We start from the raw sequence: 109,691 nt of genomic DNA, 5'->3' as shown, positions 1-109,691 counted from the left end.
CTGATTGCGGCCCGAGGCCACGCATGAAACCCATGGACGGTTCCCGGACCAGCCCCAAGGGCGGCCGGGTCCCGACGACGCAGAAAGGGAAGAGATGACTATCAAGGACGTTCTGAAGATGATCGAGGATGAAGACATCGCCTATGTCGATGTCCGCTTCACCGATCCCAAGGGCAAGCTGCAGCACGTGACGCTGGACCGCGACCTGGTCGACGAGGACTTCTTCGAGGAAGGCTTCATGTTTGACGGCAGCTCGATCGCGGGCTGGAAGTCGATCGACCAGTCGGACATGAAGCTGATCCCCGATCCCAGCTCGGTCTATATCGATCCGTTCTATGCCGAAAAGACGCTCTGCGTGCATTGCAACGTCGCCGAACCCGACACGGGCGAGGCATACAGCCGCGATCCGCGCGGCACCGCCGCCAAGGCCGAGGCCTATCTGAAATCGACCGGCATCGGCGACACCGCCTATTTCGGTCCCGAGGCCGAGTTCTTCCTGTTCGACGACGTGCGCTATTCCGTGACGCCGCAGAAGGTCAGCTTCCAGATCGACGCCAGCGACGCCGCCTGGAACACCGACACCGAATACGAGATGGGTAATACCGGCCATCGCGCGGCCCACAAGGGCGGCTATTTCCCGGTCAACCCGGTCGATGCGGCCCAGGACATCCGCGGCGAGATGCTGTCCACCATGAAGCGCATGGGGATGAAGGTCGACAAGCACCACCACGAGGTCGCATCCGCCCAGCACGAGCTGGGGCTGATCTTCGGCGGTCTGGTCGAACAGGCCGACAACATCCAGAAATACAAATACGTCATCCACAACGTGGCCCATGCCTATGGCAAGTCCGCGACCTTCATGCCCAAGCCCATGAAGGGCGACAACGGCTCGGGGATGCACGTCAACATGTCGATCTGGAAGGACGGCAAGCCGCTCTTCGCGGGCGACAAATATGCCGACCTCAGCCAGGAGGCGCTCTATTTCATCGGCGGCATCCTGAAGCATGCCAAGGCGCTGAACGCGCTGACGAACCCGTCGACCAACAGCTACAAGCGCCTGATCCCGGGCTTCGAGGCGCCTGTGCTGCGCGCCTTCTCGGCCCGCAACCGGTCGGGCTGCGTGCGGATCCCGTGGACGGAATCGCCCAAGGCCAAGCGCGTCGAGGCCCGCTTCCCCGATCCGGCGGCCAACCCCTATCTGTGCTTTGCGGCCCTGCTGATGGCGGGCCTGGACGGGATCAAGAACAAGATCGACCCGGGCCCGGCATCCGACAAGGACCTCTACGACCTGCCGCCCGAGGAACTGGCCGAGATCCCGACCGTCTGCGGGTCCCTGCGCGAGGCGCTGGAGGAGCTGGAGAAGGACATGGACTTCCTGCTGCAGGGCGACGTCTTCACCCGCGACCAGCTGGAGGGCTACATCGCCCTGAAATGGGAAGAGGTCTATGCCTATGAGCATACGCCCCACCCGGTCGAATACGCGCTGTATTACAGCTGCTGATCCACCGGTCAGCGAACGGATCGGGGGCGGCCTGCGGGCCGCCCCCTTTTTTGGTCATTCGGCCGCGATCGCCTCGGCGGTCGGATAATCGACATAGCCCTTGGCGCCGCCCTCGTAGAAGGTCGAGGGGTCCTGTTCGTTCAGGTCCAGCCCCCGGCGGAAACGCTCGACCAGGTCCGGGGTCGCGATGAAATCGCGCCCGAAGGCCACCGCATCGGCGCGACCCTCGGCCAGCAGGGCCTGGGCGCTGTCGCGGGTCAGGCCCTCATTGGCGATGACCGGGCCGCCGAAGGCGTCGCGGATCGCGTCCAGCAGGCTGTCCGGGGCCAGATGCTCGCGCAGGAACAGGAAGGCCACGCCGCGTTCGCGCATCCGCCGCGCGACATGCGTGAAGAGCGCGCGCGGATCGCTGTCGCCCATGTCATGGCTGTCGCCGCGCGGCGCCAGATGCACGCCCACGCGGTCGGCGCCCCAGACACCGATCACGGCATCGGCGATCTCCTCCAGCAGGCGGGTGCGGTTCTCGATGCTGCCGCCATAGCGGTCGTCGCGCGCATTGCTGCGGTCCTGCAGGAACTGGTCGATCAGATAGCCGTTCGCGGCATGGATCTCGACCCCGTCAAAGCCCGCATGGCGGGCATTCTCGGCCGCCTGGCGATAGGCCTCGACGATGCCGGGGATTTCGTCCGTGGCCAGCGCGCGGGGCGTGACATAGGGGCGCTTGGGGCGCAGCAGGCTGACATGGCCGCCCGGCTGGATGGCCGAGGGCGCGACCGGGGTCTGGCCGTCCAGCAGTTCGGGATCGGAGATCCTGCCCACATGCCACAGCTGCGAAAAGATCAGCCCGCCGCGTTCATGGACCCGCGCGGTGACCTTGGACCAGCCCGCCACCTGCGCCTCGGACCACAGGCCCGGCGTGTCGCGATAGCCGACGCCCATGGGGGTGACGCTGGTCGCCTCGGCCAGGATCAGGCCGGCGCCGGCGCGCTGGCCGTAATATTCGGCGATCAGATCGCCCGGCACGCGGTCGGCCTCGGCGCGGCTGCGGGTCAGGGGGGCCATCACGATCCGGTTGCGCAGGGTCACCGCGCCCAGGGTCAGGCTGTCGAACATCGAGGACATCGCGTCCTCCTTCTTGCTGTTGCGTGTCATGTCGGGGGCCGCTTTGGCCCGGGCTGCTGAACTGTTGGCGGCGGGGGGGGATTTCAAGACCCCCGGCCACGGCGTCACATGGGCGTCAGCCATGCGAAATTTCGGCATATCTTGTTCCCGCCATCTTCCCTCACACGATATCTGACCGTATTCAGAACCCATGGATATCCTGCTTCTGACCAGTTTCACTGCCGTGCTGTTCCTGCTGATCGCGGCGGCGGAGCCGCTGGCGGCGCGCATCTCGGTGCCGTTCAGCGTGATGCTGGCCGCGGTGGGCATCCTGATCGGCGGCGGCGCGATCCTGTTTCTGCGCACCGACCTGACCGACACGCTGAACCCCATCGCCGAGGGCATCCTGTCCCTGCCGATCCGGTCCAGCGTCTTCATGTATGTGTTCCTGCCCACGCTGATCTTTCAGGCGACGCTGGAGATGAACATCCGGCGGATGCTGGATGACTGGGTGCCGATCCTGACCTTGGCGGTGGTGGCGGTGGTCGCGGCGACCATGACCATCGGCTATGCGCTGCATTGGGCGGGGGTGCCGCTGATGGTGGGCCTGCTGATCGGGGCGATCGTGTCCACGACCGATCCTTCGGCCGTGGTCAGCATCTTCCGCAGCCTGTCGGCCCCCAAGCGCCTGGCCCGCATCGTCGAGGGCGAGAGCCTGCTGAACGACGCCGCCGCCATCGCGCTGTTCGGCCTGTTCATGAGCTATGTGATGCTGGGCGTGCCGAACCCCACGCTGATCGAGGCCTTGGGCCAGTTCCCCGAACTGATCCTGGGCGGCGTGTTGGCGGGCTGGGTCGTGGCGCGGATCGCGGTGGCGCTGATGGGCCTTTTCGCGCGGTTCGAGACGGCGCAGATCTCGGTCTCGGTCGCCGTGCCCTATCTGGCCTATATCGGGGCGGAACAGCTCTTGGGCGCATCGGGTGTGATCGCGGTCGTGGTCGCGGGGGTGACGCTGAACTTCATGGGGCCGGGGCGGCTGGCGCCGGCCTTCTGGGTCAACCTGCGCGAGGTCTGGGGCCTGCTGGCGCATTGGGCGGGGGCGCTGATCTTCATCCTGGCCGCCCTGCTGATCCCGCGCCTGCTGGGCGAGGTGCGGCTGACCGACCTGTTCCTGGTGGGGGTGGTGATCGTCGCGGCCTTCGTGGCGCGGGCGCTGATCCTGTTCGTGCTGCTGCCGGTGCTGACGGGGCTGCGCCTGTCGCCGCGCATCCAGCGGCCCTATCGCGTGGCGATCATGTGGGGGGGGCTGCGCGGCGCCGTCACGCTGGCCTTGGCGCTGGCCGTCACCGAAAGCCTGCGCGTCCCGGTCGAGACCAAGCGCCTGGTCGGCATCCTGGCCACGGGCTTCACGCTGTTCACGCTGATCGTGCAGGGGACGACGCTGCGATCGGTGATCGGCCTTCTGGGCCTGGACCGCCTGTCGCCGCTGGACCGGGCGCTGTCCAACCAGGTCGTCGCCGTCGCCCTGCAATCCGTGCGCGAAGGCGTGGCATCGGCCACCGAGAATTACGACCTGACGCGCGAGACCGTGCGTTCCGAGGCCAAGCGTTTCGCAGCGCGGCTCGACGATGCCGTCGCCCGCGCCGAGGCCGAGGACAATGCCGAGATCCTGGACCGCGACCGCATCACCTTGGGCCTGATCGCGCTGGCGGGCCATGAACGCGAGGTCATCCTGCAGCGGTTCCGCGAACGCGCCATCTCGGCCCGGCTGTCGGAACAGGCGCTGTTCGACGCCGACCGCCTGATCGAGGGTGCGCGGTCGGGCGGGCGCACCGGATACCAGCGCGCTTCGCGCAGCGCGCTCGGCTATGGGCCGGCCTTCCGGCTGGCGGCGTTCCTGCGCAACCGGCTCGGGATCGGGCGGTTCCTGGCGCGGATGACCGCCGACCGCTTCGAGATGCTGCTGGCAAAGCGGCTGATCCTGCGCGACCTTCACGGCTTCATCGACCGGCGCATCCGCCGCATCCATGGCCGCCGGGTGGCCGAACTGCTGCATGAATTGCTGAACCGCCGGATCGAGGCGGTCGAGACCGCGCTGGAGGGTCTGCGCCTGCAATATCCCGGCTATGCCGAGGAGCTGGAGCGCCGCTTCATCCGCCGCACCGCGCTGCGGCTGGAGGAGCGCGAATACAACGCCATGCGCGAGGACGGGCTGATCGGATCCGAGGTCCATACCCAGCTGATGGCCGACATCACCCGCCGCCGCCAGCAGACCGAAAGCCGACCCAAGCTGGACCTGGCGCTACGCAAGAACGAGCTGGTGCGCCAGTTCCCGCTGTTCTCGGACCTGGACGATGCGGAGCTGCGCCGCCTGACGCGGGTGCTGCGCACGCGATACGTCAATGCGGGCCATGTGATCACGCGCAAGGACACGCCCGCGCGGTCGGTCTTCTTCGTGGCCTCGGGGGCGGTCGAACAGCAGGTCGCGGGCCAGGTCACGCGCCTCGGCCGGGGCGAGATGTTCGGCCAGATGGGCGTGCTGACCAGCCGCATCCGCCGGACCGAGGCCCGCGCCATCACCCCCACCAGCCTGCTGGTCCTGGACGAGGAGGGGTTCCGCCGCCTGCTGAAGCGCTCGCCCGCGCTGCGTCAGGCGGTGCGCGACAGCGTGGTGGGCAAGGCATCCGCGGGCGAGGTCCTGCGCCTGCCGGAATTCCGTCTGGACGCGCAATCGCCCTCGATCCCCGGCGGGCGGGCCGGGGCCGCGGATGCGGCGGCCGAACCCGCCGAACCGCTTGGCGGGGACGCGCCGAAGGGCTAGAACGGCGGTCCGAAGGACCACAGGAGGCCCGCATGGACCAGTCGCAGACCACCGCCCGCATCGCCCGCCGCATCGCGGGTGAAATCGGTGCCACCCCCGCCCAGGTGGGCGCGGCCACCGATCTGCTGGACGGGGGCGCCACGGTCCCCTTCATCGCCCGTTACCGCAAGGAGGCGACGGGCGGCCTGGACGACACCCAGCTGCGGACCCTGGCCGAACGCCTGTCCTATCTGCGCGAGATGGAGGCGCGGCGCGCCGCGATCCTGGGCGCCATCCGCGACCAGGGCAAGCTGACCGACGACCTGGCCCGGACGATCGCGGGCGCCGAGACCAAGGCCGCGCTGGAGGACATCTATCTGCCCTTCAAGCCCAAGCGCCGCACCAAGGCGATGATCGCGCGCGAGAACGGGTTGGAGCCGCTGCTGCGCGCCATCCAGGCAGACCCGCGCAGCGATCCGGCGGCGCTGGCCCCGCGCTTCGTCACCGGCCCGGTCGAGACGCCCAAGGCCGCGCTGGAGGGCGCCCGCGACATCCTTGTCGAGGAGCTGTCCGAGCGCGCCGACCTTCTGGGCCGGCTGCGCGACTTTATGCGCAGCCATGCCGTGATCCGCGCGCGCCTGGTCCCCGGCAAGGAGCAGGAGGGCGCGAAGTTCAGCGACTATTTCGACCATGCCGAGCCTTGGGCCCGCATCCCGGGCCACCGCGCCCTGGCCATCCTGCGCGCCGCCAAGGAGGAGGTCGTGACGCTGGAGATCGCAGCCCCCGAGGATCAGGCCGACCGCCCGGAGGGGATCACCGCCCAGGCCCTGGGCCAGCTGGGGCAGGGGCCGGGCGCGGATTGGCTGCGCCAGATGGCGGGCTGGGCCTGGCGGGTGCGGCTGTCGAACACGATGTATATCGACCTGCTGACCGAGCTGCGCACCCGCGCCCATGCCGAGGCGATCGGCGTCTTTGCCCGCAACCTGCGCGACCTGCTGCTGGCCGCCCCCGCGGGCCCGCGCGCCGTTCTGGGCCTGGATCCCGGCATCCGCACCGGCTGCAAGATCGCGGTGGTCGATCCGACCGGCAAGCTGCTGGACACGGCCACCATCTATCCCTTCCAGCCCAAGAACGACCTGCGCGGGGCCGAGGCGAGCCTGGCCATGCTGATCCAGCGCCACGGCGTCGATCTGATCGCCATCGGCAATGGCACCGCCAGCCGCGAAAGCGAAAGGCTGGTGGCCGATGTCCTCAAACGCCTGCCCAAGGGGGTGCGCGCGCCGACCAAGGTGATCGTCTCGGAGGCCGGCGCCTCGGTCTATTCCGCATCCGAGCTGGCGGCGAAGGAGTTTCCGGACCTGGATGTCAGCCTGCGCGGCGCGGTCAGCATCGCGCGCCGTCTGCAGGACCCGCTGGCGGAACTGGTCAAGGTCCCGCCCCAATCCATCGGCGTGGGCCAGTACCAGCATGACGTGGACCAGCGCCAGCTGGCCCGCGCGCTGGAGGGCGTGGTCGAGGATGCAGTGAACGCCGTGGGCGTGGATCTGAACACCGCATCGGCGCCGCTTCTGGCGCATGTGGCGGGCTTGGGCCCGTCCCTGGCGCAGAACATCGTGGCCCATCGCGACGCGACCGGGCCCTTTCCGTCCCGCGCCGCGCTGAAGAAGGTCGCGGGCCTCGGCCCCAAGGCGTTCCAGCAATGCGCGGGCTTTCTGCGCGTGCCGGGCGGGACCGAGCCGCTGGACGCCTCGGCCGTCCACCCGGAGGCTTACGGCGTCGCGCGCCGCATCGTCGCCGCCTGCGGGCGCGATCTGCGGGCCGTGATGGGCGATGCCGCGACGCTGAAGACGCTGCGCGCGCAGGATTTCGTGACCGAGGATTTCGGCCTGCCCACCGTGCGCGACATCCTGGCCGAGCTGGAAAAGCCCGGCCGCGACCCGCGCCCCGGTTTCGTCACCGCGAACTTCGCGGACGGGGTCGAGGCGATCGGCGACCTGCGCCCCGGCATGGCGCTGGAGGGGACGGTGACCAATGTCGCGGCCTTCGGCGCCTTTGTCGATATCGGCGTGCATCAGGACGGTCTGGTCCATGTCAGCCAGCTGGCCGACCGTTTCGTGCGTGACCCGCATGAGGTGGTCAAGGCCGGCGACGTGGTCCGCGTCCGCGTGACCGAGGTTGACGTGGCCCGCAAGCGCATCGGCCTGACCATGCGCAAGGATATGCCCGCCCAAGGCGACCGGCCGAGGCCCGCCCAGACCCCGAAGCCCGCGCGCCCACAATCGGCCGCCCCCCGCGATGCCGGGCCGGGCAGCTTCGGCTCGGCCTTGGCCGATGCCCTGCGCCGGAGGTGAGGCGATGAACCCGCTGGACGATGCCGCGCACCGCGCCTTCCTGATCGCCGACGCGCATCGGGCGCTGGATTTCTTCGATGCCAGCCTGCGGCCCCAAGGCGGGTTCCATGCACTGGATCACGACGGCACCCCCTTGGACGGCCCGCAGGAATTGCACGTCACCACGCGCATGGTCCATTGCCAGGCCTTGGCCCAGATGGCCGGGCGGGACGACCGCGCGGGGGTGATGGATCACGGGATGCAGGCGCTGTGGCACCTGCATCGCGACGCGGATCACGGCGGCTATCACTGGGCGCTGCGCGACGGGCAGCCGGTCGAGGGGCCGAAGCTGGCCTATGGCCATGTCTTTGTCCTGCTGGCGGCTTCGGGCGCGCTGATGCGGGGCCATCCGCTGGCGCGTCCGCTTTTCGACGACATCACCCGGGTCCTGGACGCGCATTTCTGGGACGAGGATGCGGGCCTTTTCCGCGACGAGTTCACCCGCGACTGGCGGCCCTTTTCGACCTATCGCGGGATGAACGCGAACATGCACGGGGTTGAGGCGCTGCTGGCCGCGCATGAGGCGACGGGGGCGCGGGTCTTTCTGGACCGCGCGGGGCGGATCCTGGATTTCTTCGTCACGCGGCAGGCCGCGGCGCGGGACTGGCGCATCCCCGAACATTATGGCGCCGATTGGCGGCCCGACCCGGATTATGCCGGCGATCCCATGTTCCGCCCCGCGGGCACAACGCCCGGCCACAGCGTCGAGATGGCGCGGCTGACCCTGCACTGGTGGGACCTGGCCGGGCGCCCGGATGACGGCACGCCGGACCGGGCGCGGGCGCTGGTCGACCGTGCGCTGGCCGATGCCTGGGATGCCGAACAGGGGGGCTTGGCCTATACGATCGCCATCGGCGGCGGCGTCGCGGATCCCGCGCGTTACTGGTGGCCCGTGACCGAGGCGATCGGCGCGCTGGCCGCGCTGCTGAAGCTGGACCCCCGGCCCGGTGATGCAGACTGGTATCGGCGGCTGTGGGATTTCGCGGACCGGCGGCTGATCGATCACGCGCGGGGCGGCTGGTTCCCGCAGGCCGGTCCGGACGGTCCGGTTCAGGACGGCCATTTCGCGGGCAAGCCCGATCTCTACCATGCGTTGCAAGCCGATCTGCTGCCGCTCGCGCCGGGGCTGTCGCGGCAGATGGGCGATTTGTCGCAGGCCCGGCCCCTGCGGCTGACGGAGCGCGTCGGCTGACGCTTGGCGCTTGACAGGGCCGGGCGATGGCCACAAGCCTTGACGATAGTCGCCCGCATTGCAGCATCACCGATTTCGGGAACGTCCTGACCCATGGTTGCCATCGATCCGAACATCCGTGCCCTCGACCTGCTGGGCGGGGCCGAGGCCGGGTTTGCCCTGTCGGTCCTGGATTCCTCGCCCGACTGCATCAAGATCCTGGATCTGGACGGCCAGCTGCGGTTCATGAACGGCAATGGCCTCTGCGCGATTGAGATCGACGATTTCGCATCCGTCGACCGCCGCGCCTGGCCCGCGCTGTGGCCCGCCGCCGCCCATCACCTGCTGAACGGCGCGTTGGAGGCCGCCCGTCAGGGCCAGGTCACCCGGTTCGAGGCCTTCTGCCCCACCGCCAAGGGCACGCCCCGCTGGTGGCATGTGACCGTGTCGCCCATCCGCGACCGGTCCGGCGCGGTCACCCGCATCCTCGCCTCGTCGCGCGACGTGACCGACATGGCCGAGGCCCGCGCCCGGCTGGAGGAGGAGATCGCCAAGAAGGACGCCGCCATCGCCCGCCAGAAGGTGCTGATGGGCGAGATCGACCACCGGGTGAAGAACAGCTTCGCCTCGGTGATCGGGCTGTTGCGGATGCAGGCGCGGATGCAGTCGACGGGCTAGGGCGCGCCGCAGCTGCTGGACGCGGCAAACCGGATCGCGACCCTGGCGCGGGTGCATGACCAGCTTTATCTGGACCCCGGGGCGCGGGACCTGTCGCTGCGCGACTATGTCGCGGGGCTGGCCGCCGATCTGGCGCAGGCGCTGAACGTGCGTGTCAGCACGCATGACCGGCTGGACGAGGGGCACCGCGTCTCGCCCGGGCAGGCGGCGGCGATCGGCCAGATCCTGGCCGAGCTGATCGGCAATGCCGCCAAGCACGGCCATCCCGGCCACCATCCCAGCATGGAGCTGACGCTGGAACAGCAGGGCCGCCAGCTGCGGCTGAGCCTGGTCGATGACGGCCCCGGCCAGCCCGAGGGGTTCGACCCCGACCATTCCAGCGGGCTGGGGATGCAGATCTGCCTGATCTATGCCCGCCAGATGGACGGTCGGCTGGATCACGGCGCGGGTCCGGAAGGCGGCGCGCGGTTCGACGTGACGCTGCGTCTGGATGACGGCATCGCGGCCTGACCCGCATGGTCCCGGCGGGACCCGTTGACATCGGCGCGGGCGGCGGGCACCGCTCGACCGCGCTTCCCTCAGCCCGACAGGAGAATTCGATGCGGATGAAGATCGACGTGACGCTGGACTATGCCATGAGCAATCCCGGTCCGGCCTTGCTGGTGATCGAGGCCGCGGGCGTGCAGGGCCAGGTGCTGAACCGCGCCACCATCGACCTGGGCAACCCCCAGAAGCTGGCCCGTGTCCCCGCCGAGGAAGGCATCGGCGAGCGGCTGATCCTGCGCGTGGCCGAACGCCTGACCTGCCGCTATTCGGCCGAGGTCGAGGTGACGCGCCCGCGCCCCGATCTGCGCAGCCTGCGCGCCGCCGAGATGGAGGACATGCCCGGCGACGCGCTGCGCTATCTGCTGCCCTCGCGCTATTGCCAGGCCGAGCGGTTCACCCATTTCACCGGATCGCGGTTCGAGGGGCTGACCGGCGGCGCCCTGGTCGCCGAGATGCGCGATTGGGTCGAGCGCAACCTGGACTATGTGGCGGGCGCCAGCGACGGCAACACGACCGCGGCGGACACCTTCCTGGACCGGCGGGGGGTGTGCCGCGACTATGCGCATCTGCTGGTCGCGCTGTGCCGGGCGGCCCAGATCCCCGCGCGCATCGCCAGCGTCTATGCGCCCCCGGTCCATCCGCAGGATTTCCATGCCGTGGCGCAGGTCTATCTGAACCATGAATGGCACCTGGTCGATCCGACCGGCATGGCCACGGCCGATCAGATGGCGCTGGTGGCGGTGGGCCGCGATGCGACCGACGTTGCGTTCCTGACGACCGTCTCGGACACGGAGCTGGTCACGCAGCGGGTCGAGGTGACGCCGCTCTGACCTTTCAGATCAGGGCCAGGGCCAGCAGGCCCAGCCCGGCCAGCGCCACCGCCCGCCGGATCAGCGCGATCCCGCGGGCCAGATCGGCCGGGCCGGGATCGGGCGCGCCGGCGTTCAGCCACGGTTCCTCCGCGACGCGGTCGCCATAGACGCGCGGCCCCGACAGGCGGATGCCGAGCGCGCCCGCCATCGCGCCTTCGGGCCAGCCGGCATTGGGGGACCGATGCGCCCCCGCATCGCGCCAGGCCACCGTCCAGGCCGCCCGCCGCCCCGATGCCAGCGCGATCAGCCCCGCCGTCAGCCGCGCCGGGATCAGGTTGGCCGCATCGTCCAGCCGCGCCGCGACCATGCCGAAATCTGCATGGCGCGGGGTGCGGTGGCCGATCATCGAATCCATCGTGTTGATCGCCTTGTAGGCCGCAATCCCCGGCAGCCCGCCCACCGCCGCCCAGAACAGCGGTGCGATGATGCCGTCGCTGGCATTCTCGGCCAGGCTCTCCAGGCTGGCGCGGGACAGGGCGGCGGCGTCGGCGCGGCGCAGGTCGCGCCCCACGATCATCGCCGTCGCCGCCCGCGCCCCCGCGATGTCGCCCGCCCGCAGCGGGACCAGAACCGCGCGCAGATGCTGGTCCAGCGACCGCGCCGCGACCAAAGGCCATGCCAGCACTGCCGCCACCCACGGCCCCAGCCAGGCCTGCAGCAGGGCCGCGGGCACCACCGCCGCGGCCAGGACCAGCACCACCGTCATCGCCCCCTTGGCCCGGCGCGCGGCCCCCCGGTTCAGCCCCCGGTCCAGCGCCGCGATCAGCCGCCCGGCCCAGGTGACGGGGTGGCCCACGCGCCGGAACCAGGCCGCGGGCCAGCCGATCAGCGCATCCAGGATCAGCGCCGTCAGCGCGATCGCGGCCATCAGGCGGCCCCGAGGGTGATGTTGGTCGCCTCGACGGCCCAATCGGACCCGGCGCGGCGCAGGACGGTCATCGACAGCGGATCGACCGAAAAGGCCAGCGCGGCGGGCCCCACCACCATCGACAGCGCCGCGCGCACGGTGCCCGCATGGGCCACGATCAGCGTGTCGCGATCCAGCCCGCGCAGCAACGGGACGACCCGGGCCGCCATGTCGTCGAAGCTTTCGGCGCCCTCCGGCCGGTGGCGGGCCAAGGCCTGGGGCGGCAGGGGCCCCAGATCGGGCAGGCGGTCGAAGGGCAGGCCCTGCCACGCGCCCAAGTCCTGTTCCCACAGCGCGGGCTCCGCCCGGTCGGGTGTCAGTGACAGGGCCGCCGCCGTCTGGCGACAGCGCAGCGCCGGGCTGACCAGCACCTGCGCACCGCGGGGCAGGTGCGGCGCCAGCGCCCCCGCGCCCGTGCAATCGGCGGGCAGGTCGCGCCGGCCCACCACGCGGCCGTCGCCGATGATCGGTGCATGGCGCAGGATGGTCAGCCGCATCACGTCCCCCATGGGTTCAACCGCCCCTGATTGGCCCGCCCGGCGGATGGCCGCAAGGCCGCTTGACGCAGGGGGCTGCGGCGCGCAGCCTTCTTGACGCGGCATGGCCCGCTGAGATATTGAAATGAACAAGCGTTCAATAACCGGGGAGGGGGGATCGCGATGTTCTCGAAGGGCATGGAATTCGATCTGGGCGATGACGTGAACGCGCTGCGCGACATGGTGCATCGGTGGGCGCAGGACCGCGTCGCGCCCCTGGCCGCCGAAACCGACCGCAGCAACGCCTTTCCCAACCAGCTCTGGACCGAGATGGGCGATCTGGGCCTGCTGGGCATCACCGTGGCCGAGGAGTTCGGCGGCGCGGGCATGGGCTATCTGGCCCATGTCATCGCCACCGAGGAGATTGCGCGGGCCAGCGCCTCGATCAGCCTGTCCTATGGGGCGCATTCGAATCTCTGCGTGAACCAGATCAAGCTGAACGGCACGGATGAACAGCGCGCGAAATACCTGCCCGACCTGTGCAGCGGCAAGGCGGTCGGCGCCTTGGCCATGTCCGAGGAGGGCGCGGGCAGCGATGTCGTCGGCATGAAGCTGCGGGCCGAGAAGCGGAACGACCGCTATGTGCTGAACGGCAGCAAATACTGGATCACCAACGCGCCCGACGCGCAGACGCTGGTCGTCTATGCCAAGACCGACCCGGATGCGGGGTCCAAGGGCATCACGGCCTTCATCGTCGAACGCGGCATGGCGGGGTTTTCGACCAGCCCGCATTTCGACAAGCTGGGGATGCGCGGGTCGAACACGGGCGAGCTGATCTTCGAAAATTGCGAGATCCCCTTCGAGAACGTCCTCGGCGAGGAGGGGCGCGGCGTGCGCGTCCTGATGTCGGGGCTGGATTACGAACGCGTGGTCCTGTCGGGGATCGGCACGGGCATCATGGCCGCCTGCCTGGACGAGGTGATGCCCTATGTCGCCGAACGCCGCCAGTTCGGCCAGCCGATTGGGTCCTTCCAGCTGATGCAGGCCAAGATCGCCGACATGTATGTCGCGCTGAACACCGCGCGGGCCTATGTCTACGAGGTCGCGCGGGCCTGCGATGCGGGCCGCGTGACGCGCCAGGACGCGGCGGGGGCGGTGCTCTATGCCAGCGAACAGGCGATGGTGCAGGCCCATCAGGCCGTCCAGGCCATGGGCGGGGCAGGTTTCCTGAACGACAGCGCCGTCAGCCGCCTGTTCCGCGACGCCAAGTTGATGGAGATCGGCGCCGGCACCAGCGAGATCCGGCGCATGCTGATCGGGCGCGAGCTGGTGGGCCTGGTCTGATGCGCGCGCTGCTGGCCTTGGCGCTGATGGCGGCCCCGGCCTGGGCGCAGGATCCGCCGCCTTTCGATCCCGCCCCGGTCCTGGCCTGCCTGGAGGAGGATGGCCAGGACTGCCCGGGCCTGGCCGCCGCCGCCTGCATGGAGGGGCCGGGCGGGTCATCGACCTATGGCATGAGCTATTGCCTGGGGCAGGAGCTGGATTTCTGGGACGCGCGCCTGAACGAGGCCTATGGCCGCGTCGGCGAACAGGCGGATGCCGCGGATGCGGAACAGGACCGCTTGGGATACCAGGCCCCGCAGCAGCGCCCGGCCCTGCGCGACATGCAGCGCGCCTGGATCGCGTTACGCGACGCCTCCTGCAGCTACGAGGCGTCGCGTTGGGGCGGTGGCACCGGGGCGGGCCCGGCCTATGCGGAATGCGCGCTGAGCCTGACCGCGCGGCAGGCGATGCTGCTGGACGGCTATCTGCGCGAAGGTCCGTGACATGGCGCGGCTGCTGCATCACGCCGACCATGCGCGGCTGCGCCGGGATTTCCGCTGGACCTTGCCCGACCGGCTGAACATGGCCGATCAATGCCTGGCCCATGCGCCGGACCGCGTGGCGATCATCGAGCATGACGGCGCGCCCCGGCCGGTGACCTTCGGCGCGCTGGCCGCGATGACCGCCCGGCTGGCCCATGCGATCGGGGCGGCTGCGGGCGACCGGGTGGGGGTGCTTCGGACGCAATCGGCCTGGACGGCGGCGGCGCATCTGGCGGTGTGGAAATCGGCGGCGATCTCGGTGCCGCTGTTCAAGCTCTTCGGGCCCGACGCGCTGGACCTGCGGCTGACCGATGCGGGCGTCACGACCGTCATCACCGACCCGGAGGGGCGCGCCATGCTGGCCCCGTTCCCCCATCTGCGCGTGATCGTCCCCGAGGACGGCCTGGCCGATGCCGGCCCCTTCGCCACGCGCCCCACCGGCCCCGAGGATCCGGCGGTGATCATCTACACCTCCGGCACGACGGGGGCGCCCAAGGGCGCGCTGCACGGGCACCGGATGCTGACCGGCCACCTGCCCGGGGTCGAGATGTCGCATGACCTGCTGGGCCAGCCCGGCGACGTGATCTGGACGCCCGCGGACTGGGCCTGGATTGGCGGGCTGTTCGATGTGGCGATGCCGGGGCTGGCGCTCGGGGTGCCGGTCGTGGCCGCCCGGATGCCGAAATTCGACCCGGATGCCGTGGCCCGGCTGATCGCGGATTGCGCCATCCGCAACGTCTTCTTTCCGCCGACCGCGCTGAAGATGCTGAAGGCCGCGGGGGTCACCCTGCCGGGGCTGCGCAGCGTCGCATCCGGGGGCGAGACGCTCGGCGCGCCGATGCTGGATTGGGGGCGCGAGGCCTTCGGGCTGACCATCAACGAATTCTACGGCCAGACGGAATGCAACATGGTCGCATCCTCGGCCTCGGCGATGTTTCCGCCGCGCCCCGGTGCCATCGGCAAGGCCGTGCCCGGATTCGACGTGGCCGTGATCGACGATGCGGGCCAACCCACGGATGCCGAGGGCGACATCGCCATCCGTCGCGGCGCGGGGTCGATGATGCTGGGCTATTGGCGGAACGCTGATGCGACGGCGGCCAAGTTCCGCGGCGACTGGATGGTGACCGGGGACCGGGGCGTGATCCAGGACGGATACATCCGCTTCAAGGGCCGCGACGACGACGTGATCACATCCGCCGGTTACCGCATCGGCCCGTCGGAGATCGAGGATTGCCTGCTGCGCCATCCCGCCGTCGCGCAGGCGGGGGTGATCGGCAAGCCCGACCCGATCCGGACCGAGATCGTCAAGGCCTATGTCGTCCTGCGCGCGGGCCATGCGCCCTCGGACGCGCTGGCCGCTGAGTTGCAGGACCATGCCCGACGGCTCTGCGCCGCCCATTCCTATCCGCGAGAGATCGCCTTTCTGGACGCGCTGCCCCTGACCGTCACCGGCAAGGTGATGCGGCGCGAATTGCGACAACTGGCCTTGGCCGAGGAGACCGCCCGATGAAACTGAGCTCTGCCGCGCTACCCTCCTCGGACGCCTTCCGCGCCAATCGCGAGGCCCATCTGGCCATGCTGGACCAGGTGCGCGAGGCCGCCCAGGCCGCCGCCGCCGGGGGCGGCCCCAAGGCGTTGGAACGTCACACCAGCCGCGGCAAGATGCCCCCGCGCGAACGGGTGGCGAACCTGCTGGATCCCGGCTCGCCCTTCCTGGAGGTGGGCGCGACCGCCGCGCATGGCATGTATGACGGCGCGGCCCCTGCGGCGGGGGTGATCGCGGGCGTGGGCCTTGTCCATGGCCAGCAGGTGATGGTCGTGGCCAATGACGCGACGGTCAAGGGCGGCACCTATTACCCAATGACGGTCAAGAAACACCTGCGCGCGCAGGAGATCGCCGAGGAATGCCATCTGCCCTGCCTCTATCTGGTCGATAGCGGCGGCGCGAACCTGCCCAACCAAGACGAGGTGTTCCCCGACCGCGACCATTTCGGGCGCATCTTCTTCAACCAGGCGCGGATGTCGGCCAAGGGCATCCCTCAGATCGCCGTGGTCATGGGATCCTGCACCGCCGGCGGGGCCTATGTGCCCGCCATGTCGGATGTGACCATCATCGTGCGCGGGCAGGGCACGATCTTTCTGGCCGGTCCCCCCTTGGTCAAGGCCGCGACGGGCGAGGTCGTCACCGCCGAGGATCTGGGCGGCGGCGACGTGCATACCCGCCTGTCCGGCGTGGCCGATTACCTGGCCGAGGATGACGCCCATGCCCTGGCCATGGCGCGCCGCGCCGTCAGCCATCTGAACCGGCGCATGCCCGACACAGTGCTGTGGCAATCGCCCGAACCCCCCGCCTACGATCCGGCCGAGATCCTGGGCGTCGTGCCCGCCGATCTGCGCACCCCCTATGACATCCGCGAGGTGATCGCCCGGATCGTCGACGGATCGCGCTTCGACGAGTTCAAGGCGCGCTTCGGCGAGACGCTGGTGACGGGCTTTGCCCATGTCGAGGGCTGCCCCGTGGGCATCGTCGCCAATAATGGCGTGCTGTTTTCCGAGGCCGCGCAGAAGGGCGCGCATTTCATCGAACTGTGCAGCCAGCGCGGCATCCCGCTGGTCTTCCTGCAGAACATCACCGGCTTCATGGTCGGCCGCAAATATGAAAACGAAGGCATCGCGCGGCACGGCGCCAAGATGGTCACGGCGGTGGCCACCACCAATGTGCCCAAGATCACCATGCTGGTCGGCGGCAGCTTCGGCGCGGGCAATTACGGCATGTCGGGCCGGGCCTACAGCCCCCGCTTCCTGTGGACCTGGCCCAACAGCCGGATCAGCGTCATGGGCGGCGAACAGGCGGCGGGCGTGCTGGCCACGGTGCGCCGCGACGGGATCGAACGCGCGGGCGGCCAATGGTCGGCCGAGGAGGAGGCCGAATTCAAGCGCCCCACCATCGAGATGTTCGAACGGCAGAGCCACCCGCTCTATGCCTCGGCGCGGCTCTGGGATGACGGGATCGTGGATCCGCGCCTGTCGCGCGAGGTGCTGGCCCTGTCCCTGCGCGCCAGCCTGAATGCGCCCATCGAGCCGACGCGCTTCGGCCTGTTCCGGATGTGAGGGGAACGCCATGTTCGACAAGATCCTGATCGCCAATCGCGGCGAGATCGCCTGCCGCGTCATCGACACCTGCCGCCGGATGGGGGTGGCGACGGTCGCCGTCTATTCCGATGCCGACCGCGCCGCCCGCCATGTCGAGATGGCCGACGAGGCGGTGCATCTGGGCGGCCCGGCCCCCGCCGACAGCTATCTGCGCGGCGACCGGGTCATCGCGGCGGCGCGCGCCACGGGGGCGCAGGCGATCCATCCGGGCTATGGCTTTCTGTCCGAGAACCCGGATTTCGTCGATGCCGTCACCGCGGCGGGGCTGGTCTTCATCGGCCCCTCGGCCGATGCGATCCGGGCGATGGGGCTGAAGGATGCCGCCAAGGCGCTGATGGAACAGGCGGGCGTGCCGGTCGTGCCGGGCTATCACGGCACGGATCAGGACCCGGGCCATCTGGCGGATCAGGCCGCGCGGATCGGCTATCCGGTGCTGATCAAGGCCGTGGCGGGCGGCGGCGGCAAGGGGATGCGGCGCGTCGACGACCCCGCCCGCTTTGCCGAGGCGCTGAACAGCGCGCGGGCCGAGGCGCAGGGCGCCTTCGGCAACCCCGCCGTGCTGATCGAGAAATACATCCTCCAGCCCCGCCATATCGAGATGCAGGTCTTCGGCGACGGCAGCCGCGCCGTGCATCTCTACGAACGCGACTGTTCGCTGCAGCGCCGCCACCAGAAGGTGATCGAGGAGGCCCCGGCCCCCGGCATGACGCCGGAGGTCCGCCGCGCCATGGGCGACGCCGCCGTGCGCGCCGCCGAGGCGATCGGCTATGCCGGGGCAGGCACGATCGAATTCATCGTGGACGGCGCCGACGGCCTGCGCCCCGACGGCTTCTGGTTCATGGAGATGAACACCCGCCTGCAGGTGGAACACCCCGTGACCGAGGCGATCACCGGCATCGACCTGGTCGAATGGCAGCTGCGCGTGGCCAGCGGCGAATCCCTGCCCGCCCGACAGGAGGAGATCACGGTCACCGGCCATGCCTTCGAGGCGCGGCTCTATGCCGAGGACGTGCCGGCGGGGTTCCTGCCTGCCACGGGGCGGCTGGCGCATCTGCGCTTTCCCGATGCCGCGCGGATCGAGACAGGGGTGCGGCCCGGCGACGTGATCAGCCCCTGGTATGATCCGATGATCGCCAAGGTGGTGACGCATGGCCCGACCCGCGCCGTGGCGCTGCAGGCGCTGGAACGCGCGCTGGTCGATACCGAGGTCGCGGGGTCGGTCACCAATATCGACTTCCTGATCGCCTTGGCCCGCCATCCGGGCTTTAGGCGCGGCGATGTCGATACCGGCCTGATCGCCCGCGACATGAATGCCCTGCTGGCCCAGCCCGATGGCGATGCCCGGGCCATGGTGCTGGGGGTGATCGGCCTGGCCGGTCTGGCCGATCCGGGCAGGCGCGGGGGCGTGACCCTGTGGCAGCCGCTGCGCCGGACCGTGACATGGGATGGTGGCCAGGCCCTGCTGGAGGTTCTGGGCCCCGGCGCCGCCCGCGTCACGCTGGACCGCCCGCACGAGGTCCGCTGGCAGGGCGGGCGCTGGTGGGTGGATGGCGATCTCTGCCGCGACCGGATCGTGGCGCATGATGCGGGGATCAGCGTCTTCGGCGGGCGGGTCGTGCATCTGACCGCGCTGGACCCCTTGGACCGCCAAGGCGCGGATGGCGGCGGCGACGGGCTGACGCGGTCGCCCATGCCGGGGCTGGTGCGCGCGGTGGACGTGGCCGCGGGCCAGGCCGTGCGCGCCGGCGACCGCCTGGCCGTGCTGGAGGCGATGAAGATGGAACATGCCCTGACCGCGCTGCGCGACGGCGTCGTGGCCGAGGTGCTGGTGGCCGCGGGCGATCAGGTCGAGGCCGGCGCCCCCCTGATCCGGCTGGAGCCCGAGGATGGCTGAGCGGGTCGAGATTTTCGAGATGGGCCCCCGCGACGGGCTGCAGAACGAGGCGCGGCTGATCCCCGCCGCCGACAAGATCGCGCTGGTCGACATGCTGTCGGCCGCGGGCTTCGCGCATATCGAGGTGACCAGCTTCGTCCCCGCGGCCTGGGTGCCGCAGATGGCCGACGGCGCGCAGGTCATGGCCGGGATCGCGCGGCGGGCGGGCGTCCGCTATGCGGCGCTGACGCCGAACCTGCGCGGCTATCACGCGGCGCGGGCGGCGGGGGCGGACATGGTGGCGGTCTTTGCCAGCGCCTCGGAAGGGTTCAGCCGGGCGAACCTGAACGCCTCGATCGCCGACAGCCTGACGCGGATGGAACCCGTCGCGGCGCAGGCGCGGGCCGACGGGGTTGGCCTGCGCGGCTATGTCAGCGTGGTGACGGATTGCCCCTTCGACGGGCCGACCCCGCCCGATGCGGTGGCCCGCGTCGCCGCCGCCCTGCGCGACATGGGCTGCGACCAGATCAGTTTGGGCGACACGATCGGCCAGGCCCGCCCGGAGGCCATAGACGCGATGCTGGCCGCCGTGCTGGAGGAGCTGCCCGCCGACCGGCTGGCCGGGCATTACCACGACACGGCCGGGCGGGCGCTGGCCAATGTCGATGCCAGCCTGGCGCGCGGGCTGCGGGTCTTCGACGCGGCGGTGGGGGGGCTGGGGGGCTGTCCCTATGCGCCCGGCGCTGCGGGCAATGTCGCGACCGAGGCCTTGGCCGACCATCTGGCCGCCCGGGGCTATGACCACGGCCTGGACAGGGCCGCCATCCGCCGGGCCGCCGATTTCGCCCGCAGCCTCAGAAAGCGTCCCGATGCCTGAGACGATCCGCATCGACACCGATGACCGCGGCGTGGCCACCCTGTGGCTGGCCCGCGCCGACAAGCACAACGCCCTGTCGCGCCCGATGATGGACGAGCTGACCCAGGCCGCCGCCGATCTGGGCGCGGATCCCCGCGTGCGCGTGGTGATCCTGGCGGCCGAGGGCGCCAGCTTCTGCGCGGGCGGCGATCTGGGCTGGATGCGCCAGCAGATGCAGGCTGACGAGGCCACCCGCCGCGAGGGCGCGCGGGCGCTGGCCGGCATGCTGTCGGCGCTGAACCTGATCCCCAAGCCGGTCATCGCGCGGGTCCAGGGCAATGCCTTTGGCGGCGGGGTGGGGATGATGGCGGTCAGCGATATCGTCATCGCCGCGGACCAGGCGCGGTTCGGGCTGACCGAGGTGCGGCTCGGGCTGATCCCGGCGACGATCGGCCCCTATGTCCTGGCCCGCATGGGCGAGCCTGCGGCCCGGCGGGTGTTCTTTTCCGCGCGCCTCTTCGATGCGGCCGAGGCGCAGGCGCTGAACCTGGTGGCCCGTGTCACCACCCCGGATGCCTTGGACGCCGCCGTCGAGGCCGAGGTCGCGCCCTTTCTGCAGGCCGCCCCCGGCGCGGTGGCCGCCGCCAAGGCCCAGTGCCGCGCGCTCGGGCCGCGCATTGACCGCGATGTGATCGAGGACAGCATCGACCGCTTGGTCGCGGTCTGGGAAGGCACCGAGGCGCCGGAAGGCATCGCCGCCTTCTTCGACCGCCGCAAGCCCGCTTGGCAGGCATGAAAAAGGCCCGCCGCGGAATGCGCGGCGGGCCCCCGGACCGATCGCCTTGCGATCACATCCCCTGATAGAGCGGGTAGCGCGCGCAGAGCTCCTTGACCTCGGCCGCGACGCGGGCCTCGATCTCGGCATTGCCGTCCTCGCCATGGGCGGCCAGGCCGTCCACGACCTCGACGATCCAGCGGGCGATCTGGCGGAACTCGGCCTCGGCGAAGCCGCGGGTGGTGCCGGCGGGGGCGCCCAAGCGGATGCCCGAGGTCACGAAGGGCTTTTCGGGGTCGAAAGGCACGCCGTTCTTGTTGCAGGTGATATGAGCGCGGCCCAAGGCGGCCTCGGTCGCCTTGCCGGTCACCTTCTTGGGGCGCAGGTCGGCCAGGCACAGATGGTTGTCGGTGCCGCCCGAGACGATGTCGATGCCGCCCTTCATCAGCTCATCCGCCATGGCCTGGGCGTTCTTGACCACCTGCTGGGCATAGGTCTTGAATTCCGGGCGCAGCGCCTCGCCGAAGGCCACGGCCTTGGCGGCGATCACATGCATCAAGGGGCCGCCCTGCAGGCCGGGGAAGACGGCGCTGTTCACCTTCTTGGCGATCTCGGCGTCATTGGTCAGGATCAGACCGCCCCGCGGTCCGCGCAGCGATTTATGCGTGGTCGAGGTGACCACATGCGCATGCGGCACCGGCGAGGGATGCGCCCCGCCCGCGACCAGCCCGGCGATATGGGCCATGTCGACCATCAGATAGGCGCCGACCTCGTCCGCGATGGCGCGGAAGGCGGCCCAGTCCCAGGTGCGGCTGTAGGCGGTGCCGCCCGCGATGATCAGCTTGGGCTTGTTCTGGCGGGCGCTTTCGGCGATCGCCTCCATGTCCAGCTGCTGGTCCTGCTGGCGCACGCCATAGCTGACCACGTTGAACCACTTGCCCGACATGTTGACGGGCGATCCGTGGGTCAGGTGGCCGCCGGAATTCAGGTCCAGCCCCATGAACGTGTCGCCGGGCTGCAGCAGGGCCAGGAACACGGCCTGGTTCATCTGGCTGCCGCTGTTGGGCTGGACATTGGCATATTCGCAGCCGAACAGCTCCTTGGCGCGCTCGATCGCCAGGGTCTCGGCGATGTCAACATACTGGCAGCCGCCGTAATAGCGCTTGCCCGGATAGCCTTCGGCATATTTGTTGGTCAGGACCGAGCCCTGCGCCTCCATCACGGCGCGGCTGACGATGTTTTCGGATGCGATCAGCTCGATCTCGTCGCGCTGGCGGCCCAGTTCCTGGGTGATGGCGCGGGCGATGTCGGGGTCACGGCTGGCCAGATCCTCGGTGAAGAAACCATTGTCGCGGGTGGGGGCGTTCATCGGTCTCGCGTCCTTTTCATGACTGGGGCGGCTGCGGATGGGGGCCCTTCTAACGCAACGTCCGGGATGCGGAAAGTGACAAAACGACCGCCGGGGTGCGGCATGCGACCCGCGGGGCTTGTCATCGGCGCGGCCCCGCGTGATGGTGCGGGCCGATCAGGGGAGACAGGCGCGATGACGCCCAACGTGCATTTCACCGCCAGCCATGCCGAACCCGCCCGCCTGGCGCTGGCGCGGCTGATCGACCGCTATGGCCAGGCCGATGCGGCGCGGGCCGATGTGGTGGTCGCGCTTGGCGGCGACGGGTTCATGCTGCAGACGCTGCATGCGACGCGGGGGCGCGGGGTGCCGGTCTATGGCATGAACCGCGGCACGGTGGGGTTTTTGATGAACGCCTATGCCGAGGATGACCTGCCCGACCGCCTGTCCTTGGCCGAGGAGACCACGATCAACCCGCTGCGCATGCGCGCCACCTGCGCCGACCAGACCTGCCACGAGGCCTTGGCCATCAACGAGGTCAGCCTGCTGCGCGAGGGCCCGCAGGCCGCCAAGCTGCGCATCCATGTCGATGGCCGCCTGCGGATGGAGGAGTTGGTCTGCGACGGGGCGCTGGTTTCCACCCCTGCGGGATCGACCGCCTACAACTATTCCGCGCATGGGCCGATCCTGCCGATCGGATCCGAGGTGCTGGCCCTGACCGCCATCGCGCCCTTTCGCCCGCGTCGCTGGCGCGGCGCGCTGCTGCCCAAGGATGCCGAGGTGGTGGTCGAGGTGCTGAACCCCGAACGCCGCCCCGTCATGGCCGATGCCGACAGCCGGTCCGTCCGCCACGTCACCCGGGTCGAGATCCGCAGCGCCTGCGACATCAGCCACCGCCTGCTGTTCGATCCGGGGCATGGGCTGGACGAGCGCCTGCTGCGCGAACAGTTCGTCTGACGGATCAGCCTGCGCAGATCTGCTGCAGCGCCAGCCATTGCGCGTCGGTCAGCATGTCGCGCATGGGCGCGCCGCGCATCGGATCGGCCTCGATCAGCGGCATCAGGGTCGCGCCGGTCGGGTCCATGCTGCGCGCATAGGGTTCGGTGGACAGGCCGCGCTGCGCGAAGGCCGCGGGGATCAGGGCCAGGTCGGGGCGCGGATTGGGTTGGGCCAGCATCGCCTCGCCGAAACCCGCCATCGCCTCGCGGGGCAGGGTGCCCAAGGTCATCAGCCGCAGCGACGCCATCAGCCCCGCATGGCGCAGCGCGTCCAGCGTCACCTGCCGATCCTCGACCGCCAGCGATGCGGCGATCAGATGGCCCGCCCCGGCCTCGGGGCCGGGCGATGCCGCCAGCAGGTCATGGCCCAGCACGAACAGCCCGCCCGGCAGGCGCAGCGCGCCGTTCAGGGGGCCGGGCACGACCTGGACCATCGCATCATCGCCCAGCAGACGCGGCGTGATCCAGTCCAGCACCTGCTGGCCGGAATTGCGGCGGCAGACGGGGCCGGCGCTGCGTTCCATGTCGGTCAGGATGGCATGGCCGATCGCACGGGCCTGGGCGGGCGGCGCGATCGAGGCCGCGTGCCGGATCAGCGCATCGGGCAGCCAGACGACCAAGGCCGCCAGCATTGCCAGCGCCGCCAGAACCGTCACCACCCCGCGCAGACGGCCGGGGGCCTTGCGATGGGTGGCGATGGCGCGCTGCACGCGCTCGATCGCCTCGATCATCAGGGGGTCGTCGATCTCGACCGTCTCGTCGGGGGCCGATGCGCTTGGGGTATAGATCGCGGGCAGGCGACCCGGGTTCAGCCGGGCGACGGCGGGCAGGGACCAATGCGACAAGGGCCTGTCCGAGGTCGGGTCCATCAGGGTCAGCGTCGCCTCGCCCACCGACACGATGACCTCGCGCGCGCGGGCATCAGGGGTCTCGCGCCACGAGCCCTGCGCCTCGAGGCGCTGGAATTCGGTCAGGGCAGTCATGGCGCAGGTCGGTTCCGGGGTGATCGGGGGGCTGGCCCGACCATAAGCCCCTGAGCCGCAGGGTCAATCGGCCGTTTCGGCGATGGACATGCCCTTTTCGCGCGCCAAGGCCCGCATCCGGTCCTGCAGCTTTTCGAACGCGCGCACCTCGATCTGGCGGATGCGTTCGCGCGACACGCCGTAACGGCTGGACAGATCCTCCAGCGTCATCGGGTCGTCGCGCAGGCGGCGCTCCATCAGGATGTCCTTCTCGCGGTCGTTCAGCACGTCCATGGCGCTGACCAGCATGCGGCGGCGGGTGTCCAGCTCCTCGGATTCGGCATAGCTTTCGGCCTGGTTGGCATCGGTATCCTCCAGCCAGTCCTGCCACTGTGCCGCGCTGTCGCCATCGCCGGACCCGACCTGCGCATTCAGCGAGGCATCGCCGCCCGACAGGCGGCGGTTCATGTCGATCACCTCCTGCTGGGTGACGTTCAGCTCGGTGGCGATCTGGGCGACGTTCTCGGGGCGCAGATCGCCCTCCTCCAACGCGCCGATCTTGGATTTGGCCTTGCGCAGGTTGAAGAACAGCTTTTTCTGCGCGCTGGTGGTGCCCATCTTGACCAGCGACCAGGACCGCAGGATGTATTCCTGGATCGAGGCGCGGATCCACCACATCGCATAGGTCGCCAGACGGAAGCCCCGCTCGGGGTCGAAGCGCTTGACCGCCTGCATCAGGCCGACATTCGCCTCGCTGATGACCTCGGCCTGGGGCAGGCCATAGCCGCGATAACCCATGGCGATCTTGGCAGCCAGGCGCAGGTGGCTGGTGACCAGCTGATGCGCGGCCTCGCTGTCCTCGTGGTCGGCCCAGGCCTTGGCCAGCATGTATTCCTGTTCCGGCTCCAGCAGGGGGAACTTGCGGATCTCCTGCAGATACCGGTTCAGACCCTGTTCGGGACTGGGAGCGGGAAGATTTCCATAGGACGCCATGACCACACCTTTCGCAGAGACCTCCCAACGCCGCCTTTCGTCGCGGGGTTCCGGACAGGATGCCGCGGCGGGGGAACATCCCTAAGTGGGAAGCGCTCACATTCGCGTCAAGAGGCGGGCGTCACGATGGTGCGGCGCGCATCAGGTCCAGAAGGCCCTGCATGTCGGGTGGCAGGGGGCTGTCGAAGGACAGGTCCAGGCCGCTGACCGGATGGACGAAGCCCAGATGCGCCGCATGCAGCGCCTGACGCGGAAAGGCCCGCGCCGCATCCGCCGCCGCCCCGAGCGCCCGCACCGATGCCCGACGCGCGCCGCCATAGACCGGGTCGCCGATCAGCCCCAGCCCGCAATGGGCCATGTGCACGCGGATCTGATGCGTGCGCCCGGTCTCCAACCGGCATTCGACCAGCATCGCGGCGGGCGGGCGGCCAAAGCGTTCCACCAGCCGCGCGCGGGTCACGGCATGGCGGCCTTGGGGCAGCACCGCCTGTTTCTGGCGGTCGGTCGGGTGGCGGCCCAGATGGGTGGCGATGCGCAGGGTGGCGCCTTCCTCGAAGGTGACGCCGGGGGTGCCGCGCAGCCGCGGATCGGCCGCGTCGATCACCCCATGCGCCAGCGCCAGATAGCGGCGGCGCGCGCTGTGGGCCTCGAACTGGGCGGCCAGGCCGTGATGGGCGCGGTCGGATTTCGCCACGACCAGCAGGCCCGAGGTGTCCTTGTCGATCCGATGCACGATGCCGGGACGACGCTCGCCCCCGATGCCTGACAGCGAATCGCCGCAATGGGCCAGCAGCGCATTGACCAGCGTGCCCGACGGGCTGCCCGGGGCGGGGTGGACGACCATGCCGGCGGGCTTGTCGATCACGATCAGGTCATCATCCTCATGCGCGATGACCAAGGTGATCGCCTCGGCGCGGGTCTCGACGGGTTCGGGGGGCGCCAAGGTGATGCGGTATTCCTGACCCTCGGCCACGCGGGCCTTGACGTCGGTAGCGGGGCCGTCCGGCCCAGTGACCGCCCCTTCGGCGATCAGCCGCGCCAGGCGCGACCGCGACAGGGCCGCATCCTCTGGCACCGCCAGCGCAAGCGCCTTATCAAGCCGGTCGGGCGGGTTCGCCGGGATGGTCACGGAAAGGATCGACATGGCGGGGGATGATACCGACTGGAAGGAGGCCGCGAAAGCCGTCCCCGAACTGCGCTTTCTGAAGGCGCTGGTGACGGGGCTCAGCCTGGTGATGGGCCTGGGGATGGTGGCGGTGGTGGCGATGCTGTGGCTGCGGCTGAACCAGCCGCCGCTGCCCGATCTGCCCGAAACCATCGCCCTGCCGCAAGGGGCCGAGGCCCGCGCAGTGACGTTTTCGGCGGACCGGATCGTGGTCCTGACCGCCGATGACGCCGTCTTGGTCTATGACCGCGCGGGGGGGCTGGTGGGGCAGGTGGTGCTTCAGCCCTGATCGGGCTTGGCGGCGGTGTCGATCGCGTCCAGCCGTGCCTTCAGCTCGGCATTTTCGGTGCGGGCCTTGATGGCCATCTCGCGCACGGCCTCGAATTCCTCGCGGGTGACGAAATCGCGATCGGCCAGCCAGCGGTCGATCCAGCCCTTCATGGCGGTCTCGGCCTCGGTGCGGGCGCCTTGGGCCACGCCCATCGCATTGGTCATCAGCTTGGACATGTCGTCGAAGAAACGGTTCTGGGTGGTCATCGCGCTAGGCCTCTTGTCCTTGGGTCGCATCCTATATGGTCCGGGCGGCGTCCGGGTTCAATGTTGACACCGCGCGCTTGGTGACTAGCGTGCCCGCCACATCCAGACCCGAGGCCCCATGATCTCCTTTCCCGACATCTCGCCCGAGATCTTCACGCTGAACCTCGGGGGGTTCTCGCTGTCGCTGCGGTGGTATGCGCTGGCCTATCTGGCGGGCCTGATCCTGGGCTGGCGGCTGATCGTGCTGATGATGCGCCGCCCGGCGATCTGGGGCGGCACGCCGCCCACCCGCCCCGAACGCGTCGACGACCTGCTGACCTGGGTCATCCTGGGGGTGATCCTGGGCGGGCGCTTAGGCTTCGTGCTGTTCTACGAGCCGGGATACTACCTGGCCAATCCGGGCCAGATCCTGCAGGTCTGGCAGGGCGGGATGAGCTTTCACGGCGGTTTCGCGGGCGTGATCCTGGCGACATGGGCCTGGGCGCGCCGCCAAGGCGTGCCGGTGCTGCGCCTGGCCGATGCGATGGCCGTGGTGGCGCCGATCGGGATCTTCTTCGGCCGCATCGCCAATTTCATCAATGCCGAGCTGTGGGGCCGCCCCACCGACCTGCCTTGGGGCGTGGTCTTTCCGGGCGAGGCCGCCCAGTTCTGCCCCGGCGTCGCGGGCCCCTGCGCGCGTCATCCCAGCCAGCTCTACGAGGCCGGGCTGGAGGGGTTGCTGCTGGGCCTGATCCTGCTGGCGGTGGTGCGGGGCGGGGGTTTGCGCCGTCCGGGCCTGGCCTTCGGGATCTTCCTGGCGGGCTATGGCCTGGCGCGGATGTTCGTCGAGCTGTTCCGCGTCGCCGATTTCCAGTTCATCACGCCCGAGAACCCGCTCGGCCATGTGATCGGCGGCCCGGTGATCGGGCTGACCATGGGGCAGGTCCTGTCGCTGCCGATGGTGGTGATCGGGCTGGCGCTGATCTGGCGCGCCCGGTCGCGGCCGCCCGTCGCCCCGTGACGCCGCTGACGCGGCTGATCGCGGCGCGGATCCGCGCCACAGGGCGCATCAGCCTGGCCGAATACATGCGCATCTGCCTGTTGGACAGCCGCCACGGCTATTATGCGACCCGCGATCCCTTCGGCGCGGGCGGCGATTTCATCACCGCGCCCGAGATCCACCAGATCTTCGGCGAGATCTGCGGCCTGGCCCTGGCCCAGGCCTGGATCGACCAAGGCCGCCCCGGGGATGTCGCCCTGCTGGAGCCTGGCCCCGGGCGCGGTACGCTGATGGCCGACATCCGCCGCACCATCGCTCGCGTCCCCGGCATGGCCGATGCCGCGCGCAGCCTGATGATCGAGGCATCCCCCCATCTGCGCGCCGTCCAGCGCGACCGCGTGCCCGGTGTCCAGCACCTCGAGCGCGTCGAGGATATGCCGGCCATCCCCTTGTTCATGATTGCGAATGAGTTCATCGACGCCCTGCCGATCCGTCAGTTCCACCGCGGCGAGGACGGCTGGCGCGAACGGCAGGTGGGGCTGGACGCGCAGGGCCTGACCTTCGGCCTGGGGCCGGTCGTGCCGCTGGACCGCCCCGGCAGGCCGGGCGACATCGTCGAGGAATGCCCCGAGGGCGCGGCCTTCGTCCATGCGGTCGCGGCCCGCATCGCGGCGCATGGGGGGGCGGCGATCCTGGTCGATTACGGCGGCTGGAACGGCTATGGCGACACGTTCCAGGCGCTGCGCGATCACCGGCCCGATGATCCCCTGGCCCATCCCGGCCAGGCCGACCTGACGGCGCATGTGGATTTCGCGCCCTTGGCCGCGGCGGCGCTGCGGGCGGGGGCGGCAGTGTCGCGACCGGTCACGCAGGGAGGGTGGCTTCTGTCGCTCGGCGCGGGGGAACGGGCGGCGCGGCTGGCGGCGGCGGGGGATGGCGGGGCGATGGCCGCGCTTCGGCGCTTGACCGATCCGCAGGAAATGGGACATTTGTTCAAGGTCATCGCGATATGGCCGCGGGGTGCGCCCCCGGTCCCCGGTTTCGAACCGCTGGAGGCCCATGCAGACAACGCTTGAGATCCTGACCCATCCGCTGCTGTCGCCCGTCAAGCACGGCTTCTTCACCCGCAAGGGCGGGGCGTCCTCGGGCCTGTTCGCGGGGCTGAACTGCGGCCGCCGCTCCACCGATCAGAGCGAGATTGTCCTGGTCAACCGCGCCCGCGTCGCCGCCGCGATGGGGGTGGATGCGGGGCTGCTGGCGACGGTCAAGCAGGTCCATTCCGCCGATGTGGTCACGCTGGACCCCGGCGACGCGATCGACCGCGTCAAGGAGATCCGCGCCGATGCCATCGTCACCGCCCGGCGCGACGTGGCGCTGGCCGTGCTGACCGCCGATTGCCAGCCCATCCTGCTGGCCGATGCCGAGGCGGGCGTCGTGGGGGCCTGTCACGCGGGCTGGCGCGGCGCCATCGGCGGCGTGATCGAGGCCACCGTTGCCGCCATGCGCGCCCAAGGCGCCACGCATATCCGGGCGGTGATCGGCCCCACCATCAGCCAGGCGAATTACGAGGTCAGCGAGGAATTCATGGATGAATTCCTGGCCGATGACGATGCGAACGACCGTTTCTTCGCCGGGGGTCCGGCGGGGCGGCCGATGTTCGACCTGCCCTCCTATGGGCTGATGCGGCTGCGCGCGGCGGGGGTCGAGGCCGAATGGTCGCGCCATTGCACCTATGCCGACCCGGACCGCTTCTTCAGCTATCGCCGCGCCACGCATGAGGGGCAGGCCGATTACGGGCGGCTGATCAGCGCCGTCGCGTTGTAGCGCAGGGGCGGCGGCACCCTGCGCACCGGCGCGGGCCGCAGCGCGCGGCGCAGCGCCATCTGCGCCGCGGCCCCGATCAGCGCCGCCACCTGCCCGATGACCAGCGCGATCAGCCCCGCCGCCAGCATCGCCATGTCGGTCAGCCGGTGCATCAGCCGCAGCGCACGGGCCTTGCCCAGCACGGTCAGCACGCGCGTCGTGTCGGGGCCCGCGGCGTCGCTCAGCCGCGCCAAGGCGCGCAGCTGCGCGGGGTCGTCGGCCAGGCGGAGGATGGGCAGAACCTCGGCGGGCGAGGTCCGCCCCGCGATCCGCTGCAGATCGCCCGCGATGCCGCCCAAGGCGCGCGCCGGGTCGGGACCCCGCGCCGCCCGGACCAGCGCGCGCGACATGCCGGGGCTGAGCGCATCGGCACGGCGGGCGACGCGCAGGGTGGTGGCGGCGGTCTTCAGATGCAGGCTCTGGCCCGCCGTGGCCAAGGTGCCCGCGGTGGCGGCCAGGCCCAGGGTCGCCAGCGCGGCCTCGATCCCGTCGGGATCGCCGCCCGCGGCCCAGGCATGGCCTTGGCGCATCAGGGCCGCCGCATCGCCCGCGGGCGACAGCTCGAAGGGCAGGGTGCAGGCGGCCACCAGCGTCAGGCTGGGGCATTGCGTCACATCCATCATGCAGGCCCCGCAATCGCCCATCATCCGCCACGCGCCGGGTGACAGGGCCTCGCGCAGCCGGGCGTCCAGCGCGGCGGGCAGGACCGTGCCCTGATCCCGCGCCAGGTCGGACAGGACCTGCAGCATGGGGTGGTCATCGGCCTGCAGTGCCGCCTCGATCCGGGGGATCAGCCAGTCGGGGCTGGCCTGGGCCGCCGTGGCGCGGATCAGCGCGGCGCGGGCCTCGGACAGGCCGCGTTCGGTCAGGGGCGCCGCGAAAGGGTGTTGCGACAGCGCCCAGCCCGCTGCCAGCAGCGTCGCCACCGCCCAGGCCAGCAGCGCCAGACGGGCCAGCGCGCGCATGGGTCAGCAGGCTTCGCGGACCCGTTCCTCGACCACCTCAAAGGGGACGGCGGGCAGGTCCTTGGCGCCGCGGATCACCAGCGAGGTCTTGACCGAGGCCACGTTCGGCGCCGCCGTCAGGCTGTTGGTCAGAAACCGCTGGAAGGTCGACAGGTCCGGCGAGATGCATTTCAGGATGAAGTCGATCTCGCCGTTCAGCATGTGGCATTCGCGCACCAGCGGCCATTCCTGGACCAGTGCCTCGAAGGCCGACAGGTCGCGTTCGGATTGCTGGGCCAGGCGCACCATGGCAAAGACCTGCACCTCGAATCCCAGCTCGCGGGCGTCGATATCGGCGTGATAGCCGCGGATATAGCCCAGCTCCTCCAGGGTGCGGACGCGGCGCAGGCAGGGCGGCGCCGAGATCCCGACGCGGCGCGCCAGTTCGACATTGGTCATCCGGCCATTGGCCTGCAATTCGGCCAGGATCTTGCGGTCGATGTCGTCGAGTCTGGCGCCGGCCATGGATGTCTTTCTTTTGTCAGGTCTTGGCGTTGCCGGAAACTACAATGCCGCCCCGTCCGGCGCAACAATCTTATCTGCGCCGCGAAGGGGCGCGGATGCGTTGCAGTCCCGCGCGCGAGGGACTACCTCATGCACAAACCGCGAAAGGGGCGCAAGATGACCGAACGCAGCCATGTGAAAGTTTTGATCGTGGGCTCCGGCCCGGCCGGCTACACCGCCGCCGTCTATTCCGCGCGCGCCATGCTGGAGCCGATGCTGATCCAGGGCATGCAGCCGGGCGGCCAGCTGACCATCACGACCGAGGTCGAGAACTGGCCCGGCGAGACCGAGATCCAGGGCCCCGAGCTGATGGTCAAGATGGAGGAGCACGCCCGCGCCATGGGCGCCGAGATCGTCACCGACCTGGTGACCGCGCTGGACCTGGGCCAGCGGCCCTTCACCGCCACCTGCGACAGCGGGCGGGTGGTGACGGCGGATGCGGTGATCCTGGCGACCGGCGCGCAGGCGCGCTGGCTGGGCCTGCCGTCCGAGGAGAAGTTCAAGGGCTTCGGCGTCAGCGCCTGCGCGACCTGCGACGGGTTCTTCTATCGCAACCGCGAGGTGGTGGTGATCGGCGGCGGCAATACCGCGGTCGAGGAGGCGCTGTTTTTGACGCGTTTCGCCAGCAAGGTCACGCTGGTCCATCGCCGCGACAGTCTGCGGGCGGAAAAGATCCTGCAGAACCGCCTGTTCGCCCATCCCAAGGTCGAGGTGATCTGGAACCACGAACTGGCCGAGGTGACGGGCGTGGACACGCCGATGGGCGTCGACGGCGCCGTGCTGCGCGACGTGACCAGCGGCCAGACGCGCCGGATCGCCGCCGACGGGGTCTTTGTCGCGATCGGCCATGCGCCGGCCAGCGAACTGGTCAAGGACCAGCTGGAGCTGCACAATGGCGGCTATGTCAAGGTCGAGCCGGGCAGCACCCGCACCTCGATCCCCGGCGTATTCGCGGCGGGCGACCTGACCGACCACATCTATCGCCAAGCGATCACCAGCGCCGGCATGGGCTGCATGGCGGCGCTGGATGCCGAGCATTTCCTGGCGGCACAGGGCGAGGTCACGGTCGCCCCCGAGGGCCTGGTCGCCGCGGTTTCGTAAAATCGCGCATAACGGCCGCTTGCACGGCGGGGCGGGCTTGGGGATCATCGCGACATGATCGAGCCCGTCCTTCTTCGCGACCCGCTGCTGGCGCCCGCCCCGGTACTGATGATTCCCGATGCCTTCGATGACGCGCTCTGTTCGGCGCTGATCGCGGATTACGACGTGAATGGCGGGCTGACATCGGGGGTCATGATCACCCGCAACGGGCGCACGGTCGAACATCACGACCCCGATCACAAGCGCCGCCGCGACGGGCTGATCACCGATCCCCGGTTGCTGGAGGCGATCCGCGACCGCATCCGCCGCTGCATCGCCCCTGCCATCCACCGCGCCTATGCCTTCGGGGTGACGCGGATGGAACGCTATCTGGTCGGCTGCTACGACGCGGCCGAGGGCGGGCATTTCCGCGCCCATCGCGACAACACGACGCCCGGCACCGCGCATCGCCGTTTCGCCGTCTCGATCCACCTGAACGACGATTTCGAGGGGGGCGAGCTGTCCTTTCCCGAATATCCCGCCACCATCTTCCGCGCGACCAAGGGCACGGCGGTCGTCTTTTCCTGCAGTCTGCTGCATCAGGTGGCCCCGGTGCGGCGGGGCAGGCGGCTGGTCTTTCTGCCCTTCCTTTATGACGAGGCCGCCGCCGCGATCCGCGAGGCGAATCAGCGCCGCGAGGCCGCGGCGGACCCGGCGTGACGGGCACCACGGCAAAAAGCGTTTTCCCAGACTTGAATATCGCCTTCGCCCCCGATATGCCTCGCCCCAATTCACGCGATCGGCCGGGCCGGGCGCGTGCCATCGTTTTTGTGTCCAGCACGAGCACCGACCATGTCCCTCGCCAACCAGACCCCGATCCCCGAGCTCTATGTCTCCGAAGCCTCCGCCGGCGCGCTGAAGGATGCCGCGGGCCAGATGCCCAGCTGGGATCTGACGCCGCGCCAGATCTGCGATCTGGAGCTGTTGATGAATGGCGGCTTCAATCCGCTGAAGGGTTTCCTGACCCAGGCCGATTATGACGGCGTGGTCGAGACCATGCGCCTAGAATCCGGCGCGCTCTGGCCGATGCCGATCACCTTGGACGTGTCCGAGAAATTCGCCGAAGGCCTGGAGCCGGGCACCGACATCGCCCTGCGCGACCAGGAGGGCGTGATCCTGGCCATCCTGTCGGTCACCGACAAATGGGTGCCGAATAAGGCGCGCGAGGCCGAGAAGGTCTTCGGTGCCGACGATCTGGCCCATCCGGCCGTGAACTATCTGCACAATGTCGCGGGCCCGGTCTATCTGGGCGGCCCGGTCAAGGGCCTGGCCGCGCCCACGCATTACGATTTCCGCGCCCGCCGCAACACGCCGAACGAGCTGCGTTCACTGTTCAAGAAGCTGGGCTGGAGCCGCGTCGTCGCCTTCCAGACCCGCAACCCGCTGCACCGCGCGCATCAGGAGCTGACCTTCCGCGCCGCGCGCGAGGCGCAGGCCAACCTGCTGATCCATCCGGTCGTCGGCATGACCAAGCCGGGCGACGTGGACCATTTCACCCGCGTGCGCTGCTACGAGGCGGTGCTGGACAAGTATCCGGCCGCGACCACCAACCTGTCGCTTCTGAACCTGGCCATGCGCATGGCCGGCCCCCGCGAGGCGGTCTGGCACGGGCTGATCCGCGCCAATCACGGCGTCACCCATTTCATCGTCGGCCGCGACCATGCCGGGCCGGGCAAGAACAGCCAAGGCCAGGACTTCTACGGCCCCTATGACGCGCAGGAGCTGTTCACCCAGTTCAAGGACGAGATCGGCGTCGAGATGGTGGACTTCAAACACATGGTCTATGTGCAGGAGAAGGCACAGTATTTCCCCGCCAACGAGGTCCCCGAAGGCAGCACCGTCCTGGATATCAGCGGCACGGAACTGCGCCGCCGCCTGCGCGAGGGTCTGGACATCCCCGAATGGTTCAGCTTCCCGGAGGTGGTCCAGCAGCTGCGCCGCACCTCGCCCCCGCGGGCCCAGCAGGGCTTCACGGTGTTTTTCACCGGCCTGTCGGGTTCGGGAAAATCCACCGTCGCCAATGCGCTGATGGTCAAGCTGATGGAGATGGGCGGCCGTCCCGTGTCGCTGCTGGACGGTGACGTCGTGCGCAAGCATCTGTCCTCGGAGCTGGGCTTCTCCAAGGAGCATCGCGACATCAACATCAAGCGGATCGGCTATGTCGCGTCCGAGATCACCAAGAACGGCGGCATCGCGATCTGCGCGCCCATCGCGCCCTATACTGCGACCCGCCGCGCCGTGCGCGAGATGGTCGAGGCCGGCGGCGCCTTCGTCGAGGTCCATGTCGCGACCCCCTTGGAGGAATGCGAACGCCGCGACCGCAAGGGTCTCTACAAGCTGGCGCGCGAGGGCAAGATCAAGGAATTCACCGGCATCTCGGACCCCTATGAGGAGCCCGCGACGCCCGAGCTGCGCATCGACACCACGGATATCGATGTGGACAGCGCCGCGCATCAGGTGCTGCTGAAGCTGGAATCGATGGGCCTGATCGGGCTCGGCTGATCCCATGGCCCGCTGGCGGTCATCGCTGGAGGTCTTTGACACAAGGACGGGGCGTGCGCGGGTGATCCTGCGCACGCCCCTTCTGATCGAGGCCCCCAACTGGCATCCCGACGGCTGGTTCCTGGTGAACGGCGCGGGGCGGCTGTGGCGCGCCACGGCCCATGGGCTGACCCCCATCGACACGGGCAGCGCGGAACGCTGCAACAACGATCACGGCATCCTGCCCGACGGGCGCATCGTCTTTTCGGCCCATGACGGGACCGAAGCCGGCATCCATCTCTGGGACGGCGCGCGGGTGCAGACCCTGGGCCTGCCGCGGCCCAGCTGGTGGCATGGGGCGCAGGGCGACCGGATCACCTATGCCTGCGCGCGGGGCGGGGACCGGGTGGTGCGCATCGCCACCGCCAAGGCGGACGGGACGGGCGAGGCCGTGCTGACCCCCGGCACCGCCCATCACGACGGCCCGGATTTCAGCCCCTGCGGGCGGTGGATCTGGTTCAATTCCGATGCGACGGGCCATGCCCAGATCTGGCGCATGCGGGAGGACGGGTCCGAGGCCGCGCCGGTCTTTCGCGACAATCGGGTGAACTGGTTCCCGCATCCCTCGCCCTGCGGGAACCATGTGGTCTATCTGGCCTATGCGCCGGGGACCTTGGGCCATCCGCGCGACCGGCAGGTGTCGATCTGGCTGATGCGGCCCGATGGCGGGGGACGGCGGCGGATCGTCGACCTGTTCGGCGGGCAGGGCAGCCTGAACGTGCCCTGCTGGGCGCCCGGGGGGCACCGCTTCGCATATATGCGCTACCGTCCCTAGTGGACGCTGACCGGGCTCAGCTCGTTCTGGCGGGCCAGCTGGAAGGCCAGGCGGCGGTCGTTGACCAGCGCCAGCCGTTCGCCATGCGTGTCATGCACGGCATAGAGCGTGGCGCCGTCCGGCACCTGGTCCTGCACGTCGCGGGGCAGGGTCGCCGCGGCGACCTCGCGGATATAGACGGTCCGGCCGGCATCGCCGAAAGCGTATTTCTCATTCATGGTGACCCCCAGTGTTGCGGCTGATCGGAATGGTGCGAACGACCTGCTGCGGATTGACCCGGCGCAGATCGATATGGAGCAGCCCGTCCTGCATCTGGGCCGCGGTGACCTCGACCCCGTCGGCCAGGACGAAGCTGCGCTGAAAGGCGCGCGCGGCGATCCCGCGATGCAGGAAGACGCGGGCCTCATCGCCCTCGGGCTGGCGCCCGCGGATCACCAGCTGGCGATCCTCGGTGGTGATGGCCAGGTCGTCCTCGGCGAAACCGGCGACGGCCAGGGTGATGCGGAAGGCATCGGGCGGGCGGTGTTCGATATTGTAGGGGGGATAGCCCTCGGCCCCCTTGGCGGCCCGTTCGGCCAGGCGTTCAAGCTGGTCGAAACCCAGCAGATAGGGATGCGCCCCCAAGGAAATCTTCGTCATGTCAGCCCTTTGCGATACTCAGCGACTGTGCGGCCCGACCCCCGTTCCGGCGGGCAGGACCATGATCCGAATATGGAAAGCGGCCCCGCGATTTGCAAGGCCGACCCCAGTGCGCTGTTAACAGCGACGCCGTGACGCGCTATAAGGGAGGCGAGCTTGGACGAAGGCCCGCCCGATGAACATGCAGCATTCCATGACCCATGACGAGATCACCCGCGCCCGGCTGGAGGCGCTGCGCTGCGAACATCGCGATCTGGACCAGGCCATCGCGGCGCTGCAGGACCAGCAGCTGACGTCATCGCTGGCGCTGCAGCGGCTGAAGAAGCAGAAGCTGGCCCTGAAGGACCGCATCGCCCGGCTGGAGGACGAGCTGACCCCCGACATCATCGCCTGATTGCGACGCGCGCCCGCCCGCGCTAGGACGGGCCCAACGTCACGAACGGGGGACATGCGATGACCGAACCGGTGGGAATCATCATGGGCAGCCAGTCCGACTGGCCGACCATGCGCGAGGCGGCAGCGATCCTGGACGAGCTGGGGATCGCTTGGCACGCCCGCATCGTCAGCGCCCATCGCACGCCCGACCGTCTGTGGGATTACGGCCGCGGCGCCGCGGATCGCGGGTTGCAGGTGATCATCGCGGGGGCGGGGGGTGCGGCGCATCTGCCGGGCATGATGGCCTCTAAGACGCGCATCCCGGTGATCGGCGTGCCGGTCCAGACCAAGGCGCTGTCGGGGGTCGATTCGCTCTATTCCATCGTGCAGATGCCCAAGGGCTATCCGGTCGCGACCATGGCGATCGGGGCGGCGGGGGCCGCCAATGCCGGGCTGATGGCCGCGGGCATCCTGGCGCTGAACGATCCGGCGCTGGCGCAGCGGCTGGACGATTGGCGCGCGGCGCTGTCGGCCTCGATCCCCGAGGAGCCCTCCGATGTCTGAGATCCGCACCATTGGTATTCTGGGTGGGGGCCAGCTGGGCCGGATGCTGTCGGCGGCGGCCAGCCGCCTCGGCCTGCGCTGCCACATCTATGAACCCGGCGCCGCCCCCGCGGGCGACGTCGCGTGGCGCCTGACCACCGCCCCCTATGAGGATGAGGCCGCCCTGCGCGCCTTCGCCGACAGCGTCGATGTCATCACCTATGAATTCGAGAACGTGCCGACCTCGGCGCTGGATCTGCTGGAATCCTTGCGCCCGATCCGACCCGGACGGCGCGCCTTGGCCGTGTCCCAGGACCGGCTGACGGAAAAGACCTTCCTGACCGAGATCGGCCTGACCGTCGCCCCCTTTGCCGATGTCCCGGACCAAGGCGATCTGGACGCGGCCATCGCGCAGATCGGGCGGCCCTCGATCCTCAAGACCCGGCGCATGGGCTATGACGGCAAGGGCCAGGTCCGCATCGGCGACGGCCCCGCCGACTGGACCGGCGCGCCTTCGGTGCTGGAAGGGTTTGTCGATTTCACCGCCGAGATCAGCGTCATCATCGCCCGCGGCGCGGATGGCCAGGTCGCGGCCTTCGACCCCGGCCTGAACGTGCATGAGGGCGGCATCCTGCGCACCACCTCGGTCCCCTGCGGCCAGCCGGGGCGCGTCACCACGGATGCGGTCCTGATCGCCGCGCGCATTGCCAATGCACTGGATTACGTGGGCGTCATGGGGGTCGAGCTCTTCGTCACCCCCCAAGGCCTGATCGTGAACGAGATCGCGCCCCGGGTCCACAATTCCGGCCATTGGACCCAGGCCGGCTGCGCGGTCGATCAGTTCGAACAGCATATCCGCGCCGTGGCCGGCCTGCCCTTGGGCGACGGCAAGCGCCACGCCGATGTGGTGATGGAGAACCTGATCGGCGACGACATAGCCCGCGTCCCCGCGCTGCTGGCCCAGCCCCGGACCCAGCTGCATCTCTATGGCAAGGGCGAGGCGCGCCCGGGCCGCAAGATGGGCCATGTCAACGTGATCGCCGGATGATCCGGTTGGCGGTCCGCGCGGCGATCCTGCACGCGGACCGCGTCCTGGTGGTCAACGCCTATCCGGGCCATGGCTCGGATCTGTGGTGCCTGCCCGGCGGGGGCGTCGATCCGCATGCCTCGCTGCCCGACAACCTGGCCCGCGAGGTGGCCGAGGAGACCGGCCTAACCATCCGCGTCGGCCGGCCCTTTCTGGTCAATGAATTCCACGATCCCGACCGCCGCTTCCACCAGGTCGAGATCCATTTCCATGCCGGCCTGACGGGGTCGGACCGCCTGACCCTGACCGACCCGGAGGGGATCGTGAACCGCGCCCGTGGGGTCACCCGCGCCGAGCTGGCATCCCTGCGTCACAAGCCCGACAGCCTCGTCCGGGCGATCTGGTCGCCGGATGCGGCGCTCTATGATGATCTGGAACGCATCGTCCCCTGACCCGTCACCGCCGCGCGGCGCCCAAGGGGGTCCGGGGGACGGAACGTCCCCCCGCGTCGCGGGACGCAATCACTCCGCGGCCATCTTCCCCGCGGTCTCCGATCCCGCCTTCATGCGGAACCCCCGCTCCAGCTGGTCGAAAGGCGCGACCGGATAATCGCCCGAGAAACAGGCATCGCAATATTGCGGGCATTTCGCGTTGCGTCCCCCGGCCTCGCCCACGGCGCGATAGAGGCCGTCCAGCGACACGAAGGACAGGCTGTCCACGCCGATCCAGTCGCGCATCTCCTCGGGCGTCATGTTCGCGGCCAGCAGCTTGTCGCGGTCGGGCGTGTCGACGCCATAGAAACACGGCCAGGCGGTGGGGGGCGATGCGATGCGGAAATGCACCTCGGCCGCGCCCGCATCCAGTATCATGTCTTTGATCTTGCGGCTGGTCGTGCCGCGCACGACGCTGTCATCGACCAGAACCACGCGCTTGCCCGCGATCAGCGCGCGATTCACGTTCAGCTTCAGGCGCACGCCCATGTTGCGGATCTGCTCGGACGGCTCGATGAAGGTGCGGCCCATATACTGGTTGCGGATGATCCCCATGCCGTAGGGGATGCCCGATTCCTGCGCATAGCCGATGGCCGCGGGGGTGCCGCTGTCCGGGACGGGGCAGACCAGATCGGCCTCGACCGGGGCCTCGCGGGCCAGTTCCACGCCGATCTGGCGGCGCGTTTCATAGACCGACCGCCCGCCGATGATCGAATCGGGGCGCGAGAAATAGACATGCTCGAAGATGCAGAACCGCCCCGTGGACGGCCCGAAGGGACGCGAGGTCTCGATCTGGCCCTTCGAGATCACGACCATCTCGCCCGGCTCGATCTCGCGCAGGAACTCCGCCCCGATGATGTCCAGCGCGCAGGTCTCGGAGGCCAGGACATAGCCGTCCTCGCCCACGCGGCCCAGGACCAGTGGGCGCACGCCCAAGGGGTCGCGCACGCCGATCAGCTTGGTGCGGGTCATCGCGATGACCGAGAACGCGCCCTCGATCCGGCGCAGCGCGTCCTTCATCCGCTCGGGGATGTTGCGCTGGATGGACCGCGCCATCAGGTGGATGATGCATTCGCTGTCGGAGGACGACTGAAAGATCGAGCCGCGCTCGATCAGCTCGCGGCGCAGGGCGGCGGCATTGGTGATGTTGCCGTTATGGGCGATCGCGCAGCCGCCCATGTGGAATTCGCCAAAGAAGGGCTGCACGTCGCGGATCGCGGTATTGGCCTTGGTGCCTGCGGTGGAATAGCGGACATGGCCGATGGCCAGCGGGCCGGGCAGGGTGGCCATCAGCTCCGGCTTGGTGAAGTTGTCGCGGACATAGCCGAAGCGGTGGGCGCTGTTGAACCCGTGTTCGGGGTCATGGGCCACGATGCCGCCCGCCTCCTGCCCGCGATGCTGCAGCGCATGCAGGCCGAGCGCTACGAAGTTCGAGGCATCCGCCACGCCGATTGCGCCGAAGATGCCGCATTCCTCGTGCAGACGATCCGAATCGAAGGGATGGGCGAGGAAGGGTTGCACGCGCGGACCTCGATGGCTGGGGGCTGTCGGGGGCTATGTAGTCCCCATGGCCCGCAAAGTCACGCCCCCGCGCAAGGGCGGGGGCGCTTTTTCGTCATCGGCCTGTCGCAAAACCGGCCTTCGTCAGTTGGTGGCGGGGGCCGTGGGCGTCACCGGCGTCGCGGGCAGGGTGCAGTCCGACACCATCTGTTCATACCGGGTCACGATCCAGCCCGGCGCATCCTCGGGGATCTGGTCGTCCATCTGGGTGCGCATGCGTTCGAAGACCTGGGCCGAACGCGACTGTTCGACCACCGCGACGGGCTGGGTCACCATCACCCGGTCATAGACGATGAAGGCGATCGCGACCAGCAGCACGCCCCGCGCCACCCCGAAGAGAAAGCCGATGCCCTGATCCACCCCGCCCAGGGCCGATCGCTGCACGACCGAGGAGAAGAGCGGCGTGATGATCGAAAACACCACCAGCGCCAGCGCGAAGACCACCGCGAAGGCCGCGATCGTCGCCAACTCGCAGCTGTCGCCCATGAAGCGGTCCAGGACCGGCAGCTGGGCGATCATCGGGCGCACCGTGGGCGCGAAGAGGAAGGCCAGCACGGCCGCCGCGATCCAGCCCATGATGGCCAGCGATTCGCGCACGAAACCCCGCGACCAGGCCAGAATCGCCGAAAGGATGATGACACCCGCCACCACCGCGTCGATGATCGTAAATCCGTCCATGAACCTGCCCCTTGCGCCGGTTGTCCTTGTCGTTCAGGCACTTCAGCCGGCGCCGAAGATATCGCCCACAAATCCCGTCAGGTCGGTGATGCGCCGCAGCGCCATGTCCGACCCACCATCCGCCTTGGAGGCATCCGGCAAAATCGCCTGTGAAAAACCAAGTTTCCGTGCCTCTTTCAACCTGTTTTCCGTCTGCGACACCGGCCGCAGCGCGCCCGACAGGCTGATTTCCCCGAAAAGCACCGCCTCCGGGGGCAGGGCGCTGTCCTCGCGCGCCGACAGCAGCGCCCCCGCGATGGCAAGGTCCGCCGCGGGCTCGGCGACCTTCATGCCGCCCGCCACGTTCAGGAACACGTCCAGCCCCGCGAAGGGGATGCCGCAGCGCGCCTCCAGCACCGCGAGGATCGTGCTGACGCGGCCGCTGTCCAGGCCCACCACCGTGCGGCGCGGACTGGCCAAGGTGGATGGCGCGACCAAGGCCTGCACCTCGGTCAGGACGGGGCGGGTGCCCTCGATGCCCGCAAAGACCGCGCTGCCCGCGATGGGCTGGCCGCGTTCGGACAGGAACAGGGCCGAGGGATTGGTGACCTCGGCCAGGCCCGCGCCCGTCATCTCGAAGACGCCGATCTCGCCCGAGGGGCCGAACCGGTTCTTGACGGAGCGCAGGATGCGGAACTGGTGCCCGCGCTCGCCCTCGAAATAGAGGACGGTGTCGACCATGTGCTCGACCACGCGGGGACCGGCCAGCTGGCCCTCCTTGGTGACATGGCCCACCAGGATGACCGCGACGCCCCGGCTTTTCGCGAAGGTCACAAGCTCGTGCGCGGCGGCGCGGACCTGGGCCACGCTGCCCGGCGCGGCCTCGACCGTGTCCGACCACAGGGTCTGGATCGAATCGATCACCGCGACATCGGGGCGTTCGGCGTCCAGCGTGGTCAGGATGTTCCTGAGGTTGGTTTCCGCGCCAAGGCGCATCGGCGCCTCGGCCAGGCCGAGGCGGACGGCGCGCATGCGGACTTGGGCGCTGGCTTCCTCGCCCGAGAAATAGATCGCGTTGTAGTTGGCGCTGGAGAAGGCGGCGGCGGCCTGCAGCAGGATCGTCGATTTGCCGATGCCCGGGTCGCCGCCGACCAGCAGGGCCGAGCCGGGCACCAGGCCGCCGCCCAGCACGCGGTCCAGCTCCTCGATGCCCGACAGGAAGCGCGGCGGCGGCGGTTCGCTGGTCGAGAGGCCAGAAAGGGGGACCGGCTTGCCCTTGGTGGCGCCCAGGCTGCGGCCGGGGCCTTGGGACAGCGGCGCCTCCTCGATGATGGTGTTCCAGGCGCCGCAGGCGTCGCAGCGCCCGGCCCACTTCTTGTGAGCGGCGCCGCAGGCGGTGCAGGTGAAGGCTGTGACGGATTTTGCCATGCCCCCCTGTCGCATCGGGGGGCCGGCGTCGCAAGATGGGTATTTGGGCAACGAAGAAGCCCTCACGCCTTTGTCGGCTTGAATTTTCGGGGGCGCGGGGGCAGGGTCCGGGCGGAAATTCAGGGGCTTGGACCATGGCGATAGGCTTTTCGCGTTTCGAATTCATGATCGCCTGGCGATATCTGCGGGCGCGCCGCGCCGAGGGCGGCGTCAGCGTCATGACCTGGATCAGCCTGATCGGCATCGCCCTGGGCGTGATGGCGCTGATCGCCACGCTGGCGGTGCGGGCGGGCTTTCGGGCGGAATTCGTGGACACGATCCTGGGGGCCAATGCGCATACGACCGTCTATGTGTCGCCGCAGCGGATCACCAATGAGTTCACCGACGACGTCTATATCGTGCCGGGGCGGATCAGCGATTACGAGGGCATGGCCGCGCGTCTGGCCGAGGTGCCGGGCGTCACCCGCACCGCCGCCGTGGTCAAGGGCCAGGTCATGGCCAGCGCCAATGACGCGTCGAACGTGGCAGAGGTCTTCGGCATCGCCTGCGCCGATCTGGAGGCGATGCCGCGGATCGTGGATCCTGCGACGTCGATGGGTGATCTGGAGCGCTTCGACGAGGGGATCGCCATCGGGTCCGGTATCGCGCGCGAGCTGGGCGTGGGGGTGGGCGACCGCATCCGCCTGATCGCGCCGGAGGGGGCGCGCACGGCCTTCGGCACCACGCCCAGGGTCAGTGCCTATGAGGTGACCTATGTCTTCAGCGCCGGGCGCTATGACATCGACCGCACGCGGATCTACATGCCGCTGGCCGAGGCGCAGTCCTATTTCAACCGCGAGGGGGTGGCCGACGAGATCGAGGTCTTTGTCGACGACCCCGAGCGCGTGGATGACTGGACGCTGGCGCTGATGCAGGCGGCGGGCGAGGGCGCGCAGACCTGGTCCTGGCGTGACAGTTCCGGATCCTTCCTGTCGGCCCTGGACATGGAGGATGACGTGATGTTCGTCATCCTGTCGGTGCTGGTCCTGATCGCGTCGATGAACATCACCAGCGGGCTGATCATGCTGGTCAAGAACAAGGGTCGCGACATCGGCATCCTGCGCACCATGGGCCTGACCGAGGGGTCGATCCTGCGGGTCTTCTTCCTCTGCGGGGCCTTCACGGGGGTGATCGGGACGATGGCCGGGGTGGTGCTGGGGGTGTTGCTGGCACTGAACGTGGACAGCATCATGGCGGGCCTGAACGCGCTGACCGGGGGCGGGGCCTGGCAGCCCGAGGTGCGCGGCATCTATCGTCTGCCTGCCGATCTGCGGGCCTGGGACATCGGGCGGGCCGTGGGGCTGTCGCTGTTCCTGTCCTTTGTGGTGACGATTTTCCCGGCGCGGCGGGCCGCGCGGATGAACCCGGTGGAGGCGCTGCGCTATGAATGACGTGTTGCGGCTGGAGGGTGTGGGCAAGACCTATGGTCTGGGCGGGCCCGCGCCGGTGACGGTGCTGGACGGGCTGGACCTGACCGTCGCGCGCGGCGAGGTCGTGGCGCTGGTCGCGCCGTCGGGTGCCGGGAAGTCGACGCTGCTGCATATCGCGGGGCTGCTGGACACGCCCGATGCGGGGCGGGTGATCCTGGCCGGGCGCGACATGACCGGCCTGCCCGACCGCGCCCGGACCGAGGCGCGGCGGCAGGAGCTGGGCTTCGTCTATCAGTTCCACCACCTGCTGCCCGAATTCAGCGCGGCCGAGAACATCGTCCTGCCGCAGCTGGCCAATGGCGTGTCGGGGCGCGACGCGCAGGCGCGGGCCGCCGACCTGCTGGGCCGCGTGGGGCTGGCGCATCGCGCGGATCACCGCCCCGCCCAGATGTCGGGCGGAGAGCAGCAGCGGGTGGCCTTTTGCCGCGCGCTGGCGAACCAGCCCGCGCTGCTGCTGGCGGATGAGCCGACGGGCAACCTGGACCCCGAGACTTCGGACAAGGTGTTCGACGTGCTGATGACGCTGGTGCGCGACACCGGGCTGTCGGCGCTGATCGCCACGCATAACCATGCGCTGGCGGATCGGATGGACCGCATCGTGCGGCTGGCCGCCGTGTGATCGTTGCGCGGGGACGGAACCAGGTGCATCCTGTGGGCAAAACAACCGGACAAGGGGGCATGCGATGCGGGCGATGATGATGGCGGGGGCGGCGGGGCTGGCGCTGGCGGGGCTGGTCGCGGCCTGCGCCCCCGAGGCGGCGCCGACCGGGGCCGCGCGAGATTACGCGCAATATTGCGCGGACTGCCACGGGCCTGCCGGGCGCGGCAACGGCCCGGCGGCGGTGGGCATGACGCCCGCGCCATCCGACCTGACGCAGCTGGCCGCGAATGCGGGCGGGGTCTATCCGGCCCCACGCGTCATGGGCCAGCTGGTCGGCTATACGATGGGGCGCAGCGAATCGCATATGCCGGTCTTCGAGACCCTGCGCGAGGGGCCGGTGGTCATGTATGACGACGGGTCGGGCCAGCGGGTGGCGACGCCCGCGCGGCTGGTGGCCTTGGCCGATTACATCCGGACGCTGCAGCGGTGATGCGCGCGGCGCTGGTGCTGGCCTGCGCGCTGGCGGGGCCGGCATCGGCGGATGGCTGGGACGGGTTCGGCGCCGCGATGAAATACGGCCTGCCCTTGGCGGCGGGGGTCTGCGCCGCCGATCAGGACCGGCTGGAGGATTACGCCATCCGCGGCGCGCTGCAGGCGGCGGTCGTGCTGGGGCTGAAGACGCTGTTCGACGGCACCGCCTTGGGGGCCCGTCCGTCCGGCGAGGGGCGGGGATTCCCCGGGCCATGCGGCGGCGGCGGGGTTCGGGGCGGCGGATCTGGCGGGGAAATGCTGGCGCGACCGGCCGGGCCTGGGGGCCGCGGCCTATGGGGCGGCCGGGGCCACGGCCTATGGCCGCGTCGCCTCCGGCCAGCACACGCCGCGCCAGGCGGCCAGCGGGGCGATGATCGGCATCGGCTTTGGCGCGGCCAGCCTGGGGATCGGAACGGACCGCGCCGAGATCAGCTTCGGCCTGCGCTTCTAGGTGACGATCAGGCGCGGGGCGTCGCTGGCCGGGTCGACCTGGCCGATGACGGCGGCCTCGGCAAAGCCGTGGCGGGCGAAGGCCGCGCGCACCTCATCCAAGGCCTCGGGCGCGCAGGCGACCAGCAGGCCGCCGCTGGTCTGGGGATCGCTGAGCAGCGCGCGGTCTGCATCCGAAAACCCGTCGGGCAGGGTCACGCCCTCGCCATAGCTGGCCCAGTTGCGCCCCGATGCGCCGGTCACATGCCCCGCCGCGATCAGCGCGTCGATGCCGGGCAGGCGCGGCACCGCGGACCAGTCGATCCGCAGGTCGCAGCCCGATCCGCGCGCCATCTCCAGCCCGTGACCGCCCAAGCCAAAGCCCGTGACATCGGTCATGGCATGCACGCCCTCGATCGCGGCCAGATCGGGGCCGGGGCGGTTCAGCTTGGTGGTGACCGCAATCATCCGGGCATAGCCCTCGGCATCCAGCTGGCCCTTCTTCAGCGCGGCGGACATGACGCCCACGCCCAGGGGCTTGCCCAGGACCAGCACATCGCCCGGCCGCGCATCGGCATTGCGCTTAAGCCGCGCCGGATCGACCAGGCCGATCGCCACCAGGCCATAGATCGGTTCGACCGAATCGATGGTATGGCCGCCGGCGATGGGGATGCCCGCCTCGCGGCAGATCGAGGCGCCGCCATCCAGGATCGCGGCGATCGTGTCATGCGACAGCGCGTTGATCGGCATGCCGACCACGGCCAGCGCCAGGATGGGCGTCGCCCCCATCGCATAGACGTCGCTGATCGCGTTCGTCGCGGCGATGCGCCCGAAATCATGGGGATCATCCACCACCGGCATGAAGAAATCCGTCGTCGCCACCAGCGCCTGATGGTCGTTCAGGCGATAGACGGCGGCATCGTCCGCGGTCTCGATCCCCACCAGCAGTTCGGGCGGGACGGGCAGGGCGGCGCTGCCCCGCAACAGGCCCGACAGCACGCCGGGCGCGATCTTGCAGCCGCAGCCCCCGCCATGGGCCAGCGATGTCAGGCGCGGTTCTGTCTGGCGCGCGTCGGATTGGGTCATCGTCATCTCCTGTGGTTGGGGACAGGTTAGCGGCAGCGGCGGGGCGGTTCCAGCGGGCTCGGGCGCTATCTGCTTGCAGGCCAGCGGCGCGGCGACTAGAACGGCGCAAATTTTCAGGCCGCCATAGGGTGGCCCTTCTGTCTATGAGGGTAAGATGCAGGTCAAGGAAACGCAGAACGACGGTCTGAAGCGCGGGTATCAGTTCACCCTGCCCGCGGCCGACCTGGCCGCCGCCGTCGATGCCAAGCTGAAAGAGGCGCAGCCGGAAGTCGAGATGAAGGGCTTCCGCAAGGGCAAGGTGCCCATGGCCATGCTGAAGAAGCAGTTCGGCCCGCGCATCATGGGCGAGGCCATGCAGGACGCGATCGACGGCGCGCTGCGCGACCATCTGGAACAGTCGGGCGACCGCCCCGCGACCCAGCCCAAGGTCGAGATGGAGAATGGCGAAGGCTGGAAGGAAGGCGATGACGTCGTCGTCAACGTCACCTACGAGACCCTGCCCTCCATCCCCGAGGTCGACCTGTCGGCCCTGACACTGGAGAAGCTGACCGTCCCCGCCGAGGAGGCCGCCGTCGCCGAGGCGCTGCAGAACCTGGCGAAATCCGCGCAATCCTTCGAGGACCGCAAGAAGGGCACCAAGTCCAAGTCGGGCGATCAGGTCGTGATCGACTTCAAGGGCTTCGTCGATGGCGAGGCCTTCGAGGGCGGCGAGGCCGAGGATTATCCGCTGGTCCTGGGCTCGAACAGCTTCATCCCCGGCTTCGAGGATCAGCTGGTCGGCGTGAAGGCCGATGAGGAGGTCAAGGTCGAGGTCAAGTTCCCCGAGGAATATGGCGCGCCCCATCTGGCCGGCAAGGACGCCACCTTCGAATGCAAGATCAAGGCGGTGAAGGCCCCCAAGGAGGCCGAGCTGGACGACGAGCTGGCCAAGAAGTTCGGCGCCGAGGATCTGGACGGTCTGAAGAAGCAGATCGGCGAGCGTCTGGAGGCCGAATATGCCGGCGCCGCGCGCGCGGTGATGAAGCGTTCGCTGCTGGATCAGCTGGATGCCGCGGTCAAGTTCGACCTGCCGCCCTCGCTGGTCGAGGCCGAGGCCGCGCAGATTGCGCATCAGCTGTGGCACGAGGAGAACCCCGAGGTCACCGACCACAACCATGACGCCATCGAGCCGACCGACGAGCACAAGTCCCTGGCCGAGCGCCGCGTGCGCCTTGGCCTGCTGCTGGCCGAGATCGGCCAGAAGGCCGAGGTGACCGTCTCGGACCAGGAGATGACCCAGGCCGTGCTGCGCGCCGCGCGCCAGTATCCCGGTCAGGAACGTCAGTTCTTCGAGTTCATCCAGCAGAACCAGGCCGCCCAGCAGCAGCTGCGCGCGCCTATCTTCGAGGACAAGGTCGTCGACCTGATCGCCGAAAAGGCGAAGGTCGAGGAAAAGACCGTGACCAAGGAAGAGCTGGAAAAGGCCGTCGAGGCGCTGGACGAGCTGTGATCCACCGGATCCGCTGACCACAGGGGCCGCATCTTCGGATGCGGCCTTTTTCATGGCGTCTTGATGCCGGGCGCCGCCGCGCTTAGGTGATCGCCATGACCGCATCCCTGAACCTGATGAAGCTTTGCGTCGGTGCCGAAGGCCCCGAGGATCTGGCCCTGTGGCAGCGCCGCTTTGGCGACGGGCCCGCGCGCCATGTCACCCGTATGTGGCCCAAGCGCGAGGCCGAGCTGCTGGATGGCGGCTCGATCTTCTGGGTGTTCAAGGGCGTGATGCTGGCCCGCCAGCGCATCCTGGCGCTGGAGCCGGTCGAGGGCGCGGATGGCATCACCCGCTGCGGGCTGATCCTGGACCGCGACCTGGTCCGCGTCGCCGCCCTGCCGCGGCGGCCCTTTCAGGGCTGGCGCTATCTGGACGGCAAGGACGCGCCCGCCGACCTGCCCAAGGGCCGCGCCGCCGAGGAGCCGCTGCCCCCCGCCATCGCCGCCGCCTTGGCCGAGATGGGGCTGCGCTGAACGCGGCCTCTTGCATCGGCGCCGGTGTTGATCTAGGGCAGGATCACGGACGCCGGGGGTATGGCGGAACGGTAGACGCAGGGCATTCAAAATGCTCCGCCGCAAGGCGTGGGGGTTCAAGTCCCTCTACCCCTACCAGCGTCCGGTCCCACCAACCGCCCGGAATGTCGCGATTTCTTCGGATGTCGCCCTTTGGCCCATGGCCAAGAATTTTGCCATCGTCGTGGAACGAACCTGATCGGACGGATGTTTATCTCGCGAAGGTGAACAGACACCGATACGAAAGGGCAGAGACATGGCACAGAACCCCACCGCCGACGAACTGAAGCGCGACGCAGCCGATGCGGCCAACGAGGCCAAGCGTGACGTGGCCGACGGCGCCCGCCGCGTGGCCGACGAAGTGCGCGACACGGCGCGTGACCTGTCGAACAATTCGGGCGCACAGCGTCTGGCCGACAAGGGTGCCGCACTGGCCGATGACGCGGTCGAGACCGGCAAATACTATGCCGAGCGCGCCCGCGAGACCGGTCAGGAATATGCCGACAAGGCCCGCCACGAGGCCGAGCGCCTCTATGAGGCCGGTCAGCAGAAGGCCCATGAGGTCGCGCAATATGCCGAAGAGCGCTACGACGAAGTCTCGGACATGGTCCGCCGCAACCCGGCCCAGGCTCTGGGCATCGCGGCCGGCATCGGCTTCCTGGTCGGCCTGCTGATTTCGCGTCGCTGAGGTCGGACTGATGTTCGATTTCGCCCGACGCTTTCAACTGGCCGTGGGCGATGCGGCCCGGCGGGTGGCCCTGAAGGCCGCCGCCGGGTTGGTGGCGACAATCGGCGCCGGCTTCCTGCTGGCGTCGTTGTGGTCCTTTCTGGCGCATGAGCTGGGATGGGGATCGACGCTGGCTTCGCTGGCGATCGCGGGGGGGATGCTGCTGATCGCGGTCATCCTGTTTGCGGTGTCCTCGCGCCGTCGCCACGAGATGCCGACCGGCGACGACGTCAAGCGCGAGGTTCAGGCCCGCGTGTCGCTGGCCGCCGATGCGACCGTCAACCGCGTGAAATCCGAAGCCGACCGCGTTCTGGGCATGGCCGAGACCAAGGCGACCTCGCTGATGGATCAGGCAAGCTTCCGCGCCAACAAGCTGGCATCGGATGCCGAGCAGACGGTGATAGGCACGGTGCGTTCCGCAGCTCAGGCGGTGGGGCTGACGCCCTCGGACCTGAAATCGGCCGAGGATTCCATGCGCAGCGGCGCCCATCAGGTCAAGCAGGCCGCGGATACGAACGCGGGCAGCATGGCCAAGCTGCTGGGGGCCTTTGCCGTCGGTGTCACGATCGCCACCGCGATCCAAGGCAACCGGGATGACGATTACGACGACTTCGATCCCGACGATTATCTGTGATTGAAAAGGGGCGCCGCGGCGCCCCTTTCCTTATGCGTTGGCTTCGCGGATCTTGTCCGCCGCCGCCTGGTCGAAGGCCACGCCCTTCTGCGACAGCAGCTGATCCAGCTCGCCCGACAGGGTCATCTCGGTGATGATGTCGCAGCCGCCCACGAACTCGCCCTTGACGTAAAGCTGCGGAATCGTCGGCCAATCCGAGAAATCCTTGATCCCTTGGCGGATATCGGCATCCGACAGCACGTTCACGTCCTGATAGGGCACGTTCATGTAGTTCAGCACCCCGGCCACGCGGCTGGAGAACCCGCATTGCGGCATGTCGCGCGTGCCCTTCATGAACAGGACCACATCATTGCTGTCGATGAGATCCTGGATACGGGCGTTCACGTCGGTCATCACGTCGTCCTTTTGATCGGGCCGCCCGCTGATACGCGGGGGCCGTGGGGTGTCATTCGGGGGCCTTGGTCGTCAGGGCCAGCGCATGCAGATCGCCGGCCGGTCCGTCCATCCGGCCCTGCAGCGCGGCATAGACGGCGCGCTGCTGCTGGACGCGGTTCAGACCGCGAAAGCTTTCGTCGATGACCTCGGCCGCATAGTGGTTTCCGTCGCCTGCCAGATCGGTGATCGTGATCCGGGCATCGGGAAATGAGGCTCGCAAAAGGGCCTCGATTTCATGCGCTTCCATCGCCATTGGGTCATCCTCGTTCCTGATGGCCTAGATGTAGGGGATGGACCGCAGGCCCGCAAGCCTAGGGCGGCCCGAAGCCGCCCCGCCCATGCCACGAAAAAGGCCGCGCCCCCTGCCAGGAACGCGGCCCGATCCGGCTTGTGCCGGGGATTACTGCGTCGCGCTGACCGCGCCGACCGTGCCGCCGACGATGGCGCCCGCGGGACCCGCGACCGCCGCACCGCCCAGGCCGCCCGTGGCCGCGCGTTCCCCGACCGTGGTGCCGCAGGCCGACAGCAGGGTGAGGGCGCCGATAAATCCGATGGAGACAAGCTTCATGACCGAGATCCTTGACAATGGAATGTACAAGACAGACGCGGTGCTGGACGAAAGGGTTCCGTTCGGTCAGCGTCTAATCCGCAAGGCGGTCGGTCAGCCGCCCGTATGGCTCATGTGGCGGGTCATCTGGCCGACGATGCCTTGGCGCGAATAGTCGAAATCATGGCCCTTGGGCTTGCGCGCGATCGCGTCGCGGATCGTCTGGCGCAGCACCGTGTCGTCGGGGCTGGCGCGCAGGGGGGCGCGCAGGTCGGCATTGTCCTCCTGGCCCAGGCACATGAACAGCTCGCCCGTGCAGGTGACGCGGACGCGGTTGCAGCTTTCGCAGAAATTATGGGTCAGGGGGGTGATGAAGCCGATCTTCTGCCCCGTCTCGGACAGGCGGACATAGCGGGCGGGACCGCCAGTGCGTTCGGCCAGGTCGATCAGGGTGAAACGTTCGGCCAGGCGCGCGCGCAGGTCGGAGAGCGGCCAATACTGGTCCAGCCGGTCCTCCTCGCCCAGATCGCCCATGGGCATGACCTCGATGAAGGTCAGATCGTGCCCCTCGTCGCCGCACCAGCGGACCAGGTCGAACAGTTCGGCATCGTTCACGCCCTTCAGCGCGACGGTGTTAATCTTGACGCGCAGGCCTGCGGCATTGGCGGCGCGGATCCCCTCCAGCACCTGGGGCAGGCGGCCCCACCGGGTGATCGCGGCGAAACGGTCCGCATCCAGCGTGTCCAGCGAGACATTGACCCGCCGCACGCCGATATCGGCCAGCTCGGCCGCGTGGCGGGCCAGCTGGCTGCCATTGGTGGTCAGGGTCAGCTCGTCCAGGCCATCGCCCAGATGGCGCGAGACCTGGCGCAGGAAACCCATGATGCCGCGCCGGACCAGCGGCTCGCCCCCGGTGATGCGCAGCTTGTGCACGCCCAGGCCCACGAAGGCGGTGCAGAGGCGGTCCAGCTCCTCCAGGGTCAGCAGGTCGGCCTTGGGCAGAAACTGCATGTGTTCGGCCATGCAATAGACGCAGCGGAAATCGCAGCGGTCGGTCACCGACACCCGCAGATAGGTGATGGGGCGGGCGAAGGGGTCGATCAGGGGGCTGCATGGTCATCGGTTCAATCTAGGGGCGCGGGCGCCGCTCACAAGCGGGGGATTGGCGCGTCATGCGGTGGACGCGGGCGCATGGGCATGGCTAACTGCGGCCAAAGCAGATCCAAGGAGAATTCGATGCGCCTGTCCCCCCTTTGCCGCGACCCTGGGAATCGGCCTGGCCCTGGCTTACTGCACGCAGATGGCGGGCACCACGACCGAACGCCCGGCCCCCGCCACGCCCGCGACCGCCGCCCAGACCGCCGCCGCCACCGCCGTCACGCGCGCCCCCGCGCCGCGCCCGGCGGCCCGCGCCACGCCCGCCCAGCTGGACACGACGACCCCCGAACAGCGCGCCGCCGCCGCCCAGGCCCCGGCCGCGGCCGAGACGCGGCTCGGCACGACCATCGGATCGCTCGGCAACCCGTCCGAGGGCGGGTTCTGGATCCGCACGCCGCTGGTCCAGACCCGCGCGCCCGGCCGGATCGTCAACCCCGCCACCGGGAAATCCGCCCAGGTCGAGCTGATCCCCCTGACCTCGGGCGGGACGGGCAGCCAGGTGTCGCTGCCCGCGCTGCAATTGCTGGGTGTGCCGCTGACCGACCTGCCCACGCTGGAGGTCTACAGGCTCTGATCGTCGGGCTCGGGCTCGGGTTCCGGACGGGGGGCGGGCTGCCATGCCGCCACCCGGTCGGGATCGCGCCTGCCCAGATCGCGCAGCCAGGTCTGCACGGCCTGGCGCACCGCGCCGTGGCGGTCATGGGCCAATTCGGCCGCCCAATCCAGCACCCGGTCGCGAATCGCCAGGTCGGCGGGCTTGGGGTTGTTCATCTTGGCCCAAGGCAGGGTCGCCATCAGCGCCCCGCGCCGCAGCCAGGGCGATCCGTCGCCCGCCCAATCCTCGGACGCCTCGATCCGCGCCGGATCGGCCACCAGCCGCCGCGAGGCCGCCGACATCACGGCATCGCCGATCTCGACCCCGTCGATCTGGGGCGCCCAGTCCAGGATCGCCTGCCACGCCCCGTCATCGGGCCGCATCCGCGCCTGGACCAGCAGCCGCGCGGCCAGCAGGCGGGCGTCGTGGATGTCGCTGTCCCACAGCGCCCGGGCCAAGGCGACCCGCCCGTCCAGGTCGTGACGCTCACGCCATTCGCGGGCCAAGGTCTCGATATCGGCGGGGGCCAGGCCCAGGGTCTCGCGCCCGGTCTTGTGACGGGCGGCGTCGCGGGCGGCGCGTTCGGGGTCGGCCATGGCGCGCAGCCGGTCCAATTCCTGCATGGGGCATCCTCGTGTGATCAGGGCCCCGTTCTAGGGCCTGGGGCCCGCCTTCTCAAGATCATGGTGGCAGGCGGGGTGCGGCCGGGCTAAAAGGCGCGGGAAAACCACGAGGTAGGCCCATGTCGCATTCCGCAGACCCCCGTCCGATGACCGCCCGCCGCCACGGCCCCCTGACGGGCGAGGCCTTGGTGCCCGGCGACAAGTCGATCAGCCACCGCGCCCTGATCCTGGGCGCCATGGCCGTGGGCGAGACGCGGATCACCGGCCTGCTGGAGGGTCAGGACGTGCTGGACACGGCCCGCGCGATGCGCGCGCTCGGGGCCCAGGTGACCCAGCACGGGCCGGGCGAATGGTCGGTGCACGGGGTCGGGGTGGGTGGCTTCTCGGCCCCCGATGACGTGATCGATTGCGGCAATTCCGGGACCGGCGTGCGGCTGATCATGGGGGCTGTGGCCACGACGCCGATCGCGGTGACCTTCACCGGCGATGCCAGCCTGTCGCGCCGGCCCATGGCGCGGGTGACGGACCCGCTGGAACAACTGGGCGCCCGCATCACCGGACGCGAAGGCGGTCGCCTGCCCATCACCATCGAAGGCGCCGCCGATCCCGTGCCGCTGACCTATCGCACGCCAGTGGCCAGCGCCCAGATCAAGTCCGCGATCCTGCTGGCCGGGCTGAACGCTCCGGGCGACACGGTGGTGATCGAATCCGAACCCACGCGCGATCATTCCGAACGCATGCTGGCGGGCTTCGGCGCTCAGATCCGCACCGAGACCACTCCCGATGGCCACCGCATCACCCTGAAGGGCCGCCCCGAACTGCGCCCCCAGCCCGTCGCGGTGCCGCGCGACCCCTCCAGCGCGGCCTTCCCCGTCGCTGCCGCCCTGATCGTGCCGGGATCGCAGATCCGCGTGCCGGGCGTCAGCCGCAACCCGACGCGCGACGGCCTCTATGTCACGCTGCTGGAAATGGGCGCCGACATCACCTTCGAAAACCCGCGCGAGGAGGGGGGCGAGCCGGTGGCCGACCTCCTGGTCCGTCACGGCCCCCTCAAGGGCGTGACCGTCCCCGCCGACCGCGCCGCCAGCATGATCGACGAATTCCCGATCCTGTCGGTCATCGCCAGCTTCGCCGAGGGCAGCACGGTCATGAACGGCGTTTCCGAACTGCGCGTCAAGGAAAGCGACCGCATCGACGCCATGGCCCGCGGCCTCGAGGCGAACGGCGTCACGGTCGAGGAAACCCCCGACAGCATGACCGTGCACGGCATGGCGCGGGTCCCGGGCGGCGGCCATGCCGTCACCCATCTGGACCACCGCATCGCCATGTCCTTCCTGGTCCTCGGCATGGCGACCGAAGAACCGGTCACCATCGACGATGCCGAACCGATCACCACGTCCTTCCCGGATTTCGTCCCGCTGATGACCCGCCTCGGCGCCGCCCTGGCCTGAGGGCATTTCTCTGTTGCCGAAATACCCCGGGGGGAATCCCGGAACGGGATGGGGGGCAGCGCCCCCCTACACCGACCCCATCGGATAGCCGACCCCGGCCAGCGCCGCCCGCACCTCGTCCAGGATCGCCGGATCGTCGATGGTCGCGGGCGCCTTGACCGCCTCGCCATCGGCGATCTTCGCCATCGTCGCGCGCAGGATCTTGCCCGAGCGTGTCTTGGGCAGCCGGTCCACCACGCAGGCCGTCTTGAAGGCCGCGACCGGCCCGATGCGGTCGCGGACCATGCGCACGACCTCGGCGGTGATCTGGGCGGGGTCCGTCTCGACCCCCTTCTTCAGGCACAGAAGGCCCAAGGGCGCCTGACCCTTCAGCGGATCGGCCACGCCGATCACCGCGCATTCCGCGACCGCCGGGTGGCTGGACAGGACCTCCTCCATCGCCCCGGTCGACAGGCGGTGGCCCGCCACGTTGATCACGTCATCCGTGCGCGCCATGATCCAGACATAGCCGTCCTCGTCGATATAGCCCGCATCGCCCGTCTCGTAGAAGCCCGGGAAATGGTCCAGATAGGCGCGGCGGAACCGGTCCTCGGCCTGCCACAGCGTGGGCAGGGTGCCCGGCGGCAGGGGCAGCTTGATGGCGATGGCGCCGAGCGTGCCGGGGGCCACGGGTTGGCCGGCCTCGTCCAGGACCTGCACGTCATAGCCGGGCATGGGCACGGTCGGGCTGCCCTTCTTGACGGCCATCATCTCGACCCCGAAGGGGTTAGCGGCGATGGGCCAGCCGGTCTCGGTCTGCCACCAATGGTCGATCACGGGAACCTTCACCCGGTCCTCGGCCCAGGCCACGGTGTCGGGATCGGCACGCTCGCCCGCCAAAAACAGCGCCTGCAGCGATGACAGGTGGTGGCGCGCGACCAGGCTGCCCTCGGGATCCTCGCGCTTGACGGCGCGGATGGCGGTGGGGGCGGTGAAGAAGGACTTGACCTTGTGATCCGCGATCACCCGCCAGAAGGTGCCCGCATCGGGCGTGCCCACGGGCTTGCCCTCGAAGATCACCGTGGTGGCCCCCGCGATCAGCGGACCATAGACGATATAGCTGTGCCCCACGACCCAGCCCACGTCGGATGCGACCCAGAAGACGTCTCCCGGCCCGATCCCATAGATATTCGGCACGCTCCAGGCCAAGGCCACCAGATGGCCGCCGGTATGGCGCACCACGCCCTTGGGCTGGCCCGTCGTCCCCGAGGTATAGAGGATATAGGCCGGATGGTTGCCCTCGACCGGGACGCAATCGGCGGGGGTGGCGGCGGCGACCGCTTCGGTCCAGTCCAGGTCGCGCCCGGCGGTCATCTGCGCCGCGCATTCGGGGCGCTGCAGGACGATGGTGAAGTCGGGCTTGTGCGCCGCCTCGTCGATGGCGCGGTCCATCAACGGCTTGTAGGCGACGGTGCGCCCCGGCTCCAGCCCGCAGCTGGCGGCCAGGATGGCGCGGGGGCGGGCATCGTCGATGCGCACCGCCAGCTCATGCGCCGCAAAACCGCCGAAGACCACGGAATGGATCGCGCCGATCCGCGCGCAGGCCAGCATCGCCTCCAGCGCCTCGGGGATCATCGGCATGTAGATGATGACCCGGTCGCCCTTGGCGATGCCGCGCGCCGCCATGACCCCGGCAAGACGCGCCACACGGTCCTGCAATTCGCCATAGGTCAGGCGCGTGACGCTGTCCGTCATCGGGCTGTCATGGATCACCGCCAGCCGGTCGCCATGGCCCGCCGCCACATGGCGGTCGATGGCGTTCCAGCAGGCATTCACCATGCCGTCGGCGAACCATTCCCCGGCGGGTCCCTGATCGAAATAGGCGCGGCTGGCGGGGCGGTCCCAATCGATGGCCCGGGCGGCCTGGGTCCAGAAGGCCTCCGGGTCGTCGCGCCACCGGGCATAAAGCTGTTGATAGGACATGGAACCCCCCTCCCAAAGAAGCTGGGGGATTGTTACGCAGCGGAAGGGGGTTCGCGCAACCTTGTTAGCGCGCGATGCCGGGGCGGATTAGCAGAATTATGGGACGCAGGTTTGCAAAGCCCACGGCGCCGCAAAATCGCCCTTTGCCGCACCGCAGTATTTGCAAAATCCCGGCCGAATCAGCCGTAGTGATTGACCGGCGTGCCGGCCAGCACCGACATGTTCAGCAGGCCCCGCGTGGTGATCGAGGGCGTCACGATATGCGCGCGGTTGCCCATGCCCATCAGGATCGGCCCGACCTCCAGGCCCTGGGCGCGCATCTTCAGCGCGTTCCGGACGCCCGATGCCGCATCGGTGCCGGCAAAGACCAGGACGTTGGCCACCCCTTGCAGCCGCGATCCGGGGAAGATCCGCTCGCGCAGGTCGGGGTCCAGGGCGGCATCGACATGCATCTCTCCGTCATACATGAAGTCCGGCTCGCGCGCGTCCAGCATCGCCAGCGCGTCGCGCATCTTGCGCCCCGAATAGCTGTCGGTGTTGCCGAACTGGGAATGGCTGCACAGCGCGATCTTGGGCGTCAGGCCAAAGCGGCGCACATGGCGGGCGGCGCCGACGACCGTTTCCATCACCTGCTGGGGTGTGGGGTCGTTGTGGCATTGCGTGTCAGCGATGAACAGCGGCCCGTCCTCCAGGATGATCATCGACAGCGCGCCCACCGGATGCAGCCCGTCGCGGGCCAAGACCTGGCGGACATATTGCAGATGCCAACTGTATTGCCCGAAGGTGCCGCAGATCAGGCTGTCGGCCTCGTCGCGATGGACCATCACGGCGCCGATGGCGGTGGTGTTGGTGCGCATGATCGCGCGGGCGATGTCGGGGCTGACGCCGCGGCGGGCCATCAGGCCGTGATACGTCTCCCAGTAATCGCGGTATCGGGGGTCGTTCTCGGGGTTCACGATCTCGAAGTCGCGCTCGGGGCGGATGGGCAGGCCCGCGCGTTCGGCGCGCATGGCGATGACCTCGGGGCGGCCGATCAGGATGGGGACGTCGGTCGTCTCTTCCAGCATGGCGTTGGCGGCGCGCAGGACGCGCTCATCCTCGCCCTCGGCAAAGACGATGCGGCGTTCGGTGGTGGCGGCGGCCTCGAAGACCGGGCGCATGATCAGCGCCGAGCGGAAGACCGACCCGTCCAGCTTCTGCTTATAGGCGGCCATGTCGTCCAGGGGGCGGGTCGCCACACCCGTCTCCATCGCGGCACGGGCGACCGCGCTGGAGACGACGCCCATCAGCCGCGGATCGAAGGGCTTGGGGATCAGGTAGTCGGCGCCGAAGGTCAGCGTCTCGCCGCGATAGGCGGCGGCGGCCTCGGCGGCGGTGGTGGCGCGGGCCAGGGCCGCGATGCCCTCGATGCAGGCGATCTTCATCTCGTCGTTGATGGTGGTCGCGCCCACATCCAGCGCGCCGCGGAAGATGAAGGGGAAGCACAGGACATTGTTGACCTGGTTCGGGAAATCGCTGCGGCCGGTGGCGATGATCGCGTCGGGGGCGACGGCGCGGGCCGCCTCCGGATCGATCTCGGGGTTCGGGTTCGCCAGCGCGAAGATGATCGGGCGCGACGCCATGCGGGCGACCATCTCGGGCGTCAGGACGCCGGGGCCGGACAGGCCCAGGAACAGGTCGGCGCCGTCGATGACCTCGGCCAGGGTCCGTTTGTCGGAGGCCTGGGCATAGGCGGCCTTCTGCGGGTTCATGTCGATCTCGCGGCCCTCATGGACCAGGCCGTGGATGTCACACAGCCAGACGTTCTCGCGCTTGACGCCCAGCTTCAGCAGCATGTCCAGGCAGGCGATGCCCGCCGCCCCGCCCCCCGTCGAGACGATCCGGATATCCTCGAACCGCTTGCCCGCGATGCGCAGCGCGTTGGTCGCGGCCGCGCCCACCACAATGGCGGTGCCGTGCTGGTCGTCGTGAAAGACCGGGATGTTCATGCGCTCGCGGCAGATGCGTTCGACGATGAAGCAGTCGGGGGCCTTGATATCCTCCAGGTTCACCGCGCCGAAGGTCGGCTCCAGCGCGCAGACGATATCGGCCAGCTTTTCGGGGTCGGGCTCGTTCACCTCGATGTCGAAACAGTCGATATTGGCGAATTTCTTGAACAGGACCGCCTTGCCCTCCATCACCGGCTTGGAGGCCAGCGCGCCGATATTGCCCAGGCCCAGCACGGCCGTGCCGTTACTGATGACGGCCACCAGGTTGCCCTTGGTGGTATAGCGCGCGGCGGTCGAGGGGTCGGCCTTGATCTCCAGGCAGGCCTCGGCCACGCCGGGGGAATAGGCGCGGGCCAGGTCGCGGCCGTTCGCCATGGGCTTGGTGGCGCGGATCTCCAGCTTACCGGGGCGGGGAAATTCGTGATAATCCAGTGCTGCCTGGCGTGCGCTGTCCTGCCTGCGGTCGTCCATCTCTGCCCCCACGTTTCGAAATTGGTTTACCGTTAAACCATATTGACGTCGGGGAACAGACGGGATCGCGGGCGCTTGCACCGGGCGCGCGACGGGCGCAGATTACCCGTCGAGACAGAGCGGGGATTCACCATGTCATTGCTGGAAGCGGCACGCGAAGTGCGCGAACGGGCCTGGGTGCCCTATTCGAAATTCAAGGTCGGCGCGGCGATCCGCGGGGCCTCGGGCGCGGTCTATCGCGGCTGCAACGTCGAGAACGTGGCCTATCCCGAAGGCACCTGCGCCGAGGCCGGCGCCATCGCCGCCATGGTCGCGGCGGGCGAGACGCAGCTGATCGAGGTCGCCGTCATCGCCGACAGCCCGACCCCGGTGCCCCCCTGCGGCGGCTGCCGCCAGAAGCTGGCGGAATTCGGCGCGGGTGACGTTCCGGTCCTGCTGGCCACCACCGACGGGGCCGAGACGCGGACCACCATCGGCGAGCTGCTGCCCGGGCGCTTCGACGCGGGCCACATGGCGCGCACATGACCGATCCGCGACCGGTGATCGCCGCGATCCGCGACGGGCGCGGCCTGGACGGCCCGGGCGCCGCGCTGATCGCGCAGGGGCTGGCGGACGGGTCGGTCAGCGATGCGCAGGCGGGGGCCTTCGCGATGGCGGTGCTGACGCGCGGCACCGGCCCCGCGGGGCGCGTGGCGCTGACCCGGGCGATGCGCGATTCGGGCCATGTGCTGCAATGGGACCTGTCCGGCCCGGTCGTGGACAAGCATTCGACCGGCGGCATCGGCGACACGGTATCGCTGGTCCTGGCGCCGCTGCTGGCGGCGCGGGGCTGCTTCGTGCCGATGATCTCCGGGCGCGGGCTGGGCCATACCGGCGGCACGCTGGACAAGCTGGAGGCGATCCCCGGCTATCGCTGCGACCTGCCCGAGGAGGAGTTCCGCCGCATCGTGCGTCAGGTGGGCTGCGCGATCGTCTCGGCCACGGGGGATGTGGCGCCGGCGGATCGCAGGCTCTACGGCATCCGCGACGAATCGGGGACGGTGGAATCCATCGACCTGATCACCGCCTCGATCCTGTCCAAGAAGCTGGCCGCGGGGCTGGACGCGCTGGTTCTGGACGTGAAGGCAGGCTCCGGCGCGATCCTGAAGAAGCCCGACAGCGCCGGACGCTTGGCGCAGGCGCTGGTCGAGACGGCGAACGGCGCGGGCTGCCGCACCACGGCGCTGATCACCGACATGGATCAGCCCCTGGCCCGCAGCGCCGGCAACGCGCTGGAGGTGGCCGAGGCGATCGCCACCCTGCGCGGTGCGCCGGGGGCCCTGCGGGACCTGACCCTGGCCTTGGCCGCCGAGGCGCTGGCCTTGGTCGGACAATCCCCCGAGGGGTTGGAGGCGGCTCTGGATGGCGGCCAGCCCGCCGAGATCTTCGGCCGTATGGTCGCGGCCCAGGGCGGGCCGCGCGACCTGATCGACCGGCCCGAGGCGCATCTGGCCCGCGCCCCGGTCACCGTTCCCGTCCCCGCGCCCCAAGGTCGGGTGGGGCGCATCGACGTCACCGCGCTCGGCCATGCGGTGCTGGCGCTTGGCGGCGGGCGGGTGCGCGCCTCCGAGGCGATCGACCCGCGGGTGGGGCTGGACCGCCTGGCCAAGCTGGGCGATGCGGTCGGGCCCGATGCGCCGCTGGCCATGGTCCATGCCGCCGACGACACCGCGGCCCAGGTGGCCGTCGCCGCCGTCCAGGCCGCCTATGCCTTGGGCGATGCCGCCCCGGGGCCCCTGATCCGCGACCGGATCGCGCCATGAGCCGCGCCTTCCTGATCGTGATGGACAGCGTGGGCATTGGCGGCGCGCCCGATGCGGATGCCTATTTCAACGATGGCCGCCCCGATACCGGCGCTAACACCTTGGGCCATATCGACGCCGCGCGGCCCTTGTCCATGCCTGTGCTGGACGGGCTGGGGCTGGGGGCGGCGCTGCATCTGGCCTCCGGGCTGACGCCGCGCGGGCTGGGCGCCGCGCCGCGGGGCCTCTGGGGGGCCGCGACCGAACTGTCGCGCGGCAAGGACACCCCCTCCGGCCATTGGGAGATCGCGGGCCTGCCGGTCCCGTGGGACTGGACCTATTTCCCCGATGCCAACCCCGCGCTGCCGCCCGAGGTGCTGGCCCGCATCCGCGATCTGGCGGGGACCGGGGGGACTTTGGCCAACATCCATGCCTCGGGGACGCAGGTCATCGCGGATTTCGGGGCCGAGCATCTGCGGACCGGCTGGCCCATCTGCTACACCTCGGCCGACAGCGTGCTGCAGATCGCCGCGCATGAGGATGCCTTTGGCCTGGACCGGCTGATCGCGCTTTGCCGCGACATGGCGCCGATGCTGCACGGGATGCGCGTGGGCCGGGTCATCGCGCGCCCCTTCACCGGCCCCGAGGGCGCATTCGCCCGGACCGCCAACCGCCGCGACTTCGCCATCGCGCCGCCCGGGCGCACCATCCTGGACATCGCCCAGGGCGCGGGCCGGATCACGCATGGCGTGGGCAAGATCGGCGACATCTTCAGCCATCGCGGCATCACCCGCCTGCACAAGGGCCAGGACGATGCCGCCTTGGCCGAGGCGCTGATCGGTCTGGCCGAGCGCGCCGAGCCGGGCAGCCTGACCTTTGCCAATTTCGTCGAATTCGACAGCCGCTTCGGCCATCGCCGCGATGTCGAGGGCTATGCCGGGCATCTGGAATGGTTCGACACCGTCGCGGGGCGGCTGCTGGAGCGGCTGCGGCCCGGGGACCTGGCGATCTTCACCGCCGATCACGGCAACGACCCGTCCTGGACCGGCACAGACCATACCCGCGAACGCGTGCCCGTGCTGGGCTGGGGCCTGGGGCCGCGCGCGGTGGGGCAGGTGGCCTTTGCCGATATCGGCGCCTCGGTCATGGCGCATCTGGGCCTGCCCGCCCCCGATCACGGAGCATCCTTCCTGTGAAGAAGATCGAACTGCACCTGCATCTGGAGGGCGCGGCGCCCCCCGATTTCATCCGCAGCCTGGGTGCCGAGAAACGCGCCGACCTGTCGGGCGTCTTCGATGCGCGGGGCGGCTATGCCTATGACGGCTTCGCGGGCTTCCTGCGCTGCTACGAGGCGGCGACGGCGGTGATCCAGGGCCCGCGCGACTATGCCCGCCTGCTGGCCGAGGTCCTGGAACGCTGCGCCGAGGAAGGCGTGGTCTATGCCGAGCTGTTCGTCTCGCCCGAATTCTGCGGGGGCGCGGATCTGTCCGCCTGGCAGGACCATCTGGCCGCGATGACCGAGGTGGCGGAGGCCGCCCGCCCCCAAGGCATCGACAGCCGCGGCATCGTCACCGCCATCCGCCATTTCGGCGCGGATCGGGCGCGCCGGACCGCCCGCTGCGCGGCGGAAACGGCGGGCGGCTGGATCTCCGGCTTCGGCATGGGCGGGGCCGAACAGGTGGGCCGCGCCACCGACTATGCCTGGAGCTTCGACTGCGCGGCCGAGGCGGGGCTGGGCCTGACCTGCCATGCGGGCGAATGGGGCGGGCCGGACAGCATCCGCGACGCGCTGGCCCTGGGCTGCACCCGCATCGGCCATGGCGTGCGCGCCGTCGAGGACCCGGGCCTGATCCGCGACCTGGTCGAGCGCGGCATCACGCTGGAGGTCTGTCCTGGGTCGAACATCGCGCTTGGGGTGGTGCCGTCCTGGGGCGCCCATCCCATCGCGCGGCTGGCCGATGCGGGGGTGCGGGTGACCGTGTCCACCGACGATCCGCCCTTCTTCCACACCACGATGCGGGATGAATACGACCGGCTTGCCACCACCTTTGGCTGGGGCGATACGGAATTCAGACAGATCAACCAATGGGCCATCGATGCGGCCTTCTGCGATGCGCCGACCCGCGATCGGCTGAGAAAGGAATTCGCCTGATGCAACATCTGACCGTCGTCGATCACCCGCTGGTCCAGCACAAGCTTTCGATCCTGCGCCAGAAGGACGTGTCCACCGCCGGGTTCCGCCGCCTGCTGCGCGAGATCAGCTTGCTTCTGGCCTATGAGGTCACGCGCGAGCTGGAGCTGACCACCATGCGCATCCAGACGCCGATGTGCGAGATGGACGCCCCCACGCTGGAGGGCAAGAAGCTGGCCCTGATCTCGATCCTGCGGGCCGGCAACGGGCTGATGGACGGCATCCTGGAGCTGATTCCCGGTGCGCGGGTTGGTTTCGTGGGCCTCTATCGCGACCCCGAGACGCTGAAGCCCGTGGAATATTACTACAAGGTCCCGCGCGAACTGGATGCGCGCATGACCATCGTCGTCGATCCGATGCTGGCCACGGGCAATTCCTCGGTCGCGGCCATCGACATGCTGAAGGAACGCGGCGCGGTGAATATGCGGTTCCTGTGCCTGCTGGCCGCGCCCGAGGGGGTGGACCGCATGCGCGAGGCCCATCCCGATGTGCCGATCTTCACCGCCGCGCTGGATGAACGGCTGGACGATCACGGCTATATCGTGCCGGGCCTGGGCGATGCGGGCGACCGGATGTTCGGCACGAAATAGGCGCGCGTTAACCGGCACTTCATTCCTCTGCGCTATCTGATGGGGCAGGTATCAGGGACGGATGTGACGGATGAAGGCTGCGTGGCGGATCTTGGCGGTCTGGATGATGGGCGGGTCGGCCTTGGCACAGCCGGTGCCGCCGCCGCCCGACGGATTCGCGGGCGCGCAATATATCGACGGCAATGGCTGCGTCTTCGGGCGGCAGGGCACGGGATGGGTCCAGCGGCTGGACGGGCAGGGTCAGGCGGTCTGCGGGTTCCCGCCCAGCCTGGACGCGCGGCGCAGGGATGCGGCGGCGGACCGGGTGCTGCCGCTGACCCCCGGGCCCGCGCCCGATCCCGCGACGCTGCTGATGGAACATCTGTCGCGCGACCTGCGCCCCGGCGAATGGACAGGCGACCCCCGCCCGGCCGAGACGCGGTCCGAACCGCAGCCCTCGCGCCTGCCCGATCCCGTCCAGACGGCGATCACCGATGCGATGCAGGCCGCACCCGCCATCCGCGAGGCCGCCGGCCTGACCCTGTCGCCCGAAACCTGCGCCCGCTTGGGCTATCGCCCCGACGGATCGGGGCAGGCCTCGTCATCGGGGCTCTGCGCCGGGATGGTGTCCGAGCCGGGGCTGGCGGGCGTGACGCCCGTCGTCCAGGTGGCGCCTGCGACGCGGGCCGCGCAGCCTGCGGCCGCTGCGCCCGCCGCGGCACGTCCTGCCGTCACGCGCCCGGCGGCCACACGTCCTGCGGCGGCCGCACCGCGCGCGGCGGGCCCGGTCGCGACGGTCGCACCCCCCGCACCCGCCCGCAGCACCGAGGAGATGATCCCCCCCTCGGCCCGCTACGTCCAGGTCGGCGCCTATTCGGACGAGGATAACGCCCGCATCGTTCTGCGCGCCTTGGCGGCGCGGGGCTATCCCACGGGCCAGACGCGCAGCACATCGGATGCGGGGACGCTGCGGGTGATCATGGCCGGTCCCTTCGCGGACCGGCAGGCGCTGATCTCGGCGCTGAACGACCTGCGACGGAACGGCTGGCCGGGGGCGGTGGCGCGCTAGGCGCTGCGCACCGCCTCGATCATCCGGGCGACATTGTCCGGGTCGGCATCCGGGGTGATCCCGTGGCCCAGGTTGAAGATATGCGGACCGCCGCGCAGGGTGCGGGTGATGCGCTGCGCCTCGGCCACCAGCTCGGGGCCGCCCGTGACCATGTGCCGCGGGTCCAGGTTGCCCTGCACGCAGCCCGAGACCTGGACGTTGCGCGTCGCCCATTCCACCGAAACGGAATTGTCCAGCGCGACGCAATCCGCCCCCGTGGCCTCGGCAAAACCGACATAACGGTCCCCCGCCTCGCGCGGAAAGGCGATGATCGGTGTCTGCGGATGGCGCGCCTTCAGCGCCGCGATGATCCGCTTGGCGGGGGTAATGGCGAAATCGTCGAAATCGGCGCCCTTCAGGCTGCCGGCCCAGCTGTCGAACAGCTTGACGACCTCGGCCCCGGCCTCGATCTGGCGCGACAGGTAATGGATCGTCGCATCGGTGATCAGGTCGATCAAGGTTGAGAAGGCGGCGCGATCCTCGGCCATGAAGCGATGCGCGGGGCCCTGATCCTTGGTGCCGCGGCCCGCGACCATGTAGGTCGCGACCGTCCAGGGTGCGCCCGCAAAGCCGATCAGCGTCGTCTGGCTCGGCAGTTCGCGCGACAGAATGCCCACCGTCTGATAGATGGGCGACAGCCGGTCGTCGATCTGGTCCGCGGGCTTCAGCCGCGCCAGATCCGCGGCCGAGGTGATCGTGGACAGGCGCGGGCCCTCGCCGGTGACGAACCACAGATCCGCGCCGAGCGCCTGCGGCACCAGCAGGATGTCCGCGAACAGGATCGCCGCATCGAAATCGAACCGCCGGATCGGCTGCAGCGTGACCTCGGCGGCCAGCTCCGGGTTGTAGCAGAGCGACAGGAAATCGCCCGCCTGCGCCCGCGTGGCGCGGTATTCGGGCAGGTACCGCCCGGCCTGGCGCATCATCCAGATCGGCGGGGTGGGCAGGGTCTCGCCGGCCAAGGCACGCAGCAGAAGTTTGGTCATGGGGCCTCCTGCACCCCTTCAAGGCGAGGCGACAGGCGTTGTCAAGCCGCGCCCCGGCCGGTATGGCGGGGGCATGACACAGATGCCCGACCCCTCCCGACCGCTGCGCATCGGAACGCGCGGCTCCGCCCTGGCCCTGGCGCAGGCGCATGAGACGCGCGACCGGCTGATGGCGGCGCATGGCCTGCCGGCCGAGGCCTTCGCGATCGTGCCGATCAAGACGACGGGCGACAGGGTCCTGGACCGCCCGCTCAGCGCGATCGGGGGCAAGGGCCTGTTCACCAAGGAGATCGAGGACGCTCTGGCCGCGGACCAGATCGACATCGCCGTCCATTCGATGAAGGACATGCCCGTCCAGCAGCCGGAAGGGATGGTCATCGACTGCTACCTGCCGCGCGAGGATGTGCGCGACGCCTTCGTCAGCCTGCAATTCGCCTCGATCGCCGACCTGCCGCAGGGTGCGGTCGTCGGCAGCTCCAGCCTGCGGCGGCGGGCGCAGCTGGCCCATCGCCGGCCCGACCTGCAACTGGTCGAGTTCCGCGGCAACGTCCAGACCCGGTTGAAAAAGCTGGAGGACGGGGTCGCGGTGGCCTCCTTCCTGGCCATGGCGGGCCTGTCGCGGCTGGACATGATCGGCGTCGCGCGTGGCCCGATCCAGCCCGACGAGATGCTGCCTGCCGTCGCCCAAGGCGCCATCGGGATCGAGCGCCGCAGAGCCGATGACGGGATCGCCGCCCTGCTGGCCGCGATCCATGACCGACCTACGGGCGAGCGTCTGGCGGCCGAGCGGTCCTTCCTTGCCCGCCTCGACGGGTCCTGTCAGACACCGATCGCGGGTCTGGCGGAACTGCGGGGCGACCGCCTGACCCTGCGGGGCGAGATCCTCAGCCCCGACGGCGCCCGCGTCTATGCAGGCACCCGCGAGGGCGGCATTGCGGATGGCGCGGCGCTCGGGGCGGATCTGGCGCAGGAGCTGCTGTCCCGCGCCGGACCGGATTTCCTCAAGGGCTGACCCGGATCAGTAGCTGCGGATCAGGCCGACCAGCCGGCCTTGGATCCGCACACGCTCATCCGGCAGCAGGCGAGTCTCATAAGCGGGGTTGGCGGCCTCCAGCGCGATCATCGAGCCCTTGCGGCGGTAGCGCTTCAGCGTCGCCTCCTGATCATCGACCAAGGCCACGACGATATCGCCGTTCTCGGCCGTATCCTGTTCGCGGATCACGACCACATCGCCGTCATTGATGCCCGCATCGATCATCGAATCGCCGGTCACCTCCAGCGCATAGTGGTGTTCGCGTCCCGCCAGCATCGTGCCGGGGACGGCGACGTGGTGCGACACCTCCGAGATCGCCTCGATCGGGACGCCTGCGGCGATGCGCCCCATCAACGGCAATTGCACCGCGGGGCTGTCGACCACCGTCATGGCACCGCGCGGCCGCGCGGGGCGGGTGTTCGAGATCACGCGCGGGGTGAAGGCCGGGCGGGCCTCCTCGGTCGCGGGGGCCTCGGTCAGGTGGGACAGGGCATCGGGCAGGCGCAGAACCTCCAGGGCGCGGGCGCGATGGGGCAGGCGGCGGATGAAGCCCCGCTCCTCCAGCGCCGTCACCAGCCTGTGGATGCCGGATTTGGACCGCAGATCCAGCGCGTCCTTCATCTCATCGAAGGAGGGCGGCACGCCATCACGCGCCAAACGCTTCTGGATGAATTCCAGCAGTTGGATCTGCTTTTTTGTCAGCATCGGTCATGCCCCCGTCTTTCTGTTCCGTGATTGTTCTAGCGCAACGCCCGAATCACGTCAATCAGTTCAGCAGGAAGGCGTGAAAAAACAGTTAATTGCCCCCGGGCAGCGGAAGGTAGTCAACGAGCTCGCCCGCGCGGCGCGCAGGGTCGCCCGCGGGACGCACCAACAGCCCCCCGGCCTGCGCCATCAGCGACAGGCGCGCGGAATCCTGATCGGCAAAGGGCGTGATCAGCGGCAGGTCCGGCCCGGGATGGACCCGCGCGCGCAGGTAATGCTGGCGCGGGCCCTCAGGGCCAATATCCTCGGCTAATCGGGCCTTGGCCAAGGCCTCACCGGGGGCCAGCCCCTGCATCGCGCGGATCAGAGGCTGCATGAAGATCAGCCCACAAACCATTGCCGACACTGGATTTCCCGGAAGGCCGAGCATTGCCAGATCGGCCATGCGCCCGGCCATCAGCGGTTTTCCCGGCCGCATGCGGACCTTGTAGAAGCTTTGTTCGATCCCCTGTTCCGCGGCGACCTTTCCGATCAGGTCGTGATCGCCGACCGAGGCCCCACCGATCGTCACCAGCAGATCGCAGCCCCGCGCGGCCTTGAATCGGTCCTGCAATTCGGCCTCGTCATCACGGGCCAAGGGCAGGACCGTCACCTCGGCGCCGCAGGCCCGCGCAAGCGCCGCAATGGCCAGATCGTTGGAGCTGATGATCTGACCCGGCCGCGGATCGGCGCCCGGCGGCACCAGCTCGTCTCCGCCCGCCAGGATCGCGACGCGGGGGGCGCGGGCGACGGTGACCTCGGCAATGTTCATCGCGGCCAGCAGACCGATCAGGGCGGGGGTCAGGACCTGACCGCCCGCGATCTCGTCTCCCTCAGCAAAATCATTGCCTTGCGCGCGGATGTTCGACCCGTTCGAGCGGTCGCGGACGGTGATGGAACCCTCGGCCAAGTCCACATTCTCCTGCAGCTCGACATGGTCGTATCCTGCGGGCACCGGCGCGCCGGTGAAGATGCGGATCGCCGTGCCCGGCGAGGCGGACCCGTCCCAAGGATGCCCGGCGGCGCTGGTGCCGATGACCCGCAGCGGCCCCGGCAGATCCGCGGTGCGCATCGCATAGCCGTCCATGGCCGAGGCGTCGAAGGGCGGCTGCGTCAGCCGCGCGCGCACCGGCTGCAGCAGGACGCGACCCGCGGCCTCTGCCAAGGGCAGCGTCTCGGGGCGCGGCGGCCCGGCCAGCGCCAGGACCAGGGACAGCGCGTCGTCGACGGCGATCACGGCGCGGCCTCATAGGGACCGGACTTGCCGCCCGTCTTGGAGAGCAGGCGGATATCGCTGATCTCCATGGATTTCTGCGCGGCCTTCAGCATGTCATAGACGGTCAGGCAGGCGGTGGTGACGGCGGTCAGGGCCTCCATCTCGACCCCGGTGCGGCCTGTTGTGCGCACGGTGGCCGTCACGCGGATGCCAGGCAGAGCGGGATCGGCCACCAGGTCGAGCGCCACCTTGGCCAGCGGCAGCGGATGGCAGAGCGGGATCAGATCGGCCGTCCGCTTGGCGCCCATGATGCCCGCCAGCCGCGCCACGCCCAGCACATCGCCCTTGGCCGCGCCGCCCTGGGCCAGGGCCAGGGTCTCGGGGGTCATGCGCACGATGCCGGTGGCCACGGCCTCGCGCATCGTCTCGGTCTTGCCCGAGACATCGACCATATGCGCCTGTCCCGCGCTGTCGAAATGCGTCAGGCTCATGCGGGGACGGCCAGGATGTCGCGGGTGGCGGCGGTCACGTCGGCCTGCCGCATCAGGCTTTCGCCGATCAGGAAACGCCGCGCGCCCGTGCCCATCATCGCGGCCAGGTCGGCGGGGGTGAAGAGGCCGCTTTCGCAGACCACCTGACGGTCGGCGGGGATGCGCGGGGCCAGCTGGCGCGTGACGTCCAGCGTCACCTCGAAGGTCTTCAGGTTGCGGTTGTTGATCCCGATCAACGGCGATTTCAGCGCCAGCGCGCGGTCCAGTTCGGCCGCGTCATGCACCTCGATCAGCACGTCCATGCCCCAATGGATCGCCGCATCCTCCAGGTCGCGGGCCAGCGCGTCATCGACCGATGCCATGATGATCAGGATGCAGTCCCCGCCCCATGCGCGCGCCTCGGCCACCTGATAGGTGTCGTAGAGGAAATCCTTGCGCAGCGCCGGCAGGTCGCAGGCCGCGCGGGCCTGGGTCAGAAAGCCGGGCGCGCCCTGAAAGCTGGGCCCGTCGGTCAGCACCGACAGGCAGGCCGCGCCGCCGGCCTGATAGGCGCGGGCCAGGGCGGGCGGGTCGAAATCGGGGCGGATCAAGCCCTTGGAGGGGCTGGCCTTCTTGATCTCGGCGATCAGGGCGGGGCCGGTGGCGGCGGCCCGGTCCAGCGCGCGCGCGAAACCGCGGGGGGCGTCGGCCGCGCGGGCCTCGGCCTCGATATCGGCCAGCGGACGGGTCGCCTTTGCCAAGGCGATCTCGTCCAGCTTGTAGGCCTTGATCTTGTCCAGAATATCCATGCGCCCTTGATAGCGCCTCGGTCGGATGGCGGAAAGGGGGCACGTCAGCCGGTCCAGTCGATGGGCGCGCGGCCTTGGGCCTTCAGCCAGCCGTTGATCCGCGAGAAGGGGCGCGAGCCGAAGAACCCCCGCCGCGCCGACAGGGGCGAGGGATGGGCGGTGGCGATCACCAGATCCTCCGGCCGGGGCAGGCTGGCCAGCGCCTGCTGGGCATGCCGCCCCCACAGCAGGAAGGCCAGCGGGCCATGCGCCTGCGCGCGGGCGACGGCCTGACGGGCCAGCGCCCCCCAGCCCCAGCCCGCATGCGCCCCCGCCTGGCCGGGCGGCACCGACAGGGCGGTGTTCAGCAGCAGGACCCCTTGGCGCGCCCATCCCGACAGATCGCCGGTCGCGGGGCGGGCGCCCAGATCATCCTGCATCTCGCGATAGATATTGGCCAGCGACCGCGGCAGCGCCGTGTCCCGCGTGACCGAGAATGCCAGCCCGTTGGCATGGCCGGGCGTGGGATAGGGGTCCTGGCCCAGGATCACGACGCGGATGCGCGCGGGCGGCGTCGCCTCCAGCGCGGCGAATATCCGGTCGGGGCCGGGCAGGAAATCCGTGCCCGCCAGCCGGTCGCGAATCGCGGGCCAGTCGTCGCGGAAGAAGGGCAGGTCGGCCCAGGCCTCGGGCGGGGTCACGTCTCGGGCGCGCCGGTGACCTGGGCCAGGGCGGCCAGGCGGTCGCGCGCGGCGCCGCTGTCCAGCGACTGCCGGGCCAAGGCGACGCCGTCGCTCAGCGTCTCTGCGCGCTCGGCCACGACCAGCGCCGCCGCCGCGTTCAGCAGCACCGCGTCGCGATAGGCGCCAGGCTGCCCGTCCAGCAGCGCGCGGAAGGCGGCGGCGTTCTGGGCGGGCTCGCCCCCCACGATGTCGGCGAAGGGGTGGCGGCGCAGGCCCGCATCCTCGGGGCGGACGGTGAATTCGGTGATCCGCCCGTTCTTCAGCGCGACGACGCGGCTGTCCTCGGCGATCGACAGCTCGTCCGTGCCGTCGCCGCCATGGACCAGCCACGCGCCGTCCGATCCCAGGTCGCGCAGCACCTCGGCCATGGGGCGCAGCCATTCGGCGGCGAAGGCGCCCGTCAGCTGACGCCGGACCGAGGCCGGGTTCGTCAGCGGCCCCAGCAGGTTGAAGACGGTGCGCGTCCCCAGCTCGGCCCGGGGCGGGCCGACATGGCGCATCGCGGGATGGTGCATCGGCGCCATCATGAAACAGATCCCCGCCCGGTCCAGCGCCTGCTGCGCGACGGCGGGGCCGCCCATCACGTTGATGCCCATCTGGACCAGTGCATCCGCCGCCCCCGATTTCGACGACAGGTTGCGGTTGCCATGCTTGGCCACGGGCACGCCCGCCCCCGCCACGACAAAGGCCGTCGCGGTCGAGATGTTCAGCGTGCCCTTGCCGTCGCCGCCCGTACCCACGATGTCCATCGCGCCGTCGGGGGCGGTGATGCGCATCATCCGGGCGCGCATGGCGCGGGCGGCGGCGGCGATCTCGTCCACGGTCTCGCCGCGCACGCGCAGCGCCATCAGCAGCCCGCCGATCTGGGCGGGGGTGGCGGCGCCGTCGAACAGCGCGGCGAATGCGGCCTCGGCTTCGGGGCCGGTCAGCGGGCGGGTCGCGGCCAGGCCGATCAGCGGGCGGATGTCGGTCATGCCGCGTCCTTTTTCGGGGCGCAGCGGGCCAGGAAGCTGCGGATCATGTCATGGCCGTTTTCCGAGGCGATGGATTCGGGGTGGAACTGGACGCCCTCGATCGGCAGGTCGCGATGGACCAGCCCCATGATCGTCCCGTCATCGGACGTGGCCGTGACCCGCAGGCAGTCGGGCAGGGTCTCGGGCTCGACCGTCAAGGAATGATAGCGCGTGGCCTTGATGGGCGAGGGCAGGCCCGCAAAGACCCCGCTGCCTTCATGGCGGATGTCGTCCACCTTGCCGTGCAGGATGCGGGTGGCGCGCACGATGCGCCCGCCGAAGGCCTCGCCGATGGCCTGATGCCCCAGGCACACCCCGAAAAGCGGCAGGCGGCGCTCGGCGCAGGCGCGGATCAGGTCCACGCAGATCCCCGCCTGCGCCGGATCGCAGGGCCCGGGCGAGATCACGATCCCCTCCGGGGCCATCTCCAGCGCCTCGTCCACGGTGATCTGGTCGTTGCGGCGCACCGTCACCTCGGCCCCGCGCCGCTGGCTGCGGGGCGTGACCTTCGCCCCCGACCGCCCGCTGATCAATGTCAGCCAGGCGGCCCCCGTCGATCCCCCGCCCGAGGGGCTGCGCCGCGCCATCGCCGAGGCGGCGCTGAACCGGCCCGAGGCACATCTCTATGGCCCTGTCTTGGGCAATGACGACCTGCGGGACGCGGTGGCGGCGCGGTTCTCGGCCGCCTATGGGGGGACGGTGCTGCCGGGGCATGTGGCGATCACCCAAGGCTGCAACCAGGCCTTCTGCGCGGCGATCGCCACGCTGGCCGGGGCGGGGGATGACGTGATCCTGCCGGTGCCGTGGTATTTCAACCACAAGATGTGGCTGGACATGGCGGGCATCGCCTGCCGCCCGCTGGCCTGCGGGGATGACATGCTGCCCGATCCCGACCGGGCCGAGGCGCTGATCGGCCCGCGCACCCGGGCCATCGTGCTGGTGACGCCGAACAACCCATCAGGCGCGGAATATCCGGCGGCGCTGGTCGCGCGGTTCCACGATCTGGCGCGGCGGCGCGGGCTGGTCCTGGTCCTGGACGAGACCTATCGCGATTTCGACAGCCGCACGGGGGCGCCCCATGACCTGCTGACCCGCGACGACTGGCAGGACAGCGTCATCCAGCTCTACAGCTTCTCCAAGGCCTATCGGCTGACCGGGCACCGGGTGGGGGCGCTGATCGCGGGGCAGGACCGGCTGGCCCAGGTCGAGAAGTTCCTCGACACGGTCGCCATCTCGCCCGGTCAGCTGGGCCAGGTGGGCGCGGTCTGGGGGATGGCGCATCTGGACGACTGGCTGGCGGGCGAACGGCACGAGGTCCTGGCCCGGCGCGATGCCTGCCGCGCGGCCTTCGCGGGGCTGGAGGGCTGGCGGGTCAAAAGCGCGGGCGCCTATTTCGCATGGGTCGAACACCCGTTCGACATGCCCTCGGACGCGCTGGCGCAGCGGATGGTGGCAGAGGCGGGCGTGCTGGCCCTGCCCGGCACGATGTTCACGCCCCAAGGCGACGCGGTGGGGCTGCGCCACCTGCGCATTGCCTTCGCCAATGTCGACGCGGCGGGGATCGGGCGGCTGGCGGAACGGCTGGCGGGGCTGGCCTGACCGGTTTTCCATGGCGCGATCCACTTGTGGGTCGCGCGCCCGCGCCCTAAAGACGGGCCTGACACGACCACGAGGAAGGCCGCGCCATGTCAAAGCTCAGAACCAAGGGCAAATCGACCGTCGTCTGGATCCTGATGGGTCTGATGGTGCTGGGGCTGGGCGGCTTCGGCGTCACCAGCTTCTCGGGCGGATCGTCCGAGGTCGCCTCGGTCGGCGAGACCAAGGTGACGGCCGACGACTATGCCCGCGCCCTGCAATCGGAGCTGCGCGCCATCGCCCAGCAGACCGGCCAGCCCGTCACCATGCAGCAGGCCCAGCAGATGGGGCTTCCGCAGATGGTCCAGGCCAACCTGATCGCATCCGCGGCCCTGGCCGAACAGGCGCGCCGCATCGGCGTGTCGGTGGGCGACCAGCAGGTGGCCCAGACCATCATGCAGGCCGGTGCCTTCCGCGGCCCGACCGGCAATTTCGACCGCGCCGCCTATTCCGAGATCCTGCGCCGCGAGCGCCTGACCGAGGCCGAGTTCGAACGGACCGTGCGCGAGGACGAGGCCCGGCTGATGCTTCAGCGCGCCGTGACCGGCGGCGTCGCGGCACCCGCGCCGATGGTCGACCAGACCGCGCGCTGGCTGCTCGAGACCCGCGACATCGCCTGGATCGAGCTGACCGAGGATGACCTGCCCGAACCCGTGGCCGAGCCCGACGAGGCGACGCTGCGCGCTTGGCACGAGGCCAATGGCGACCGCTTCACCGCGCCTGAGACCCGCGCCATCACCTATGCCTGGATCACGCCCGACATGCTGTCGCGCGAGGTGCAGCTGGACGAGGAGGCGCTGCGTGCGGTCTATGACCAGAACATCGCCCAGTTCCAGCGCCCCGAGCGCCGCCTGGTCAGCCGCCTGGTCTTTCCCGATGCCGAGGCCGCCGAGGCCGCCCGCGCCGCCATCGACGCGGGCGAACAGCCCTTCGAGGCCTTCGTGATCCAGCGCGGGCTCAGCCTGGACGACGTGGACCTGGGCGAGGTGACCGCCGCCAATCTGGGCAGCGCGGGCGAGCCGGTCTTTGCCGCCGAGGAGACCGGCGTGATCGGTCCCATCCAGACCGATCTGGGCCCGGCGCTGTTTTCCGTGAACGCGATCATGGACCCCGTCGACATCCCCTTCGAGGAGGCCCGCGACGATCTGCGCGGCGAGGCGGCGCTGTCCGCCGCCGCCCGCCAGATCCAGGCCCGCACCCTGGAATACGAGGATATCCTGGCCGGCGGCGCCACGCTGGAGGAGCTGGCCGAACAGTCCGAGCTGCAGCTGGGCCGGATCGACTGGTCCGCCGAGGCCGAACCGGCCGAGGGCAGCATCGCGGGCTATACCGCCTTCCGCGACCGCGCGGCCGAGATCGGCACCACCGATTTCCCGCAGATCTTCGAACTGGCCGATGGCGGCGTCTTCGCCCTGCGCCTGGACGAGGTCGTCCCCCCGACCCTGCGCCCCTTCGAGGAGGTCGAGGCCGAGGTCCTGGCCGATTGGCGCCGTGCCGAGGTCCAGCGCCTGCTGCTGGCCCGCGCGGGCGAGATCGGCCTGGCCGCGAATTCCGAAGGCATGGAGGACGCGATGGACTGGACGCTGGAGGAGGGCCTGTCGCGCAACGAATGGATGGACGGCCTGCCGCCGCAGCTGCTGGCCCGGGCCTTCGAACTGGACGAGCCGGGCGATGCCGAGGCCGTGGATGCGGGCGACCGGGTGTTCCTGGTCCGGCTGGATCAGGTCAATGACGCGGACCTGTCCGGCGATGACGCCGCCGACATCCTGGCCGGGGTGCGCGCCCGCCTGAACCAGTCGCTGCAGATCGACCTTTTCGATTTCTACGCCCGCCATGCGCAGCGGGAATCGCAGATCTCGGTCAATCAGTCGGCCATCAACGCGATCAACGCCCAGGTCCAGTGATGCAGATGACCCCGGATTTCGCCGCCTTCCAAGCGGAATGGGACGCGGGCCGCAACCAGCTGGTGACGATCCGGCTGGCCGCGGACCTGGACACGCCGGTCAGCCTGATGCTGAAGCTGGCCGAGGCCGGACCCCAGAGCTTCATGCTGGAATCCGTCACCGGCGGCGAGTTGCGCGGGCGCTATTCCATCGTCGGGATGAAGCCGGACCTCATCTGGCAATGCCGCGACGGTCGGGCGACGCTGAACCGGCAGGCGCGGTTCTCCGACGATTTCCAGGACGATCCGCGCCCGGCGCTGGACAGCCTGCGCGCGCTGATCGCCGAAAGCCGGATCGAGACCATGCCCGAGGGCGTGCCCCCGGTCGCGGCCGCGCTGTTCGGCTATCTGGGCTATGACATGATCCGGCTGGTCGAGGACCTGCCCGATGTCAATCCCGACCCGCTGGACCTGCCGGATGCGATGCTGATGCGGCCCTCGGTCGTGGCGGTGCTGGACGGGGTCAAGGGCGAGGTGACGCTCTGCGCGCCCGCTTGGCATGACGGGACCGACAATGCCCGCGCCGCCTATGCCCGCGCCGCCGAACGGGTCATGGATGCGCTGAAATCGCTGGACCGCCAGCCATCCGAGCCGCGCGCCTTGGGCGACGAACGCCGGATCGGCGCGCCCGTGTCGAATTTCGGCCATGAGGATTACCTGGCCGCGGTCGAGAAGGCCAAGGACTATATCCGAGCGGGCGACATCTTCCAGGTCGTGCCCAGCCAGCGCTGGCGGATGGATTTCCCGCTGCCGCCCTTCGCGCTCTATCGGTCGCTGCGGCGCACGAACCCGTCGCCCTTCATGTTCTTTCTGAACCTGGGCGGGTTCCAGATCGTGGGCGCCAGCCCCGAGATCCTGGTCCGCCTGCGCGACGGCGAGGTCACCATCCGCCCCATCGCAGGCACCCGCCCCCGAGGCCGCGACGAGGCCGAGGACCGCGCGCTGGAGGCCGACCTGCTGGCCGACCAGAAGGAACTGGCCGAGCATCTGATGCTGCTGGATCTGGGCCGCAACGATGTGGGCCGCGTGGCGCGCCCCGGCACCGTCCGCCCGACCGAGCAGTTCATCATCGAACGCTACAGCCATGTCATGCATATCGTCTCGAACGTGGTGGGCCAGCTGCGCGAGGGCGAGGACGCGCTGTCGGCGCTGTTGGCGGGGCTGCCTGCGGGCACCGTCTCGGGCGCGCCCAAGGTCCGGGCCATGCAGATCATCGACGAGCTGGAGCCGGAGAAGCGCGGCGTCTATGGCGGTGCGGTCGGCTATTTTGCCGCCAATGGCGAGATGGACATGTGCATCGCCCTGCGCACCGGGGTGGTCAAGGATCAGGCGCTCTATATCCAGGCCGGGGGCGGGGTCGTCTATGACAGCGACCCGGAGGCCGAGTTCCAGGAGACGGTGAACAAGAGCCGCGCCCTGCGCCGCGCCGCCGAGGAAGCCTCGCGCTTTCTGCGCGGAAACGGCTGAGGCGCATGCGAAAGGCGGCCCCGGAGGGCCGCCTTGCAAAATCCGCGTGACGGATCAGTTCGTGACGGGCGAGTTCGGATCGGCCTCGGGCTGATCCTGGGTGCCGTCACCCATGCCGTCCTGCGGCTGGCTGGTCATGCCATCGGCGGTCGGATCGGCCGGGGGCATGGCCGCATCTTCGGTCTGCGGCTCGGGCGCGGTCTCCAGCGTGTCCTCCGTGGTCATGCCGGTATCGTCCATGCCCGTGTCGTTCATGGCCGGATCGTCGGTCATCGGCTCGCCGCCCATGCCGCCTGTCGCCATCGGATCGGCGGGCTGCTCGGCAGCCATCGGGTCCGCGCCGGTCGCCATCGGATCCGCGCCGGTCGCCATCGGATCGGCGGCGGGGGCCATGGCAGGATCGCCCGCCGGGTCGGTCATCATGCCGGCGCCGGTGTCGCGGTCGCGGAAGACGTATTCCGGGGCGGCATCGGCCTCTTCGCGGGTCAGGTCCGCCGTGATCTCCTGCGCGTCGGAATTGATGGTGAGGTCGGCCCAAGGCAGGGCGATCTGCTTTTCACCGATGCCGAGGAAGCCGCCGACGCCCACGATCACGGCCTTCATCTCGCCGGTCTCGCCGTTGATGATCACATCGTTGATCGAACCGATCGAGGTGCCGTCGGGCGCGTTCACGGTGGTGCCGGTGATCCAATCGACGCGCCATTCATTGGCGGCCTGCTCGACCTCGACCTTGCCAGCGGCTGCTTCCGCGGCGGCGGCCTCGGCGGCATCGTCGCTGGTCGTCTCGGCCATGGGATCGGCCATCGGGTCCGCGGCGGGGGCGGTGCCCATGTCGGTCATCGGGGCATCGGCCGGCTCGGTCGCGGGCGCGGTGTCCTGGGCGAAGGCCGCGCCCATGCTGAGGGGCAGAACGAGGGTGGTCGTCAGAAGCAACTTGTGCATCGTGGTCTCCTGTCTGGCTATGCATGGTGCGGGCGTGGCCCGCGATTGCCTGCACAATGCGCATCCGAACAGGGAAGTTCCCGCCCCAAGGGCAGGGGGCGGGACGGTTTCAACCCAAACTATTGATCCGGCGTCAATCTTCGCCGCGGAAGGGTTGCACGTATTGCAGGGCCATATCCCACGGGAAGAAGATCCAGGTATCCTGGCTGACCTCGGTCACCCAAGTCGAGACCATCGGCTTGCCCTTGGGCTTGGCATAGACGGTGGCCAGATGCGCCTTGGGATACATCTCGCGGATCAGTTCCAGCGTGCGGCCGCTGTCGACCAGGTCGTCGACGACCAGGATCCCCTCTCCATCGCCCATCAGCGCGGCATCGGGATGCTTCAGCACCTCCAACTGGCCCTGACCGGCCTCGGAGCCCACGCCCTTGTAGGAGCGGACCGAGATCGTGTCGATCGTGCGGATGTCCAGTTCCCGCGCGACGATCATCGCCGGGACCAGGCCGCCGCGGGTCACCGCGACCACCGCGCGCCAATCGGTGCCGTCCAGCCGCCACGCAAGGGCGCGGGCGTCGCGATGCAGCTGGTCCCAGCTGACGTGGAAACCCTTTTCATGGGGAAGGCGGTCGTTCACGGCGGTGGCTCCTTATATGCGGGCGCGGTCTCTCAGGGGCGCAGGACGAGCGACAGGCCCAAAGCTGCGATGGCCAGCCCCGCGGCGCGGTCGATCCAGAATTTCGAACCGTAATAGCGCCGCCGCAGCACGGGCAGCGCCATCAGGCTGGCAAGTGCGGTATAGAAGAACAGCTCGACCGACAAGGCCACAGCATAGATCGCGCCCTTGTCGGCGGGGCTCAGCGCGGCGGGAAAGATCGACAGCAGCACCGCGGAATAAAAGAGCGCGGGCTTGGGGTTCGACAGGTTCAGCGCGACCCCCGCGCCGAACCCCATGCCGCGGCTGCCCGGCCCGGGCAGCGGGTCGCGCGCATGGCGCCACATCCGCCAGCCGATCCACAGCAGATAGGCCCCGCCCGCCAGCCGCATTGCGGTCAGCGTCCAAGGCGCGATCCGGAACAGCGCCGTCAGCCCCAGCAGCGCGAAAAGGCACCAGACCGAGGCCCCGATCGCCAGGCCCCAGCCATAGGCCAGCGCCCGGCGGCGCCCCAGGGAAAAGGCGCCTTGGCTAACCGCGATGACCCCGGGCCCGGGCGACAGGATCGCCACCGACAGGGTGGCGACGAACACGCCCAGCTCCGCCGCGCTGATCTGCAGCATCGGCCCGGCGTCAGTCCTTTTTCACCACGGCGGCGATGTCGGGGGCATCCACCGCCTTCATGCCGACCACGTGATAGCCCGCATCGACGTGATGCGTCTCGCCGGTGACGCCGCTGCCCAGGTCCGACAGCAGATAGAGCGCGGATTTGCCCACATCCTCGGTCGTGACATTGCGACGCAGGGGCGAGTTCAGCTCGTTCCATTTCATGATGTAGCGGAAGTCGCCGATGCCGCTGGCGGCCAGGGTCTTGATGGGGCCCGCGCTGATCGAATTGACGCGGATGCCGTCCTTGCCGAAATCCTCGGCCAGGTAGCGGACGGAGGCCTCCAGCGCGGCCTTGGCCACGCCCATGACGTTGTAATGCGGCATGACCCGTTCGGCGCCGTAATAGGTCAGCGTCAGCATCGAGCCGCCATCCGTCATCATCGCGGCCGCCCGGCGGGCGACGGCGGTGAAGGAATAGACGGAAATATCCATCGTCATCATGAAGTTGTCGCGCGTCGTCTCGGCATAGCGGCCGCGCAGCTGCTCCTTGTCGGAAAAGCCGATCGCGTGGACGATGAAGTCCAGACGGTCCCAGGACTGACCCAGATCGGCAAAAAGACGGTCGATCGAGCCTTCGTCCGACACGTCGCAGGGCAGCACGATGTCCGATCCCAGCTGTTCGGCCAAGGGGCCCACCCGCTTCTTCAGCGCGTCGCCCTGATAGCTGAAGGCCAGCTCCGCGCCCTCGGACGCCAAGGCCCGCGCGATGCCCCAGGCAATCGACTTGTCATTGGCCAGCCCCATGATGAGGCCGCGCTTGCCGGCCATCAGGCCGGTCCTCTGCTCGCTTGACATGAGCGGTCCCTCGCGCTTTCAACTCTTTATGCGGTGTTAGGCCAACTGCCCTGCCGCATCAAGCACAAGGAATCCCAGATGAGCGACCGCAGCGGTATCTTTGCAGGCGACGATCCCTTCGACATCGTGCGGGCCTGGATGGCCGAGGCCGAGTGGCAGGAGCCGAACGACCCCAACGCCATCGCCCTGGCCACGGCGGATGCGGACGGGTTGCCCGATGTGCGCATGGTCCTGCTGAAGGATGTGGACGGGCAGGGGCGCGACGGCTCCTTCGTCTTCTACACCAATTACGACAGCGCCAAGGGGCAGCAGCTGGCCGCGAATGGCCAGGCGGCCTTCGTGATGCATTGGAAGTCGCTGCGCCGCCAGATCCGCGTCCGCGGCGCCGTCACCCGCGAGGAGGGGCGCCAGGCCGACGACTATTATGCCAGCCGCGCATTGCAAAGCAGGCTGGGGGCCTGGGCCTCGCGCCAGTCGCAGCCGCTGGAGGGCCGCGCGAGCCTCGCGGCCGAGGTCGCCCGGATGGGTCTGCGGCATGGAACCAACCCGCCCCGTCCCCCATTCTGGGGGGGATTCCGGATCGTCCCCAGCCAGATCGAATTCTGGGCCGATGGCGCCTTCCGGTTGCATGACCGCTTTGTCTGGACCCGCGCGGATGCGGGGGATTGGACCATTACCCGATTGTCACCATAGACAAATCTCGCCCAGTGTGAATTGCGTGACGCCACGGCCGTCATGAACCCTTCCGTTTGCAGCTATCGTTGCAGTGGCATATTGTAGTCGCAGGCGGGGCGACCTATTGTCAAAATTTGAAACGGTGCGACGACGATGGAATGGCGATGACGGAAGATGGCGGCCTCACCCTGGTGACAGGGCTGGTCAAATGGTTCGACCCGGCAAAGGGATACGGGTTCATTCTGGATGACCGGGGTGGCCCCGATATCCTGCTGCATGCGAACGTCCTGCGCAATTTCGGGCGCAGCTCGGTCGCGGACCATTCGCGCGTCTCGGTCATGGTCCAGCGCACCAGCCGCGGCGTGCAGGCGGCCGAGGTCGTGTCGATCACCCCGCCCGAAACCGACGGCACCCCGCCCATCGCGGATCTGGACCTGGAGGTCATCGCCCATCTGGAGACTTTGCCGCTGCGTCCGGCCCGGGTCAAGTGGTTCGACAAGTCCAAGGGTTTCGGCTTTGCCAATGTCTTCGGCCACCCCGAGGACGTGTTCATCCATATCGAGGTCCTGCGCCATTCCGGCTTTGCCGACCTGGCCATCGGCGAGGCGGTCTGTCTGCGCCTGGTCGAGGGGCCGCGCGGGTTGATGGCCGCCCAGATCGCGGCCTGGGACAGCGGCGAACCCGAGGACGAGGCCGGGCAGGCCGAACGCCGCACCGAGATCCTGTCGCATGTGGCGGAATAGCCTTCTGGCCTTGGCGCTGCTTGCGGCGCCCGTATCGGCCCAGACCCCGGGCCCGGCCGTTGATGCCGCCGAATGCCGCGCCGATGCCGCGCTGATCCGCACCCAGCCCGACCGCGCCCTGGTCTTCGCCATCGAGGTCGCCGATACCGACGAGACGCGCGCGCGGGGCCTGATGTTCCGCCGCGACCTGCCTGCGGGGCAGGGGATGCTCTTCGTCTATCCGCGCCCGCAGCAGGTCAGCTTCTGGATGCGCAACACGCTGATCCCGCTGGACATGATCTTCATGGATGCGCGGGGCGAGATCCGCCACATCCACCCCAATGCCCGCCCCCTGGACGAGACGCCGATCCCCGGCGCGCTGCCCGACGACCCCGATCCCGCACGCCTGTTCGTGCTGGAGATCGCGGGCGGCGAGGCCGCGCGGCTCGGCCTGCGGCCCGGCCAGGTGCTGGCCCATCCCGCCATCGACCCCGGGATTGCGGCCTGGCCCTGCGAATAGGGTCTTTTCGCCCCCTGTCCCATCGGGTATGGCAGGCGGCAGGACGTCCATTGGCGATCCATGGCGGAGTGTAGCGCAGTCTGGTAGCGCGCCTGGTTTGGGACCAGGATGTCGGGGGTTCGAATCCCTCCACTCCGACCAGCGTTCTTGCTTTTTATGATATCGAACTATCTCCTCCCAGTGTGGTCCATGTTTTTGTCTACTGAGGTTTGAAGGGTGTGTTGACACAAAGGATTCACACTGCGTGGCAAGTTTCGTTCAAGCTGGTATTTGAACTGGAGGCGAGTGGGACACGAGACCTGATGTTGGACGAAGAATGGGCGTTTTGAGCGTTTCCTCCAGAGAGTCCACGCCCCGAACTAGCGCTAATCGAGCAACCATTACCTTGTTCATCACGGGATTCTCCGCAGTGGAGCATTAGCCTGCATTGGTTCCTGGCCTTGCCGCACGCGCGGAGGCTCTCTTCGGCGCGATCTGTCGGAAGAGTTCAGAGGTGGTTCGGTTTGTCTCAATAGGTTCCGGGCGTCTTCCAAGTGGATTGCCGCCTCGTTTATGCCGCTACCGCCTCGGGCATGGGCTGGCTGAAGTAAGCCTGATCGAGCGTTTTCCCTTCAAGTGATGAGTGTGGGCGTCGGCTGTTATAGAAGCCGAGGTATTTTCCAATGCTGGCTCGAGCCTCGGACAACCTGGTATAGGCCCGCAGGTAGACCTCCTCGTATCCGATGGTTCGCCAGAGGCGCTTGACGAAAGCGTTGTCATGCCGTCGGCGTATACGCCGACCACCTGCCATCCACGCTGACCTTGATCTTGAGCGTGGCCAGTACCGTGATGAAGTCAATGGACGTGAACTGGCTGCCCTGACGTCGCATGGCCGCTCGGACCGATGGCGCGACCATGCTCCGTGTTCAAGATCTCGGGTGTGCCATGATGCGCCAGAGCCTCTTCAACGGCTTCTATGCAAAATTCAGCCTCGAGCGTGATCGACACCCGCCAGGCCAGGACGCGCCGGGTGAACCAGTCGAGCACGGCAGGGAGGTAAATGAATTCACGCGCCATGGGGATGTAGGTGATGTCCATCGCCCAGACCTGGTTGGGCCAGGTGATCGGCAGCCTCCTGAGCAGATAGGGGTAGATCTTGTGCCCCGGTGCCGGCTTTGAAGTGTTCGGCTTGCGATAGAGCGCCTCGATCCCAATCCGCTTCATCAGTGTAGCAACATGCAGCCGCCCGACCGTGAACCCTTCCTAGACCAGCAGGCCTTGCAGCATCCGACTGCCCGCGAACGGAGACTCCATGTGCAGCTTGTCGACGCGGTGCATCAGATTTAAGTCGGCATCCGACACCGGGCGGGGCTTGTAATACACGCTGCTCCGGCTAGTCCCCAGCACGATGGCCTGGCGGCTGACGCTCAGCTTTGCAGCCGGATCGATCATCTTTTTGCGGTTGGCAACAAGCCCGTGTACGGTTCTCTCGAAACAATGGCGTTCACCGCACAGTTCGTCGAGCGCCGGACAAAAAATCGTTCTCCAGCGTCAGCTCTCCGATTTTCGCATGTGGGGTCTTCACATCGACGATCGGTTCTGGCTCAGCTTTCGCGGCTTCACCGAATACTCCGGTCGCCCCCTCAAGCAGCTGATCGCGCCACTGCTTGATCTGGTTCGGCTAAACGTCGAAATCCTGCGCCAGCTCGATCATGGTCTTTTCCCCCTTGATCGCGGCTATAGCCACTTTCGCCTTGAATGCCGGGCGGTGGTTCCAGCGCGGTCGTCTTGTCACGTTTTTTCCTCGCTTGCAGCATCATGCTGCCCAATCGCCCGGAAATTGATCCACTGGATCAATTTCAGGCCCGGCTCATACGCGGAAAATCCACTTATCCCGGATGTTCAGATTTGCGTAGCCACCTTTGAAAGCGGGGCGGTGCCTCATGTCCTGCAAATGATCGACAGCACCGTGGTTAGCCCGTCCAGTGACTTCGAGCGCGGTCGCAAGGCATCGGACCTTGAGAAGACCAGGTTACCGGGATGTATAGAGCATGACGGATCTCCGACACGCTGGTTGCCGACCTCTGCGTCGAGGCGCTGAATGAGTGAATTTGTTGCACGAATCGGCTGAACGCCGATGTTTCCCTTTTCTCGGACGGACTTATCCCACAGCTTCCGTGACGGGTATTCCGAGCGCAGTGTAGTTGGTCAGGACCACGATGAGGACCTGGATCACGGCGACCTGTCGGTCGAAGTCCCGCGCCATGAGCCGCTGCCCCAGCAGTTTCACGCAATGCATCTTCGTCTCGATGCGGCTCCTGCGGTGATATCTGATCCATCGTCGCCAGAGGGCCGGGCCGAGGTAATTCGCGGCGCGCAGGGCCTCGTTTCGGGCGATGGCACCTGCGGTGACAGTCTTCCATGGCTTGGCGTTCTTGCGGGGCGGGATCACAGCGTGAGCGCCGCGGACTGCGATGGCAACGTGGCACTTACGGGTGTCGTAGGCGCCGTCGGCGGTCACCGAGCCGATCCGCGTATTTGCTGACCAGCACATGCGCCAAGGCGCCCTCAGTGGGTAGGCCGCCATCGATCAGGTGTGCGGGTGCCGGTGCCTGGGTCACGCCCTCTGCACACCTGCGGCACGCATATTTTGGGCGCACGGTCACGATGACCCGCAGTTGCGCGGGCATCAGCCGATGAAAAGGACTTCGCAGCAGCGCGTCAGCCACACAACGTGGGGTTCAGACGCCGCTTACGATGAGCAGGTGCAGCGGGCCCCTCGACCCTCGATGGGGATGGTGATGGCCAAGGGTCTTCTGACGGCGGGACAGCGTGCTGAAGTCGGGCGCCGACCAGTCGAGGCCAACCAGCCGCAGCAGGCTCTCAACGAACCCGGCCGTCTGCCGGAGCGCCATGCCGAACAGAACCTTCATGAAAGACATGTCTGGATAGCGGCATCGCTGTAGGTCTGCTGTGGGCCACACCTGGCTGTCGGCGCGGCATCCCAGCTCATTTCGGGGTCAAACAAGATCGTCAGCGAACCCCGGCGCTTGAGCACCTTGTCATAGGCCGGCCAGTTCCTGGTTCGGTAGATCGGGGGTGTCGGTCCGCTCATGCATCCCAGCTACCACCCTAAAGACTCGGAATGAATCCCTCACGTGATTGGTGAAATAAAGCTGGCGATAGTACCAATACTCGAACAGAACTTCCGGACTGGGGGCAGCATGATGGTGCCCCCAGTTCCTTTATTCGGCGGCGCGGGCCATCGGGTTGTTGGGATGGCTGGTCCAGTTCGCATAGTCGCCGCGCGGGATGCCGGTGCGCTTGTCGATCTCGCCCAGCTCCAGCTCGCGCATGGTGATGCAATCCTCGACCGGGCAGACATCGACGCAGAGGTTGCAGGCGACGCATTCCTCCTCGATCACCTCGAAGACGCGGCCGGGATTCATGGCGATCGCTTGGTGGCTGGTATCCTCGCAGGCGGCATAGCAGCGGCCGCAGCCGATGCAGGCATCCTGGTCGATCACCGCCTTGGTGACATAGTTCAGGTTCAGCTCCTGCCAGTCCTTGACGTTGGGGACCGCGCGGCCGATCAGCTCCGACAGGGCCATGTCATGGCTGTCCAGATAGTCATGCAGGCCGGTGATCATCTCCTGCACGACCTTGAAGCCATAGGTCATCGCCGCCGTGCAGACCTGCACATTGCCCGCGCCGAGCGCCATGAACTCGGCCGCGTCGCGCCAGGTGGTGACGCCGCCGATGCCGCTTATGGGGATGCCGCGCGTCTCGGGGGACCGGGCGATCTCGGCCACCATGTTCAGGGCGATGGGCTTGACCGCCGGGCCGCAATAGCCGCCATGACTGCCCTTGCCGTCGATGGTGGGCTGGGGCGCGAAGAGGTCCAGATCGACCGAGGTGATCGAGTTGATCGTGTTGATCAGGCTGACCGCATCCGCGCCGCCGCGTTTCGCCGCCTCGGCGGGTTTGCGGACATCGGTGATGTTGGGCGTCAGCTTGACGATGCAGGGCATGCGCGAGTGCTTTTTCACCCACCGGGTGACCATCTCGATATAGTCGGGCACCTGGCCCACGGCCGATCCCATGCCGCGTTCGGCCATGCCATGCGGGCAGCCGAAGTTCAGCTCGACCCCGTCGGCGCCGGTATCCTCGATCCGGGCCAGGATGTCCTTCCAGCTGTCCTCGTCGCAGGGGACCATCAGGCTGATGATCAGCGCGCGGTCGGGATAATCGCGCTTGACCGACTTGATCTCGCGCAGGTTCACCTCCAGCGGGCGGTCGGTGATCAGCTCGATGTTGTTGATGCCCAACACGCGGCGGTCGGCGCCATGGATTACGCCATAGCGGGGGCCGTTGACGTTGACGACGGGCGGGCCTTCCGAGCCTAGGGTCTTCCACACCACGCCGCCCCAACCGGCCTGGAAGGCGCGGCGGACGTTGTATTCCTTGTCGGTCGGCGGGGCCGAGGCCAGCCAGAAGGGGTTCGGGGACTTGATCCCGATGAAATTGCTGCGCAGGTCTGCCATGATCTCGCGTCCTCAGCCGGGGATTTCGACGGGACGTCCGGTCAGCCGGGCGTCGATGTCTTCTGCCGCGTCGCGGCCTTCGGCCACTGCGGTCACGGTGAGGTCGTCGCCGCCGGATGCGCAATCGCCCCCGGCCCAGACCCCGTCCAGCGTCGTGCGGCCCGGTCCCGTGACCAGGATCTTGCCGCCCGCCAGATCCAGCCCCTCGGGCGCGCCCTCCAGCCGCTGGCCGATGGCGCGGAAGACCTGATCGGCCTTCAGGCGGAACCGGTCCTCGGTCAGGACCAGCCCGTCCGGTTCGGCGCGGGTATAGGCGAATTCGACCTCGGCCACGGCACCGTTGCCATGGACGGCGACGGGGGCGGCGTTGCAGATGATCCGCACGCCGCTGGCGGTCGCGTGGTCCTGTTCGTGGCGGCTGGCGCCCATGCGGTCCTGGTCGCGGCGATAGACGATGGCGACGTTTTCCGCGCCCAGCAGGCGGGCCTGCACGGCGGCATCCACGGCGGTCATGCCGCCGCCGATCACCACCACGTCGCGACCGACGGGCAGGGTGCCCAGATCATCGGCCTGGCGCAGATCGCGGATGAAGCTGACCGCATCGGTGACGTGCTGGCGGTCCTCGCCCTCGGCGCGCAGGGCGTTCACGCCGCCCAGACCCATCCCGAGAAACACCGCATCGTATTCCGCCTGCAGCGCGGGCAGGGTGATGTCGCGGCCGATCGCCTGGTCGTGGCGCAGCTCGATCCCGCCGATGCCCATCAGCCATTCGACCTCGGCCTGGGCGAAGCCGTCCACCGCCTTGTAGCTGGCGATACCGTATTCGTTCAGGCCCCCCGGCTTGGGCCGCGCCTCGAAGATCACCACGTCATGGCCCTTGGCGGCCAGACGATGCGCGCAGGCCAGGCCCGCGGGGCCCGCGCCGACAACCGCCACGCGCTTGCCCGTTGGGGCGGCGCGGCGGAAGGGATGCGTCCCTTGGGCCATCAGCCCGTCGGTGGCATAGCGTTGCAGGGCGCCGATCTCGACCGGCTGGCCCTCGGCATCCATGCGCACGCAGGCCCCTTCGCAAAGCTGTTCGGTCGGGCAGACCCGGGCGCACATGCCGCCCAGGATATTGGCGTGAAAGATCGTCATCGCCGCCGCATCCGGGGTGCCGGTGCCGATCTGGCGGATGAACAGCGGGATGTCGATGCTGGTCGGGCAGGCCGTGATGCAGGGCGCGTCATGGCAGAAATAGCAGCGATCCGCCGCCACCCGCGCCTCGTGATCGGTCAGGGGGGGCGCGACATCGACGAAATTCGCGGCCAGCTGGTCGGGGGTCAGACGCCCCGGCACGACGCCGGGCGTCAGTCTTGCTTGGGACATTTGTGTCTCCTGGCTCACCTGTTGGTCAGATCAGGCTGGCACAGGTCCGTTTTTTTATCAAATGGTAAAATATCGGCGGGGGAAGTTTGCGAATATTTCAGGCAGGCAGGTCCAGAACGGCGGCAAGCCCGCCCAGATCGGACCGTTCCAGCCGCAGATCGCCGCCATGCAGCGCCGCCAGATCGGCGACGATGGCCAGGCCCAGACCCGCGCCGGGGGGCCCCAGCTCGTCCAGCCGCGCGCCGCGGCGCAGGGCCTGCGGCACCTGGTCGGGGGACAGGCCCGGCCCGTCATCCTCGATCCGCAGGATCAGGCGGCGGCCCGCGCGCCGGGCGGTCAGGGCGATGCGGCTGCGGCCGAACTTGGCGGCGTTTTCCGACAGGTTGCCGACCATCTCCTCCAGGTCCTGGCGTTCGCCGGCAAAGGCCAGGTCGGGGGGGCAGTCGACCAGCGCCGTCATGCCGCGATCGGCCAAGGGCCAGCGCAGCACCAGCAGGATGTCATCCAGCACCGGCGCGACGGGGGTGCGCAGGCCAAGCCGCCCCGGCCCCGCCTGCCGCGCGCGGCGCAGGTGCCAGCCGATCAGCCGGTCCATCCGCGCGATCAGCGCCTGGCCCTGATGATCGGGCGGCATCTCGTTGGCCAATGCCGACAGGGGGGTGCGCAGGGAATGGGCCAGGTTGCCCAGATGCTGGCGCGACCGGGCCAGCAGGTCGGCATTCTGGTCCAAGGCCGCGTTGATCTCGGCCGCCAAGGGGCGCAGCTCGGTCACGTCGGGCCGCGCCAGCCGGTCCGAGGCGCCGTCGCGCACCCGGCCCAGATCGGCGCGCAGCCGGTCCAGGCTGCGCAGCCCCGCCGTCACCTGCACCACGCTGGCCGCAGCCAGCCCCAGCCCCAGGACCAGCAGCGCCACGGCCAAGGGTCGGGTGACCTTGGCCAGGGCCGCGGCGATCTGGGCGTCGGGCGCGGTCACGGTGATGGCGATGGGGGCGTCGCTGTCGGGGACGGTCAGCTCGCGCCGCAGGATGCGCAGCGCCTGACCATCCGCATCGCGCCCCGGCGCGCCGGTCAGGTCGCCCTCCGGCCCCGTCAGCCGCGCATCCAGCAGCGATCCCGACCGCGCCACCGGCAGGCCATCCGCCGCGACCTGCCAATACCACCCAGATAGAGGCAGCGAGAAGCGCACGTCCAGCGGCCGGGCATCCAGTTGGACGCGGCCCGCCACGACCTCGACCTGGCCGATCAGGCTGTCGGCGATGGCCTGGGTCTCGGCGTCGAAGCGGTCGGTCACGAAATCGCGCAGCAGCCCGGCGATGACCAGGAACGCCCCCAGCAGCGCCGCCGTCACCCAGACCAGCGCCAAGGCCAGCAGCCGCCCGCGGATCGAGGCGATCATCGCGACCTCAGGACATAGCCCTCGCCGCGCCGGGTCTCGATCACGCCCTCGCCGATCTTGCGGCGCAGGCGGCCGATCACGACCTCGATCGACTTGAAGTCGCGGTCGGCCTGCGCCTCATAGAGATGGTCGGACAGCTCGGTCCGGGTCACGACGCGGTCCTGGTGGTGGATCAGATAGGTCAGGATCCGCGATTCGAAGGCCGTGAGCCGCAGCGCCATCCCGTCACGGGTGATGACGCCCAGCTGTCCGTCCAGCTGCAGCCGCCCGGCCTGGATGACCGGGCGCGCATGGCCCGCGGCGCGGCGGATCAGGGTCTGGGCGCGCAGCACGACCTCCTCCAGCCGGAAGGGCTTCACCGCATAATCGTCGGCGCCCGCGCGGAACCCCGCGACCTTGTCCGTCCAGTCGCCCCGCGCCGTCAGGATCAGCACCGGCAGCGCCAGCCCCTGGTCGCGCCAGCGGGTCAGCACCTCGATCCCCGACAGGCCGGGCAGGCCCAGATCCAGCACCGCCACGTCATAGCTTTCGGTCGATCCCAGGAACTCGCCCTCGGTGCCGTCGGCGGCGATATCCGTGACGAAGCCCGCATCCGTCATCGCGCGGGACAGCTGCTGGGCCAGTTGGGGGTCGTCCTCGACGATCAGGGCACGCATGGGGGTCCTTCAGTTCCGGGGCCGCCGGGCCTGCAGCTGGCCTTGGCCCGCCACGTCCAGAAAGCGCCCCGTCCGGGCATCCAGCCGGATGTTGAGGATGTTGCGGTCAGGGGTGACCAGCCGGAATTCATAGACCAGCTCGGCCCCCAGATCCCGTTCCGGGGGGGTGGGGGGGCGCGTCTCGGCCGCGACCAGGCGCCCGGCATAGCGGCCCGAGACGCGCTCGGCCAGCTGATGCAGGGGCAGGGGGCGGAACCCCTCGGCCCAAGGGTCGCCCTCGGCCTGCGCGGCATCGGGTTGCGCGGCATCGGCCTGCGCGCCATCGGATTGGGCCGCGACGGGTGCCGCGGCCAGCGCCATCAGGGCGGCCAGGATCAGGGCGGGAACGGGGTGCGCGCGCTTCATCGGCCCAGTATGACAGCGGAAAGGGAAATGGAAACCAAATGGCGCATTGGCATTCGGTTCGGCGCCCATGCGCTAGACCGATTCGCAGATGGGGCATGACGCCCCCGATACGACGGAGAAGATGATGAAACGCCTTGCCTCGACCGCCGCCGTTCTGGCGCTGATGACCGCGATGCCGCTGGCCGCCCAGACCACCGCGCCCGAAACGGCCCCCGCCGCCCCGACCATCGCCGCCCCTGCGGCCCCCGCCGCGACCCAGCTGCCCGCGCTGCTGGACGGCCTGGCGCTGGACCGCCTGAAGGTCGAGACCAAGCGCGACGGGATGCGCAAGATCGAGGGCTATCTGCCCGACGGCACCGAGATCGAGGCCGAATTCGACATGCAGGACAACCTGGTCAAGCTGGAGGCCGATGACGGCGTCCTGCCCGCCGATCTGGTCGCCCGCGCCCTGCCGCCCCAGATCCGCGACCACCCCGCGATGCAGGTCTTTGCCACCTATGAGGAGATCAAGGTCCATCCCCGCCATATCGAGATCGAGGGCTTCGATGCGCAGAACCGCGAGGTCGAGCTCAAGTTCTCGCCCGATCACCAGCTGATCGAGGCCAAGCTGGACGATGCCGCCCTGTCGCAGCCGGTCATCGACGCGATCCTGCCCCAGGCCGTGCGCGGCAACGAGCTGCTGTCGCAATTCGCCCGGATCGAGCGCATCCGCCCGGCCCGCAACGGCTTCGAGCTGCGCGGCCGCGATGCGGAGGGCGCGCGGATGCGGGTGCATCTGGACGATGCCGGCGGCGTCATGCGCTTTGGCCGCGAAGGCGAGCGCGCCGGACGCGAGGGCCGCGGCCCGCGCCATGACCGCGCCGAGGGCCGCGGGCCCCGTCACGACCGCGCCGAGGGTCGTGGCCCCGGCGGCCCGCGCGGCCCGGCCATGGGCCAGTTCGGCGCCCCCATGGGCCAGTTCGACACGGTCGCGGCGAATCAGCGCCTGTCCGAGGCCGGCTACAGCGATTTCGGCCTGATGATGCCGCAGGGCCCGCGCATCATCCTGGACGCCACCAATCCCGACGGCGAGGCGGTGCGGCTGGAACTGGACCCGCGCGGACAACTGGTGCGCGAAACCGCCCGCTGAGCGGTCGCGCAGCGCCATGCAGGGCCGCCCCCCGGGGCGGCCTCTTGTCGTGAAAACCCCTTGGCGTCGTGTCATTTTGCCGACATGCTCCGCGGCTATGGGATGTCATCTTCATGACATCGACAAGGAGGATCATCGAATGACACGGATCGATCGACGCGGATTGCTGCGCGGCGCGGCCGCCACGGCGGGCGTCTCGCTGGCCTCGCCCTTCCTGGCGCGGCGGGCCATGGCCCAAGGTGCGGGCACGGTGAACATCTTTGCCTGGGCCGGCTATCTGAACGACGAGATCCTGGGCGCCTTTCAGGAGGCCACCGGGATCACCCCGAACTTCACGCCCTATGGAACCAATGACGAATTGCTGAACCAGCTGCGCGCCAATAACGGCGGTGGGTTCGACCTGATCTGGCCGACCGTGGACCGCGTGCCGAACTATGTCGAATTCGGCTTGGTCCAGCCCATCGACGAATCCCGCATCCAGATCGACCGCGTCCTGCCAAGCGCGTGGGAGAATTCGACCGATCTGGGCGCCGTGGTGGACGGCCAGCGATTCCAGGTGCCGACCGATTGGGGCACCGAGGCCCTGGCCTTCGACCGCGACCAGAACCCGCTGGAATACGGCACCGCCTCCTATGGCGATCTGTGGGCCGAGGGCGCGCAGGCCACCGTGCGCGGCCATTCCTCGCTGATCGGGCTGGGCCTGTGGATGGAGGCCGAGGGCCGCCTGCCGCGCCCGCTGCTGGACGCCTTCACCGACGAGGCCGCCCAGACCGAGATCTTCGACGCCATCCTGGCCGAGGCGATCGAGCGCAAGGGCAGCATCATCCAGTTCTGGACCAACGAGAACGAGGCCCAGGGCGCGTTCCGCGTCAACGGCGCGACCATCGGCCAGACCTGGGATTCCACCGCCGCCGCCCTGTCCGAGGAAGGCCTGCCCGTGGGCTTCATCGCGCCCCGCGAAGGCGCGCTGGCCTGGATGGAGGGCCTGTCCATCCCCGCCGGGGCCGCCAACCTGGATGGCGCCTATGAATTCATCAACTGGTTCCTGACCCCCGAGGCGGGCGCGATGTATACCAACGCGACCAAGATCAACTCGACGGCGGTGGGCTCGGACCAGCTGATCTCGGACGAGGCGCGGGCCTTCTTCGCCGCCGCCTATCCGGGCGATGCGCTGGACAAGTTGTGGTGGTGGCCGATCCAGGAAAGCTGGTACATCACGCGTCGCAACGAATATCAGGACCGCTTCCTGTCGGCCTGATGACCCGGAACGGGGCGGCCCGGGCCGCCCCAACGCAGGAGGGATGATGTCCCATTCCGTCGAACTGGCCGATATCGGCATGACCTTCGGCACGACCCGCGCGGTCAGCGATGTCAGCTTCAAGGTCCGGGCGGGCGAGTTCTTCTCGATCCTGGGCCCGTCGGGCTGCGGCAAGACGACGATCCTGCGCATGATCGCGGGCTTCATCGAGCCGACCGAGGGGCGCGTGCTGATCGGTGACCGCGACATGCGTGGCCTTGGCCCCAACCAGCGCCCGACCGCGATGATCTTTCAGTCGCTGGCGCTGTTTCCGCTGATGTCGGTGCGCGACAACATCGCCTTCGGCCTGGAGGCCCGCGGCGTGGGCCGCGCCGAACGTCGCGCCAAGGCCGACGACCTGCTGCGCCTGATCGCGCTGGAGGGTTACGGCGATCGCATGCCGGGCGAGCTGTCCGGCGGCCAGCGCCAGCGCGTGGCCATCGCCCGCGCCCTGGCCGTCGAACCCGGCGTCCTGCTGCTGGACGAGCCGCTATCCGCGCTGGACCTGAAGCTGCGCCAGCATATGCGGGCGGAACTGCGCGCCCTGCAGAAACGCACGGGCGTGACCTTCATCTACATCACCCATGATCAGTCCGAGGCCTTGGCGATGTCGGACCGCGTCGCCGTGATGTCGGCGGGCCTGCTGCAGCAGGTGGCCAGCCCGCGCGAGCTTTACGACAACCCCGCCACCCCCTTCGTCGCCCGTTTCGTGGGCGAGACGAACGCCATTGCGGGCCGCATCGCCCAGGTGGCCGACGGCATCGCCCGGATCGACACCGATCTGGGCCCGCTGACGGGCCGGGCCGGGCAGGGGGCGGTGCCGGGCGCCGCCGGCACGATCTATGTCCGCCCCGAGGCCTTGATGCCCAACCTGGACACGAACCGCCTGACCGCCCAGATCGAGCGCGTGGATTTCGAGGGTGCCTTCGCCCTGGTCCATGGGCGGTTCGACGGGGGGGCGGCGCTGGCGGCCTCGGTGCCGTCCACACGGCTGGCGGACGCGCCCGCGCCGGGCAGCCGGGCGGGCTTCGGCTTCGCCCCCGGTCATGCGGTGGTTCTGGGCGATGGGTGATCTGAAAAACCGTTTCGGGCCGGGGCTTTCGACGATCTTCCTCATCCTGGTTCTGTTCTGGCTGGCGGTGATGGTGCTGGCCCCGAACCTGATGATGATCGACTATGCCCTGCGCCCCAACCTGCCGCCCGCCGCCATCGGCGGGCCGGATGACCGCTACAGCCTGGCCAACATCACCTATCTGGCGGGCGAGGCCACCCATCGCGCGATCTTCTTCAAGACCATCTGGGCCAGCGGGCTGGTGGCGGCGGTGACCTTCCTGGTCTGCTATCCCATCGCCTTCTGGATGGCGCAGCGCGCCACGACCGGCCAGCTGGCCATCGCGCTGATGCTGATCATCATCCCCTTCTTCATCAACGAGGTCCTGCGCACGCTGGCCTGGTTCATCATCCTGGCCTATCGCGGGCCGCTGAATGCGGTGCTGCTGAACCTGGGGATCATCGACGGCCCGATCCGCTGGCAGGGGGATGGCGGCGTGCTGGCGGCGATGGTCTATGCCTATATCCTGTTCATGCTGCTGCCGATCTACAACGCCATCGAATCGCTGGAAAAGGCCCAGATCGAGGCCGCCCGCGACCTGGGCGCATCGCCTTGGCGCATCCATACCCGCGTGGTCATCCCCCACGCCAAGGCGGGGATCGCGACGGGATTCGTCTTCACCTTCATGCTGGCGGCGGGCAGCTATGTCGCGCCCGCCCTGCTGGGATCGCCCGGCAGCCGATGGTTCACCGAGATCATCTATAACTGGTTCTTCGAGGGCGGCGACTGGAACCGCGGCGCGGCCTATGCGCTGGTCCTGCTGGTCCTGTGCCTGGCGGTCGTGCTGATCACCCTGCGGCTGTTCCGCGTCAACCTGACGGATGTCGCGAAATGAGGGCGGATCGGATCTTCGGCGCGCTGTTCTGGCTGTATCTGGCGGTCTTCGCGATCTATCTGTTCGCGCCGCTGATCATCATGGGCGCCGCCGCCTTCAACGAAAGCCGCTTTCCCACGGTGATCCCGTGGCAGGGCACGACGACCGACTGGTTCCGCGCGATGTGGGCCGATGCGGCCATGTGGCAGTCGCTCTGGACATCGGTGCTGGTCGCGGTCTGCGTGGTGCTGATCGTGGTGCCGGTGGGCACGGCGGCGGCGCTGGTGCTGACTTCGCTGCATGCGCGGGCGCGCAGCTTCGCCTATGCGGTGATGGTCTCTCCGCTGCTGACGCCGGGGGTGGTGATCGGGATTTCCACCCTGATCCTGTGGCGGCAGATGGGGGTGGGCGGCGGCGTCTTCCTGATCGTGCTGGCGCAATCGACCTTCATCATCTGCTATGTGATGCTGATGGTCATGGCGCGCCTGCAACGTTTCGACCGCACGCAGGAGGAGGCGGCCTTGGGCCTGGGCGCATCGCGGACCATGGTGTTCCGCCGCGTGACGCTGCCCTTCCTGCGTCCCGCGCTACTGGCCTCGGCCGGGCTGGCGGTGCTGCAATCGATCGAGAACTACAACACGACCCTCTTCGTGCGCGGGTTCGAGACGCCGCTGACGGTCTTCATCGCCACCAAGGTCCGCACCGGCCTGACGCCCGCCGTGAACGCGCTGGCCTTGGTCATCATCGTGGCGACCGTGATCGGCGCCATCGCCTATGAGATCGCGCGCCGCAGGCGGGCCTAGCCGTTGGGCAGGATCACGTCCGGCGCGCGGCTGGCCTGCAGGACCAGCGCCATGTTGGGCAGGTCGTTCCCCTCCAGCTTCGCGCGGGCCTGATCGGGGGGCAGGGCGCGCCAGCGGGCGGCCAGACGGGCGCGCAGCACGGGTTCGGGGACGTCCAGCATCACGCTCAGCGCGAAATGCCGGGCCAGATCGCGCCAGCCGGGCTGGTCCAGCAGCAGATAGTTCCCCTCGACCAGGATCAGCCGGGCCTCGGGCGCGATCTCGCGCGCGGCGGCGCGGCTGATCTCCAGGTCGCGGTCGAAGACGGGGGCCAGCACCGCGCGCCCGTCATCCGCCGCCAGCCGGTCCAGCATCACCGCGAAACCGTCCAGATCAAAGGTCCACGGCGCACCCTTGCGCGCCAGATCGCCCCGCGCCGTCAGCAGCCGGTCATCCAGGTGAAACCCGTCCATCGGCAGCAGCGCCGCCCCCCTCACCGCCGCCAGCAGCGCGTCGGTCACATGGCTCTTGCCCGCGCCGGGGGGGCCGGCCAAGGCCACCATCGCCCGGCCCGGCCCCCGCGCCAGGTCCCGCAGCCGCGCCGTCAGCGCCTCCAGCCCGATCCGTTCCGTCATGGCGACCCTTTCCTTTCGCCGGACAATCCGGCATCGGCCAAGGCTTGGCAAGCGGCTTGCCCCGGGGGGCGGCTTTGGGGATGATGCGCGCGACAGGCGGGGGGGCGACGGCGGTGGTTCAGGCGACGGAGGCCATGGCGCAACGGCCGGTCTGGGCCGCGCGCCCCGATCGGCAGCTGCGCCGGCGGGGGCTGGCGGTGCTGACGCTGCTGGTCCTGGGCTGGGGCATGCTGGTCCAGGGCAATGCCTGGCTGGCCGCGCGCACCGTCGCCGCCACCGTCCCGCAGGGCGAGAACATCCTGCGCCTGGCCGTGTCGGGCCTGCGGGGCGAGCTGGCGCGGTACGAGCGCCTGCCCGAGCTGATGGCCCGGTCGGGCGTCCTGGTCGAGGCGCTGCGCCCCGATGCAGGCGTGGCGGATGTGGCGGCGGCGAACCTCTATCTGCGGCACGTGGCCCAGCTGATGGGGCTGTCGGATGCTTATGTGATGACCGCGACCGGGCGCACGATCGCGGCCAGCAATTTCGACCGCGATCTCAGCTTTGTCGGGGAAAGCTTTGAATACCGGCCCTATTTCACCGATGCGATCACCGGCGGGCCGGGGCGGTTCTTTGCGCTTGGCACGACATCGGGCAAGCGGGGCTATTACTTTTCCGCACCGGTGATGGATCGCGGGCGCATCCTGGGCGTCCTGGCGCTGAAGGTCGATGTGGACCTGATCGAGGACAGCTGGCGCGCCGCCGAATACGAGATGATCGTCACCGATGACGAGGGCATCGTCTTTCTGGCCAGCCGCCGCGACTGGCAGTTCCGGTCCCTGGCCCCCCTGACGCCCGAGGCGCGCGACCGAGTCACCGCGACCCGCCGCTATGACGACGAGCCGATCCCGATGCTGCCCTTGCAGATGGCGGGGCGGGTGGACCGCCACCCGGTGCTGCGGCTGGACATGCCCGGCACGCGGCGCGAATTCGTCGCCGTGTCCGAGGCGATGCCCGAGGCGGGCTGGACCGTCCAGGTCCTGCTGGACACCGCCCCCGCCCGGCGCCAGGCGATGATCGGGTCGGTCGCGGGGCTGCTGATCGTGGGGGCGGTGCTGGCCGGGCTGGTCGCCGTGGCGCAGCGCCGGGCGCGGCTGCGCGAACGCCTGTCCATCCAGGCCGAGGCCCAGGCCCAGCTAGAGGGCCGCGTCGCCGCCCGCACCGCCGAGCTGGGCCGCCTGAACGCCCGGCTGGAGGCCGAGGTGACCGAACGCCGCGCCACCGAGGCCGAGCTGCGCCGCACGCAGCGCCACCTGGTCCAATCCGCCAAGCTCGCCGCCCTGGGCCAGATGTCCGCGGCCCTCTCGCACGAGCTGAACCAGCCCCTGGGCGCAGTCCGCAACTTTGCCGCCAACAGCGTGACCTATCTGGACCGCGGCCGCATCGACGAGGCGCGCGGCAACATCGCCCGCATCCTGTCCCTGACCGACCGCATGACCGAGATCGGCCGCACGCTGCGCAACTTTGCCCGCAAGCCCAATGCCCAGCTGGCCGATGTGGACCTGCATGACGTGCTGCGCGACGCGCTGGAGGTGATCGCCTGGCGCATCGGCAAGCGCCCCGTCGCGCTGGACGTGGACCTGCCGCCGGGTCCGGTGATCCTGCGCGCGGGGCCGGTGCGGTTCCAGCAGGTCGTGGTGAACCTGCTCTCGAACGCGCTGGACGCGACCGAGGGGCGCGACGATGCCCGCATCACGGTCACCGCCGAACGGGCGGCGGGCCGGGTGCTGCTGCGCGTGGCCGATAACGGCCCCGGCATCCCCGAGGGTCTGGAGGAGCGGATCTTCGACCCGTTCTTCTCGACCAAGGGGGTGGGGGCGGGGCTGGGGCTGGGCCTGTCAATCTCGTTCAACATCATCAAGGATTTCGGCGGCGAATTGCGGCTGGTGCGGGCGCCGGGCGGGGCCGTCTTCGTCATCGACCTGCCTGCGGGGGGCGCGTCGTGACGGCGGGGCGCATCATCCTGGTCGATGACGAGGCCGACATGCGCCTGTCGACCGCCCAGGCCCTGGACCTGGAGGGCTTCGCCGTCGAGGAGGCCGCCGACGCCCAGGCCGCGCTGGATCATGTGGGCTTCGGCTTTCGCGGCATCGTCATCACCGATATCCGCATGCCCGGCATGGACGGGCTGACCCTGATGAACCGCATCCGCGAGATCGACGCCGAGATCCCGGTCATCCTGGTCACCGGCCATGGCGACATCCAGCTGGCCGTGCGCGCCATGCGCGAGGGCGCCTATGATTTTGTCGAAAAGCCCTTCGACGGCCAGCAGCTGGCGGAAATCGCCGCCCGCGCCATGGAATATCGACGCGTGGTAATCGAGAACCGCATCCTGCGCGCCGCCGCCGGTCAGGCCGACGACCTGGAGACGCGGCTGGTCGGCCGATCCGCCGCGATGATCGACCTGCGCCGCCGCCTGCGCACCATCGGCCCGACCGAGGCCGATGTGCTGATCGTGGGCGAGACCGGCGTCGGCAAGGAGGTCGCGGCCCGCGCGCTGCACGACCTGTCGCCCCGCGCGGGCCGCCCCTTCATCGCCATCGACTGCGCGGCCCTGCCCGCCGCGCTGATCGAATCCGAACTGTTCGGCCATGAGGCCGGGGCCTTTCCCGGCGCGCTGCGCCCGCGCTACGGCAAGTTCGAACATGCCCGCGGCGGCACGATCCTGCTGGACGAGATCGGCTCGATGCCTCTGGACGTGCAGGGAAAGCTGCTGCGGGTGGTGCAGGACCGGGTCATCACCCCCTTGGGATCGAACGAGGATCGGGTGCTGGACCTGCGCTTCATCGCCACCTCGCGCAGGCCCTTGGAGGACGAGGTCGCCGCGGGGCGGTTCCGGGCCGACCTGCTCTATCGGCTGAACGTGGTGACGCTGAACGTGCCGCCGCTGTCGGCGCGGCGCGAGGATATCCAGCTGCTGTTCATCAAGCTGGTCCAGGAGGCCGCCGCCCGCCATCGCCGCCCGCCCGTGGCCGTTCCCCCGCAGCTGCTGGCCGAGATCGCCGAACGCCCCTGGCCCGGCAATGTGCGCGAGCTGCGCAACGCCGCCGACCGGCACGCCTTGGGCATCGCGCTGCAACCGGCCGAGGATCGCAGCCCCGACCAGATGCGCCTGGCCGCCCGCGTGGCGGGGTTCGAACGCGATGTGATCGTGTCCACCTTGGCCGCCCATGGCGGGCGGCTGAAGCCGGTCTATGAATCGCTCGGCCTGTCGCGCAAGTCGCTTTACGAAAAGATGCAGAAATACCGCATCGACAAGACCCATTACGCCGATGCCGGCGACGAGCCCGAGGGATGATGGGCGGATTTCCACCCGCCCGGGTGACGCCGATGTTACCGAATCCACCCATCGCGCACCAAGCTGAGTGATTTTCCTGCCCGCCGGGCGCATGGCGGCATTGCGCGCGGGGCATGGCGCGGCTTAGCTGTGCGGGCTTTCACATGGCCGCGCGAGGGTGCGGCCGCAAGAAAATCTGGGAGGATTTCATGCGTTTCCTGACCTCGGCCGCCGCTGCGGCCCTTCTCAGCCTGTCGCCGGCCTTTGCCCAGGACGATCGCGGCGACTGGCCGTCCAGCGTGACCATCGGCACGGCCAGCCAAGGCGGCACCTATTTCATCTATGGCACGGGCCTGGCCGGGATGATCACCCAGAACCTGGGCCTGAACGCCTCCGCCGAGGTGACCGGCGGCCCGGTTCAGAACGCCACCCTGGTCGAGACGGGCGATCACCAGATCGGCCTGGTCACCATGGGCCCCGCCTACGAGGCCTGGACCGGCAACAGCGAACTGGCGCCGGGGGTGGAACATGCCTCGCTGCGCGCGCTCTTCCCGATGTACCAGACCCCGTTCGAGGCGGTGGCGCTGCAATCCTCGGGCATCGCCGACGTGATGGACATGGCCGGCAAGCGCGTCTCGGTCGGACCTGCGGGCGGGACGGCCGCGACCTATTGGCCGCGCTTCTTCGAGGTGCTGGGGGTCGAGGCCAATATCAGCTATTCGGGCGCCAATGACGCGACCAGCCAGGTCAAGGACGGGCTGATCGACGCCTTCGCCTTTGCCGCGGGCGTGCCGATCAGCGCCTTCGCCCAGATCGCGGCGGAAAACCCCGTCAACATCTTCGGCTTCACCGAGGAACAGCGCGAACAGATCCTGGAGGCGCTGCCCGAGGTTTCGGCCTTCGACGTGCCGGGCGGTCTCTATCAGGGCTTCCCCGAGGGCCACGGCACCGTCGCCATGTGGAACTTTGCCGTCGCCCATGAGGAGATGCCCGAAAGCCTGGCCTACGAGATCACCAAGCTGGTGATGGAAAACAACGAAGGCATGATGCAGATCCACGCCACCGCGGCCGAGACCCTGCCCGAGAACGTCGATCAGAACGCCTTCCTGCCCTATCACCCGGGCGCCGTCCGCTATTTCGACGAGATCGGCGTCGAGATCCCGGCCGAACTGCGCTGATATCCGGCGGGGGCCGCCACCGGCCCCCGCCCTTTTCCCGTTTCCCCCATTCAGATCGGTCCGGCCGCCGGATGACGCGCGGTCCCTGCCGACGGAGATGACCCATGTCTGCAGCTTCCGCATCCGCGGCCGGACCCGTCATCGCGCAAGGCGTCGATGAAGAGCCGATGGCCGCCAACCAGCGCGATCCCCGCGCCCGCGTCGGGATGGCCATCGCCATCCTCTGCGCGGCCTATACGATCTTTCACCTCGTAGTCATGGTGCTCTATCCGCTGGAGACCTGGACCTACCGCATGATCCATGTCTGCGGCGGGTTGGTCATCGGCTTCCTGACCTATTCCGCGCTGAGCCAGACGCCCGATGCCGGTCCCGCCACCCGGCGAGGCCCGGTCGAGACGGCGCTGCTGGGCATCGCGGCCTTGGGCATCGGCTATGGATTCCTGATCATCGCCTATGCCTGGGGCATGTGGTGGCTGGCGGGTGTCGCCACACCCCCGGCCTTCGGGTTCCGCACCTATGGCCTGCCCTTGGTGATCGGCACCACGGCGGCGATCGTCGCGGCCTGGCGCTATTCCTCGCGCGACCGCTCGCGCATCTATCTGGGCGATGTGCTGCTGTGCTTTGCCTCGATCGCGGTGCTGGGCTACATCCTGTTCGTCGTGGGCGCGCTGCGGATGCGGGCGGGCACGGGCATGGCGCAGCCGGGGGACCTCTGGGCCGCGCTGACGGGCGTCCTGCTGATCCTGGAGCTGGCGCGCCGACTGACGGGGCTTGCGCTGGTCATCATCGTCGGCGTCTTCATCGCCTACAGCTTTCTGGGGCCGTGGCTGCCGGGCTTCCTGAACCATCGCGGTTATACGGCGACGCGGTTCTTCACCTATATCTTCACCGATCAGGGCGTGCTGGGCGATCCGATCGCGGTCAGCTCGACCTACATCATCCTGTTCATCGTCTTCGCGGCCTTCCTGCAGGCCTCGAAGGTGGGCGATTACTTCGTGAACTTCGCCTTTGCCTGCGCGGGCCAGGCGCGGGGCGGGCCGGCCAAGGTGGCGGTCTTCGCATCCGGCCTGATGGGCATGATCAACGGCACCTCGGCGGGCAACGTGGTGTCCACCGGGTCGCTGACCATCCCGCTGATGAAGCGCGTGGGCTATGCGCCCAAGACATCGGCCGCGATCGAGGCGACCGCATCCTCGGGCGGGCAGATCCTGCCGCCGATCATGGGGGCAGGGGCCTTCATCATGGCCGAGGTGACGGGCATCCCCTATACGGAAATCGTCATCGCCGCGATCATCCCGGCGCTGCTCTATTTCGTGTCGGTCTATTTCATGGTGGACCTGCAGGCGCTGAAGCTGAACATGAAGGGCCTGCCCCGGTCCGAGCTGCCGCGCTTTTCGGTGCTGGTGCGCCAGATCTATCTGTTCCTGCCGATCATCATCCTGATCTACACGCTGTTCGCGGGCTATTCGGTGATCCGGGCGGGCGCGATGGGGATGGCGGCGGCGGCGATGGTCAGCTGGCTGACGCCGCATCGCATGGGCCCGCGCCAGATCTTTCACGCGCTGGAGCTGGGGGCCAAGATGTCGATCCAGCTGGTCGCGGTCTGCGCGGCGGCGGGCGTCATCGTGGGCGTCATCGCCCTGACCGGGGTGGGGGCGCGGTTTTCGGCGCTGCTGCTGACCATCGCGGATCAGAACCAGTATCTGGCGATGTTCTTCGCGATGTGCATCTCGATCATCCTCGGCATGGGGATGCCCACCACGGCCGCCTATGCGGTGGCGGCGGCGGTGGTCGCGCCGGGGCTGATCAGCCTGGGCGTGCCGGTCCTGGTCGCGCATTTCTTCGTCTTCTACTATGCGGTGATGTCGGCCATCACCCCGCCCGTGGCACTGGCCGCCTATGCGGGGGCGGCCCTGTCGGGGTCGGACCCGATGAAGACCAGCGTCGAGGCCTTCAAGCTAGGCCTTGCCGCCTTCATCGTGCCATTCATGTTCTTCGGCTCGCATGAATTGCTGATGCAGGGCGAGACGCTGGACATCATCCACGCCACCGCCACCGCGCTCTTGGGAATGTTCCTGCTGTCGGCGGGGGTGATCGGCTATTACTTCGGCCATGCGGCGGCCTGGATGCGGGTGGCGCTGATCGCGGCGGCCCTGTCGATGATCGCCGTCGGCTGGATGTCGGACCTGATCGGCGTCGGCGTCGCGGTCGCGCTGTTCCTGTGGCAGCGCAAGGTCGTCACGCCCCAGACCCTGGCGCAGGGCCGCGCCGACTGAACGAACCGCGCCGCCGGGCAGATTTCCGGCGGCGCCCCTTGCAATGGGGCGGGGAATGGCCTAGGTTCTGCGGGCTACGTTAAATTCTCTGCATCCTGTCTGCGTCTCGCTATCAGTCTGCTTTGTTAATCTGACTGCGCCGGGCCACTGCACTCTGCGGGTGGCAACCAAGACAGGAGATCTCACGATGGCCAACGGCACCGTGAAATGGTTCAACAGCACCAAAGGCTTCGGCTTCATTCAACCGGAAGGCGGCCGTCAGGACGTGTTCCTGCACATCTCGGCTCTCGAGCGCGCGGGCCTGTCGGCCCCGGCCGATGGCCAGAAGGTGACCTATGAGCTGGAGCGCGGCCGCGATGGTCGTGAATCGGCAACGAACGTCCAGTTCGTCTGATTCCATCGTCACCGCGACGATCTGGGGCTGCCTTCGGGCGGCCCTTTTTGTTTGCCGCCTTCGCGCTTGAGGCCACCGCCGCTTTGGCATAGCAGGGCGGGATGAAGATCCTGTTTCTTGGCGATGTAATGGGCCGGTCCGGCCGTCGTGCGATCACCGACCGTCTGGCCGGTCTGCGCGCGCGGCTGAAGGCCGACCTGGTGGTGGTGAATGCGGAAAACGCCAGTGGCGGGCGGGGGGCCACGGCGGGCCATGCCCAGCTGCTGCTGGACAGCGGCGCGGATGCGCTGACCTTGGGCGATCATGCCTTCGATCAGAAGGACATGATGGCCTTCATCGACCGCGAGCCGCGCATCGTCCGCCCGCTGAACTTCGCGCGCGAGGCGCCGGGCCGCGGCCACACGATCGTCAAAGATGCCCGCGGGCGCAAGGCGCTGATCGTGCAGGCCCTGGGCCAGGTCTTCATGTCGCGCCCCTATGACGATCCGTTCTCGGCGCTGGACGGGGTGCTGCGGGCGCATCCGCCCGGCGGCATGGTCCAGGCCGTGCTGGTCGACATCCATGCCGAGGCCACCAGCGAAAAGATGGCCGTCGGCCATTTCTGCGACGGCCGCGCCAGCCTGGTCGTGGGCACCCATACCCATGTGCCCACCGCCGATGCCCAGGTCCTGCCGCGCGGCACGGCCTATCTGTCGGATGCGGGCATGTGCGGCGATTACGACAGCGTCATCGGCATGGACAAGGCCGAGCCGCTGCGCCGCTTCATCACCGGCATGACCCGCGACCGCTTCACCCCGGCCGAGGGCGAGGCGACCCTGTCCGGCGTCCTGGTCGAGACGGATGACCGCACCGGCCTGGCCCGCAGCGTCCAGCCCGTGCGCGATGGCGGCCGCCTGGCCCAGACCCATCCCGAATAGGCGTTTTCTGCACCCGCGAAGAGTGCTTGCACGGCCCGCGCTTTCCGACGCATCATCCGGCGGCGCGGCCCCGCCGCCCAAGATCGAGTAGTGAATGTTCGGATTTGCACTGACCGGGACGACCAGCGCGCTGGTCACCATCGTCATCATCATCGCGATGCTGACGCTCTTTATCCGCGAAACCTATCCGCCCGAGGTGACGGCGATCATCGGCGCCGTGGCGCTGCTGTCCCTGGGCATCCTGGATCCCGGCCAGATCGGCGGGGTGCTGTCGAATTCGGCGCCCTGGACCATCGCCTTCATGTTCATCATCGTGGGCGGGCTGGTCAGGACGGGGGCGCTGGACTGGATCGGCCAGCACGCCGCGGCCCATGCCGGGGCGCATCCGGTGATGACGCTGGCGCTGGTCTCGGTCGTGGTCTGCACCATGTCGGCCTTCGTCAACAACACGCCCCTGGTCGTGGTGATGATGCCGATCTTCATGCAGCTGGCCAAGGAGATGGGCAAATCCCCATCCAAGCTGCTGATCCCGCTGTCCTACCTGTCGATCCTGGGCGGCACGATGACGCTGATCGGCACATCGACCAACCTGCTGGTGGACGGGGTGGCCCGCGCGCAGGGGATGCAGCATTTCACCATCTTCGAGATCACCTGGGTCGGCCTGCCCATGGCGTTCGTGGGTGTGCTCTATCTGTCGATCGTCGCGCCGCGGCTGCTGCCCGACCGCGATTCCATGTCCCAGCTGCTGGGCGGGCGCAGCAAGATGAAGTTCTTCACCGAGGTCGCCATCCCCGAGGGATCCTCGCTGATCGGCCGGGGGCTGGACGATGTCGACATCTTCGCCCGCGACAGCGCGCGGGTGATCGACGTGCTGCGGGGCGACGCCTCGCTGCGCCGCGACCTGCCCGCCGTGCGGCTGGAGGCGGGCGACCGCGTCGTGCTGCGCACCCCCATGTCCGAGGTGCTGGGACTGCAGACCCACAAGGACCTGCGGATGGTGGACAAGCTGTCCTCGGTCGAAACATCGACGGTCGAAGTTCTGATCACCCCCGGCTGCCACATGGTCGGGCGCAGCCTGGGGTCGATGCGCCTGCGCCGCCGCTATGGCGTCTATGTGCTGGCCGCGCATCGCAAGAACCAGAATATCGGCCGCCAGCTGGACGACCTGGTGGTGCGCGTGGGCGACACGCTGCTGCTGGAGGGCGCGCCCGCCGACATCCAGCGCCTCGCCGCCGACATGGACATGGTCGAGGTCAACGCCCCATCGGACCGGGCCTATCGCCGCCGCCATGCGCCCATCGTGGTCGCGGTGCTGGTGGGCGTCGTGGTCCTGTCGGCGCTGGAGGTCGCGCCGATCCTGCTGCTGGCCTTCATCGGCGTGGCGGTGGTGCTGGGCACGCGCTGCATCGACGCGGATGAGGCGCTGTCGTTTGTGGATGGCCGCCTGATGGCGCTGATCTTTGCCATGCTGGCCGTGGGGGCGGGGCTGGAGAGCAGCGGCGCGGTGCAGCTGATCGTGAACCAGGTCGCGCCTTGGCTGGTGTCGCTGCCGCATTGGGCCTTGGTCCTGTCGGTCTATCTGCTGGCCACGATCCTGACCGAGACGGTGACCAACAACGCGGTCGCCGTGATCGTGACGCCGGTGGCGATCAGCCTGGGCCTGACGCTCGGGGTGGATCCGCGGCCCTTGGTGGTCGCGGTGATGATGGGGGCCAGCGCCAGCTTCGCCACGCCCATCGGCTATCAGACCAACACCCTGGTCTATGGGCCCGGCGGCTATCGCTTCGTGGACTTCATTCGCGTGGGCCTGCCGCTGAACCTGATCATGGCGGTGGTCGCCTCGCTGCTGATCCCGATCATCTGGCCGCTGACCCCCTAAGGCGCCCCGATCGGAGGACAGTCCGCCGCAGTTGCCGCAGCCGCAATGCTGCCATGCAGCATCGGCGGTTGTCCTTTGTCGCCCGAAGCACGATCTAGGGCGCAGGGGAGGAAACGACTTTGTCATTCGCAAGGAGTTTCCAAATGGCGACCATCGCTACTGTCGATACCAAAACCGGCGGCTTCTCGGCTGCCTCGCTGCTGGCTCCTTTCCGGGCTGTCGGCCGCTTCATGATCATGCTGGCCGAAGCCAGCCCGCAGATGCGCGCCCTGTCGCGCCTGAGCGAAGTGTCCGATGAGGAACTGAAGGCCAAGGGTCTGACCCGCGACGGCGAGATCCGCCGCATCCTGGGCGGCGCCGCCGCCATCTGATCGCCTAACATCACGACGATCCGCTGACGCGCGGCCCCATCGCGGGCCGCGTCATGCGTTCCGGGGCAGGCTCACAGCGGCCAGACGATCAGCAGCAGCGGCACGCCCACGGCCAGGACGATCACCTCCAGCGGCAGGCCCATGCGCCAGTAATCGCCAAAGCGGTAATTGCCCGGCCCCATGATCAGCGCGTTGTTCTGATGCCCGATCGGCGTCAGGAAGGCGCAGGAGGCCGCGACCGCCACCCCCATCAGGAAGGCGTCCGGCTGGACCTGCAGCTGTTCGGCCAGGCGGATGCTGACCGGCGCCGCGATGATCGTGGTGGCGTTGTTGTTCAGGATGTCCGACAGGAACATCGTGGCCGCCATCAGCAGGACCAGCGCCACCCAGGCCGGATAGCCCGCCGTCACCGTCACCATGCCCTGCGCGATCAGGGCCGATCCGCCGGAACTGTCCAAGGCCAGCCCCAAGGGGATCATCGACCCCAACAGCACGATGATCGGCCAGTCCACATGGTCATAGAGCGTCTGCAGCGACAGCACCCCGCGCAGCACATAGGCCACGATCACGCAGCCGAGCGCGATGGGCATGCTGGTCAGATCGAAGGTGGCGGCCAGCACGGCCAGCACGAAGATGCCGATGGCGCTGCGCATGTGCCGTTCGCGCTGGACCGGCAGGCTGCCCCCGTCCAGGCGCAGAAGGCCCGTGGCCGACAGCATCTCGGCCATGCGGCTTTCGGGGACCAGCATCAGCACGATATCACCCGAGACGAGCGTCATCCGCGACAGGTCGCGCCGCTGCGCCACCCCGTTGCGGCGCAGCCCGATCAGCACGCAGTCATGCCGGTTCGTCAGCCCGAAGGATTTCGTCGTCCGCCCCGACAGCTCGGATGTGGCGGGCACCAGGCATTCGATCAGGTGCTGGCCCTCGTCATCCTTGCGGGCGCGGGCCTCGGCCCGGCCGTCGGGAAAGGCCAGGTTCGATGTGGACCGGAACTCGTCCATCGCGTTCGGATCGCAGCGCAGCGTCAGGACATCGCCATCCTCCAGCATCTGGTCGTCCAGGGGGCTGGCCAGATCGACGCCGCGCCGGGTGACGCCGATGATGCGCACGCCCGCGCGGGCGGCCTCGGCGCGCGCATCGCGGATCAGGCGGGCATCGGTCAGGCTGGCCTCGGTCACGACCAGCGCGCCGATATAGCGGCGCTGCGGGCCCTCCTCGTCGGGGGCGCCGGCATCGGGGGCGGGGCGGGGATCAGCCGCCAGCCGATCAGGCCCACGAAGGCCAGCCCCGCCAAGGCGACCGCGCCGCCCACCGGCAGGAAATCGAACATCCGGTAGGGCTGGCCCAGCACATCGGCGCGAAAGCCCGACACGATCAGGTTGGGCGGCGTGCCGATCAGCGTCAGCATGCCCCCCAGGATCGTGGCGAAGGCCAGGGGCATCAGCGTCAGCCGCGCCAGCCGCCCCACCTTGCGGCTGGTCTGCAGGTCGACCGGCATCAGCATGGCCAAGGCCGCGATGTTGTTCATGAAGCCCGACAGCAGCGCGCCCACACCCCCGAACAGCAGGATATGGCCCGTCGTGCCCCGCTCGCGCCCCGAGAGCAGCCGCGCAAGCCGCGCCACCGCCCCCGACCGCGTCAGTCCCGCCGTGGCGATCAGCACCAGCGCCACGATGACCGTGGTGGGATTGCCGAAACCCGACCAGGCATCCGCCGCCGGCACCAGCCCCAGCAGCACCGCCGCCATCAGCCCGGCAAAGGCCACCAGGTCATAGCGCCACCGCCCCCACAGCATCAGCGCCATGATCGCGCCCAGCAGCGCGAACAACATCATCTGGTCTTGCGTCATCATGTCCCCCGGGACCGGTCCCGTCCGCCCCTCACTGGTCGAAACGCGGGCCGCTGCCAAGCGGTTCGTCTTGCGGCGGGGGGACGGGCTGGACTAAAAGCGGCCGATAGCATTTTCAAAGCGTGACGAAGGACGACCCGACATGGCAGGTCATTCCAAATGGGCCAACATCCAGCATCGCAAGGGCCGGCAGGACAAGCTGCGCTCCAAGCTGTTCTCCAAGCTGGCGAAGGAGATCACCGTCGCCGCCAAGATGGGCGACCCCGATCCCGAAAAGAACCCGCGCCTGCGCCTGGCCGTCAAGGAGGCCAAGGCCAAATCCGTCCCCAAGGACGTGATCGACCGCGCGATCAAGAAATCGCAGGGCAACGACGCCGAAAGCTATGACGAGATCCGCTATGAGGGCTATGGCCCGAACGGCATCGCGCTGGTGGTCGAGGCGATGACCGACAACCGTAACCGCACCGCGTCCAACGTGCGCAGCTATTTCACCAAATCGGGCGGCGACATGGGCCAGACCGGGTCGGTCAGTTTCATGTTCGATCGCGTGGGCGAGATCGTCTATCCGCTGTCGGCGGGCGATGCCGACACGGTCATGATGGCTGCGCTGGAGGCCGGGGCCGACGACGTGCAGACCGATGACCAGGGTCACTGGATCTATTGCGCGGATACCGACCTGAACGAGGTCTCGACCGCGCTGGAGGCGTCCTTGGGCGAATCCGAGACCGCCAAGCTGATCTGGAAGCCCCAGGCCCCGACCGAGGTCACCGACCTGGAGACGGCGCAGAAGCTGATGCGCCTGATCGACACGCTGGAGGAGGATGACGACGTCCAGAACGTGACCGGCAATTTCGACATCTCGGAGGAGATCGCGGCCCAGCTGTGATCCGGCATTTCCGTCTTGCGCCCTGAGGCGAAAGACGGCATTTGCAGATCATGCAGATTGCATTGGACACGCGCCGCGACCTGATCGGCATCGGCTGGATGCTGGCGACGGGGCTGTGCTTCGTCGCCGTCAACACCATCGTGCGCGGGCTGGAGGGCGCGGTCCCCGCCGCGCAGGCGGCCTTCATCCGGTTCCTCTTCGGTCTGGTCTTTCTGGCGCCGGTGATCCTGTCGGCGTTGCGGGGCGGGTTCCCGGGCCAGGTCTGGGGGCTGTTCGCGCTGCGCGGGGGGCTGCATGTGGTGGCGGTGATCGCGTGGTTCTATGCCATGTCGCGGATCACCGTGGCCGAGGTGACGGCCATCGGCTTTCTGAACCCCATCATCGTGACCATCGGGGCGGCGCTGTTTCTGGGCGAAAGGCTGGCCGCGCGGCGCATCATGGCGGTGGGCGTGGCGCTGATCGGCGCGCTGATCGTGCTGCGCCCCGGCCTGCGCGAGCTGGATCCGGGGCATCTGTCCCAGATCCTGGCTTCGGTGGCCTTCGGGGCGTCCTATCTGGTCGCCAAGCAGCTGTCGGACCGGGTGCCCGCATCGGTGGTGGTGGCG

Annotated in this window: 107 protein-coding genes, 2 tRNA genes and 4 pseudogenes (2 of these 113 running past the window's edge); 68 read left to right on the top strand and 45 right to left on the bottom strand. The window is 69.1% G+C overall.

Translation table 11 applies throughout. The features are described 5' to 3' along the window. A protein-coding gene (locus JHW48_RS10195) for a P-II family nitrogen regulator (protein WP_090741575.1) crosses the window boundary here: on the top strand, positions 1 to 4 show its 3' end. The gene continues 335 nt to the left of window position 1, outside the view; only the last 4 of its 339 coding nucleotides appear in the window; its start codon lies beyond the left edge, outside the window; the stop codon is at positions 2 to 4. A gap of 90 nt (positions 5 to 94) precedes the next feature. Then, a complete protein-coding gene (glnA, locus tag JHW48_RS10190) occupies positions 95 to 1,501 on the top strand; it encodes a type I glutamate--ammonia ligase (RefSeq protein ID WP_119886171.1) in 1,407 nt (468 codons plus the stop codon). Positions 1,502 to 1,555: 54 nt separating this feature from the next. Here the strand turns inward: glnA and JHW48_RS10185 are convergent, their stop codons facing one another. Beyond that, the gene (locus tag JHW48_RS10185; RefSeq protein ID WP_240637836.1) at positions 1,556 to 2,653 is read right to left on the bottom strand and encodes an alkene reductase; all 1,098 of its coding nucleotides are present in this window, start codon (positions 2,651 to 2,653) and stop codon (positions 1,556 to 1,558) included. Positions 2,654 to 2,813: 160 nt separating this feature from the next. On the opposite strand from JHW48_RS10185, the gene JHW48_RS10180 reads away from it, so the two are divergent. From JHW48_RS10180 to JHW48_RS10155, 6 genes and pseudogenes are all read left to right on the top strand, one after another. Then, positions 2,814 to 5,423, top strand: a complete 2,610-nt coding sequence (locus JHW48_RS10180; protein ID WP_119886172.1) for a cation:proton antiporter — start codon at positions 2,814 to 2,816, stop codon at positions 5,421 to 5,423. Between the two features lie 32 nt (positions 5,424 to 5,455). Beyond that, positions 5,456 to 7,753: a Tex family protein gene (locus JHW48_RS10175; protein ID WP_119886173.1), complete on the top strand. Its 2,298-nt coding sequence runs from the start codon at positions 5,456 to 5,458 to the stop codon at positions 7,751 to 7,753. A gap of 4 nt (positions 7,754 to 7,757) precedes the next feature. After that, positions 7,758 to 8,984, top strand: a complete 1,227-nt coding sequence (locus JHW48_RS10170; RefSeq protein WP_240637837.1) for an AGE family epimerase/isomerase — start codon at positions 7,758 to 7,760, stop codon at positions 8,982 to 8,984. A gap of 93 nt (positions 8,985 to 9,077) precedes the next feature. Continuing rightward, positions 9,078 to 9,770: pseudogene (locus JHW48_RS10165) on the top strand (PAS domain-containing protein); the annotation flags it as partial. Next, on the top strand, positions 9,759 to 10,151 hold the full coding sequence (locus tag JHW48_RS10160) for an ATP-binding protein (RefSeq protein WP_272835854.1): 393 nt from the start codon (positions 9,759 to 9,761) through the stop codon (positions 10,149 to 10,151). The pseudogene JHW48_RS10165 and the gene JHW48_RS10160, both read left to right, overlap by 12 nt. Positions 10,152 to 10,240: 89 nt before the next feature. After that, on the top strand, positions 10,241 to 11,017 hold the full coding sequence (locus JHW48_RS10155) for a transglutaminase-like domain-containing protein (protein ID WP_119886177.1): 777 nt from the start codon (positions 10,241 to 10,243) through the stop codon (positions 11,015 to 11,017). 4 nt (positions 11,018 to 11,021) lie between these two features. Here JHW48_RS10155 and cbiB read toward each other — a convergent pair whose 3' ends face one another. After that, positions 11,022 to 11,927 carry an adenosylcobinamide-phosphate synthase CbiB gene (cbiB, locus tag JHW48_RS10150; protein ID WP_119886178.1) on the bottom strand — a complete coding sequence of 302 codons (906 nt, stop codon included), beginning with the start codon at positions 11,925 to 11,927 and terminating at the stop codon, positions 11,022 to 11,024. Beyond that, positions 11,927 to 12,463: a histidine phosphatase family protein gene (locus tag JHW48_RS10145; RefSeq protein WP_119886196.1), complete on the bottom strand. Its 537-nt coding sequence runs from the start codon at positions 12,461 to 12,463 to the stop codon at positions 11,927 to 11,929. Before JHW48_RS10145 ends, cbiB begins: the two co-directional genes overlap by 1 nt. A 162-nt stretch (positions 12,464 to 12,625) precedes the next feature. On the opposite strand from JHW48_RS10145, the gene JHW48_RS10140 reads away from it, so the two are divergent. The 7 genes from JHW48_RS10140 to JHW48_RS10110 are packed head-to-tail and all read left to right on the top strand — an operon-like array spanning position 12,626 to position 20,985. Beyond that, positions 12,626 to 13,786 (top strand): isovaleryl-CoA dehydrogenase, encoded by a 1,161-nt coding sequence (locus JHW48_RS10140; RefSeq protein WP_119886179.1) that lies wholly within the window; start codon positions 12,626 to 12,628, stop codon positions 13,784 to 13,786. Next, the gene (locus tag JHW48_RS10135; RefSeq protein WP_119886180.1) at positions 13,786 to 14,268 is read left to right on the top strand and encodes a lysozyme inhibitor LprI family protein; all 483 of its coding nucleotides are present in this window, start codon (positions 13,786 to 13,788) and stop codon (positions 14,266 to 14,268) included. The genes JHW48_RS10140 and JHW48_RS10135 overlap by 1 nt, the downstream gene beginning before the upstream one ends. A gap of 1 nt (position 14,269) precedes the next feature. Beyond that, complete coding sequence (locus JHW48_RS10130) at positions 14,270 to 15,817, top strand: AMP-binding protein (protein ID WP_119886181.1); 1,548 nt, start codon at positions 14,270 to 14,272, stop codon at positions 15,815 to 15,817. Further along, positions 15,814 to 17,418: a carboxyl transferase domain-containing protein gene (locus tag JHW48_RS10125; protein ID WP_119886182.1), complete on the top strand. Its 1,605-nt coding sequence runs from the start codon at positions 15,814 to 15,816 to the stop codon at positions 17,416 to 17,418. The genes JHW48_RS10130 and JHW48_RS10125 overlap by 4 nt, the downstream gene beginning before the upstream one ends. A gap of 10 nt (positions 17,419 to 17,428) precedes the next feature. Further along, complete coding sequence (locus JHW48_RS10120; protein ID WP_119886183.1) at positions 17,429 to 19,354, top strand: acetyl/propionyl/methylcrotonyl-CoA carboxylase subunit alpha; 1,926 nt, start codon at positions 17,429 to 17,431, stop codon at positions 19,352 to 19,354. Continuing rightward, positions 19,347 to 20,210: a hydroxymethylglutaryl-CoA lyase gene (locus JHW48_RS10115; protein ID WP_119886184.1), complete on the top strand. Its 864-nt coding sequence runs from the start codon at positions 19,347 to 19,349 to the stop codon at positions 20,208 to 20,210. The genes JHW48_RS10120 and JHW48_RS10115 overlap by 8 nt, the downstream gene beginning before the upstream one ends. Next, positions 20,203 to 20,985 carry a crotonase/enoyl-CoA hydratase family protein gene (locus JHW48_RS10110; RefSeq protein WP_119886185.1) on the top strand — a complete coding sequence of 261 codons (783 nt, stop codon included), beginning with the start codon at positions 20,203 to 20,205 and terminating at the stop codon, positions 20,983 to 20,985. The genes JHW48_RS10115 and JHW48_RS10110 overlap by 8 nt, the downstream gene beginning before the upstream one ends. Positions 20,986 to 21,037: 52 nt before the next feature. Here JHW48_RS10110 and glyA read toward each other — a convergent pair whose 3' ends face one another. After that, positions 21,038 to 22,333 (bottom strand): serine hydroxymethyltransferase, encoded by a 1,296-nt coding sequence (gene glyA / locus JHW48_RS10105; protein WP_119886186.1) that lies wholly within the window; start codon positions 22,331 to 22,333, stop codon positions 21,038 to 21,040. 174 nt (positions 22,334 to 22,507) lie between these two features. Here glyA and JHW48_RS10100 point away from each other — a divergent pair, with 174 nt between their 5' ends. After that, complete coding sequence (locus JHW48_RS10100) at positions 22,508 to 23,269, top strand: NAD kinase (RefSeq protein ID WP_119886187.1); 762 nt, start codon at positions 22,508 to 22,510, stop codon at positions 23,267 to 23,269. 4 nt (positions 23,270 to 23,273) lie between these two features. Here JHW48_RS10100 and JHW48_RS10095 read toward each other — a convergent pair whose 3' ends face one another. The 3 genes from JHW48_RS10095 to JHW48_RS10085 form a co-directional block, all read right to left on the bottom strand. Beyond that, positions 23,274 to 24,293 carry a hypothetical protein gene (locus JHW48_RS10095; RefSeq protein WP_119886188.1) on the bottom strand — a complete coding sequence of 340 codons (1,020 nt, stop codon included), beginning with the start codon at positions 24,291 to 24,293 and terminating at the stop codon, positions 23,274 to 23,276. A gap of 63 nt (positions 24,294 to 24,356) precedes the next feature. Continuing rightward, on the bottom strand, positions 24,357 to 25,265 hold the full coding sequence (rpoH, locus tag JHW48_RS10090) for an RNA polymerase sigma factor RpoH (RefSeq protein ID WP_119886189.1): 909 nt from the start codon (positions 25,263 to 25,265) through the stop codon (positions 24,357 to 24,359). A 121-nt stretch (positions 25,266 to 25,386) separates the two neighbouring features. Beyond that, positions 25,387 to 26,409, bottom strand: coding sequence for an RluA family pseudouridine synthase (locus tag JHW48_RS10085; RefSeq protein ID WP_119886190.1), 1,023 nt, complete (start codon positions 26,407 to 26,409; stop codon positions 25,387 to 25,389). Here JHW48_RS10085 and JHW48_RS10080 point away from each other — a divergent pair. Continuing rightward, a complete protein-coding gene (locus JHW48_RS10080; protein WP_119886191.1) occupies positions 26,408 to 26,719 on the top strand; it encodes a DUF6476 family protein in 312 nt (103 codons plus the stop codon). The genes JHW48_RS10085 and JHW48_RS10080 overlap by 2 nt on opposite strands. Here the strand turns inward: JHW48_RS10080 and JHW48_RS10075 are convergent. Continuing rightward, a complete protein-coding gene (locus JHW48_RS10075; protein WP_119886192.1) occupies positions 26,710 to 26,967 on the bottom strand; it encodes an accessory factor UbiK family protein in 258 nt (85 codons plus the stop codon). The two genes, JHW48_RS10080 and JHW48_RS10075, sit on opposite strands and share 10 nt — an antisense overlap. A gap of 118 nt (positions 26,968 to 27,085) precedes the next feature. Between JHW48_RS10075 and lgt the strand changes: the two genes are divergently transcribed. From lgt to pgeF, 3 genes are read left to right on the top strand one after another with little or no spacing between them, the layout of a single operon-like run. Beyond that, complete coding sequence (gene lgt / locus JHW48_RS10070) at positions 27,086 to 27,967, top strand: prolipoprotein diacylglyceryl transferase (RefSeq protein WP_119886193.1); 882 nt, start codon at positions 27,086 to 27,088, stop codon at positions 27,965 to 27,967. Further along, positions 27,964 to 29,022 (top strand): class I SAM-dependent methyltransferase, encoded by a 1,059-nt coding sequence (locus JHW48_RS10065; RefSeq protein ID WP_272835593.1) that lies wholly within the window; start codon positions 27,964 to 27,966, stop codon positions 29,020 to 29,022. Before lgt ends, JHW48_RS10065 begins: the two co-directional genes overlap by 4 nt. After that, positions 29,006 to 29,770, top strand: coding sequence for a peptidoglycan editing factor PgeF (pgeF, locus tag JHW48_RS10060; protein ID WP_119886984.1), 765 nt, complete (start codon positions 29,006 to 29,008; stop codon positions 29,768 to 29,770). Before JHW48_RS10065 ends, pgeF begins: the two co-directional genes overlap by 17 nt. Here the strand turns inward: pgeF and JHW48_RS10055 are convergent. Beyond that, positions 29,737 to 30,774, bottom strand: a complete 1,038-nt coding sequence (locus tag JHW48_RS10055; protein WP_119886983.1) for a hypothetical protein — start codon at positions 30,772 to 30,774, stop codon at positions 29,737 to 29,739. The two genes, pgeF and JHW48_RS10055, sit on opposite strands and share 34 nt — an antisense overlap. 3 nt (positions 30,775 to 30,777) lie before the next feature. Next, positions 30,778 to 31,278 carry an Lrp/AsnC family transcriptional regulator gene (locus tag JHW48_RS10050; protein WP_119886982.1) on the bottom strand — a complete coding sequence of 167 codons (501 nt, stop codon included), beginning with the start codon at positions 31,276 to 31,278 and terminating at the stop codon, positions 30,778 to 30,780. Between the two features lie 156 nt (positions 31,279 to 31,434). Between JHW48_RS10050 and trxB the strand changes: the two genes are divergently transcribed. The 4 genes from trxB to JHW48_RS10030 all read left to right on the top strand — a co-directional run bounded on the left by trxB (position 31,435) and on the right by JHW48_RS10030 (position 35,773). Then, positions 31,435 to 32,418 (top strand): thioredoxin-disulfide reductase, encoded by a 984-nt coding sequence (gene trxB, locus JHW48_RS10045; protein WP_119886981.1) that lies wholly within the window; start codon positions 31,435 to 31,437, stop codon positions 32,416 to 32,418. 54 nt (positions 32,419 to 32,472) lie between these two features. After that, positions 32,473 to 33,117, top strand: a complete 645-nt coding sequence (locus JHW48_RS10040; RefSeq protein WP_119886980.1) for a 2OG-Fe(II) oxygenase — start codon at positions 32,473 to 32,475, stop codon at positions 33,115 to 33,117. A 132-nt stretch (positions 33,118 to 33,249) separates the two neighbouring features. Then, entirely contained in the window at positions 33,250 to 34,959 is a 1,710-nt protein-coding gene (locus tag JHW48_RS10035) for a bifunctional sulfate adenylyltransferase/adenylylsulfate kinase (protein WP_119886979.1), read from the top strand. Positions 34,960 to 34,963: 4 nt separating this feature from the next. Further along, positions 34,964 to 35,773, top strand: a complete 810-nt coding sequence (locus JHW48_RS10030) for a TolB family protein (RefSeq protein WP_119886978.1) — start codon at positions 34,964 to 34,966, stop codon at positions 35,771 to 35,773. Here the strand turns inward: JHW48_RS10030 and JHW48_RS10025 are convergent. After that, complete coding sequence (locus JHW48_RS10025; protein ID WP_119886977.1) at positions 35,770 to 35,991, bottom strand: DUF1150 family protein; 222 nt, start codon at positions 35,989 to 35,991, stop codon at positions 35,770 to 35,772. The two genes, JHW48_RS10030 and JHW48_RS10025, sit on opposite strands and share 4 nt — an antisense overlap. Beyond that, complete coding sequence (locus tag JHW48_RS10020) at positions 35,984 to 36,412, bottom strand: Hsp20 family protein (protein ID WP_119886976.1); 429 nt, start codon at positions 36,410 to 36,412, stop codon at positions 35,984 to 35,986. Before JHW48_RS10020 ends, JHW48_RS10025 begins: the two co-directional genes overlap by 8 nt. 175 nt (positions 36,413 to 36,587) lie before the next feature. Between JHW48_RS10020 and JHW48_RS10015 the strand changes: the two genes are divergently transcribed. The 4 genes from JHW48_RS10015 to JHW48_RS10000 are packed head-to-tail and all read left to right on the top strand — an operon-like array spanning position 36,588 to position 38,809. Further along, positions 36,588 to 36,806: a YdcH family protein gene (locus JHW48_RS10015; RefSeq protein WP_111301121.1), complete on the top strand. Its 219-nt coding sequence runs from the start codon at positions 36,588 to 36,590 to the stop codon at positions 36,804 to 36,806. 59 nt (positions 36,807 to 36,865) lie between these two features. Continuing rightward, complete coding sequence (gene purE, locus JHW48_RS10010; protein WP_119886975.1) at positions 36,866 to 37,351, top strand: 5-(carboxyamino)imidazole ribonucleotide mutase; 486 nt, start codon at positions 36,866 to 36,868, stop codon at positions 37,349 to 37,351. Further along, a complete protein-coding gene (locus JHW48_RS10005; protein WP_119886974.1) occupies positions 37,344 to 38,378 on the top strand; it encodes a 5-(carboxyamino)imidazole ribonucleotide synthase in 1,035 nt (344 codons plus the stop codon). Before purE ends, JHW48_RS10005 begins: the two co-directional genes overlap by 8 nt. Next, the gene (locus JHW48_RS10000) at positions 38,375 to 38,809 is read left to right on the top strand and encodes an NUDIX domain-containing protein (protein WP_119886973.1); all 435 of its coding nucleotides are present in this window, start codon (positions 38,375 to 38,377) and stop codon (positions 38,807 to 38,809) included. The genes JHW48_RS10005 and JHW48_RS10000 overlap by 4 nt, the downstream gene beginning before the upstream one ends. 69 nt (positions 38,810 to 38,878) lie before the next feature. Here the strand turns inward: JHW48_RS10000 and purF are convergent, their stop codons facing one another. From purF to radA, 3 genes are all read right to left on the bottom strand, one after another. Beyond that, positions 38,879 to 40,369 (bottom strand): amidophosphoribosyltransferase, encoded by a 1,491-nt coding sequence (purF, locus tag JHW48_RS09995; RefSeq protein WP_119886972.1) that lies wholly within the window; start codon positions 40,367 to 40,369, stop codon positions 38,879 to 38,881. A gap of 123 nt (positions 40,370 to 40,492) precedes the next feature. Then, positions 40,493 to 41,086, bottom strand: a complete 594-nt coding sequence (locus tag JHW48_RS09990; protein ID WP_119886971.1) for a CvpA family protein — start codon at positions 41,084 to 41,086, stop codon at positions 40,493 to 40,495. A 42-nt stretch (positions 41,087 to 41,128) separates the two neighbouring features. After that, positions 41,129 to 42,493 carry a DNA repair protein RadA gene (gene radA / locus JHW48_RS09985; RefSeq protein ID WP_119886970.1) on the bottom strand — a complete coding sequence of 455 codons (1,365 nt, stop codon included), beginning with the start codon at positions 42,491 to 42,493 and terminating at the stop codon, positions 41,129 to 41,131. Positions 42,494 to 42,627: 134 nt separating this feature from the next. Between radA and JHW48_RS09980 the strand changes: the two genes are divergently transcribed. The 4 genes from JHW48_RS09980 (at position 42,628) to JHW48_RS09965 (ending at position 45,545) form a co-directional block, all read left to right on the top strand. Then, positions 42,628 to 43,923, top strand: coding sequence for a lipoprotein-releasing ABC transporter permease subunit (locus JHW48_RS09980; RefSeq protein ID WP_119886969.1), 1,296 nt, complete (start codon positions 42,628 to 42,630; stop codon positions 43,921 to 43,923). Next, positions 43,916 to 44,581 (top strand): ABC transporter ATP-binding protein, encoded by a 666-nt coding sequence (locus tag JHW48_RS09975; protein WP_119886968.1) that lies wholly within the window; start codon positions 43,916 to 43,918, stop codon positions 44,579 to 44,581. Before JHW48_RS09980 ends, JHW48_RS09975 begins: the two co-directional genes overlap by 8 nt. A 64-nt stretch (positions 44,582 to 44,645) precedes the next feature. Continuing rightward, complete coding sequence (locus tag JHW48_RS09970; protein WP_119886967.1) at positions 44,646 to 45,053, top strand: cytochrome c family protein; 408 nt, start codon at positions 44,646 to 44,648, stop codon at positions 45,051 to 45,053. Positions 45,054 to 45,338: 285 nt separating this feature from the next. Further along, positions 45,339 to 45,545 carry a hypothetical protein gene (locus JHW48_RS09965; RefSeq protein ID WP_272835853.1) on the top strand — a complete coding sequence of 69 codons (207 nt, stop codon included), beginning with the start codon at positions 45,339 to 45,341 and terminating at the stop codon, positions 45,543 to 45,545. On the opposite strand, the gene selD is transcribed toward JHW48_RS09965, so the two are convergent. After that, on the bottom strand, positions 45,542 to 46,609 hold the full coding sequence (gene selD, locus JHW48_RS09960) for a selenide, water dikinase SelD (protein ID WP_205961992.1): 1,068 nt from the start codon (positions 46,607 to 46,609) through the stop codon (positions 45,542 to 45,544). The genes JHW48_RS09965 and selD overlap by 4 nt on opposite strands. A 154-nt stretch (positions 46,610 to 46,763) precedes the next feature. Here selD and tig point away from each other — a divergent pair, with 154 nt between their 5' ends. The 5 genes from tig (at position 46,764) to JHW48_RS09935 (ending at position 50,013) form a co-directional block, all read left to right on the top strand. Beyond that, positions 46,764 to 48,098, top strand: coding sequence for a trigger factor (gene tig / locus JHW48_RS09955; RefSeq protein WP_119887697.1), 1,335 nt, complete (start codon positions 46,764 to 46,766; stop codon positions 48,096 to 48,098). A gap of 95 nt (positions 48,099 to 48,193) precedes the next feature. After that, the gene (locus JHW48_RS09950) at positions 48,194 to 48,613 is read left to right on the top strand and encodes a DUF1489 family protein (RefSeq protein ID WP_119887698.1); all 420 of its coding nucleotides are present in this window, start codon (positions 48,194 to 48,196) and stop codon (positions 48,611 to 48,613) included. A 54-nt stretch (positions 48,614 to 48,667) separates the two neighbouring features. Next, positions 48,668 to 48,751: transfer RNA gene (locus JHW48_RS09945), tRNA-Leu, on the top strand. A 157-nt stretch (positions 48,752 to 48,908) separates the two neighbouring features. Beyond that, positions 48,909 to 49,340 (top strand): ElaB/YgaM/YqjD family protein, encoded by a 432-nt coding sequence (locus JHW48_RS09940; RefSeq protein ID WP_119887699.1) that lies wholly within the window; start codon positions 48,909 to 48,911, stop codon positions 49,338 to 49,340. A gap of 10 nt (positions 49,341 to 49,350) precedes the next feature. After that, the gene (locus JHW48_RS09935) at positions 49,351 to 50,013 is read left to right on the top strand and encodes a phage holin family protein (protein WP_119887700.1); all 663 of its coding nucleotides are present in this window, start codon (positions 49,351 to 49,353) and stop codon (positions 50,011 to 50,013) included. A 30-nt stretch (positions 50,014 to 50,043) separates the two neighbouring features. On the opposite strand, the gene grxD is transcribed toward JHW48_RS09935, so the two are convergent. The 4 genes from grxD to moaA all read right to left on the bottom strand — a co-directional run bounded on the left by grxD (position 50,044) and on the right by moaA (position 52,096). Further along, a complete protein-coding gene (gene grxD / locus JHW48_RS09930) occupies positions 50,044 to 50,406 on the bottom strand; it encodes a Grx4 family monothiol glutaredoxin (protein WP_119887701.1) in 363 nt (120 codons plus the stop codon). Positions 50,407 to 50,458: 52 nt separating this feature from the next. After that, positions 50,459 to 50,701: a BolA/IbaG family iron-sulfur metabolism protein gene (locus JHW48_RS09925; RefSeq protein ID WP_119887702.1), complete on the bottom strand. Its 243-nt coding sequence runs from the start codon at positions 50,699 to 50,701 to the stop codon at positions 50,459 to 50,461. A 147-nt stretch (positions 50,702 to 50,848) separates the two neighbouring features. After that, positions 50,849 to 51,016: a hypothetical protein gene (locus tag JHW48_RS09920; protein WP_170152376.1), complete on the bottom strand. Its 168-nt coding sequence runs from the start codon at positions 51,014 to 51,016 to the stop codon at positions 50,849 to 50,851. Positions 51,017 to 51,109: 93 nt separating this feature from the next. Continuing rightward, positions 51,110 to 52,096, bottom strand: coding sequence for a GTP 3',8-cyclase MoaA (gene moaA / locus JHW48_RS09915; protein ID WP_119887703.1), 987 nt, complete (start codon positions 52,094 to 52,096; stop codon positions 51,110 to 51,112). A gap of 199 nt (positions 52,097 to 52,295) precedes the next feature. Between moaA and JHW48_RS09910 the strand changes: the two genes are divergently transcribed. Continuing rightward, on the top strand, positions 52,296 to 52,727 hold the full coding sequence (locus JHW48_RS09910; RefSeq protein WP_272835592.1) for a hypothetical protein: 432 nt from the start codon (positions 52,296 to 52,298) through the stop codon (positions 52,725 to 52,727). Here JHW48_RS09910 and JHW48_RS09905 read toward each other — a convergent pair. Beyond that, entirely contained in the window at positions 52,715 to 53,371 is a 657-nt protein-coding gene (locus tag JHW48_RS09905; protein WP_119886704.1) for a DNA alkylation repair protein, read from the bottom strand. The two genes, JHW48_RS09910 and JHW48_RS09905, sit on opposite strands and share 13 nt — an antisense overlap. A 119-nt stretch (positions 53,372 to 53,490) precedes the next feature. Here JHW48_RS09905 and aroA point away from each other — a divergent pair, with 119 nt between their 5' ends. Further along, positions 53,491 to 54,822 (top strand): 3-phosphoshikimate 1-carboxyvinyltransferase, encoded by a 1,332-nt coding sequence (aroA, locus tag JHW48_RS09900; RefSeq protein WP_119886705.1) that lies wholly within the window; start codon positions 53,491 to 53,493, stop codon positions 54,820 to 54,822. 66 nt (positions 54,823 to 54,888) lie between these two features. Here aroA and JHW48_RS09895 read toward each other — a convergent pair whose 3' ends face one another. Continuing rightward, positions 54,889 to 56,784: a propionyl-CoA synthetase gene (locus JHW48_RS09895; protein WP_119886706.1), complete on the bottom strand. Its 1,896-nt coding sequence runs from the start codon at positions 56,782 to 56,784 to the stop codon at positions 54,889 to 54,891. A gap of 179 nt (positions 56,785 to 56,963) precedes the next feature. Then, positions 56,964 to 59,243, bottom strand: a complete 2,280-nt coding sequence (locus JHW48_RS09890; protein ID WP_119886707.1) for an NADP-dependent malic enzyme — start codon at positions 59,241 to 59,243, stop codon at positions 56,964 to 56,966. Positions 59,244 to 59,375: 132 nt separating this feature from the next. On the opposite strand from JHW48_RS09890, the gene JHW48_RS09885 reads away from it, so the two are divergent. From JHW48_RS09885 to JHW48_RS09860, 6 genes are all read left to right on the top strand, one after another. Then, positions 59,376 to 59,768 carry a cytidine deaminase gene (locus JHW48_RS09885; RefSeq protein ID WP_119886708.1) on the top strand — a complete coding sequence of 131 codons (393 nt, stop codon included), beginning with the start codon at positions 59,376 to 59,378 and terminating at the stop codon, positions 59,766 to 59,768. Further along, entirely contained in the window at positions 59,765 to 61,045 is a 1,281-nt protein-coding gene (locus JHW48_RS09880; protein ID WP_119886709.1) for a thymidine phosphorylase, read from the top strand. Before JHW48_RS09885 ends, JHW48_RS09880 begins: the two co-directional genes overlap by 4 nt. Further along, positions 61,042 to 62,220, top strand: a complete 1,179-nt coding sequence (locus tag JHW48_RS09875) for a phosphopentomutase (protein ID WP_119886710.1) — start codon at positions 61,042 to 61,044, stop codon at positions 62,218 to 62,220. The genes JHW48_RS09880 and JHW48_RS09875 overlap by 4 nt, the downstream gene beginning before the upstream one ends. Then, positions 62,208 to 63,176: an adenosine deaminase gene (locus JHW48_RS09870; RefSeq protein WP_119886721.1), complete on the top strand. Its 969-nt coding sequence runs from the start codon at positions 62,208 to 62,210 to the stop codon at positions 63,174 to 63,176. Before JHW48_RS09875 ends, JHW48_RS09870 begins: the two co-directional genes overlap by 13 nt. Next, the gene (gene upp, locus JHW48_RS09865) at positions 63,176 to 63,805 is read left to right on the top strand and encodes a uracil phosphoribosyltransferase (protein ID WP_205961931.1); all 630 of its coding nucleotides are present in this window, start codon (positions 63,176 to 63,178) and stop codon (positions 63,803 to 63,805) included. Before JHW48_RS09870 ends, upp begins: the two co-directional genes overlap by 1 nt. Before the next feature lie 70 nt (positions 63,806 to 63,875). Beyond that, positions 63,876 to 64,853, top strand: a complete 978-nt coding sequence (locus JHW48_RS09860) for an SPOR domain-containing protein (RefSeq protein WP_119886711.1) — start codon at positions 63,876 to 63,878, stop codon at positions 64,851 to 64,853. Here JHW48_RS09860 and hemE read toward each other — a convergent pair. Then, a complete protein-coding gene (gene hemE, locus JHW48_RS09855) occupies positions 64,850 to 65,878 on the bottom strand; it encodes a uroporphyrinogen decarboxylase (protein ID WP_119886712.1) in 1,029 nt (342 codons plus the stop codon). The genes JHW48_RS09860 and hemE overlap by 4 nt on opposite strands. Positions 65,879 to 65,951: 73 nt before the next feature. On the opposite strand from hemE, the gene hemC reads away from it, so the two are divergent. Beyond that, positions 65,952 to 66,890 (top strand): hydroxymethylbilane synthase, encoded by a 939-nt coding sequence (gene hemC, locus JHW48_RS09850; protein ID WP_119886713.1) that lies wholly within the window; start codon positions 65,952 to 65,954, stop codon positions 66,888 to 66,890. 6 nt (positions 66,891 to 66,896) lie between these two features. On the opposite strand, the gene lexA is transcribed toward hemC, so the two are convergent. The 7 genes and pseudogenes from lexA to JHW48_RS09815 all read right to left on the bottom strand — a co-directional run. Next, positions 66,897 to 67,616, bottom strand: coding sequence for a transcriptional repressor LexA (gene lexA, locus JHW48_RS09845; RefSeq protein WP_119886714.1), 720 nt, complete (start codon positions 67,614 to 67,616; stop codon positions 66,897 to 66,899). A gap of 91 nt (positions 67,617 to 67,707) precedes the next feature. Next, positions 67,708 to 68,892, bottom strand: a complete 1,185-nt coding sequence (locus JHW48_RS09840; protein ID WP_119886715.1) for a molybdopterin molybdotransferase MoeA — start codon at positions 68,890 to 68,892, stop codon at positions 67,708 to 67,710. Continuing rightward, the gene (moaC, locus tag JHW48_RS09835; protein WP_119886716.1) at positions 68,889 to 69,362 is read right to left on the bottom strand and encodes a cyclic pyranopterin monophosphate synthase MoaC; all 474 of its coding nucleotides are present in this window, start codon (positions 69,360 to 69,362) and stop codon (positions 68,889 to 68,891) included. Before moaC ends, JHW48_RS09840 begins: the two co-directional genes overlap by 4 nt. Next, positions 69,359 to 70,150, bottom strand: coding sequence for an indole-3-glycerol phosphate synthase TrpC (trpC, locus tag JHW48_RS09830; protein ID WP_119886717.1), 792 nt, complete (start codon positions 70,148 to 70,150; stop codon positions 69,359 to 69,361). Before trpC ends, moaC begins: the two co-directional genes overlap by 4 nt. Before the next feature lie 44 nt (positions 70,151 to 70,194). Then, complete coding sequence (locus JHW48_RS09825; RefSeq protein ID WP_119886718.1) at positions 70,195 to 70,830, bottom strand: uracil-DNA glycosylase; 636 nt, start codon at positions 70,828 to 70,830, stop codon at positions 70,195 to 70,197. Then, on the bottom strand, positions 70,827 to 71,846 hold the full coding sequence (trpD, locus tag JHW48_RS09820) for an anthranilate phosphoribosyltransferase (RefSeq protein ID WP_119886719.1): 1,020 nt from the start codon (positions 71,844 to 71,846) through the stop codon (positions 70,827 to 70,829). Before trpD ends, JHW48_RS09825 begins: the two co-directional genes overlap by 4 nt. Continuing rightward, positions 71,843 to 72,367, bottom strand: a pseudogene (locus JHW48_RS09815) (anthranilate synthase component II); the annotation flags it as partial. The gene trpD and the pseudogene JHW48_RS09815, both read right to left, overlap by 4 nt. On the opposite strand from JHW48_RS09815, the gene JHW48_RS09810 reads away from it, so the two are divergent. The 3 genes from JHW48_RS09810 (at position 72,333) to trpE (ending at position 76,929) form a co-directional block, all read left to right on the top strand. Beyond that, positions 72,333 to 73,484 carry an aminotransferase gene (locus JHW48_RS09810; RefSeq protein ID WP_419182416.1) on the top strand — a complete coding sequence of 384 codons (1,152 nt, stop codon included), beginning with the start codon at positions 72,333 to 72,335 and terminating at the stop codon, positions 73,482 to 73,484. The pseudogene JHW48_RS09815 and the gene JHW48_RS09810 sit on opposite strands and share 35 nt — an antisense overlap. A gap of 86 nt (positions 73,485 to 73,570) precedes the next feature. Further along, the gene (locus tag JHW48_RS09805; protein ID WP_119886870.1) at positions 73,571 to 75,424 is read left to right on the top strand and encodes a peptidylprolyl isomerase; all 1,854 of its coding nucleotides are present in this window, start codon (positions 73,571 to 73,573) and stop codon (positions 75,422 to 75,424) included. Beyond that, positions 75,424 to 76,929 (top strand): anthranilate synthase component I, encoded by a 1,506-nt coding sequence (trpE, locus tag JHW48_RS09800; protein ID WP_119886869.1) that lies wholly within the window; start codon positions 75,424 to 75,426, stop codon positions 76,927 to 76,929. Before JHW48_RS09805 ends, trpE begins: the two co-directional genes overlap by 1 nt. Positions 76,930 to 76,983: 54 nt before the next feature. On the opposite strand, the gene JHW48_RS09795 is transcribed toward trpE, so the two are convergent. From JHW48_RS09795 to fabI, 4 genes are all read right to left on the bottom strand, one after another. Continuing rightward, positions 76,984 to 77,871, bottom strand: a complete 888-nt coding sequence (locus JHW48_RS09795) for a PRC-barrel domain-containing protein (protein WP_119886868.1) — start codon at positions 77,869 to 77,871, stop codon at positions 76,984 to 76,986. A 133-nt stretch (positions 77,872 to 78,004) separates the two neighbouring features. Continuing rightward, positions 78,005 to 78,505: a xanthine phosphoribosyltransferase gene (gene gpt, locus JHW48_RS09790; protein ID WP_119886867.1), complete on the bottom strand. Its 501-nt coding sequence runs from the start codon at positions 78,503 to 78,505 to the stop codon at positions 78,005 to 78,007. A 32-nt stretch (positions 78,506 to 78,537) separates the two neighbouring features. Continuing rightward, the gene (locus JHW48_RS09785) at positions 78,538 to 79,146 is read right to left on the bottom strand and encodes a LysE family translocator (protein ID WP_119886866.1); all 609 of its coding nucleotides are present in this window, start codon (positions 79,144 to 79,146) and stop codon (positions 78,538 to 78,540) included. A gap of 10 nt (positions 79,147 to 79,156) precedes the next feature. After that, the gene (gene fabI / locus JHW48_RS09780) at positions 79,157 to 79,987 is read right to left on the bottom strand and encodes an enoyl-ACP reductase FabI (protein ID WP_119886865.1); all 831 of its coding nucleotides are present in this window, start codon (positions 79,985 to 79,987) and stop codon (positions 79,157 to 79,159) included. A 78-nt stretch (positions 79,988 to 80,065) separates the two neighbouring features. Between fabI and pdxH the strand changes: the two genes are divergently transcribed. The 4 genes from pdxH to JHW48_RS09760 all read left to right on the top strand — a co-directional run bounded on the left by pdxH (position 80,066) and on the right by JHW48_RS09760 (position 82,045). Beyond that, positions 80,066 to 80,680: a pyridoxamine 5'-phosphate oxidase gene (gene pdxH, locus JHW48_RS09775; protein ID WP_119886864.1), complete on the top strand. Its 615-nt coding sequence runs from the start codon at positions 80,066 to 80,068 to the stop codon at positions 80,678 to 80,680. A 146-nt stretch (positions 80,681 to 80,826) separates the two neighbouring features. Then, positions 80,827 to 81,405: a cold-shock protein gene (locus JHW48_RS09770; RefSeq protein WP_119886872.1), complete on the top strand. Its 579-nt coding sequence runs from the start codon at positions 80,827 to 80,829 to the stop codon at positions 81,403 to 81,405. Beyond that, positions 81,392 to 81,904, top strand: a complete 513-nt coding sequence (locus tag JHW48_RS09765) for a DUF192 domain-containing protein (RefSeq protein ID WP_119886863.1) — start codon at positions 81,392 to 81,394, stop codon at positions 81,902 to 81,904. The genes JHW48_RS09770 and JHW48_RS09765 overlap by 14 nt, the downstream gene beginning before the upstream one ends. A 64-nt stretch (positions 81,905 to 81,968) precedes the next feature. Next, a tRNA-Pro gene (locus JHW48_RS09760) sits at positions 81,969 to 82,045 on the top strand. A gap of 409 nt (positions 82,046 to 82,454) precedes the next feature. Here the strand turns inward: JHW48_RS09760 and JHW48_RS09755 are convergent. The 7 genes and pseudogenes from JHW48_RS09755 to JHW48_RS09715 form a co-directional block, all read right to left on the bottom strand. Further along, a pseudogene (locus JHW48_RS09755) lies at positions 82,455 to 83,678 on the bottom strand (IS3 family transposase). A 366-nt stretch (positions 83,679 to 84,044) separates the two neighbouring features. Further along, a pseudogene (locus JHW48_RS18670) lies at positions 84,045 to 84,998 on the bottom strand (transposase). Positions 84,999 to 85,128: 130 nt separating this feature from the next. Then, positions 85,129 to 86,427 carry an NAD-dependent dihydropyrimidine dehydrogenase subunit PreA gene (gene preA / locus JHW48_RS09735; RefSeq protein ID WP_119886862.1) on the bottom strand — a complete coding sequence of 433 codons (1,299 nt, stop codon included), beginning with the start codon at positions 86,425 to 86,427 and terminating at the stop codon, positions 85,129 to 85,131. A gap of 12 nt (positions 86,428 to 86,439) precedes the next feature. Beyond that, positions 86,440 to 87,795, bottom strand: a complete 1,356-nt coding sequence (locus JHW48_RS09730) for an NAD(P)-dependent oxidoreductase (RefSeq protein ID WP_119886861.1) — start codon at positions 87,793 to 87,795, stop codon at positions 86,440 to 86,442. A gap of 97 nt (positions 87,796 to 87,892) precedes the next feature. Continuing rightward, complete coding sequence (locus tag JHW48_RS09725; RefSeq protein ID WP_119886860.1) at positions 87,893 to 89,191, bottom strand: sensor histidine kinase; 1,299 nt, start codon at positions 89,189 to 89,191, stop codon at positions 87,893 to 87,895. Continuing rightward, positions 89,188 to 89,847 (bottom strand): response regulator transcription factor, encoded by a 660-nt coding sequence (locus JHW48_RS09720; RefSeq protein WP_119886859.1) that lies wholly within the window; start codon positions 89,845 to 89,847, stop codon positions 89,188 to 89,190. The genes JHW48_RS09725 and JHW48_RS09720 overlap by 4 nt, the downstream gene beginning before the upstream one ends. A gap of 9 nt (positions 89,848 to 89,856) precedes the next feature. Continuing rightward, on the bottom strand, positions 89,857 to 90,252 hold the full coding sequence (locus JHW48_RS09715; RefSeq protein ID WP_272835590.1) for a PepSY domain-containing protein: 396 nt from the start codon (positions 90,250 to 90,252) through the stop codon (positions 89,857 to 89,859). Between the two features lie 121 nt (positions 90,253 to 90,373). On the opposite strand from JHW48_RS09715, the gene JHW48_RS09710 reads away from it, so the two are divergent. From JHW48_RS09710 to JHW48_RS09690, 5 genes are all read left to right on the top strand, one after another. Beyond that, positions 90,374 to 91,381, top strand: a complete 1,008-nt coding sequence (locus JHW48_RS09710) for a PepSY-like domain-containing protein (RefSeq protein ID WP_272835589.1) — start codon at positions 90,374 to 90,376, stop codon at positions 91,379 to 91,381. Positions 91,382 to 91,520: 139 nt separating this feature from the next. Beyond that, positions 91,521 to 92,639: an extracellular solute-binding protein gene (locus tag JHW48_RS09705; RefSeq protein ID WP_119887640.1), complete on the top strand. Its 1,119-nt coding sequence runs from the start codon at positions 91,521 to 91,523 to the stop codon at positions 92,637 to 92,639. Between the two features lie 46 nt (positions 92,640 to 92,685). Next, positions 92,686 to 93,750, top strand: coding sequence for an ABC transporter ATP-binding protein (locus JHW48_RS09700; protein ID WP_119887643.1), 1,065 nt, complete (start codon positions 92,686 to 92,688; stop codon positions 93,748 to 93,750). Next, complete coding sequence (locus tag JHW48_RS09695; RefSeq protein WP_119887644.1) at positions 93,743 to 94,624, top strand: ABC transporter permease; 882 nt, start codon at positions 93,743 to 93,745, stop codon at positions 94,622 to 94,624. Before JHW48_RS09700 ends, JHW48_RS09695 begins: the two co-directional genes overlap by 8 nt. Next, positions 94,621 to 95,406, top strand: coding sequence for an ABC transporter permease (locus tag JHW48_RS09690; RefSeq protein ID WP_119887641.1), 786 nt, complete (start codon positions 94,621 to 94,623; stop codon positions 95,404 to 95,406). Before JHW48_RS09695 ends, JHW48_RS09690 begins: the two co-directional genes overlap by 4 nt. Here JHW48_RS09690 and JHW48_RS09685 read toward each other — a convergent pair. After that, positions 95,403 to 96,020 carry a nucleoside/nucleotide kinase family protein gene (locus tag JHW48_RS09685; protein ID WP_119887642.1) on the bottom strand — a complete coding sequence of 206 codons (618 nt, stop codon included), beginning with the start codon at positions 96,018 to 96,020 and terminating at the stop codon, positions 95,403 to 95,405. The genes JHW48_RS09690 and JHW48_RS09685 overlap by 4 nt on opposite strands. 80 nt (positions 96,021 to 96,100) lie before the next feature. Here JHW48_RS09685 and JHW48_RS09680 point away from each other — a divergent pair, with 80 nt between their 5' ends. The 8 genes from JHW48_RS09680 (at position 96,101) to JHW48_RS09645 (ending at position 106,348) form a co-directional block, all read left to right on the top strand. Beyond that, positions 96,101 to 98,002, top strand: a complete 1,902-nt coding sequence (locus JHW48_RS09680) for a sensor histidine kinase (RefSeq protein ID WP_272835588.1) — start codon at positions 96,101 to 96,103, stop codon at positions 98,000 to 98,002. After that, positions 97,999 to 99,354, top strand: a complete 1,356-nt coding sequence (locus JHW48_RS09675) for a sigma-54-dependent transcriptional regulator (protein ID WP_119887520.1) — start codon at positions 97,999 to 98,001, stop codon at positions 99,352 to 99,354. The genes JHW48_RS09680 and JHW48_RS09675 overlap by 4 nt, the downstream gene beginning before the upstream one ends. Positions 99,355 to 99,542: 188 nt before the next feature. After that, positions 99,543 to 100,511: a TAXI family TRAP transporter solute-binding subunit gene (locus JHW48_RS09670; RefSeq protein ID WP_119887527.1), complete on the top strand. Its 969-nt coding sequence runs from the start codon at positions 99,543 to 99,545 to the stop codon at positions 100,509 to 100,511. Between the two features lie 104 nt (positions 100,512 to 100,615). Continuing rightward, a complete protein-coding gene (locus tag JHW48_RS09665; protein WP_119887521.1) occupies positions 100,616 to 102,787 on the top strand; it encodes a TRAP transporter permease in 2,172 nt (723 codons plus the stop codon). Between the two features lie 187 nt (positions 102,788 to 102,974). Next, positions 102,975 to 103,181: a cold-shock protein gene (locus JHW48_RS09660; protein ID WP_119887522.1), complete on the top strand. Its 207-nt coding sequence runs from the start codon at positions 102,975 to 102,977 to the stop codon at positions 103,179 to 103,181. A gap of 101 nt (positions 103,182 to 103,282) precedes the next feature. Beyond that, a complete protein-coding gene (locus JHW48_RS09655; protein WP_119887523.1) occupies positions 103,283 to 104,098 on the top strand; it encodes a TIGR00282 family metallophosphoesterase in 816 nt (271 codons plus the stop codon). Positions 104,099 to 104,192: 94 nt separating this feature from the next. Then, positions 104,193 to 105,977: an SLC13 family permease gene (locus JHW48_RS09650; protein ID WP_119887524.1), complete on the top strand. Its 1,785-nt coding sequence runs from the start codon at positions 104,193 to 104,195 to the stop codon at positions 105,975 to 105,977. Between the two features lie 143 nt (positions 105,978 to 106,120). Beyond that, positions 106,121 to 106,348 carry a hypothetical protein gene (locus tag JHW48_RS09645; RefSeq protein WP_119887525.1) on the top strand — a complete coding sequence of 76 codons (228 nt, stop codon included), beginning with the start codon at positions 106,121 to 106,123 and terminating at the stop codon, positions 106,346 to 106,348. A gap of 71 nt (positions 106,349 to 106,419) precedes the next feature. Here JHW48_RS09645 and JHW48_RS18580 read toward each other — a convergent pair whose 3' ends face one another. Continuing rightward, positions 106,420 to 107,529: an SLC13 family permease gene (locus JHW48_RS18580; protein WP_119887526.1), complete on the bottom strand. Its 1,110-nt coding sequence runs from the start codon at positions 107,527 to 107,529 to the stop codon at positions 106,420 to 106,422. Continuing rightward, on the bottom strand, positions 107,526 to 108,185 hold the full coding sequence (locus JHW48_RS18575; protein ID WP_336390881.1) for an SLC13 family permease: 660 nt from the start codon (positions 108,183 to 108,185) through the stop codon (positions 107,526 to 107,528). Before JHW48_RS18575 ends, JHW48_RS18580 begins: the two co-directional genes overlap by 4 nt. A 157-nt stretch (positions 108,186 to 108,342) precedes the next feature. Between JHW48_RS18575 and JHW48_RS09635 the strand changes: the two genes are divergently transcribed. Then, a complete protein-coding gene (locus JHW48_RS09635) occupies positions 108,343 to 109,086 on the top strand; it encodes a YebC/PmpR family DNA-binding transcriptional regulator (RefSeq protein WP_119885937.1) in 744 nt (247 codons plus the stop codon). Between the two features lie 50 nt (positions 109,087 to 109,136). After that, positions 109,137 to 109,691: the 5' portion of a DMT family transporter gene (locus tag JHW48_RS09630; protein WP_240637809.1), read on the top strand. 354 nt of this gene lie beyond the right edge of the window; 555 of the gene's 909 nt are visible here — the first part of the coding sequence; the start codon lies at positions 109,137 to 109,139; the stop codon falls past the right edge of the window.

This window comes from Paracoccus aestuarii (assembly GCF_028553885.1).
GTDB classification, from domain to species: Bacteria; Pseudomonadota; Alphaproteobacteria; order Rhodobacterales; family Rhodobacteraceae; genus Paracoccus; species Paracoccus aestuarii.
The sequence above is the reverse complement of the archived record's forward strand: the minus strand, read 5'-3'. Positions and strand labels throughout refer to the sequence as shown.

What these genes read in the sequence shown, in the direction of transcription:
- glnA (WP_119886171.1), top strand. Translation starts at nt 95, where the DNA reads ATGACTATCAAGGACGTTCTGAAGATGATCGAGGATGAAGACATCGCC.
- JHW48_RS10185 (WP_240637836.1), bottom strand. Translation starts at nt 2,653, where the DNA reads ATGACACGCAACAGCAAGAAGGAGGACGCGATGTCCTCGATGTTCGAC.
- JHW48_RS10180 (WP_119886172.1), top strand. Translation starts at nt 2,814, where the DNA reads ATGGATATCCTGCTTCTGACCAGTTTCACTGCCGTGCTGTTCCTGCTG.
- JHW48_RS10175 (WP_119886173.1), top strand. Translation starts at nt 5,456, where the DNA reads ATGGACCAGTCGCAGACCACCGCCCGCATCGCCCGCCGCATCGCGGGT.
- JHW48_RS10170 (WP_240637837.1), top strand. Translation starts at nt 7,758, where the DNA reads ATGAACCCGCTGGACGATGCCGCGCACCGCGCCTTCCTGATCGCCGAC.
- JHW48_RS10155 (WP_119886177.1), top strand. Translation starts at nt 10,241, where the DNA reads ATGCGGATGAAGATCGACGTGACGCTGGACTATGCCATGAGCAATCCC.
- cbiB (WP_119886178.1), bottom strand. Translation starts at nt 11,927, where the DNA reads ATGGCCGCGATCGCGCTGACGGCGCTGATCCTGGATGCGCTGATCGGC.
- JHW48_RS10145 (WP_119886196.1), bottom strand. Translation starts at nt 12,463, where the DNA reads ATGCGGCTGACCATCCTGCGCCATGCACCGATCATCGGCGACGGCCGC.
- JHW48_RS10140 (WP_119886179.1), top strand. Translation starts at nt 12,626, where the DNA reads ATGTTCTCGAAGGGCATGGAATTCGATCTGGGCGATGACGTGAACGCG.
- JHW48_RS10135 (WP_119886180.1), top strand. Translation starts at nt 13,786, where the DNA reads ATGCGCGCGCTGCTGGCCTTGGCGCTGATGGCGGCCCCGGCCTGGGCG.
- JHW48_RS10130 (WP_119886181.1), top strand. Translation starts at nt 14,270, where the DNA reads ATGGCGCGGCTGCTGCATCACGCCGACCATGCGCGGCTGCGCCGGGAT.
- JHW48_RS10125 (WP_119886182.1), top strand. Translation starts at nt 15,814, where the DNA reads ATGAAACTGAGCTCTGCCGCGCTACCCTCCTCGGACGCCTTCCGCGCC.
- JHW48_RS10120 (WP_119886183.1), top strand. Translation starts at nt 17,429, where the DNA reads ATGTTCGACAAGATCCTGATCGCCAATCGCGGCGAGATCGCCTGCCGC.
- JHW48_RS10115 (WP_119886184.1), top strand. Translation starts at nt 19,347, where the DNA reads ATGGCTGAGCGGGTCGAGATTTTCGAGATGGGCCCCCGCGACGGGCTG.
- JHW48_RS10110 (WP_119886185.1), top strand. Translation starts at nt 20,203, where the DNA reads ATGCCTGAGACGATCCGCATCGACACCGATGACCGCGGCGTGGCCACC.
- glyA (WP_119886186.1), bottom strand. Translation starts at nt 22,333, where the DNA reads ATGAACGCCCCCACCCGCGACAATGGTTTCTTCACCGAGGATCTGGCC.
- JHW48_RS10100 (WP_119886187.1), top strand. Translation starts at nt 22,508, where the DNA reads ATGACGCCCAACGTGCATTTCACCGCCAGCCATGCCGAACCCGCCCGC.
- JHW48_RS10095 (WP_119886188.1), bottom strand. Translation starts at nt 24,293, where the DNA reads ATGACTGCCCTGACCGAATTCCAGCGCCTCGAGGCGCAGGGCTCGTGG.
- rpoH (WP_119886189.1), bottom strand. Translation starts at nt 25,265, where the DNA reads ATGGCGTCCTATGGAAATCTTCCCGCTCCCAGTCCCGAACAGGGTCTG.
- JHW48_RS10080 (WP_119886191.1), top strand. Translation starts at nt 26,408, where the DNA reads ATGGCGGGGGATGATACCGACTGGAAGGAGGCCGCGAAAGCCGTCCCC.
- JHW48_RS10085 (WP_119886190.1), bottom strand. Translation starts at nt 26,409, where the DNA reads ATGTCGATCCTTTCCGTGACCATCCCGGCGAACCCGCCCGACCGGCTT.
- JHW48_RS10075 (WP_119886192.1), bottom strand. Translation starts at nt 26,967, where the DNA reads ATGACCACCCAGAACCGTTTCTTCGACGACATGTCCAAGCTGATGACC.
- lgt (WP_119886193.1), top strand. Translation starts at nt 27,086, where the DNA reads ATGATCTCCTTTCCCGACATCTCGCCCGAGATCTTCACGCTGAACCTC.
- pgeF (WP_119886984.1), top strand. Translation starts at nt 29,006, where the DNA reads ATGCAGACAACGCTTGAGATCCTGACCCATCCGCTGCTGTCGCCCGTC.
- JHW48_RS10055 (WP_119886983.1), bottom strand. Translation starts at nt 30,774, where the DNA reads ATGCGCGCGCTGGCCCGTCTGGCGCTGCTGGCCTGGGCGGTGGCGACG.
- JHW48_RS10050 (WP_119886982.1), bottom strand. Translation starts at nt 31,278, where the DNA reads ATGGCCGGCGCCAGACTCGACGACATCGACCGCAAGATCCTGGCCGAA.
- trxB (WP_119886981.1), top strand. Translation starts at nt 31,435, where the DNA reads ATGACCGAACGCAGCCATGTGAAAGTTTTGATCGTGGGCTCCGGCCCG.
- JHW48_RS10040 (WP_119886980.1), top strand. Translation starts at nt 32,473, where the DNA reads ATGATCGAGCCCGTCCTTCTTCGCGACCCGCTGCTGGCGCCCGCCCCG.
- JHW48_RS10035 (WP_119886979.1), top strand. Translation starts at nt 33,250, where the DNA reads ATGTCCCTCGCCAACCAGACCCCGATCCCCGAGCTCTATGTCTCCGAA.
- JHW48_RS10030 (WP_119886978.1), top strand. Translation starts at nt 34,964, where the DNA reads ATGGCCCGCTGGCGGTCATCGCTGGAGGTCTTTGACACAAGGACGGGG.
- JHW48_RS10025 (WP_119886977.1), bottom strand. Translation starts at nt 35,991, where the DNA reads ATGAATGAGAAATACGCTTTCGGCGATGCCGGCCGGACCGTCTATATC.
- JHW48_RS10020 (WP_119886976.1), bottom strand. Translation starts at nt 36,412, where the DNA reads ATGACGAAGATTTCCTTGGGGGCGCATCCCTATCTGCTGGGTTTCGAC.
- JHW48_RS10015 (WP_111301121.1), top strand. Translation starts at nt 36,588, where the DNA reads ATGAACATGCAGCATTCCATGACCCATGACGAGATCACCCGCGCCCGG.
- purE (WP_119886975.1), top strand. Translation starts at nt 36,866, where the DNA reads ATGACCGAACCGGTGGGAATCATCATGGGCAGCCAGTCCGACTGGCCG.
- JHW48_RS10005 (WP_119886974.1), top strand. Translation starts at nt 37,344, where the DNA reads ATGTCTGAGATCCGCACCATTGGTATTCTGGGTGGGGGCCAGCTGGGC.
- JHW48_RS10000 (WP_119886973.1), top strand. Translation starts at nt 38,375, where the DNA reads ATGATCCGGTTGGCGGTCCGCGCGGCGATCCTGCACGCGGACCGCGTC.
- JHW48_RS09990 (WP_119886971.1), bottom strand. Translation starts at nt 41,086, where the DNA reads ATGGACGGATTTACGATCATCGACGCGGTGGTGGCGGGTGTCATCATC.
- radA (WP_119886970.1), bottom strand. Translation starts at nt 42,493, where the DNA reads ATGGCAAAATCCGTCACAGCCTTCACCTGCACCGCCTGCGGCGCCGCT.
- JHW48_RS09980 (WP_119886969.1), top strand. Translation starts at nt 42,628, where the DNA reads ATGGCGATAGGCTTTTCGCGTTTCGAATTCATGATCGCCTGGCGATAT.
- JHW48_RS09975 (WP_119886968.1), top strand. Translation starts at nt 43,916, where the DNA reads ATGAATGACGTGTTGCGGCTGGAGGGTGTGGGCAAGACCTATGGTCTG.
- JHW48_RS09970 (WP_119886967.1), top strand. Translation starts at nt 44,646, where the DNA reads ATGCGGGCGATGATGATGGCGGGGGCGGCGGGGCTGGCGCTGGCGGGG.
- selD (WP_205961992.1), bottom strand. Translation starts at nt 46,609, where the DNA reads ATGACCCAATCCGACGCGCGCCAGACAGAACCGCGCCTGACATCGCTG.
- tig (WP_119887697.1), top strand. Translation starts at nt 46,764, where the DNA reads ATGCAGGTCAAGGAAACGCAGAACGACGGTCTGAAGCGCGGGTATCAG.
- JHW48_RS09950 (WP_119887698.1), top strand. Translation starts at nt 48,194, where the DNA reads ATGACCGCATCCCTGAACCTGATGAAGCTTTGCGTCGGTGCCGAAGGC.
- JHW48_RS09940 (WP_119887699.1), top strand. Translation starts at nt 48,909, where the DNA reads ATGGCACAGAACCCCACCGCCGACGAACTGAAGCGCGACGCAGCCGAT.
- JHW48_RS09935 (WP_119887700.1), top strand. Translation starts at nt 49,351, where the DNA reads ATGTTCGATTTCGCCCGACGCTTTCAACTGGCCGTGGGCGATGCGGCC.
- grxD (WP_119887701.1), bottom strand. Translation starts at nt 50,406, where the DNA reads ATGACCGACGTGAACGCCCGTATCCAGGATCTCATCGACAGCAATGAT.
- JHW48_RS09925 (WP_119887702.1), bottom strand. Translation starts at nt 50,701, where the DNA reads ATGGCGATGGAAGCGCATGAAATCGAGGCCCTTTTGCGAGCCTCATTT.
- JHW48_RS09920 (WP_170152376.1), bottom strand. Translation starts at nt 51,016, where the DNA reads ATGAAGCTTGTCTCCATCGGATTTATCGGCGCCCTCACCCTGCTGTCG.
- JHW48_RS09910 (WP_272835592.1), top strand. Translation starts at nt 52,296, where the DNA reads ATGGCGGGCACCACGACCGAACGCCCGGCCCCCGCCACGCCCGCGACC.
- JHW48_RS09905 (WP_119886704.1), bottom strand. Translation starts at nt 53,371, where the DNA reads ATGCAGGAATTGGACCGGCTGCGCGCCATGGCCGACCCCGAACGCGCC.
- aroA (WP_119886705.1), top strand. Translation starts at nt 53,491, where the DNA reads ATGTCGCATTCCGCAGACCCCCGTCCGATGACCGCCCGCCGCCACGGC.
- JHW48_RS09895 (WP_119886706.1), bottom strand. Translation starts at nt 56,784, where the DNA reads ATGTCCTATCAACAGCTTTATGCCCGGTGGCGCGACGACCCGGAGGCC.
- JHW48_RS09890 (WP_119886707.1), bottom strand. Translation starts at nt 59,243, where the DNA reads ATGGACGACCGCAGGCAGGACAGCGCACGCCAGGCAGCACTGGATTAT.
- JHW48_RS09885 (WP_119886708.1), top strand. Translation starts at nt 59,376, where the DNA reads ATGTCATTGCTGGAAGCGGCACGCGAAGTGCGCGAACGGGCCTGGGTG.
- JHW48_RS09880 (WP_119886709.1), top strand. Translation starts at nt 59,765, where the DNA reads ATGACCGATCCGCGACCGGTGATCGCCGCGATCCGCGACGGGCGCGGC.
- JHW48_RS09875 (WP_119886710.1), top strand. Translation starts at nt 61,042, where the DNA reads ATGAGCCGCGCCTTCCTGATCGTGATGGACAGCGTGGGCATTGGCGGC.
- upp (WP_205961931.1), top strand. Translation starts at nt 63,176, where the DNA reads ATGCAACATCTGACCGTCGTCGATCACCCGCTGGTCCAGCACAAGCTT.
- JHW48_RS09860 (WP_119886711.1), top strand. Translation starts at nt 63,876, where the DNA reads ATGAAGGCTGCGTGGCGGATCTTGGCGGTCTGGATGATGGGCGGGTCG.
- hemE (WP_119886712.1), bottom strand. Translation starts at nt 65,878, where the DNA reads ATGACCAAACTTCTGCTGCGTGCCTTGGCCGGCGAGACCCTGCCCACC.
- hemC (WP_119886713.1), top strand. Translation starts at nt 65,952, where the DNA reads ATGACACAGATGCCCGACCCCTCCCGACCGCTGCGCATCGGAACGCGC.
- lexA (WP_119886714.1), bottom strand. Translation starts at nt 67,616, where the DNA reads ATGCTGACAAAAAAGCAGATCCAACTGCTGGAATTCATCCAGAAGCGT.
- moaC (WP_119886716.1), bottom strand. Translation starts at nt 69,362, where the DNA reads ATGAGCCTGACGCATTTCGACAGCGCGGGACAGGCGCATATGGTCGAT.
- trpC (WP_119886717.1), bottom strand. Translation starts at nt 70,150, where the DNA reads ATGGATATTCTGGACAAGATCAAGGCCTACAAGCTGGACGAGATCGCC.
- trpD (WP_119886719.1), bottom strand. Translation starts at nt 71,846, where the DNA reads ATGACCGACATCCGCCCGCTGATCGGCCTGGCCGCGACCCGCCCGCTG.
- JHW48_RS09805 (WP_119886870.1), top strand. Translation starts at nt 73,571, where the DNA reads ATGTCAAAGCTCAGAACCAAGGGCAAATCGACCGTCGTCTGGATCCTG.
- trpE (WP_119886869.1), top strand. Translation starts at nt 75,424, where the DNA reads ATGCAGATGACCCCGGATTTCGCCGCCTTCCAAGCGGAATGGGACGCG.
- JHW48_RS09795 (WP_119886868.1), bottom strand. Translation starts at nt 77,871, where the DNA reads ATGCACAAGTTGCTTCTGACGACCACCCTCGTTCTGCCCCTCAGCATG.
- JHW48_RS09785 (WP_119886866.1), bottom strand. Translation starts at nt 79,146, where the DNA reads ATGCTGCAGATCAGCGCGGCGGAGCTGGGCGTGTTCGTCGCCACCCTG.
- fabI (WP_119886865.1), bottom strand. Translation starts at nt 79,987, where the DNA reads ATGTCAAGCGAGCAGAGGACCGGCCTGATGGCCGGCAAGCGCGGCCTC.
- pdxH (WP_119886864.1), top strand. Translation starts at nt 80,066, where the DNA reads ATGAGCGACCGCAGCGGTATCTTTGCAGGCGACGATCCCTTCGACATC.
- JHW48_RS09770 (WP_119886872.1), top strand. Translation starts at nt 80,827, where the DNA reads ATGACGGAAGATGGCGGCCTCACCCTGGTGACAGGGCTGGTCAAATGG.
- JHW48_RS09765 (WP_119886863.1), top strand. Translation starts at nt 81,392, where the DNA reads ATGTGGCGGAATAGCCTTCTGGCCTTGGCGCTGCTTGCGGCGCCCGTA.
- preA (WP_119886862.1), bottom strand. Translation starts at nt 86,427, where the DNA reads ATGGCAGACCTGCGCAGCAATTTCATCGGGATCAAGTCCCCGAACCCC.
- JHW48_RS09730 (WP_119886861.1), bottom strand. Translation starts at nt 87,795, where the DNA reads ATGTCCCAAGCAAGACTGACGCCCGGCGTCGTGCCGGGGCGTCTGACC.
- JHW48_RS09725 (WP_119886860.1), bottom strand. Translation starts at nt 89,191, where the DNA reads ATGATCGCCTCGATCCGCGGGCGGCTGCTGGCCTTGGCGCTGGTCTGG.
- JHW48_RS09720 (WP_119886859.1), bottom strand. Translation starts at nt 89,847, where the DNA reads ATGCGTGCCCTGATCGTCGAGGACGACCCCCAACTGGCCCAGCAGCTG.
- JHW48_RS09715 (WP_272835590.1), bottom strand. Translation starts at nt 90,252, where the DNA reads ATGAAGCGCGCGCACCCCGTTCCCGCCCTGATCCTGGCCGCCCTGATG.
- JHW48_RS09710 (WP_272835589.1), top strand. Translation starts at nt 90,374, where the DNA reads ATGATGAAACGCCTTGCCTCGACCGCCGCCGTTCTGGCGCTGATGACC.
- JHW48_RS09705 (WP_119887640.1), top strand. Translation starts at nt 91,521, where the DNA reads ATGACACGGATCGATCGACGCGGATTGCTGCGCGGCGCGGCCGCCACG.
- JHW48_RS09700 (WP_119887643.1), top strand. Translation starts at nt 92,686, where the DNA reads ATGTCCCATTCCGTCGAACTGGCCGATATCGGCATGACCTTCGGCACG.
- JHW48_RS09695 (WP_119887644.1), top strand. Translation starts at nt 93,743, where the DNA reads ATGGGTGATCTGAAAAACCGTTTCGGGCCGGGGCTTTCGACGATCTTC.
- JHW48_RS09690 (WP_119887641.1), top strand. Translation starts at nt 94,621, where the DNA reads ATGAGGGCGGATCGGATCTTCGGCGCGCTGTTCTGGCTGTATCTGGCG.
- JHW48_RS09685 (WP_119887642.1), bottom strand. Translation starts at nt 96,020, where the DNA reads ATGACGGAACGGATCGGGCTGGAGGCGCTGACGGCGCGGCTGCGGGAC.
- JHW48_RS09680 (WP_272835588.1), top strand. Translation starts at nt 96,101, where the DNA reads ATGATGCGCGCGACAGGCGGGGGGGCGACGGCGGTGGTTCAGGCGACG.
- JHW48_RS09670 (WP_119887527.1), top strand. Translation starts at nt 99,543, where the DNA reads ATGCGTTTCCTGACCTCGGCCGCCGCTGCGGCCCTTCTCAGCCTGTCG.
- JHW48_RS09665 (WP_119887521.1), top strand. Translation starts at nt 100,616, where the DNA reads ATGTCTGCAGCTTCCGCATCCGCGGCCGGACCCGTCATCGCGCAAGGC.
- JHW48_RS09660 (WP_119887522.1), top strand. Translation starts at nt 102,975, where the DNA reads ATGGCCAACGGCACCGTGAAATGGTTCAACAGCACCAAAGGCTTCGGC.
- JHW48_RS09655 (WP_119887523.1), top strand. Translation starts at nt 103,283, where the DNA reads ATGAAGATCCTGTTTCTTGGCGATGTAATGGGCCGGTCCGGCCGTCGT.
- JHW48_RS09650 (WP_119887524.1), top strand. Translation starts at nt 104,193, where the DNA reads ATGTTCGGATTTGCACTGACCGGGACGACCAGCGCGCTGGTCACCATC.
- JHW48_RS09645 (WP_119887525.1), top strand. Translation starts at nt 106,121, where the DNA reads ATGGCGACCATCGCTACTGTCGATACCAAAACCGGCGGCTTCTCGGCT.
- JHW48_RS18575 (WP_336390881.1), bottom strand. Translation starts at nt 108,185, where the DNA reads ATGATGTTGTTCGCGCTGCTGGGCGCGATCATGGCGCTGATGCTGTGG.
- JHW48_RS09635 (WP_119885937.1), top strand. Translation starts at nt 108,343, where the DNA reads ATGGCAGGTCATTCCAAATGGGCCAACATCCAGCATCGCAAGGGCCGG.